Origin of the sequence: Paenibacillus sp. PSB04, from assembly GCF_025809195.1 — a bacterium.
Taxonomy (GTDB): domain Bacteria; phylum Bacillota; class Bacilli; order Paenibacillales; family Paenibacillaceae; genus Paenibacillus_AQ; species Paenibacillus_AQ favisporus.
The window spans coordinates 4976253-5091595 of the sequence record NZ_CP081301.1 but is presented as its reverse complement, the minus strand read 5'-3'; the positions used below and the strand labels follow the sequence as shown (position 1 = coordinate 5091595).

Genomic DNA, 115343 nt, shown 5'->3' with positions numbered 1-115343 from the left:
GTTCCGCCGCAGCGCCGGTGACGTGATGGTGTCCATCAACAGCATTCATGTCAAGTTTGCGAACGGCGGCGTAGGGTATCTGCTTAGCCAGCGGGGCGATGCGGTGTATGGGCTCGGCGGCTGGTGGAGCCTGGAGGTGGCTGGATCCAAGGGGACCTTCTGCATCGAAAATTGCGTCGAGAAGGTTTCATTCTGGAAAGCGGAGAAGGGCATCGCTGCGATCAGCGTTCAACCGGAGCCGGTCGTCACCGATTTTGGCACAAACGATTTTAACCGGACGTTCAACAACCGGCTGCACGCCTTCCTGGAGGATGTAGAGAACAAAGTGTCTCAGGACCAGCTGCGCGCCAGCGGCCGCGATGCACTGGCCGTATTGGAATACGTTCATGCGGTTCAGGAGTCCTACGAACTCGGTGGTGAAGTCGTTCGGCCGCATCCGCTGCCGCCGCTGCATGGAGATCCGCTGTACTTGAAATAAGAAATCCGGATGATATCCATTATTCGAATATTCGAAGAACAAGGAGGAAAACCCGAGATGATCAAGTTAGGGGTCAATTCCGTATTATTCAAGCATTTCAGCTTTGCGGAAGCGGCGAAGCAAATCGCGCTCTGCGGTTACGACGGAGTCGAGATTGCCGCCATCCAGGGGATGTGCGAGCATCTGGACCTTAGCCGCTGGAAGGAGCAGAAGAACGAGCTGCTCGAAATCGTGCAAGAGAACGGCCTGTCCCTTCTTTCGACGGAAGTGGCATCGCTCGATGAGCAGCGGCTGCTTCCTGCGTTCGAAGCGGCCGCCGAGATGAAGATCCCGATCGTGAACGTCGGTCCAGGGGGCAAGATGAATGTCGAGGAAGACCTCGCCGCATCGATCGATAAACTGGCCAGCATGTCTGAGAAGGCGGCGTCATTTGGCGTAACGCTGTGCGTCAAAGCCCATGTAGGCAACGCGATCCACAATACGCCGACAACGCTGCGGGCCATGGAGGCTATCCCATCCCCGGCGTTCGGCATTGACATGGACCCGAGCCATATTCACCGTGCCGGCGAGCAAGCCGAGGAGGCGCTTCCTGCCGTGTTAAATCGAGTAAAACACATCCATATCCGTGACTGCCTGGGGAAGGAGCAAGGCCCTGGTCCGATCGAGCTGCAGGCGTGCGGAAGAGGAGACATTGATTTGTACGGTTACTGCAAGGCCATGGTCGACGGCGGGTACGATGGCCCGGTCGTGTTAGAGGTCATCGGCGCTACACCGGAGCATTCGCTGGCGCAGGTATCCATCGTTGCGGCTGAATCGTACGGCTACTTGAACGCGATCCTCAAGAACTTGGGTGCGCGGTAAATCCATATTTGGTAAGGAGTGAACTCAATCGACATGAGCAACCGTAAGCGTAAGAATGAGCCTAAGCGTAAGCCAAACGTCATTATTTTCGGCATCGACAGCCTTCGGCGTGATCATATGAGCTCGTATGGTTACGAAAAGCTGACGACCCCATATATCGACCGAGTGGCGAAGGATGGCGTCCTGTTCGAGAAGCATTTCAGTCCCAGCATTCCGACCACCCCGGCCTACGCGTCTATGCTGACCGGCATGGACGTGTTCGGAACTGACGTCGTGGCACTCCGCCATGAAGGACCATTGGGCGATCATGTGCAGACTCTGGCTGAAACGCTGGGCGATCATGGTTATAACACGACTTGTATCGGTTTTACCGGCAATCCGTCCTCGCGCGGATTCGATACGTATCTGGATTACGAGGCTTGGCTGCCCGATGAAACGGGACGAACGCCGAAAGCGCAAAATTTGAACGAAGTGGCCGTACCGGAGCTGGAACGTCTGGCAGCGGATAACAAACCGTTTTTCCTCTTTTTGCGGCATATGGATCCGCATTCCCCATATTTGCCGCCCGCGCCGTACGAACGGATGTTTTACGGCAGTGACGAAAAAGATCCCGGCAACCGCTCCATGGAACCGGTCTACGCATTCAAACCGTTTGCCGATTTTTTGAAATCCTGGATTCCGGAAGGGGTCACCGACCAGGAATACGTGACCGCGCAGTATGACGGGGCTGTTGCCTATATGGATGCCTGCATTCAAACCATTTTTGCCAAGCTCAGCGCGATGGGCCTGGAGGATGACACGCTTGTGATCATCACCGCCGATCATGGTGAGACGCTGTATGAGCACGATTGTTATTTCGACCATCATGGGATGTACGACTGCACGTTGGTCGTCCCGCTCATCATCAAGTTTCCTGGCCGCATGCCAGCCGGTAAGCGGGTATCCGACGTCACGGTCATTTCCGACGTGATGCCGACGGTTCTGGATCTCCTGGAAATTCCGGTGGAGACGAAGTTCGACGGTCGCAGTCTGCGAAAGACGATCGCTGGCGAGGAGCGGAACCGGATCAGCGAATTTTATATCACCGAATGCACCTGGATGCGCAAGCATGGCTGGCGCACACCGGAATGGAAGCTGATCCGGGCGCTTGAACCGGACTTCCATTTCAAGCCTGAGGTGGAGCTGTATAATCTCATTCTTGATCCCGAAGAAAATCATAATGTTGCGGAACAGGAGCCGGATGTCGTTTCGCTGCTTACGAAACGGATGGAGGATCACATCGCCAGGAGAGAGCAGGAGACCCAAAGAGTCAACCCGATCTATACCAATCTGAATTGGCATGGAACAGGCAAGAAATTCACCTCGTCCCAGGAAGTGTATGATTCCCTTCACATCGGGTCCATCAAAAAGGCGCGTTCGCTGCAGGCGAAGGAAAAGGCGGAATCCCGATGATCAGGGTTGCTGTCGTCGGTGTGAATCATATTGGCAAAATTCACTGCCGGGCATACAAGCAGCACCCGGATACGGAACTTGTCGCCGTATGCGACCTTATGCCGGACCGCGCTGAAGCGGCGGGACTCGAGCATGGCGTTCCTTTCTACACAGATCTGCGTGAACTTCTCGCCGCAGAGTCTGTGGATATGGTGGCCGTGGCGACGGCAGGGGTTGAGAAAGGGAGCCATCATTTCGAACCTGCCGTTATCGCGATCGAAGCAGGAAAAGACGTGCTCGTCGAGAAACCAATATCGAACCGGATCGAAGAGGCCCGCAGCATGGTCGTCTTGGCCCGGGAAAAAGGCGTAAGGCTAGCCTGCAACCTGAATCACCGCTTTACACCTGCTGCGTACAAAGCCAAGGAACTCATCGAACAAGGGAAGCTCGGTTCCATGCTGTATATGAACATGCGGCTTACCATTTCGAACCGGCAGGAGGATACGGAGTGGCTGCACATGCGTGCGCTGCATCCGCATTCCATCGACGTCATGCGCTACTTCGCCGGCGACGTGAAGCGGGTGCAGGCATTCATGACGAAAGCGCCGGGGCGGAATTCGTGGTCGACCGTCTCCATCAACATGGAGTTCGATTCAGGAGCAGTCGGTCATCTAACCGGCAGTTACGACGCCTCCATGCGCCACCCGATCGAGTTCTGTGAAGCGGCCGGCACCACAGGCCGGATCGTCATCGACAACGTCTATGAGAGCATGACGTATTATCCGCATCAATCGGATGAACTTACGGTGCTGCGCAATCCATTGTTCGGCGGGATGCAGGGTTTTGACGACACGTTCAAGCACCGGATCAACCGCTTTATCGAACAGATCAAGGGAGGAGCTACCCCAGAAGACATCGAGGCTTCCGGCTCGGATGCGCTCGCCGCACAGGAAGTCATCGAAGCGGCTATCCGATCGCATCAGTCCGGCGGAATACCCGTAGAGGTGCCGACCAGCCCATAAGCAGGAGGTACTTAAGGATGAATATAAGGCAGGAAGAGAAAGGAACGGTGTTATGGTTTACCGGCCTTTCGGGCGCCGGCAAAACGACGACGGCCCGTTATGTGGCGAATGAGCTGCTGCAGCGGGGAGTCCGCGCAGAACTGCTGGACGGCGACGAGCTGCGGGAAACGATTTGCAAAGGCCTCGGGTTCAGCCGTGAGGAGCGGTTTGAGAACATTAAAAGAATCGCCTACGTCTCTAAGCTCCTTGCCCGTAACGGAGTCCATGTGCTCGTATCCGCCATCACGCCATATGCTGAAATGAGAGACTACGCAAGGCAAGAAATTCCGGGTTTCGTCGAAGTGTATGTTAAATGTCCTTTGGAGGAATGCGAGCGGCGTGACGTGAAGGGCCTGTATGCCAAAGCAAGGCGGGGAGAGGTGAAGCATTTCACCGGAATATCCGACCCTTACGATATCCCTTCCGATCCCGACATCACGATTTGCACATCATCCCATTCGCTTCAGCACAACAGCGATCAGATTTTATCCTGGCTGAATCGCAGGGCACCGCTAAAAAAGGCAGCTCCTTAGGAGGACTAAGACGGATGAAAATCATTTTGATTTCGCTGGATACGCTTCGCGCTTCCCGGTTAACCGGGTATGGTTACACCAAGCCGACAAGTCCGCATATGGACCGGATCGCCGCCCAGGGCGTTCTCTTCGAACGGGCGTACGCCGCGGATATTCCGACGGAAGTGGCGCATACCGGGATTTTCACGGGCAAAATCGGACTCACAACAGGCGTTGTATCGCATGGTTCCGAGCTGGCTCACCTGCCGAAGTCCGTGCCATGGCTGCCGACAATGCTTCGAAGCGCCGGATTCACGACCTCGGCGGTAGACAATTTGTATCAATTGAAGGAATGGTTCGCCAGAGGTTACCGCTATTATACGAACAGCGTCGGCGGCAACCGCTGGATCGACGGCGTGACGGTCAACGAGCTGGCATTCCCGTGGATTGAGGCGCATCGGGAGGAGAGTTTTTTTCTGTTCCTCCATTACTGGGATGCTCACACGCCTTATTTGCCGCCGGCAGACTATATTCCCGAATTTTACGACAGCGGCCGTGATCCCTATGATCCGGCCAACCGCAGCATGGAGCGGGCGTATAATCACCCGGCATATCCGTTTTTTAAACACCACCACTACGATTTGGTCGGGCCGGTAACGGACAGTGCTTATTATGATGCGCTCTACGACGCCGAAATCCGGTATTTGGACGACCGGTTGAAGGAGCTGGACGACCATCTGGAGAAACTGGGAATTGCCGAGGATACCCTGCTGATTCTATTCGGGGATCATGGGGAAAGCCTGACGGAGCACGATATATACTGGGACCACTGCGGATTGTACGAACCGACCGTCCATGTCCCACTCATCATGCGATGGCCGGGCAGAATTCCATCCGGAAAGAGAGTGCATGGGCTGGTTCAGCAGGTAGATCTGCTGCCGACCGTTCTGGAGTCGATCCGTCAAGAGCACCCTTCACATATTAACCTTGCTCTGCTAACTGATCCTATCGGGTTGGACGGCAAAAGTTTATGGCCGGCGATTCGAGGAGAAGCCGAAGGAACGGCGGAGAAAATATTTTTGAGCGAATGCGCCTGGCAGGCAGCCAGAGCCATTCGGACATCGAGGTACAAGTTCATCCGAACGTACGATTCGGGGCCGTTCACCCGTCCGCCAAGGGAATTGTATGATCTGATCGCCGACCCCGCCGAAAAAGACAATCTGGCGGATCAGCTTCCGGAGCTCGCCGATCAATTCGAACAGGAAATCGGCGAATGGGTCAGCAGCAAGCTCGGCGGCCGCGAGGATCCGATGATCCGGCAGCTCGTCGAGGCAGGGCTGCCGTTCCGGAGACGGATCGAGCAAATTCTGTCCGCTTCCGGCATGAGCTGGGACGAATGGCAGCGGGATCCGCGGCGGGAGCGGTTTGATCAGGCAGCTTCGTCCTGCCATTAATGGCTAACGGTCAGAAGGAGGTGCTGCTGTTTGCAGGAAATTCTCAATAGCCGGGGCTACATGAAGGAAGAATTTCCGTTCTGGATCACACGGACCGAGCAGGGATCGCTTGCCGAGCATGGGCATGAATTCGTCGAGCTCGTCTATGTTGTGAAGGGAAAAGGGAGTCATATCTTTCAAGGAACGCGTTATGACATCCGGGCAGGGGACGTGTTCATTATCAACCCGGGCGAGATACATGCCTATGACGTGGAGCAAGGCGAGAAGATGGAAATCATCAACTGTCTGTTCATGCCGTCCTTCATTTCGGACGCCCTGCTCAGGGAGCTGGAGATTACCACTTCGATGGATTACTTCTATGTGCATCCTTTCCTGAAGCATGACGTCCGTTTCAATCATCATTTAAACCTGCTCGGACAGGAAGCGGCTTCCGTCCTTACGCTGCTTGACAGCATGATCCGGGAAATCGGAGCGCGCGTCCTGGGGCATACGACGGTGATCAAGCTTCAGCTGGTGGAGCTGCTCGTGCTCCTCTCTCGATATTACGCGCTTATGCACAGCCGTAAAAGCTATGCTTCGCCGCGCCAGCTGGACCGGGTGATGACAGCACGCCGGATCTACGGTTATTTGGAGCGGAGCTTCGATAAAAAAATTACGCTCCAATCCCTTTCCGGTTTATTTAACGTCAGCACCCGCCAGCTTAACCGCATCATGAGGGAAGAATTCCACAAGAGCGTATTCGACGTCCTTCATGAAATCCGGATTGAACGGGCCAAGCGGATGCTGGCCGAATCGGACGAGAAGGTGATTGCCGTGGCCGCCAGCGTCGGCTATGACGATCCGTCATTCTTCAGCAGGCTCTTCGTGAGGCATGCCGGCTGCTCACCGAGCGAGTACAGGAGCGGTGCAAATGCCTAATCAGCGTCCTAATGTACTGCTGATCACCGCGGACCAGCTTCGGTACGACTGCGTGGGCTACAGTGGTATGCATCCGGTCCGCACGCCGAATTTGGACCGGCTCGCTGCAGGCGGCGCGGCGTTCTCTCATGCGTATTCCGTGTTGCCGGTCTGCTGCCCGGCGAGGCAGTCCCTGCTCCATGGCAGCCGGCCGGAAACGTTTGGCGCCTTGTGGAACTTCAGCGGGGCGCTTCCTGTTGCGGCGCTGCCTCCTGATGCCTACACCTGGGCGAGGACGCTTGCAGAAAACGGGTATTCCTGTGCCTACTTGGGGAAATGGGGTGTGAATCCCGATTACGATGCGACGGCCTACGGATATCATTCGTATCTCGGTGAAGCGGAGTACGACGGATATGCCAAGAAGAAGTACCCGGACGTGCATTTTACAAACGGATACTTCGGCGAGAGTAATCCGATTCCGCTGGAGGACGCAAAGACGCATTGGTTTGCAGACCGTGCAGCCGCGGAACTGGAACGCCTTCAATCCAGCGGGGAGCCTTGGCACATGGCGCTGCATTTCTCAGAACCGCACCTGCCGTGCAGGCCGTCCGCGCCGTATGATGACATGTACGATCCCGCTGACATGCCGGAATGGGAAGGATTCAGGGATACACTGGCGGGCAAGCCGTACATCCAGCGGCAGCAGCAGCTCAGCTGGGGCGTGGAGCATTTTACATGGGATGACTGGGCGCCCATTGTTGCCCGGTACTACGGATTGATCAGTCAGCTTGACGATGCCATCGGCAAGGTACTGGATGTGCTGGAACGCACGGGGGCCGCAGAGAATACCATAGTCATCTTTACCGCCGACCACGGTGACATGTGCGGCTCGCATGGCATGATGGATAAACACTATATTTTATATGACGATGTCGTTCGGGTGCCGCTCATCATTCGCTGGTCCGGCGTTCGGCATCCCGGGCAAACCTGCGATGATTTCGTGTATAATTTTCTGGATCTGCCTCCGACGTTTCTGTCCATCCTGGGACTTGAGTTATGTAACCCCGGCCATCTGCAGGGGAAATCGCTGCTTCCGCTGCTTGCCGGCGAGGGACTGACTGAGCCGTGGCGGGACGCGGTTGTATCCACATACAACGGTCAGCAGTTCGGACTGTATACGCAGCGAATGATCCGGACCAGGCAGTGGAAATACATCTGGAATCCAACGGATATCGACGAATTGTATCAGCTGCAATCTGATCCCGGCGAGCTGAATAATGTCGTCAGCGAAGCGGAGCATGCCAGCATCCTGCAAGAACTTCGCGCTCGGCTGTATCACCAGCTAAAGGCGGACGGGGATGCGCTCGTCTCGAACCAGTGGATGCAGAGGCAGCTGCTGGGCGGCGCTAAGCTGAACGATATCCAGCGGACGACCGGATCGCTTAAAGGTTAGCTTTTTTCCCATCCTCCCAATGAAAAGATCTGCAAGGTTCAGGTCGGTCATTCGGGAGCTTTTTGCGTTCCCCAAATAAATTCTGCCGCCCGTTTAAGCTTGTCCATTCAACAACTCCCCTGGAATGGCCGGCCGGATATTATTCATCGCACGCTCTTTGGCCTCATCCAATACGTGGGTGTAGATCTGGGTCGTGGAAATATCCTCATGGCCAAGCAGCTCTTGAACCGTCCGCAGGTCGGCTCCGTTGTGCAGCAAATCCGTAGCGAAAGAGTGTCTCAGCTTATGGGCGGACAGCGTTCTTCCCGATAAATGCGGATACTTTTCGAACAGGGCTTGAAAGGTTTTTTCCGCGATACTCTGTACCATTCGTTTGCTGATACGGCGCCGGAATTGGGAAATAAAAAAGGCCGTTTCCTTGGTATTCCGGGGAGGGATCCGCTCGCTCAGACATGTTTGCAGTAAGTTGGTCATTTCGGCAGGGAGGGGGATGTAGCGCCATTTCCCGCCTTTTCCGAGCACACCGATGTTGTTCCCTTCCTGATCGAAGTCCGAAATGTTTAACTTCACGATCTCACTGACACGAAGTCCCGCATAGGCCATCAGGGCGACGATCGAAACGTCCCGAATCATATATCTTCCTTCAACCAGTCCCAGGCATGCATCGAGAAACTGCTTTTGAAGATACACAGGTTGTTTTTTCTTCTCGACCTTTGCTTTTTCAATATTCATCGCCGGATTATGGTCCGTTAACTTGAATCGAATCATGACTTTATAAAAGAGGCGGATGGCCGACTGGCACCGGTTGCGGTACCGGGCGCCGGCGCCGCTCTCACGCACACGGGTCAGGAAATACATCACATCAATCTCTGAAACTTCCGAAACGGCTTTGCCGTCCAGCGACGTCAAAAAATGCTTGAGATCATGAAAATAAGCATTCTGCGTTTCTTGTGAATATTCACGATCCTTCATATAGGAAACAAACAGCTTCGTTTCGCGTTCATATTGCTCAAAAACTTCCGTATATTTCATCAGCTTGGCACCCACCTGATCGATTTAAAGATAAATTGCATTAAATATAGATTTAATGCAATTTTAGTATAACAAAAAACGCTGTAAGTTAGGGCGCTTTTGCCGCAAATAAACGGGAGCCGATTTTAGGACGATTAAGGGTCTGCTGTTCGCTTTACAACCATTTTCTTCCCCAATGAAGCTGAAGGATCACCAGGTGATGATAAGAAAAACGTCTATCGACGTACCTTCAAAGAAGTCAGACCGCGTTTAGCTGAAGTTTTTCTTGCGATTATAGAATGGTTCAGCTTCGCTGAAATTTATAAATTCTATAATCTTAAAAATCTCTTTAGGGTTCATATGAACCAGTATATAATGTTCTTATTAGTTTATATCAATCCAATCAAGTTCATTTGATACTCTGAAATGGGGAGAGAACAATGATGCCGACAATCAAGCTCGAATTATTGAATCGTCAAGATGAAGTGAGGACGGAGGAGTACAGCGATTCGCAAACGACGCATGTCCATTTGATGGAACGGGAAGAAGAAGGGTTTACGCATCTGGCCTGCCAGCATGTGGAGTACGCCGAGGGCGACAGGTTTAGAGTTACGATGGAACAGCCGGATTCGTATATCGTGGTTCAGATGGATGAGACGCTCAATCCGTCTTTCATTTATGTCAAGGGAACCACATGGGAATACGAGATTCCGCTGGCGTACAAACGAGCGTATCCCGAGAACGCTTTTGCCGGATCGAAGCATTATGTTACTGCCCGGTATGCGACGGAGAATGAGATTAGCCAGTACCGTAATCTGGCCTTAAACCCTCATGACCAGAAGCAGGACTCTGGCGCTTTCCCGCATGCTCATGCGAATGTCGAAACCCGAAATGACCCGACCTTCTTTGCCCGCAACGCCATCGATGGCGTCTATGCCAATTACAGCCACGGTTCTTACCCGTATCAATCCTGGGGAATTAACCAGCAGCCGGATGCCGAGCTGACACTGGATTTCGGTCGTAAGGTGCAGCTTGACCGGCTGGGCCTTGTATTGCGCGGCGATTTTCCGCATGACAGCTGGTGGAAAGAAGTCACGGTTGCTTTTTCCGACGGGTCAGAGGAGCAGCTCCATCCTGCAAAAATCCGCAGCATCCAATACTTTGACATCTCTCCCCGCACGGTCGAATGGCTGGTGCTCAAGCGCTTGATCAAAGGCGATGAGACGCCGTTTCCGGCCCTGACGCAGATTGAGGCATACGGCAGAAATATATAGGTAATCACCTTTTGATGGGTAAGCATCGTTTACCGGGCAAGCCGCCGTTATTCCCTGCACATCCTTTTACGCTGAAGAACTTAGCCTATATAATGGAGACAGATCGTCTTGGCGAAAGGAAGGTGCTCCTGTGCGGGAAACCTGTGTTCCGGGCGGCGTTAAGCTCAAAGACACCGGATTTGGATATACGTTGTCCTTAATCGGCGGCAAATACAAAATGATCATCATGTATTGGTTGTCCGAACATCAAGTGATGCGTTTTAATGAACTCCAGCGGAGTATCGGAACCATTTCCTTTAAAACACTTAGCGTTATGTTAAAAGAGATGGAGGCGGACGGCCTGGTCTTACGTAAGGAATTTCCTCAGGTTCCCCCGAAGGTCGAATATTCGTTGTCCGAACGGGGTCTTTCCCTCATCCCTGTCCTAAATCTGATGTGCGAGTGGGGGGAGAATAACTTTGTTCCCGGCGTTGAGGCTGTTCAGCGATAGGCATCCCGTAATTCGGCTCATTAGAAGGAGTATTTCCCGTACAGGGAGATACTTCTTTTTTAATGGCCATATCCATTTGCCGGTTTAGAGGGAGTCGATAAATTTCAAATAGTTCCGCGCGCTTTGTTCCAGTTCGTCCGCAGGCTGATCGGCTTCCGCTCCCGGCACATTTTCTCCAGGCTCGCTCTCCGTACCGTAGAATGCAAAAACCGAACGAAAATCTGCATTGCAGTACCGGAAGGTCGTTTCAAACGGAACCAATATTTGCTCCAGTGTATACCGGTACCTGCCTGTTTCGCTGTAATCCGCTTTTTTGATCCCTGCAGAGACGCCAAGAGCGACTTTGCGGTTCTTTAGCTTGTCGCCACCGTTCGAACCATAAGCCCAGCCGTATGCCAGCACTTCGTCCAGCCATTGTTTCAGGAGAGGCGGACAGTTGAACCACTGGATTGGAAACTGCAGCATCAAATGGTCATGCGTTTCCACCAAACGCTGCTCTTTTTCCACATCAATGGATTGGTCAGGATAAGCTTTGTACAAGTCATGGACCGTGTATTTTTCCGGGTATTTATGAAGCTCTTGGACCCACCGTTTATTAATGACAGACGTTTCAATGCTTGGATGCGATACGATGACTAAGGTTTTCATCGGATTGATCCTCCTTTGTTCGATAATGACTTCGTATTGAGTATAAAAAATACCCCGCCACGCTGTAAGTACGCACTTTTAGTACAGGTACTAACATCATGGTAAGTGTGAACCGCGTCGAACAGAGCCTTTTAACGACTTACGTCAACGTACCCAAGCTGTATGACCGATACAGGCATGAAAACGGAATTGACAGAGGCCGGATAAATCTATACAATAAAATTGTTTCATATGAATAAATAATTGAGAGTATCGGAAGCATTTTAACTGTTACAATCAAATTTTTTATCCGAAGCATACATTTATCTCTTTAAAAGGAACGATCGATTCTGAAAAGATCATCTTTCCATGAATAGGCTAAAAGCAGAACGATGAGCATTCCTTTCACGTACATTTATTGTTTCGAATGAAACATATGGTTTTAATCAACTCATAACAACGAGCCGGGATGCAGTACTTGGAACCGACGAGTGATTCGCGAGGCTGTAATGCGTTGGTCAGGAGTTGGGAATCACATCACAGGCGGTTTTCAAGGCTGAATGAACAGGAGGGTTCGAATCATGGAATGGGCGAAAATCATCCAAGAGCGCAGAAGCATCCGCAGGTTTAAATCCTTTCCCGAGGTGGATCAGGAACTTGTGCGGGAGCTGCTCCGCGAAGCGCAGGGCTTATATCCTTATCCTTCCGGCGAGGCTTCAAGTTACCGGTACGTATATGCAGGAACGGCGGAATCCAGGGAACGTCTTGCTGCCTGCATGCTTGAGCCCTTGGTGAAGAACAAACTGGTCAAATGGCTGCCGGAAAAAATTCGGGATTTTGTCCGAAAAAGAGTAACGGAAATACCCGGTCATTTGGCTGTTATTGCCAGCACGAATGAGGACAGAAGGACAAATGACATGAATTACGCGGCAGTTTGCGGGATCATGCAAAACTTCCAGCTGCTTGCCTGGCAGCGGCAGCTTGGTACCCTATGGGATACGGAGCCGATGATGCAGAGCCGGGAGTTATTCCACCTTTTCCAGATGAAACCAACTGAGAAACTGGTGGGAATTTTACACCTTGGCTTTTTTGACAAAATACCGAAAGCGAGAGCCAGGACACGCGCAGAAAAGAAATGGACGATCATATCGGGATAAGGAGGCGAACTCATGAACATCACCGGTATCACAAATACAGGACATACATTAAACTACAGCAATCGGCCCGTTCCTGAAACTCACATCCTGGATCTGTTAAATGTGGCCGTATGGGCTCCGAACGACGGACTGCGGGAGCCGTGGCGTTTTATATTTATCGGGTCAGGCAGCACAGACATCATGGCCGGATTACAGGAGAAGGCGCCGGCTTATTTGATCCTGGTGATTAAAGAAGAGCGCGATCCTCATAAAAGGGAAGAAGATTTCGCAGCCGCATGCTGCCTTATGCAAAATTTCCATATGCTTGCTCAAGAGAGTAAGCTCCACGTCCGAATGACGATGAACGACTGGATTTATGATCGAGCATCCGCCCATCGTTTTGGTGTTCACCAAGAGGAGCGGATCGTCGCCGTTCTGGAATTGGGTTATCTGGAGCAACCAATAGATCCGGTAACTGCTGCTCATTCACCGGATCTTAACTTTGAGTTATTGTAATTGGCAAATAATCAAGCTGCATAACCTTTTTCGCTCCTGATGCATCTAAATTGGGGGAATGTTCAAAGGAGTACGTCAAAGATCCAAATCCTTCTCAGCGTCCCTTCCGGAAAGCATGTTTTCCGAAAAGGGACGTTTTTATTTCTGAACGATGTCACATTCGGCAGCATGCCAAACGTTATACAGGGTGAGGATGGGACAACAAGGGAGGTGATGCCATGAAATACCTCAACCCCGGGGAAGAGTCGACACAACCTATCGAGAGCGTCGTAGAAAGTGTCAAACAAGGAGATAAGCAGGCATTTGCCGACATCATCCGTACGTTTGAGCGTCAGATTTATACGTATTGTTATTACATTTTGAAGAACCGCGAGGAAGCGGAGGACGCGCTGCAGGAAATTTTCATCAAGGTGTATCAATCCATCCATAAATATGAGCACCAGGTTTCCTTCTCCTCATGGTTGTATAAAGTTGCTTACTACCATTGCATGGACATGGCCAGAAAGAAGAGCCGGCAAAAGAAGACGTTATCTCTCCAAAAAGAGATTCGGCAGTTGGAGAATCAGCATCAAAAGGACAGCGTACCAGAGGTGGAAGAGCTGCTGATGAGTTTGAAGCCTGAAGAAAGGCATCTCGTGCTCCTGCGGGCAGTGGAGCAGTACAGCTTCGAAGAGATCGGACAGATTATGGACTGCAAACCGGCAACCCTGCGCAAAAAGTTCGAACGTGTCCGAAAAAAACTGATTCTGCAAAAGAAGATCAAAGGAGGGGTAACCCATGAACGAATGGTCAGATCTAACTGAAGAAGAACTGATGGCGCATTTGCGGAGAACGGTTAAGCAAAAGGAAATGCCGCAAGAAAGCTACGCCAATCAAATTATGGAGAGGCTGAATGAGATGAGTAGATCCAGAAGAAGCGAACGTATCGGAAGAGGAACCTGGAAGAAAAAGGCGGCGATTAGCGTAACAGCTGCAGCCATGCTTGGAGGCGTGGTGATGGGAAGCGGCTTCGTATCCCCAGTTATGGCGGATGCCTTAAAAAACGTGCCGTGGATCGGCAGTGTGTTCCAGTACAATTCGGACAGCACTTTGCAGAAGGCCAGCACCACAGGGCTGACAACTGCGCCGAACTTGAGTGTAACTAAAGACGGGGTGACGCTTAGCATTAAAGAGGTGATGTTTGATGGAACCCGGCTTGCGTTCGCTATTGAACGTCAGGGCGTGGACGACGATACGATGCTCTCCCCTTATCCACCGGCAGGGGCGAAGGATGAGAAGGGGAACCTGATCCAAACCGTTCCATTGGAACAGCAGAAAAAAGGGTATATCTACATGCCGGAAGTCAACATCCAAGGTCACAGCAAATTTTTCGGTATGTTCACGGACGCTGTAGGCAAAACGGAAGATGGCCAATCGATTCGAAACATGGCCATGTATGAATTGACGAAAGGATTGACCGAACTTAACCTGCCCGAAGCGTTTGATATGTCCGTAAAACTGAACGTCACCGGCATCCAGGAACCGTTTGAATTCGTCGTTCCTGTCAAAAACCTGGCGAAAGGAGCCGTCGTCCTTCATCCGGACCAAACGCAAAGCAGCGGCGGTTTCAGCTATACGGTCAAACAGGTGGATCTGACGCCGATAACGACACGACTCGTACTGGACAGCAAAGGCAGCGTTCCTGTGACATCAGAGCAAACAGGAGATTTAAGCCCGAGCAAAATGTATTACGATATCGTGGACCAGAATGGGAATCCGGTGCAGCAGAACATGATCGGATACTTCAACAGCAGCCCGGGTACTGAATATCATGAGGATGAGGCTTATAAGCCGTTTGACAAAACGCCGACCTCCATTACGATCAAGCCTTATACATTGACTGTGAAAAAGGATTGGACCATCGTTTCAGACAGTAAGGGGGAACCGCTTAAAACTTATCATAAAGATCTCGAAATGACGATTTCGGTCGTCCATTAACAAGCTAATTAAAAAAGGTTATAACTCTGCAAAAAAGAGCTCTTATTCCATCTCGAACAGGGATGGGGAGCTCTTTTTTGATAGGCTATTTTAGCTGGCCGATGGACAAATTGACCTTATAATTGCCGAACTGAACCATCTCGCCCAGAAGGTCATTGAGGTCCATAGGGGTTGGCACCTGCACTCGAAGGAGATAGCAGCCTTCACCGCTGATCCGGTGTGCCTCCACGATGGGCTGGGTACGCTGGATGTACTGCTGGAACGAAGCATGCGTATCCGCGGATTTCATAAAGACTGTAATAAAAGCACTGACCTGGAGTCCAAGCTTGCCCGGATTGCACCGAAGCGTATAACCCTCGATCACCTCCAGATCCTGGAGCTTCCGGATGCGGGCACCCACCGCCTGACCGGTGAGATGTACCTTTTCTCCGATCTCCTTGTTGGACTGAAGAGAATTTTCCACCAGCAGCTGCAATATTTTAAGGTCGATCTCATCGATATCTTGTTTGCTCATCTTGCCCTTCATTCCTTTCACCGTGAAAATATAGCTGCCAATATCGTTTCGCCAGGCTATGTAAAGAACACGTTTTCCTGTTTTATACTGATATCGTGAATAACAGAATCATAAACCAAACCGGGAGTGAATGGAAATGAAAATTCAATTGATCCGCAATGCGACATTGTTTATTGAATATGCCGGTGTAACTCTTCTCGTCGATCCGATGTTCAGCGAGAAGGAGACCAACCCGCCGGTTATCAATACCGCCAACGAACTGCGCAACCCGCGGGTATCCCTGCCAGTGGAGGTGGAAAAGCTCGTGCAGCCGGATGCGCTGCTGGTCACCCACCGGCATCCGGATCACTGGGATGAGCCTGCCCAGAAGCAAATCAGCAAGGAGACGGCGGTATTCTGCCAGCCGGAGGACGAAGGCGAGATCCGGGCAGCCAGATTTGCCCGCACGACGCCGGTCGAAAGAAGCGTTACATTTCAGGGAATAACCTTGACCCGAACCGGAGGTCAGCACGGAACGGGAGAAATCGGTAAACAGATGGGGCCCGTGTGCGGCTTTGTCCTTCAAGCCGAAGGCGAGCCGACGGTCTACATTGCAGGCGATACGATATGGTGCCGTGATGTTGAAGAGGCGCTTGATGCCTACCAGCCGGATCTGACGATCGTTAATGCCGGCGGTGCCCGCTTCGTGACGGGGGATCCGATCATTATGGATGTGAATGACGTGCTTGCCGTTCTGCGTCATCAACCGGATACCCGGGTGGCTGCCGTTCACATGGAAGCGATCAATCACTGCTTTTTAACGAGGGATGATCTGAAAGATGCGATAGAGAAGGCGGGATACAGCAGCCGGGTAATCATTCCGGAAGATGGGGAAATCTTTGCGGATTAAAAAAATATTTATTTTTGGGTTTTTTAAAGAGGATGCCGGGGGCGGACAGCGAAGGATACAGCATACCGTTTGAAAGCGAGGGATCATTGGCTCAATGAATCAGAATCAAGTATTTCAGACCAGGCTTCTCAGCTCGTTATCCAAAGTATTTCCCGATGGACAGGGAACCGAACATCCCGTGACCGGCGGGTCGATGCTCAGCAACGAAACGTATGCTTTTCAAGCCGCTTACCGGGCGGAAGGGACGGTGAACGATCTCAGGGTCATCGTGGATGCTCCGGCCGCACTGCCGGTTACGGTACGCCGTGTTGGCCTCGTGCCGTCCGGACTTCCCGTATATCCGGATCACGATGAACATGTCCTGCGTGCCGAGCCGGGATTATTTCCGGATCCGCTGTATCCGCTGGATGAAGAACAAGCCATTCCGGCTGTACCGGGAGAGTGGCAAAGTGTGTGGATCACGCTTCAGCCGAATGGTCAGACGCCGGCGGGCAGCTACCCGATCACCGTCCGTTTTGCATCCGGGGATGGGGAAGTTGCCGGAGAGGAGACTTTTCAGCTGGAGCTGATTCCGGAGGAGCTGCCTCCCCAGAAGCTGATACATACCGAATGGTTCCATACAGACTGCCTGGCGACCTATTACAAGCTGGACGTATTCAGCGAAGAGCACTGGCAGGTGATCGGTCAATATATGGATACGGCCGTGAAGCATGGCATGAACATGATTCTGACGCCCGTCTTTACGCCGCCGCTGGACACCGAGGTCGGCGGGGAGCGGCCGACGGTTCAGCTTGTGGATGTGACCGTCACGGGAGAAGACCAATACGCGTTCGGCTTTGACCGGCTCGCAAGATGGGTTGAGCTGTGCGATGAGAAGGGCATCCGCTATTTTGAATTTTCCCATTTGTTCACGCAATGGGGCGCGAAGCATGCACCGAAGATTATGGCATCCGTAGACGGAAATCTACAGAAGATTTTCGGATGGGAGACCGATGCCACCGGTGAAACGTATCGTCTGTTCTTGGAGCAGTTTGTTCCGGCACTAACGGAATGGATTCATGCCAATAATCTGTCGGAACGAAGCTATTTCCACATTTCCGATGAGCCCGGGGCGGATCACCTGGAGACTTATGGCTATGCGAGCAAGCTGCTGGGCGGTCTGCTGCAAGGATTCCCGATCATCGACGCCCTGTCGGACTATGATTTCTTCGAAAATGGTTTGGTGAAAACGCCTATTCCGGCCAGCAACCATATCGAGCCGTTTCTGGAGCATAACGTCCAGCCGCTCTGGACGTATTATTGCTGTTCCCAATATAAAGAGGTGGCTAACCGCTTCATGTGCTTCCCTTCGGCCCGCAACCGGATTCTGGGTTACCAGCTGTACAAGTTTGATGCCGCCGGATTTTTGCATTGGGGTTATAACTTCTATTATTCGCAATACTCCAAAGGCGAAATCGATCCGTACGAGACGACCGATGCCGGCAAAGCTTTTCCGTCAGGCGATCCGTTTATCGTGTATCCGGGACCTGGCGGCGTGCCGGTCGAATCGATCCGGCTTGAGGTCATGAACGAAGCGCTGCAGGATTTGCGTGCACTCCAGCTGCTCGAATCGAAAATCGGCAGGGAGAATGTGCTGAAGGCGTTGGAGGAAGATTTGCCCGAGCCGATCACGTTCAGCCGCTACCCGCGTGAAGAGGAATGGCTGATCGCCAAGCGCGAATGGGTGAACCGGAAGATTAAAGAAGCTTTAGCTTCGGCAAACGTCTGAGCTGCCGCGTTGTTCCTTTGAACACCGCTTCATACACGACAAGACAAGGAAAAAGCATTCGTCAGGCCGGTGGTGGACCGGCTGACGAATGCTTTTGTTTTTTTGAAATATGGGGCTTCTTCATGTCCAACGAGCCGTTAAACCAGCACCTTGCGAAACTCGCGGGTGAGGAGCGGCACGACCTCGAACAGGTCCCCGACGATCCCGTAATCCGCCACTTTGAAAATCGGCGCTTCGGGATCCTTATTGATCGCGATGATAACCCGCGACTGGCTCATCCCCGCCAAATGCTGGATCGCGCCGCTGATGCCGCAGGCGATATAGATCTCCGGCGTCACGACCTTGCCGGTCTGGCCAATCTGCATCGAATAGTCGCAGTAGCCTGCATCGCACGCCGCCCGGGAAGCGCCCACCGCGCCGTGCAGCACATCCGCCAGCTCTTCGAGCGGCTTGAACCCTTCGGCACTCTTGACGCCGCGGCCGCCCGAAACGATAATTTTCGCTTCGGTCAGGTCGACCTTGCCCGACGTCTTGCGCACGATGTCCTTTACGATCGAGCGGAGGGAGCCGGAAGGGGCGTAATCGATCTCGATGATCTCCCCAGGCGAAGATACGCTTGGTGCTGGAGCCAGATTGTTCGGGCGGATCGTCACGACCTGCGGGCCGCCGGTGAACGATTTTTGCTCGAATGCTTTGCCTGCGTAGATCGGGCGGGTGTAGACCGCTTCGCCGCCGTTCTGCTCGATCGCCGTCACGTCTGATATTTGTCCGGCACCCAAATGGGCAGCGATTTTCGGCGCAAGATCCCGGCCCAGTGCCGTATGGCCAAGGAAGACCACGTCAGGTGTCACCTGTTCAAACACGCTTTGCACGGCATCAAAATAAGCCTCAGCGTTGTAGATTTCCAGCTCGGGATGATCCACGGCGTAGACCCGGCCATCCACATAGCCCGCCAGATCTGCTGCGAGGGTCGTAATTTGCGACCCGATTAACACGGCAGCGACGGCGTCTCCTTCATTTTTGGCAATGGAGGCCGCCTGAAGCGCTTCCAACGATACCTGACGCAGGCTGCCACCGCGGACCTCGGCTACGACCACAAACGTTTTACTCATTTGGGATTCCTCCTTTTATGAATTTCTTCAAATCAGCTTGGCTTCGGTACGCAGCAGCTGGACCAGATCCGCGGCCTGCTGGGCAAGGTCTCCCTTCAGGATTTGCCCGGCCTTGCGTTCAGGCGGCAGGGCGAGGGAGAGGCGGTTCGTCTTGGCGGCCACATCCGCTTCGCTCAGGCCAAGATCGCCAAGCCCGAGACGCTGGAACGGCTTCTTCTTCGCCTTCATAATGCCGGGCAGCGACGGATACCGCGGCTCGTTAAGCCCCTGCTGCGCGGTGAATACCGCAGGAAGTGCGACCTCCAGCGATTCGGTATCGCCTTCGGCGTCCCGCTGCACGGATGCTTTTCCACCGGCAATGTCCAGCTTGGTAATCGAGGATGCATGAGGCAGGCCAAGCAGGTGGGCTACCCTTACAGCGACCTGACCCCCGCCGGAATCTACAGAGAAGTTGCCGCCGAGAATGAGGTCTACGGACTGCTGGCCGAAATAGGCCGCGAGCGCTGTGGCGATGCTGAACTCGTCGCCGGGAATACTGTCGCCGTCAATAAGCACGGCTTCATCGGCGCCCATGGCCAGTGCCGTTCTCAGCGCCTCGGCCGTGCGCTCCGGTCCCACTGAGACGACGGTTACGGTACCGCCGTGCGCATCCCGCTGCAACAACGCTTCTTCTACCGCATATTCGTCGTACGGATTGATGACGTACTTGACCCCGTCGTCGGAAATCTGTCCATTCGAAATGACGATTCGTTCCTCCGTGTCGAAGGTTTGCTTCAGCATAACGTAGATATTCATGCGGACAAGCTCCTCTCTCAAACGCGTTATTTTAAACCTTTTAAGAAAAACTCAACTGTCTTATCCACCTGAGCGGAAAGGGAATACTTTCGGCCGGAGATAAGCCAGGAGGTGACCACTTCATCCATCGCCCCAAAAATCAGCAGGCGCGTCAGTTTGACATCGAGGTCTGCACGGAACGATTTCTCGGCAATCCCCTGTTCAATGATATGCTCGATTAGCTGAATGTAGGGCTTGACGACAAGCCCGATGGCTTTGCGCAGCTCTAGCGAGCTTTGACGCAGCTCGATTTGTGTCACATAAGCCAGATTGATGTTGTTTTCGAGCTCGGTAAAGTGAATTTCGCAAACTTTGCGGAGAGCTTCATCGGCGGTATTCGTTTCCTTCACGCTGCTGTTGAACATGGAGACCAGATTTCCGAGACGGGCTTGAAACAGAGAAATAAGGATATCTTCCTTGTTTTTAAAATATAAATAAATCGTACCGTCCGCGACGCCTGCCTCCTTGGCGATCCTCGAAATCTGGGAGCCGTGATAGCCGTTCTCCGCGATTACTTTTAAGGCTGCATCCAAAATCAACTCATATTTTTCCAATTTTCTACTTGTCATCAGGCCACCCCGGTGTTAGAATTCAAATAACTGAATGAATCCTCATTCATTTTTCTTAATCTTATGGGAAACAGTGCCAGTTGTCAATGTTTTCAAGGTAAGATTTTATTTTTAAACAAGCTTTGTAACCGCTTACGAAATGTAACCCGTCACCAAACTTAGGTGAATACGAAGAAAGGACGGATGAAAAATGGTGTGGCCAATCGTCAATTTACTGCTGTTTCTCCTTGTGACCGGGTACGGTATTTACTTGTTCTGCCAAGCGGTGTATCACAGACTGCTGTACGTGAAGCTCGGCAAGCCGGTGGATTTCCGGAAGCAGCGTGAAGGCAGATGGGGCGAGTTCCTGGGACAGGTGTTCGGCCAGAAAAAGCTGCTGAAGGACCGGAAGAGCGGCATTATGCACGTGGTGATCTTTTACGGCTTCATCATCCTTCAGTTCGGCGCGCTGGATCTCATTATCAAAGGACTGACAGACGGCGGCCACCTTCCGCTTCCCGCATACGATGTATTCGGTCTGCTTCAGGAGATTACGGTGTTTCTGGTCCTTGTAGCGATGGGATATGCCGCTTACCGCCGGTATGGCGAGAAGCTTGCGCGCCTCAAAAAAGGGTGGAAGCCGAGCATTGTCGTGTTCTTTATCTTTTCCCTGATGCTGTCTGTGCTGCTGTCGCTTACCTTCGAAAGAATCCGGCTCGACCTCGAGCCATCCGCTTACGCACCTATATCCTCAGCGATTGCGGCCATCTTCTCCGGCATGTCCGGAACGGCGGCATCCGTATTGTTCTACATCTTTTGGTGGGCCCATTTGCTTATTCTGCTATCTTTTCTCGTCTATGTTCCTCAATCGAAGCATTTTCACCTCATTACCGCACCGGTCAATATTTGGCTGGGCCGTTCCGAGCCTGTCGGCAAGCTGAGCAAGCTTGACCTTGAAGATGAAGAAGCCGAGTCGTTCGGCGTCGGCAGGATCGAAGATTTTACGCAAAAACAGATGATCGACTTCTACGCTTGTGTGGAATGCGGCCGCTGCACGAACGTCTGCCCGGCTTCCAATACCGGTAAGGTACTGTCGCCGATGCATCTTATTACTAAACTACGTGATCATTTGACGGAAAAGGGTACAGCCATGACAGGTAAGTCGCCGTATGTTCCCGAATATGCTTTTGCCGGGAGTGGAACGCATGCATTGGATGCAGCTGTGTCCGAAACCCATCCCGATTGGTCATCAGCGGACGGCGTGACGGATATTCGCCCGACGCTGGCATGGCAGAAGGCCACCTGGACCCATCAGGACACAAGTCCGCAGGACATGAACTTGATCGGCGACGTCATGACCGAGGAGGAGATCTGGTCCTGTACCACCTGCCGCAACTGCGAGGATCAGTGCCCGGTCGGCAACGAGCATGTCGATAAAATTATCGATTTGCGCCGCCATCTCGTGCTGATGGAAGGAAACATGCCGGCAGAGGGGCAGCGAGCCCTGCAAAATATTGAACGGCAAAGCAATCCCTGGGGATTGAACCGCAACGACCGGGCCAACTGGACCGGCGAGGTGGAAGGCATCCGGGTGCCGACCGTCAAGGACAATCCGCAGTTTGAATATTTGTTCTTCGTCGGATCGATGGGCTCATACGATCTGCGCAGCCGCAAAATCTCCAAGGCGTTTGCCCGCCTCTTGAACGAATCCGGCGTCAATTTCGCCATTCTCGGCAACGAAGAGAAAAATTCGGGGGATACGCCCCGCCGGATGGGCAATGAGATGCTGTTTCAGCAGCTGTGCATGGAGAACATCGAGATTTTCGAAAAATACGGCGTCCAGAAAATCGTGACCGCCTGCCCGCACACCTTTAACACGTTCAAAAACGAATACCCCGAATTCGGGCTCGAAGGGGTGGAAGTCCTTCATCACTCCGAGCTGCTGGATCAGCTCCTCCGCGAAGGGAAGCTGAAACCCCAGTATGAAGTGAAGGAGCGGATCACCTATCACGACTCGTGTTATCTGGGACGCTATAACAACGTGTACGACCAACCGCGCAGCGTCCTCCGGGCCATTCCCGGCGTGGAGCTCGTTGAATTGAAGCGCACGCGGGAGAATGCGATGTGCTGCGGCGCCGGGGGCGGCATGATGTGGATGGAGGAGACGTCCGGCAAACGGGTGAACCTTGCCCGCACAGAGCAGGCACTGGAAGTGAATCCAAGCATCATCAGCAGCGCCTGTCCTTACTGCCTGACCATGATGGAGGACGGGACGAAGATGAAGGAAGTGGAAGAGCGTGTGAAAGCAAAGGATATCGCCGAAATTTTAGAGCTGTCCGTGTTCGGGGATTCCGCTGCTCACAATAAAGGATTTGAAATGGAGGCAAGCACACAATGAACAAATCCATTCGCAAGGCAGCCGTCATCGGCTCAGGAATTATGGGTTCCGGCATTGCTGCACATCTGGCCAATGTCGGGATCCCGTGCTTACTGCTGGACGTCGTTCCGTCTCAGCTGACAGAGGAAGAGACGAAGAAGGGATTGACGCTGGAGCATCCGGCGGTACGCAGTCGTCTTGCAACTTCAGCCATTGAGAAGCTCAGCAAGATCAAGCCGGCTCCGCTGTATGATCCTGCGTTTGCTTCCCGCATTACGCCGGGTAACCTCGAAGATCATCTGCCGCAAATTTCAGGCGTCGACTGGGTCATCGAAGTGGTGGTCGAGAATCTGGAAGTGAAGCAGCAGCTCCTGAAACGTGTAGAAGAGCATTGGAAACCCGGTACGGTGGTCAGCTCGAACACGTCGGGCATCTCGATCAACGAGATGGCGGCCGAATGCGGCGAAGCGTTCAGAAAACACTTCCTGGGCACACATTTCTTTAATCCGCCCCGTTACATGAAGCTGCTTGAAATTATTCCCGGACGGGACACGGAGCCGGAGCTCGTGGCGCGTATGAAGGATTTTTGCGAAAGGGTGCTCGGCAAGGGCGTCGTCATCGCCAAGGATACGCCTAACTTTATTGCGAACCGGATCGGTACTTACGGCCTGCTTGTGACTCTGCAGGAAATGGTGGAGAAGGGCTTCACGGTGGAAGAGGTCGATGCGGTGACCGGACCTGCGATGGGGCGCCCGAAGAGCGCTACCTTCCGCACGCTGGATCTGGTGGGGCTCGACACGTTCGTTCATGTCGCGGATAACGTCCGGATGAACGTCGAGAATGAGCGCGAACAAGCGGTTTTCACTTCGCCGGACGTGCTGACGGGCATGGTGGCACGCGGCTGGCTCGGGGAGAAGAGCGGGCAGGGCTTCTATTTGAAGAAGAAAACGCCGGCAGGGAGCGAGATTTTATCCCTTGACCTGAAAACGCTGGAATACGTGCCGCAGATGAAGCCCAAATCGGCATCGTTGGAGGCCGCGAAAATGGCCAAGGGAGCCGGAGCGAAAACAAAGGCGCTCCTCGGGGCGAAGGACCGCTACTCGGATCTGGCTTGGGACATTCTGAAGCAGGTGCTTGTCTATTCGGCCGAAAAGGTGGGCGAGATCGCCGATTCGGTCAAGGAAATCGACGATGCCATGAAATGGGGCTTCTCCTGGGAACTCGGGCCGTTTGAGACCTGGGACGCCATCGGCTTGGCCCGGTCCGTGGAGCGGATGGAAGCCGAAGGCTTGACCGTTCCCGCCTGGGTTAAAGAGTGGGTCGCTGCGGGACACAAGTCCTTTTACAAGCAGGAGGAAGGCCGGCTGTATTCGATTCATGTGGCGTCGGGCGCATACCGTGAGGTAGAACAGCCGGAAGAAGTCATCAATCTGCGCATCCTGAAAGAGCAAAACAAGGTGGTGAAAGGAAACAGCGGAGCCAGCCTGATCGACCTTGGAGACGGCGTCGCCTGCCTGGAATTTCATTCGCCCAACAATGCGATCGGCGAGGACATTCTCTCCATGATTACGCAGAGCATTGACGAGGTGCGCAGCAATTTCAGAGGACTCGTGATTGCGAACCAGGCACGCAATTACTGTGTGGGAGCCAACATTATGCTGCTCCTCATGGAAGCACAGGACGAAGAATGGGACGAAATCAATGAAATCATCCGGAAATTCCAGTACACAATGTACGCGCTGAAGCGGTTTGAAAAGCCGGTCGTGGCCGCGCCGCACCGCATGTGCCTCGGCGGCGGCGTCGAGTCCTGCATGCCGGCCGACCTGGTCATCGCTGCGCCGGAGACGTATTACGGTCTTGTCGAAGTCGGTGTCGGCCTGATTCCCGCCGGCGGAGGGTGCAAGGAACTGGCGCTGCGGGCAAGCCAAACGGCCGGTCTTCCGGATGCGGATCTGCAGCCGTACATCAATCACATTTTCCAAACCGTGGGGACGGCGACGGTATCGACGAGCGGCCACGACGCCAAGCGTCTCGGGTACTTGCGGCCAAGCGACCGTGTCGCGGTGAGTCAGGATGTTCAGATCTATCAGGCGAAGCAGGCTGTTCTCGGTCTGGATCGCAGCGGCTATGAGCCGATCCCGCAGGAGAAGATCCGGGTCGTCGGGGCGGAGGGTAAGGCCGTGCTTCAGCTTGGTGCGCTTGGCATGAAGCAAAGCGGTTATATCAGCGACCACGATTACCTGATCGCCAGAAAACTGGCCCATGTTCTCGCCGGCGGTGATGTCCCGGCAGGAACCCTTGTCAGTGAGGAGTATATGCTGGACCTCGAGCGCGAGGCTTTCTTGAGCCTGTGCGGCGAACCGAAGACGCAGCAGCGCATGCACCACATGTTAACCAAAGGCAAGGCGCTCCGCAACTAACATCCACGGGAGGGGATATTCCATGAAAGAAGCAGTCATTGTATCGATGGCGCGTACCGCAGTCGGCCGTGCCAAGAAAGGCAGCCTGGCACAAACACGGGCCGACGATCTCGGGAAAACGGTGCTGGAAGCCGTCGTGGAACGCGCGCCGGGCCTTAAAAAAGAAGACGTGGAGGACATCATCATCGGCTGCGCCATGCCGGAAGGCGAACAGGGGCTTAATTTCGCCCGGATCATGTCGCTGTACGCCGGATTCCCGGTGACAGTGCCGGCGCTGACGATCAACCGGTTCTGCTCCTCTGGCCTTCAGTCGATCGCCTTCGCGGCGGAACGAGTTATGCTGGGGCATGCCGATATCCTGATCGCCGGGGGCGTGGAGAGCATGAGTCATGTGCCGATGACCGGTTTCAAGATGTCGCCGAATCCGAAGATCGTTGAGCAGATGCCGGAGGTCTACATCGCCATGGGACATACGGCGGAAGAGGTAGCCGATCGGTTCGGCATCAGCCGGGAAGATCAGGACCGGTTCGCTGCGAGATCGCACGCCAGGGCAGCGCAGGCGCTTGCGGAAGGCAAGTTCCAGGACGAAATCGTGCCGGTTCAGGCCGAACTGAAAAGCGTGGATGAGAAAGGCAAAGTGCAGACGAAAACCTTCGAATTCCGGGTGGACGAAGGCGTGCGGAGCGACACGACAGTGGAGGTGCTGGGCAAGCTGAAACCGGCGTTCAAGCTGAACGGATCAGTCACGGCGGGGAATGCGTCCCAGGTCAGCGACGGGGCTGCGGCGGTCGTTGTCATGAGCCGGGAAAAAGCCGAGGCGCTTGGCTTGCAGCCGCTTGCCACGTTCCGTTCCTTCGCGCTCAGCGGCGTCGAGCCCGAAATTATGGGCGTCGGTCCGGTCAAGGCGATTCCGAAGGCGCTGCAGATGGCCGGAATTACGCTGGAAGACGTGGATTTATTCGAAATCAACGAGGCGTTCGCCTCCCAGTGCGTCCACATTATCCGGGAGCTTGGCATCGATGAGGAGAAAGTGAACGTCAACGGCGGCGCGATTGCGCTTGGGCATCCGCTGGGCTGCACAGGCACGAAGCTGACGACGACCCTGATCAGCGAGCTGAAGCGGCGCGGCGGCGGTTACGGTGTGGTGTCCATGTGCATCGGCGGCGGCATGGGTGCCGCGGGCGTGTTTGAGGTTCATCCGTAAGCTGAAAACGTTCTACAGTGATTTGGTTTTTAACTTAAAAATTCATATCGCAAAGGAGACGGGAACGATGAGCACAACGATGAATAAGGTGATCGGCGGCAGTTATATCATTGAAGACACGGACTTTCACAGTATTGTGACCCCGGAAGATTTTACGGAAGAACACCGAATGATCGCCGAGACGACTGAGGATTTTGTAGCCGGTGAAGTGGTGCCCCATGATGAAGCGATCGAAAAACTGAATTATGAGCTTACGGTGGAGAAGATGCGTAAAGCCGGGGAACTCGGACTGCTCGGCGCCGACGTGCCGGAGGCCTATGGCGGGCTTGGGCTGGATAAGGTCAGTTCGACGCTGATCAGCGAGCGGCTGACCAAGGCATCCGCATTCGCTTTGTCGATCGGGGCCCATGTCGGCATCGGCACGCTGCCGATCGTCTATTTCGGCACTGAGGAGCAAAAGCAGAAATACCTGCCTGCTCTGGCAACCGGCGAGAAGATCGCCGCCTACTGCTTAACGGAGCCTTCCTCCGGTTCGGATGCGCTGGGGGCGAAAACGACAGCCACCTTATCCGAGGACGGTGAATATTATGTATTGAACGGCAGCAAGCAGTTTATCACGAATGCCGGTTTCGCTGACCTATTCATCGTGTACGCCAAAGTGGACGGCAAGGACTTCAGCACTTTTATCGTGGAGCGCACGATGGAAGGCGTCAGCATTGGACCGGAAGAGAAAAAAATGGGAATAAAAGGATCGTCCACTTGTCCGCTCATCCTGGAGGATGTGAAAGTGCCTGTAGAGAATCTGTTATGGGAAGTAGGCAAGGGGCATTTGATCGCCTTCAACATCCTGAACATCGGACGCTTCAAGCTGGCCGCCGGTTGTGTAGGCGCTTCCAAAGATACGATTGAGCTGGCTGCCAAGTACGCGAACGAGCGTGCGCAGTTTGGCCGGAAAATCTCCACCTTCCCGCTGATCGGCAAAAAGCTGGCGGATATGAATACGAAAACGTACGCGCTCGAGAGCATGGTTTACCGCACGGCAGGTCTGTTCGATGTTGGCCTTGCCGAAGTGGATCACACCAGTCCGGAAGTGGGCTATCAATCGGCCAAAGCCATTGCCGAATATCAGCTCGAATGCTCGATTAACAAGGTGTTCGGTTCCGAAACGCTGGATTTCGTCGTCGACGAAGGCGTGCAAATCCATGGCGGATACGGCTTTATTCAAGAGTACCGGGTGGAGCGGAATTATCGGGATTCTCGGATCAACCGCATATTCGAAGGCACAAACGAAATCAACCGTCTGCTCATTCCGGGCACTTTGGTGAAACGGGCCATGAAGGGCCAGCTGCCGCTGATGCAAAAGGCCGTGGCGCTGCAGGCCGAGCTTCTGGAGCCGATTCCTCCGCAAACCTTCGAGGGAACGCTTGATCAGGAAGCCCATCTGATCAAGATGGCAAAGAAAATTTTCCTGATGGCCGGCGCCCAGGCCGTACAGAAATATCAATTGAAGCTCGAGGACGAACAGGAGATTCTGAGCCATCTGTCCGATATGATGATTTCCGTCTATGCGATGGAAAGTGCGCTGCTGCGTACGCAAAAAATCATCGACCGCTCAGGCGAAGACAAGGCTCGCCTGCCGATCCTGATGACGACCGTATTCGTTCATGACGAATTCAATAAAATCGAAACGTGGGCGAAGGAAGTGCTCGCTGCGATGGAATCGGGCGACACACTCCGGACGCAGCTGTCCGTTCTGAAAAAGCTGACGAGAAAGTCGCCTGTCAATACGCTTGGATTGAAGCGTGAAATCGCTGAAAAGGTCATTGCCGCGGAAAAATACGTGCTGTAACAATTCGTGAGATGGGGTGGCCTGGATGTCGAGTAAACCTTGGTTAAATCAGTATCCTAGTGAGGTCCCGCACAGTTACGAGTATCCCAAGCAAAATGTTGCGCAATTTCTAGTGGATTCCGCTTCCCGATATCCAGAGCATATTGCTCTGGATTTCATGGGGAAGAAAATGACATTCCGATCCCTGCTGGTTTCGGTAAACCGGTTTGCGAACGCCCTGCTCCGGCTGGGTGTCCGCAAAGGGGACCGGATCGCCATCATGCTGCCTAACTGCCCGCAGGAGGTCATTGCGTATTACGGTGCGCTCCTTGCGGGCGGCGTGGTAGTCATGACTAACCCGCTGTACGTCCCGCGGGAAATTCAACATCAGTTATCCGACGCTGACGTCCGCATCATCGTGACGTTGGATGCGCTGGTGCAGCGCGTGGAACAGGCGATGACCCACAGGCCGCTCAGTAAGCTGATCGTCACGTCGGTCAAAGACTATTTGCCTTTTCCGAAAAACATCCTATACCCTCTTGCCGCCAAAAAAGACGGAACAAATGTCTCCGTCACGTATGACGATCGGATCGTATCCTTTACCCGCCTCATGAAACAATCAAGCAGCGACCCGGTCAAGGTAGACATCGATGCGGAACAGGACCTGGCGCTCATCCAGTATACCGGAGGAACGACCGGTTTCGCCAAAGGCGTCATGCTGACGCATATGAACCTGGTAGCCAATACGATTCAATCGCAGCTGTGGTTTTATCGGGCACGGATCGGCCAGGAAAAATACTTGGCTGCGCTGCCTTTTTTTCATGTATTCGGGCTTACGGTGCTGCTTAATCAGGCAGTTTATAATGCCGGAACGCTCATCTTGGTTCCACGTTTTGAAATCAATCAGGTGCTGAAGATCATTGACCGGCGGAAGCCGACGGTGTTTCCCGGGGCGCCGACCATGTATATTGCGGTGATTCACCATCCTGAAGTGCACAAGTACGACCTTTCTTCCATAAATATATGTATCAGCGGAGCGGCTCCGCTGCCCCTGGAGGTACAAGAGCGGTTCGAGGAGGTCACGCGAGGCAAGCTGATCGAAGGTTACGGATTGACCGAAGCGTCCCCGGTTACGCATGCCAACAACATATGGGAGAAACGCAAAAACTGCTCGATCGGCATTCCTTTACCGGATACCGAAGCCCGTGTTGTGCATCCCGATACAGGTGAAGAGCTGCCGCTTGGCGAAATCGGCGAGCTGGTCGTCCGCGGCCCACAGGTCATGAAGGGGTATTGGAACCGGCCGGAAGATACGGAGCGCACGCTCCGGGACGGCTGGCTGTACACCGGGGATCTGGCGAGGATGGATGAAGAGGGCTTTTTTTACATTTTGGACCGACGCAAAGACCTGATTATCGCCGGCGGTTATAACATCTACCCGCGGGAAATCGAGGAGGTGCTGTTCGAGCATCCGGATGTGGAGGAAGCCGTCGTGGCTGGCGTGAACGACCCTTACCGCGGCGAAAATGTAAAGGCTTACATCGTGCTCCGGAAAGGCTCGTCTGTTACCGAGCAGGAGCTGAAGCAGTGGTGCAAGGAACGGCTGGCTGTGTATAAAGTGCCCAAGATCTACGAGTTTCGCGAGTCGCTGCCCAAGACGCTGGTGGGCAAGGTGCTTCGCCGCAAACTGATCGAAGAAGAGAATGAGAAGCTGGTCAATCAATCGAAGGTCGACCTATAGGGGTGATACCCGGCGACGCCTAATGAGAAGGAGGGCAAGGACATGAATCCGGAAACGACGGACAGCCTGAAGATGAACCTGAAGCTGAAGCAGCTGGAGAACGCCGCGAAGCATACCTTTTGGGATTTTATCGGATGCGAACTGATTGAACTTAAAGGCAATCAGGTCGTGGTAGCCTTTGATATTTTGCCCCATCATCTCAATCTCATCGGGATCGTGCACGGCGGCATGCATGCTTCAGCCATCGACTCCGCCATGGGCATACTCATTATGCTGGCAAGGCCGGAAGCCAATGTGGTTACTGTGAATTTGAACATGAACTACGTGGCTTCCACGGGTGAAGGGCGTGTCATCGTGACGGCCGAGATCATCCACAGCTCGCGCAAGCTGATAACAGCCCAGGCCTATGCGCGCAAAGAGAACGGGGATCTGCTCGCCTTCGGCACCGGCACCTTCAGGGTGCTGGAAAGGCATGTCCCTGAAGCGCAAACAGAGAGCGATAAAAGGGGGACGATGGATGAGCGTGGTACAAGAACTTGAAGCGATGGCCGGAAAAATGAACGAACAGCCGGGGGCGCTGGATGGGCTGCACGCCTCCTACCATTTTCATATTAAGGATACAGGGAAACATTTGCAGGTATATTTCCATGACGGAACCGTGCGGGTTGTGGAGGACGCTTCGGGTGACGCCGACTGCACGCTGACGATGTCTGAGAGCCATCTTCGGAAACTGCTCCGGAACGACTTGAACACGACGATGGCGTACATGACCGGATCGCTCCGGATCGACGGCCGTCTTGGCCTGGCTCTGAAGCTTCAGGAAATTCTGAAGGAGTATCAGGCTTGAATACCTGGTTTACGACATCGATGAATGCAAAAATATAGGCTGCCTTATGCAGAGCAGCCTATTTGTGCTGTTATTTATAAGAAAGGATAAGCTTAGGAGATTGGGTTTCCTTATATCGCAAGAAAAACTTCCGCTAAATGCGGTCTGGCTTCTTAGAAGGTGCGCCGATAGACGTTTTTTCTTATTTCCCTTTACGGGTTAATTTAGCGAGAGCATCCCATTGTTCCTCAGTGACGGAGCGAAGGTCATTGAATTCGCCCGCCCCCTGCAGCCATTCTCCACCGTCAATGGTGACCACTTCCCCATTGATATATCCCGCATAATCAGAAACCAGGTAGGCAGCCAAGTTCGCCAGCTCCTCTTTGTTCCCGACCCGGCGTAAAGGGACGCGATCGATCATCTGCTGCTCCAGCTCCGGCGTGGGAGAGAGGCGGGACCATGCGCCTTCGGTTGGAAAGGGTCCGGGGGCGATCGCCACCTGGCGAATCCCGTAACGTGCCCATTCCACCGCAAGGGAACGGGTCAGTGCCAGCACGCCGGCTTTGGCCGCAGCGGATGGAACGACATAAGCCGATCCGGTCGAAGCATAGGTCGTCACGATATTGAGCATGGTGCCTCCCTGGCCGCGGTCGATCCAGCGTTTGCCGATCTCCAGGGTCGCATAGAACGTGCCGTGCAGCACGATGTTCAGCACCGCGTCTACGGCTCGAGGGGACAACCTCTCGGTGGGACTGATGAAATTGCCGGCGGCATTGTTGACGAGAATGTCAACTCGGCCGAAATGCCGTTCAACGGCATCCGCCAACTCCGCAATCTGTGCAGGTTCCCGAACGTCGCAAGGAGCATAGAATATTTTGTAACCGCTATCAAGAAATTGTTCGGCTGTCTGCTTCAGCACTTCTTCCCGGCGCCCTGCGATCGCCAGTTTGGCACCAAGCCGTACGAACTTTTCACCCATGGCCCGGCCCAGACCCGTTGCTCCCCCGGTAATCAACACCACTTTGTCCTGTAACAAGTTCTGCGCAAAAGGTTCCATTTCCGATTCCTCCCAAAATATATGCTGGAAAAGAATTCATACTGCTTAACTTCCACTATATCGGAACGGGAAAGCGGTGTATAGAGCAGCCTTTGCTATGTGGGGAAAGGGCACGGATTCGAAGTTATAAGTTTCATCCTCCATCGGCGTACGTGCGGTTGTTCACTGAAGGTTTATCCAGGTACAGGGGACATCGCGGTACCCGGCGGGAGGATGAAATTCGGGTAGAAAAACCGCGGAAAATTGCTGAAACCCCTTTTATTGTTCACATTTTTGTCACATGTGGTTCTAAGCGAACGTCCGCCATAATAAGAAGAAGTAAACGCTTCAAACTAACATTCCTCAGCTTGTACCCTTCCTCCTAGCCCTTTTTCCCGTTGCGATGTCAAGGTCATTCACACATTATGTAAAGGAAGTGAAGAGACTTATGGCAATTAAGCAGGGGCATGCCCAAAGACGTGCCCGAAATCCGCGAGCTGTTCGTCACGTCGGAATTTGTCTGATCCTCACGGTCGTTCTTTCGGTGTTTGGAATTCCTCCTTTGCCTGTCTTTGCTGCGCCTCTCATCGCGATAGACCAACCTTCAGGCCCCTTGGGGCCGGGGATGTCCCGGATTTCCGGATCGTTTTCAGGAGTGTATGACGTGGAGCTCGCCGTAGGCGGCGATTCGCTCGTCAGTGCCCACATGGATGATCCGGAAGCGGACGGCAGCGGAAGCTGGTATGCTGACGTCGATTTCTCCAAGTACGACGGTCCGGTAGAACTGGCAGCTAGGGGAAAAGACAGTGTGACCCGCTATGTGGCCTGGTCTCCCTATATGTCGGTGGAGGTAGACAATCCGGGCGCCGCGCTCCCACAAGTGCAGATTACAAGCCCAGGCGACACTAGCCCCGTGATGGGGAGTGTCAATGTCCACATTCAAGCAGGGGGCAAAAATCCGGTCAGCAAAGTGCAAATCCGGATTAACGGCGGAGAGTGGAAGGATGCGCCTCCCAAAGGATCAGAATACCAATACAAGTGGAAGACAGCGGCTTATGCCGGACGGGTCAATAGTCTTGAAGCGAAAGCCGTGGATGCTAACGGAAATACAGGATACAGCAGCGCAAAATATGTGAAAGTCGCGAACGTATCCAGCCAAGCAATGCTGCAGGAGGACCAGCAGGACCAAGAGGGCTGGACAGAGCAAGATGCCCAGAATGATCAGGATGTTCAAACAGATCAAAATATCCAACAGAATGCCGAAGCGGAACTGAATGTCCAGAAAGACCAGAATGCTCAAATCGATCAAAATGCCCAAGCGCTGCAAAATAACGAAACCGCACAGGATGCCTCAACAGTACAGGATGCCTCAACAGTACAGGGTGCTTCAGCGGTACAAGATAACTTAACAGAGCAAGAGGTACCTCAAGCACAAGAAGCCTCAACAGTTCAAGATGCCCCAACAGCTCAAGATGTCGACACGGCACAAGATGAGCTGACGGCCCCTCCCTCGGAAGAGACAGTTAATGAAGTGAATCCGGATAAGGGGATGCAAATGAATGCAGATCCTGGTTCCGGGCAGGTTGAAGCAGCATCCAGTCCGACGACCGTTACCCAGCAGGTGTACGGCCAGGATCGGGCCATGTGGATCTGGGAAAATGAATCGTACCCCCTGATCATGAACCCGGGTTCACGTAATGTGCTGGATGCTATGGCATCCGACACGTCGACGTTCGGACAGAGACCGATCCGGACGCTGTACCTGGCGGTCGGACCCTATTTCGGCATGCGAATGCTGCAGGACAAACGGCCGGAGGTCAGGGATTTCGTCGGCTGGGCTCATGATAAGGGCTACCAGGTGCAGGCTTTGATCGCCGGCGGTACGACGCCGCCCTATTTCGGGGCCTATGCCCGTTACCGGACTCAGGCGGTGGCCGAGTTCGAAGGTATCCTGAATTACAATTTATCCTCGGATCCAAGGGAAAGATTCGACGGTGTAAACATTGATACGGAGCCTTACAGCCTCGGTGATTTTAAAAGCGCCAAACCTTCGGTTCAGGTGCAGTACCTTGACATGCTCAAGGCATTGATGGACCGTAAGCAGGCTTCCGGCCTGGACCTGCAGGTCGGAGCCGCCATCCCGCGCTGGTTCGACACATCGGTGGACGCCAGCAGCATCTCGTGGAACGGCTCGGTCAAATGGATGTCCCAGCACGTTCAGGATACGCTTGATTACATTTCGATCATGGACTACCGGGATCAGGCGGACGGCAGTGCAGGGATCATTGAACAAGCACGCGGAGAAATCGACTATGCGAATCAGATCGGCAAGCCGAATTCGGTCGTCATTGGCGTGGAAACGATCGATGTCGCCGACGGAGGCGATCCGGAGGCCATCAGCTTCTATGAGGAAGGCCGCACGTACATGGAGTCGGAGCTGAACAAAGTGTACGCCGCTTTCGAAGGAAATCCTGCCTTTGGAGGGATCGCGCTCCATCATTACGGCAACCTGAGAATATTCCCGTCTGCATGGGGACCGGGAGGCGTGTTCTGGCAGCCGCCGCAGGACAGCGAACCGCCATCAGCCGTCACGGGCACGCCGCAGGCGACAGCCTTTGATTATCAGCGGGTCGATATCACCTACGGGCCGGCGTCCGACAACGCCACCGTGAAAGAGTACCGCATTTATCGCGGCACGGATGCGCAGTTTGAACCGGATCCAGCCCACCTGGCCGGTATATCTAACAAACTGAATTTCCGCGACGTTGGGCTGCTGCCGGATACGACATATGTCTATAAGGTAAAGGCCGTCGATTCCTCCGGCAATGAAGGGCCTGCAAGCCAGCCGTTCTCCGCAACGACGGGTCCTACCGATCTGAAGCCGATGATCGTGGGGCAAATGCAGGTCACTTACGACGGGACCAAGGCGACCGTTTCCCTGCAGGTCGTCGACAAAGAGACGGGAGCCGGGCTTCAGGCAACGGTTTACGGCCGGTTTACCTCTATGGGCGGAAAATATGTCGGTGGCGCCACTACAGCGACAGGTACGTACACCGCTTCATCCGAAGCGATCATTGCGGCCGCGGGTAAAGCCGGCTTTGCCGCCCGCAGAATCCTGGCGCCCGGGTACTACTGGGCACAAGCTTATGATTCCCCCGACGGCCGATTCACGGAGTGGGGAGGATGATGCCGAAGCTCTCAAAGGTAACAAGATCGATATGATTCAGTTGGTTGGTATAACAAGAGGGCGCAGTGTTTGTTCTGCGTCCTTTTTTTTCGCTTCATACGAAGTCCCGTTTCTGTAAAGAAAATAGATACTTATAGATTTCGTTATAATATAGATGTATTTTTAGATTTGTCACCAAAAAAGCTTAAAAATCATGCTTAGGCAAGGGATCTTACATTTTGTGGCGAAGGAGTAAGAAGGAGCGAAATGCATCCTCAAACTACATAAAAGGTGTGACTCAACTTTGACGAGACCGAATGTGATCGTGATTTATTGTGACGATTTGGGATACGGTGACTTGGGCTGCTACGGATCCGATGCGATTCGCACGCCGCACTTGGATGCGCTTGCACAAGATGGAGCGCGTTTCACCAACTGGTACTCGAACTCGCCGGTATGTTCACCGTCCCGCGCGGCCCTTCTGACGGGAAAGTATCCCGCAAAAACAGGTGTCAGCCATATTTTAGGCGGAAAAAGGGGAACAGGCGGATTAAAGGCCGACGCCAAAACCCTTGCACAGCGTCTCAAAGAACATGGCTACCGAACGGCTTTATTCGGGAAATGGCATCTTGGATCGGCAGAGGACACCAAGCCCAATGCCAAAGGATTTGATGAATATTTCGGCTTCCAGGCCGGTTGCGTGGACTATTATTCCCACATTTTTTACTGGGGAATGCCGAGTGTGAATCCCGTGCACGATTTATGGAGCAACGGCGAAGAGGTCTGGCGGGACGGCGAATATCTGACGCATCTGATCACCGACAAATCCGTTGAGTTTATCGAGGCAAGCCGGGCTGCCGATAAGCCGTTTTTCCTGTATGCCGCTTATAATGCGCCTCATTACCCGATGCATGCGCCGGAAAAATATATGAAGCGCTACAGTCACCTCCCAAGGGACCGTCAGCTGATGGCCGCCATGATCTCGGCTGTTGATGACGGAGTCGGCGATATTGTGGCAGCGCTTAAACGAGTGGGGGCGTACGAAAACACCATTATTTTCTTCTCGAGCGACAATGGGCCGTCTTCGGAGTCGCGCAATTACCTGGACGGAACAGAAGATGTGTACTATGGCGGAAGCGCCGGAATCTTCCGCGGGCATAAGGGCAGCCTGTTCGAAGGCGGGATTCGGGAACCGGCCATCCTCGTCTATCCATCCATCATCGCTGCCGGACAGACGAAGGATGACGTCGGCATGATGGCCGATATCGTGCCGACCGTGTTGGATCTCGCCGACCTCCCCGTCCCTGCGGCGGAAGAAATCGACGGAAGCAGCATCGTGCCGATGCTGACGCAAGGGGCAGGCACTCCACATCAGCAAATATGCTGGGAGTACGGCAGCCAGCTTGCGGTTCGGGAGGGCAAATGGAAGCTTGTGCTTGGCGGCAAGCTCGACTTTGACCGCACCCAGCCGGACGATGTTCATTTGTCGGATTTGGAGGCGGATCCGGGCGAGCGGATCAATCTGAAGGACGAGTTCCCGGAGATTGCGCAGCGATTGGAAAAAGATGTCCGGGAATGGTATGCAACGCTTCTGTAGTTCTTCCTTGGGGTAATGAAACGTGAAGGATGCACCCGTGACAAAGTTCTCATTGTATTCGGACTTGAGATAAGAAATAATAGAAGGCTGGGGCTGTCATCTAGCAATGCCAGTTAATTGGATCCAAATTATAAAAGGAGTTGATCGTATGCCAACGATTCAAGTGGAAGGCAGAGAAGCGATTAGAGCAGAGGAAGGGCAGAAGCTCGTCCTGGCCCTGGAGGACAACGGGGTGGATATTTTGCACCGCTGCGGAGGGAATGCCAGATGCACGACCTGCCGGGTGGAAGTGTTGGAAGGCGATGCTGGCCCTGTCGGAGAAGCCGAAGCAGCCATTCTTACCACCAAAGGAATTCACGAGCCGAATGTCCGTCTGTCCTGCCAAATTCGGGTACATAACGACCTGACGGTCAGACCTGTGATGACGGTATCTGATTCCGGGATGGATCCTGGTAAAAGACCAGTAGACTAAGGTAATCGGGCCGAAACAGCCACAAAATAAAACGGCTTTCTTTCCGCCAGGTTTCGGGGAGAAAGCCGTTTTTTCGTTATTTCAACAGCCAGAGCGCTGGAACGTTCGGCGGCTCCAGGCTGTCAGCGAGGTATGGGCCTGCCGGCATTCATAGGTCGCTCCGTTATAGGTAACGAGCGTGCCTGGTGTGTAGGCAACATTGGGTGCCCATGCCGCTGCGGATGAGGACGAAGCCGTCTTAGCGGTTACCGCATTGCTGGCGGACGATTCATTTCCCGCCGCATCCACGGCGCGAACGGTAAATGTATAAGACGTGTCGGCCGCGAGTCCGCTGGCCGTGTAGGTCAGCGTGGTGCCGGATACGGTGCCTGCCAGCGTACTTCCATTGTAGACCCGGTAGCCGGTTACGCCAACGTTATCTGTCGAAGCCGCCCATTTCAATGTAACCGTTCCCGAAGTTGGTGTACCGTCAACCTGCAGACCGGTTGGAGCGGTAGGTGCCTGGGTGTCCGGTGGATTTGTGCCAGATGTGGTGAATGTTACGGCACTGCTGGCATCCGAAGTGTTACCCGCAGCGTCTACAGCCCGAACCGTAAACGAATAGGATGTATTGGGTAAAAGTCCGGTGACCTGATAACTGAGGACAGAACCTCCCGTTGTTGCAACAAGCGTGCCTCCGTTATAGACCTTGTAGCTTGTCACGCCGACATTATCGCTCGAAGCCCCCCAGGTCAGCGTTGCTCCTGTTGACGTAATAGCAGATGCCTTCAAGTTGGAAGGCGCCGAGGGTGCCGTGGTATCCGGAGTGCCGCTGCCGCCGCCGAAGTCCACATCAATGACATTGTAGAAGGCGTTGGCGGTGTCCGCGATTTCCCAAACGGCGAGGATCACCTGATATCCGGTGCGGCTGGGGACATTACAGGTGCTGGTATAGGTTGCTCCAGGCTGCACACCGTTATAATTTTCCGAACAGAATGGCGTCAGGTCAAAAGAATCTCTTGTGAGTGGCGCATTAGGATTCCAGTTCTGCTTCGTGATGTAATATTTCCAGCTGGTCGTCGCGTGTCTCGCCGTCAGAGTCCAGCTGAAGGTATTTGTGCCTGGAGAGAGGTTAACCTTGCTCCAGCGGGTCTGAGATTGTTCATCCAGCGTTGGAAAAGCTCCGTTGGCGCTGGCGATTTTACCGTCTGCCGGGCCTGCGGCAGGAAAGCCCTTCGGAGCTTCCAAGCTCTGAGGCTCATAGACAATCGGGCCGCAATTGGTGTTGGCACCCGTTTTGCATAAGTAAGCGCGGCTGCCGGGGGACTGGACATAACCATGCGCGGAAGCACGCTCCACAATCATCAACGTGCACAGCAGCGTGATCAAAGCTAAACTGCCTGCGATCAGCCATTTAAGCACTCCATGCTGTCGTAACCGAATCGTAGTCATCCAAATTTCCTCCTCAAATCCGAATATGAAAACAACATGTGTCATTCTGGCTGCAGATACCGCTTTGGCCGTCCCACCCCCTTATAAGAATATTCATTCAACTTGCTTGGCCAGAGCCGACCGTTATCGGTCAGCTTTCGGAATGTTGGTTATATAAACTCGGCAGGCGAGCTTATATCGGAACATGGATGTCGATTTTGAATCAAGAAAATACATAAAAAATCAATATTTAGTAATAATTAGTATCATTTAACACAACGATAAACCAATTAAGCCTCCCCCTCAATAATAAAAAACAACGATTTAGGTAGTGTTTGAGTGAATCCATTCATAAAAAATTGCGAAATGCGGAAACCTAGTCAAGTCCGCAATGTATTCATCTCCGAACTCATGTGCCTAATTATTCTGAAACCTATATTGTTAATGGGAGGCCACACAACAACATGTCCAATGTGTTAATGATCAAAGCGAATGACCGTCCGTTAGAGCAATCGGTTACGGTTCAAATGTATGAAACGTTCGTCAAAACGTACCGGGATACCCATCCGGATGACGTGGTTACCGAGCTGGATTTGTTCGCCTTGAACCTGCCGAATTATGGGAACACGGCACTTACCGCGCTATTCAAGCGCAGCCAGGAACAGGAATTGACGCCGGAGGAGACGAATATCGCCGATTTGGTACGCGTTCATATCGATCAATTTCTCGCCTCCGATAAGGTGGTCATCGCGTTCCCGCTCTGGAACTACGCTGCGCCTGCCCCGCTGATTACGTATCTGTCCTATTTGGCTCAAGCCGGAACCATGTTCCGATACACACCCGATGGCCCCGTCGGTCTAGCCGGGGGGCGTAAAGTGGTTCTGCTGAACGCCCGGGGCGGCATTTACTCCACGGAGAACATGGCTCCTTTTGAAGGCGCGATCCGGTTCGTGAAATCCAATTTGATGCTGTGGGGAATTACACCGGAAGAAATCATTATCGAGGGACATAACCAGATGCCCGCCGAAGCCAAGGACATTATTCAAAAGGGACTGGATCAAACAGCAAAATACGCTGTAACGTTTTAAACGAGTATAAAGAAAGCATTTCGGCTGTACGGCAGTCGGAATGCTTTTTTGTATTTTCTTCGGCAAAGGTTAAGGCAACCCACATTTTTCATAAAAAAAATGAGTTGACAGAAAGCGCATTTCATCGACTATAATATGTAGACCGTTCGTTATAATTTTGAAAGGAGGTCATAAGCGCGATGACGGAAAAGCCCAATTCCCGTGAATCCATCGTGGAAACAGCAACGCGTCTTTTTGCCAAACAGGGCTATCACGGAACGGGATTAAACCAAATTATCAAGGAAAGCCATTGCCCAAAAGGCTCATTGTATTATTATTTCCCAGAGGGCAAGGAGGAGCTTGCCCAAGAATGCATTTTACGGATTAAAAGCGCGGTATCCGACAAGTGGGAAGAGGCTTTTAACCGGTTCGACGATCCGTCTCAGGCCATTCAGCATTGTATCGATGTGATTGCGGCCGATGCCAAAGCCACCAATTTCGAAGGGTTTATCCCGCTCAGCTTCTGGAATGCGGTAGAAACCTCCTGCATCAGCAACTCCCTGAGGGATGCTTGTCAAGGCGTGCTTCAGGAGTGGGAGAGAGTCTTGACCACACGGCTGCAGGATGCCGGGGTAGAGCTGTCCCGTTCACAGGAAGCTGCGACAGTCATCCTTTCATTACTCGAAGGATCGCTGCTGATCGCCCAGACGAACAAGGATACGGGACCTATATTCCTTGCATCCAAATATGTTGGCATATTGCTGGACCGCCTTTTGGCCAAAAATACATCGGATGAAACACAGAAAGAAAAATAAGGCCGAATGAATAGAGAGATTACAAATATCAGAGAAAATAGATAGAGACATATAAAGAGAGATAAGAGAGACATTGGACATATGACAGGAGGATGGGATTGTGGAAGCAGCCGTACAGCATACGCAAGCTCAAATGCAAACGGAGAAAAAATTTAAAGTTTTACCGATCATGATTTCACTGCTTATTGCCGGATTTATCGGCATGTTCAGTGAAACGGCGCTGAATATCGCGCTTAGTGATTTGATGCAGGTCATGCATATTACGCCTTCGACAGCGCAATGGCTGACAACCGGATACCTCCTGACGCTGGGCATTCTGGTCCCGGTGTCGGGATTGCTGCTGCAGTGGTTTACCACAAGGCAGCTGTTTATTACTGCGCTCAGCTTTTCGATTGTCGGGACCTTGATTGCGGCGCTAGCGCCATCGTTTGAATTTTTGATGGTGGCCCGCGTCGTGCAGGCGATCGGAACCGGTATTATGCTCCCGCTGATGTTTAACACGATTTTGGTCATTTTTCCACCGGAGAAACGGGGAGGCGCGATGGGAATCATCGGGCTGGTCATCATGTTTGCGCCGGCGGTCGGACCGACGATCGCGGGTCTGTTAATCGAGAACCTCAGCTGGCACTGGATTTTCTGGCTGTCCCTGCCGTTCTTGATTCTGGCTCTGGTATTCGGCATTGCGTTTATGCAAAATGTATCCAGCATCACCAAACCGAAGATCGACCTGCTGTCCATCGCGCTGTCCACCATCGGGTTCGGCGGCATCGTGTTTGGCTTCAGCAGCGCCGGTGAAGGCAGCGGTGGATGGACGAGCACCAAAGTGATCTTGTCGCTGGTTATTGGCGTGGTCGGCCTCTTGCTGTTCGGATGGCGTCAGCTGTCGATGAAGCAGCCGATGATTAACCTGCGCGCTTTTAAATACCCGATGTTTTCCGTTGGCGTAGTGATGATCTTTATCAGCATGATGATCATTCTGTCGTCGATGCTGGTACTGCCGCTGTTCCTTCAGGGTGGTTTTGGCAAATCGGCCTTTTATGCCGGCCTGCTCATGCTGCCGGGGGGAATCATCAACGGGATCATGTCACCGATTATGGGACGGCTGTTTGACAAATACGGACCGAAATGGCTCGTGTTCCCCGGATTTCTGGTGGCTGCCGCATCCCTGTGGTTCTTCTCGGGCGTTACGGCCGCGTCAGCGGCGTTCCTCGTGATCGTGCTTCATACCTGCCTGATGATCGGCATTTCGATGGTTATGATGCCGGCACAGACGAACGGGCTGAATCAGCTTCCGCGTGAATACTACCCGGACGGCACAGCCATCATGAACACACTGCAACAGGTAGCCGGTGCCATTGGCACAGCGCTTGCTGTCAGCGTGATGTCGGCAGGCCAGGAGCATTACGCTGAGGCGCACCCCGGCGGCAATCCGCTTGACGCGTTGACTTCAGGCGTTTCAAATGCGTTTATGTTCGGGATGATTATCGCAGTCATCGGATTTGTGATTGCGCTGTTCATCAAGCGTGTACCCGTAAATCATCAGAAATGACAATAGAGAACGAAGCCTGGTATCGGTTGATACCGGGCTTTGTTTATATTTGAGGAATTGCTAAGTTTTAGCGGGCTGTCGTCAGAAAAATTGTCGCCCCAAGCTTCCTGGTATATAATGGGGTTCCAGTGGAGGTCCAATAAACGTACATTGACGGATCAGCCTGAATCGATAGTCCATTCATGAGGTGATACACTTGAAGCAAACACCGCCCAAGCTCCCGCTGACCCCCGAGGAACGCGCCCATTTAAGAGCCTTTAAAGTGAAATTGAACGATATTGCCACCCTCGATACCGCACAGTTATCGCAAATGCTGGAAACCACCCGCGAACGCGCCAACATGCTAAAGGGGCTGGCCATATTTCAATCCGTGCCCTCGATTGGCCCGAAAGTGGCCGCAAGGGTGGTTGGCATGGGATACTACTCGCTGGATGAGATTAAAGACCTGGACGGCGCGGACTTCATAGACAAAATGGAGGTGCACCTCGGATACTGGGAGGATCCTTGCCTGGAGGATGCTCTTCGCTGTCTGGTGCATCATGCCAACCATCCGGGCAGTGAGCGGGAATGGCCTGATTTTACCGAAGAAAGGAAAAAATACCGGGAGCAATTCGGATATCCGGCAACAAGGCCAGCAGCAGCCTGGTACGAGCACCGGGGGAATGAGGCAGCCCGGAACAAGTAAGGGGGAATAGGTTTGATTCAGCAAAAGGTACATCAGAAAGTAAACGATATCGAGGAAATAGAGCTGGAACTGACCCGGTTTAACGCAGGGCGGGCGCTTTCCTCGCAAGACAAGCGTCTGGAAGAAATTCGAATCGGCAGTGCCCGTCTGCTAATCGAAACTACCGGTCCGGATTCGCTCTATTACAATCGGGTGAAAGGATTCGGGATCGCGGATCTGGAGCATTTGGACCAAATCGTCAGCGAATACGAGCAAAGAAATGCCCGTCCTTGTTTTGATATGGCACCAACCCGGCTGAACGAGCAGGTTGCGCTGGCTTTGCACCGCAAAGGATTTCTGCCCATAGATCAGCTGGCATTTTTGGAGGCAGAGCCGGTGGAGGCTGCAACAGTGCATCCGGATATGACCATTGAACCGGTGGACGAAGGCAATGTCGACGTTTTGCTGGAGGCCGTCAGTGAGCTGATGGGAGGCGTTTCAGCTGATATTTTGGCGAGAAAAAAACGGTACTTTACCCTCCCTGTTTTTCGGAATTACCTCGCCTATTCGGATGGACAGCTGGCCGGGATCGGATCGATGTTTATCCATACGGGGAAAGGCTATTTGGCCATCGATTATACCTTGCCCGCGTTTAGGGGCAGGGGATGCCAAACGGCGCTGATCCGCCATCGGTTGTCGGAGGCCAAGCGGACTGGCCTGTCGACGGTGTACACGGATGTGGTGTTCGGCTCTTCAAGTCATAACCATATGCTGGTCCAAGGGTTTAGGCATGTGTATACCAATTCCTTTTGGGTCAGAGACCAGTAAAAAACACTCCCTGCGGGGAGTGTTTTTTTTGCCTACTCTTTGTACTGGTTTATGCTGTCTTGCAGCAGCTGGAGCACCAAATCCCTCAGCCGGGGCGGCGATACAACCTGCACATCCGGGCCAAATCGGAGCAGCCTCCGGGCTGTAAACGGGAACTCCTCAAGCGGAACCGGGCCGCTCCACTGTCCGTCCGCAGCTGTATGCAAAATCGGGTCGTCTTTGGCAAGCCGCATACCAAAAGGGGTAAACCGCAGCACTACCTCAGCTTTGTCCCGATCATCGGTTGACTGCATCCACTCCGCCAGGGACGGCACTTCCGGATCGATCGCACCGGTTTTTTCCACATGCTGGATCCGGTCCACGCGAAAAAGGAGCGTCTTCTCCGGGTTTCGCGCAGGCATATACCAATAGCCATTCTCAAAATAAATGCCAAAGGGGTACACGTTGTGCTCCTTATCGCCTTTGGCAGACTTATACGCGATCCGGATTTCCTGTTTGGCGATCGAAGCTTCTAGAATTTCCGTCGTCCAAGGTGCAGGCTCATGCAGCTGCATCATTCGGAAAGAAATATGGCTGCGCATCTGATCGATGTTCGTCTGTACGTCGGAAGGCAGGGACCCGTAATATTGCACGGCCAAGTGGGAGCGGATCGCGTCAAAAGGGAAGTCGGGCACCTTCTCCAGCATTTCGAGCATCAGAAACAAACCGAGCGCCTCGGTTCGGGTCAGCTGCAGCGGCGGCAAAATTCGGTTCTCCAGCGCGCGGTATCCGCCGTGAGCCCCTTGTTCGCTGTACAGCGGAAAACCGATTTGCTGCAGGTAATCCAGGTCGCGCTGGATGGTCCGGACCGAGACGTTAAAACGCTCGGCCAATTCGCGAGCCGTAAACTTCTTCCGTGAGTCAATGATCCGCATCATCGCTAATCTCCGCTCATTCATGATATCCTCCTAATTACGTCAATATATGTCGTAGTTACATTGTAACATATGAATAGAAGGGAGCGATAAAAACATGGAAAGCTCGAAAGTAGTGCTGTATCTCGCGGTTAGTCTGGACGGATATATTGCGCGATCGGACGGATCGGTGGACTGGCTGTTTGATGTTGAAGGCGATGGCGGAGACAACGGATATGCGAAGTTTTACGGGCGCATCGGCGCACTGATGATGGGAAGGCGTACTTACGACGAAGTGCTTAAGCTGTCGGAACAATTTCCGTACAAGGGGAAACCTTGCTATGTGGTGACCCGATCGGAGCATCCTTCTTCCCCCGATGTGATGTTTACGGCCGAGGATTTGGCTTCTCTGGTCCCGAAGGTCAAAGCAGAGTCAAAAGGGGACGTATGGCTGGTTGGAGGCGGGCAGTTGACCAAGGCTTTCCTGGAAAAAGGACTGCTGGATCGAATTGAGATGACGATCATTCCTAAAATTCTCGGCGAGGGCATCCCGCTGTTTCCGGAAGGAACGGATTTCACCCGGCTGAAGCTGGTCACAGCCGAACCGATGGGGCAGATGGTATCTCTGGCGTACGAAGTGTTGAAAAGATGATAGCTGACATAAACTAACCAGCTGCCGGCTCGGTTGGATGTGTCTGCCTATCGGGCAAGCTGCAGTATAGGAGAAGCTGTGGTAATGAATTGAGTTAAAGGACTACCTCCTCTAGAGGACCGCTACAGAAAAAAACGCCCCCAGGCCAAACGATTAGCCGGGGGCGTAACACTACACAATACACGAAGACGCTTGGTTATACGCCAGCGATCTTGAATTACGATTTGAATTCGGCATTCACCGGATCCGTTATTAGCTTCTTTGCGGAAGACGCAGCAAACCAAGTTTTCTTCCATTGGCCTTTCGCCGCCAAGACTACCAGTACACTGGCTATGGCCACACCGCTCAGAATCAGAAACCCGGGCGTGTACGACCCGGTAGACTCGTACAATCCGCCGAGAACAAGCGGCAGCAGATAACCGCCGAACCCGCCGGCAGCGCCGACGATGCCTGTAACGATGCCGATCTCATCACGAAAACGCTGGGGCACAAGCTGGAAGACCGAGCCGTTACCGGCACCCAGGCACATCATACCGGCAAAAAGAAGGATGGAAATCACGTACAGCGGCGGCAGCGAGGAGACACAGGCGAGCATGATGGCTGCCCCGGTATACAGGATGAGCAGCATGCGGACGCCTCCGATCCGATCGGACAAATACCCGCCCACCGGACGGAAGAGGCTGCCGGCGATGACGCAAATGGTCGTAAAATCGGCGGCATGCACAGCGGAAAGATTATATTGCGTATGAAAAAAGATCGTCAGGTAATTGGTCAGACCGACAAAGCCGCCGAACGTCACGCAGTACAGCCAGCAAAATAGCCAGGTATCCTTTTGCTTTAACACTGAGCCGTACTCGGACAATTTTTTGGGGGCAGGCTGGTTGGGGCTGTCTTTGGCAAAAATGCTGAAGAATATAAACACGATGACGATCGGGATCAAGGCGATGCCGAATACGGCTTCCCATCCGCCAAAATGCTGTGCCAGCCGGTTCGCGAACAGCGTGCTCAGCACTGTGCCGCTGTTCCCGGCTCCGGCGATGCCCATCGCCAGGCCTTGATACTGCGGCGGGTACCAGCGGCTGGCGAGCGGAAGCGCAGCCGAGAACGAAGCCCCGGCAATGCCGAGCAGCAGGGCGATGACGTGCAGCTCGCCGAGCGAGTCCACGAACCGCCAGCCCCAGATCAGCGGCACCATCGTCAGCAGCATTCCGAGCTGTCCGGTGCGCTTCGGCCCGATATAATCGGTCAGGAAACCGAGGACCAGCCTTAATACCGAACCACCCAGCACCGGCAGCGCGACCAGGTTCGCTTTTTGGGACGCGGTCATCGGATAGTCCTCCATCATAATGACGCTCAGCGGTCCGAGGAGCACCCAAATCATAAAGCTGATGTCAAAATAGAAAAATGCGCTGAATAAAGACGGTTTATGCCCACTTTTCCAAAACGTCGTGCCTTCTTTCATCTCCATCTCCTCCATATCTTTTATCGCATATAAAACAAAAAGCCGCAGATTGCCCATAAGCGGACAACCAGCGGCCTCATTGCCATGGGAAGTATTCTTCCCGGATGAAAGATCACGTCTTTGTGATTTCGAAATGAATTATAGTGCAATGTAAAATGCGTGTCAATAAACTATACATAAATTTTGTTATTGGACATGATTTATTGTGTTATTGGTGAATATTAGAATGTCGTGTAATATATGTTGACATTAACTTTGTTTTCGATTATGCTCAGTTCAAATCCATTATCCGGTACAACGGTGTACCTGTTGACTAACTGGCAATGACGCCCGTTCTCTTGATCTCCAAGGGACGGGTTTTTTCATTTTTAGGCCTGGCCTACACAGTTTTTTAGCGGAGGTGACTGCAATGGGGAAGCCCAGGCTTGTCGTGGTCGGCAACGGGATGGCAGGAATGAGATGCGTGGAGCATATATGCGATTTTGCGCCCGACCGGTATGAGATCACCGTGTTCGGAAATGAACCCCATCCCAATTACAACCGGATCATGCTGTCGAAAGTGCTCCAAGGCGGAACAAATGTAAATGATATTACGATCCATGATTGGGATTGGTATACAGAACGGGGGATATCCCTGTATACCGGAGAAACTGTACTTCGCGCCGATCCCGACCTGCAGCTGATTTACACGGAATCCGGGCGTGTGGAGTCTTATGACCGGCTGATTATTGCGACCGGCTCCTCGGCCTTTATGCCCAAAATTCCAGGCATTCATAAGACGGGAGTGACGGCTTTCCGGAGTATCGCGGATTGTGAGCGGATGATGGAAGCTTCCCGAACGTATAAGCATGCAGCCGTGATCGGCGGAGGACTGCTCGGATTGGAAGCGGCAAGGGGACTGCTAAACCTCGGCATGGAGGTCGATGTCATTCATAACGCTTCGTATCTGATGAACCGGCAGCTGGATGCCTCCGCAGCGGAGATGCTGAAGCGGGAGCTGACCATGCAGGGGATGCGCTTTTTGGTTGAAAAACGTACGGAGCGTATTCTCGGCAGAAAGCGTGCGGAAGGCCTTCAGTTCTCTGACGGCAGCCGGCTTGGGGCTGACTTGATCGTTCTGGCAGTGGGCATCCGTCCGAACATTTCCGTAGCGGAAGCCAGCGGCATTCGCACAAACCGGGCGATTGTCGTGGATGATTATATGCAGACGAGTGCCGACCATATATATGCTGTCGGGGAATGCGCGGAGCACCGCGGCATTGTCTACGGCTTGGTAGCCCCGTTATATGAGCAGGCCCGCGTACTCGCCATGCATTTATGCGGGCGGCACACGGAGCCCTATCCAGGCTCAGTACCTTATGCACAGCTTAAGGTGTCAGGCGTGGAGGTATTTTCCGCCGGGCTGATCCAGGGTGGGGATTGCGAAACGGCGCTGCAGCACTACGACGGCGTGAAAGGGACCTATAAGAAGGTGACGATGAAAAACGGCAGGATTGCCGGAGCTGTGCTCTTTGGCGACACCTCGGAAGGGACGGAGCTGTTGGGCTATTTAAAGCGGCGGGCGCCGGTGTCCGCCTTGAAGGCGCTGCCTGCCGGGGGGAATTCTTCATTGGCCAAAACGGCCGAAGCTATGGGGGATCAAGATACGGTTTGCAATTGCAACAGTGTCACAAAAGCTGCCATTATGGAAGCCGCCGGTCTGGATGGGGCACAAACCGTGGACCAGATCCGGGAGCGGACCAAGGCGTCCGGTTCCTGCGGAGGCTGCAAGCCGATGGTGGCCGCGATCCTGGAGCTGGCGAAGTCCTCGGGAGGGAAGAAGCCGGCTCCGGCCGCTGCTCCGGTGCCGATCTGCGGCTGCACGGACATGGACCGTGCAGCGGTCCGGGCCGCGCTGTACCCGGGCAGCGATGCAAGCGTCCAAGCAGCCATGCTGCGTCTGGGCTGGAAGCGCCCGGAAGGCTGCCCGGTATGCCGATCGGCCGCCGCTTATTATCTCGGCATCCATCGATCGGCCGGCGACGGAGGGCCTATGATCCGGGCGTCGGCAAGCCCGGTCGTCTCACCAGGAATTCCGCATACGGAGGCCGGGTGGATCGCACTCGAACTGGAGCGAAGAAGCATGGGGTGGTTCATGCCGGCACGGATACGCATCGCAGTGTCTGCGGGTCCGCGCGACCCGGCGGGTGTCCTTGTACATGATCTCGGTATCGGCGCATCCCCGGCCGGATGGGAATTGTACGCCGGCGGACATATGGAGCATCCGGTCAAGCCGGGTCAACTGATTGGTGTCCTGCCCGATGCCGGGGACATCATCGACATGGCTCTCGGCTGCCTTGCGCTGTATCGGGATTCCGCCTATTATCGGGAGCCTGTGTGGGAGTGGTTGGAACGGTACGGGCTTCAGCGTTTACGGGAGAAGCTTCTCGATCCCGATGAGCGCGAATCGCTGCTCGAAACGATGGACATGGCTCGATCGGTGGGGATCAATACACACCTTGATACTCAATCCGAAGAAAGGACGGTGGGCATATGACGCTGACGATGAATACGCAGTGCCCTTTTTGCAGCGTGCAGTGCAAAATGACCGTAGAGATTACACCCGGGGAGGCCAGGCAGCGATCGGGATTTCAGGCGACGGGAGTCCCCAATGCCGCATCCGAGGGGCGGCTGTGCGTGAAAGGGATGAACGCACACCAGCATGCTTCAAGCCGGGATCGCCTCCTGTATCCGCTGGTGCGGAAAAACGGAGAATTGGTCCGCGCCTCTTGGGAAGAGGCATTGGACATCGTCGCAGCGCGGTTCTCGGCCATTCAGGAGGCGTACGGCCGCGATGCTGTCGGTGTATATGGCGGCGGTTCATTGACGAATGAAACAGCGTATGCGCTCGGCAAATTTGCAAGAGTGGCCCTCCGAAGCCGGTATATCGACTATAATGGGAGATTTTGCATGTCGGCTGCGGCATCGGCCGGGGTGAAGACGTTCGGGATCGACCGGGGGCTGACCAATCAGCTGTCGGAAATCCCGCTGGCCGAATGCATTATTCTCGCCGGCACGAACATCGCGGAGTGCCAGCCGACCCTCATGCCTTATTTTATCCGGGCGAAAGAGAATGGGGCATTCATCATCGTCATTGATCCCCGGGCAACCGCGACAGCGGAACTGGCGGATCTTCATCTCCAGGTGAAGCCGGGAACCGACAGCGCTTTGGTGAGCGGTATGCTGAAGGTTATCTTGGACGAAAATTTGATCGACTCGGCATTTATTCAGAGCCGCACAAAGGATTTTGACCAGCTCAAGGCTGATTTGCTCCGAATAGATTTGGAAGGGATTGCCGAGTTAACAGGTGTAAGCGTTGAGCAGATAAGAACCGCTGCTGTGACTTACGCCAAAGCGGGCACCGGCATGGTGTTTACTGCGCGCGGCGTGGAGCAGCATGCCGATGGCCATATGGCGGTCCGGAATTTTCTGAATATGGTTCTGGCCACCGGTAAAATCGGCAGGGAAGGCTGCGGCTACGGTGCCGTTACGGGTCAGGGGAATGGACAGGGCGGCAGAGAGCATGGACAGAAGGCGGATCAGCTGCCCGGCTACCGTTCGATTGAAAATGAAAACGACCGCGCGTTCGTGGCAAAGGTTTGGGGAATTCCGCCCGAAGAGCTCCCTGGAAAAGGGGTATCCGCCTATGAAATGATGGAGCTCGTACACCAGGAACAGATCAAAGCGTTATTCGTCATGGGCTCGAATCCGGTTGTTTCCAATCCCCATGCTTCGCTGGTGGAGGAGGGCATCCGGAAGCTCGATTTTCTGGTCGTCGCCGATATGTTTCTGTCCGAAACGGCAAAATACGCGGACGTTGTCCTGCCGGTCACTTCCTATATGGAAAACGAAGGGACACTGACGAATCTGGAAGGCCGCGTGCTGCTGAGGGAAGCAGCCAGACCGGCGCCGGGCGAGACGCGCCATGATTGGCAGATCTTGTGCTCGGTTGCGGAAAAGCTCGGCAGAGAGGCTTATTTTCCGTTTAAGGATGCAGAAGAAATTTTTAATGAGCTGAGGAAAGCCAGTCAGGGCGGGATTGCCGACTACTTCGGGATTACTTACGAACGCCTGCGGCGGGAAGAAGGCATTTACTGGCCGTGCCCGTCAACCGACCACCCGGGGACAGGGAGGCTGTTCGAACACTCCTTCGCTCACGCAGACGGACTTGCCCGGTTTCAGACGGTACCTGTTGCTTTCCAGGGCGAGGAAACGAACAGCGAATATCCGCTCATCATGACCAACGGCAGGGTGCTTCCACATTATTTGACGGGCGTTCAAACCCGGCGCAGTCCGGTGCTCGCCGCAAAGTTCGTGGAGAGCTTCATGGAGATTCACCCGCTGACCGCGCGTAAGCACCGGATTGAAGACGGAGCGCTCGTACGCGTCAGTTCCAAACGGGGGACGGTTACCGTACGCAGCCGGTATTCTGACAAAATTCGTGAGGATACCGTATTTATTCCGATGCATTGGGGAGACGCCCAGAACGTGAATTTGGCCACCAATCCGGAGCTTGATCCATACTGCAAAATGCCTGATTTTAAAGTCAGCGCCGTCCGGGTTCGGCCTCTTGCCGAAGAATGGTCAGAAGATGAAGGGGAGATTATTTAGAAAAAATATACGGCATATCTGAGTTCAGCATTAGGTTTATCAACAAATTGGTCTGCTCCAAATCGCTGTGGATTGGCCCTTATTCCCGCCAATGACTCATGCTACAATAGCCGTGTCATGGAATTTACGATGCATGAAAGGGGAGAGGGCACATGAATATTTTGATCGCAGGCGCTTCCGGAGCGGTTGGCCGTTTGCTGGTGCCGCGGCTGGTCCAGGCCGGCCATACAGTGACAGGTACGACTCATCGGCCGGAAAACATACAAGTCATTGAATCATTGGGAGCTAAAGCCCTTGTCGCGGATGCATTTGACCGGGATGCTACTTTTGCAGCAGTCCGCGAAGCAAGGCCGGAAGTTGTCATCCACCAGCTGACATCCCTCGGCAGCCGGGTTTTCGCTGAAAACTCCCGCATTCGGGTGGAAGGAACCCGTCATTTGGTCGATGCCGCCCGTGAAGCCGGCGTGAAACGAATCATTGTCCAGAGCATTGCGTGGGCTTATCAGCCGGGGAATGGTCCGGCGACAGAAAATGTACCTCTGGATGTCGAATCTGCGGATCCTTCCCGTAAACGCAGCGTGGATGCCGTTGCTGCACTTGAGGAGACCGCAGCGGAAATTCCGGAGCATGTCATTCTTCGCTACGGGTTGTTTTATGGTCCCGGAACATGGTATACAAGCGGTGGGTATATGGCCGAAGAGGTGCGTGAGGGACGAATGTCTGCCAATGAAGGAGTGTCCTCATTCGTACATGTGGAGGACGCCGCCCATGCCGCATGCCAAGCGCTGGATTGGCGGTCCGGTGCTTATAATATTGTAGATGACGAGCCGGCTCGGGGCACCGATTGGCTCCCGATTTTTGCAGAGTCGGTCGGTGTTTCCCTGCGGCACACAGCTGCAGGTGAGGGGCAGCCTTGGGAACGTGGTGCGGCAAATGCCAAAGCCCGCGGACTGGGATGGAAACCGCTGTACCCCTCGTGGCGTACCGGTTTCGGAGGGAATCATTAAAGCTGACGAAATAAACGAATGCACCGCTTGAGAGACATCGGACAGCCCTGGGCTGTTCTAATGCTCTACAAGGGGTGCTTTTTTATGTTGGGGAAACCAGCGGTATTTGTGCTTGACTCTCACCTATACGTGAGAGTTTAGTATGGGTATGGGAGGTGCTTAAGTTGATGTATAAAATTGGACAGTTGGCCAAGGAGGCCGGTATCTCCATCCGCACGCTGCGCTATTACGATGAAATGGGTATCCTGACCCCCTCTTTCGTATCTGATGCCGGATATCGGTACTACAACGAAGACGACATCATGAAGCTGCATCACATTACGACTTTGAAGCAGCTTGGGTTTACACTGGGACAAATCCGAAACGTCTTAGAGACGGAAGCCGGGGAGTCTCACGCTGAAAAATGGACACACGCAATTCGGGTGCAGCTTGATTTGCTCCAGGATGAAAAGCATCGCCTCGAGCTGCTCGAGCGCCGGCTGCTGACGACGCTGCGCACGATCGAGCTGCGTGGTGACGTACCCGTGGAAGAACTGGTCCTGTTCATCCAGATGCTCCATTCAAGAGAAGCCGACTCGGCTGCAAAATCCGTCCAGCGGAACAACAGGGTTCGGCAGTTTGCTCCCGACGAGCTCCCGATTATCGAGAAGCTGCCGAAGATGGATGAGGATGATCCGCGGTCGGATGAATGGATCGGCCTGCTGCGGGACATTCATCGCCACCTCGAGGAGCCGCCGGATTCACCGGCATCCAGACAGTTGGCACAGCGGCTGCTGACCATTGGCGAAGGGTGGTTTGATGGCAGGCAGGGAAGACGTGCTGGAGAAGTATTGGGAGTGGATTCGTCCCGAAGCCGGTGAAAGCGAAAAGGTCCTCGGACTGGATGAAGATACGGTAAACTACATCGACCGCATCGTCGACGAGTATTTGCGGCACGAGCAAGAACAGCAAACGGATAAGACGAAAGGAAGGGATCGAAATGAATGAGCAAGCAAAAACCGCGACGGCAGCGAAACCCGTGAAATCACGCAAACCGTTAAGCAAAAACCAGGCGTGGGCTTATGTGGCGATCGGAGGACTCCTCGAAATCGTCTGGGCTTCAGGCTTCAAATATGTGGAGATTCCCTCCATTATCGTGCTGATCGCCCTGCTGACGAGCTTTGAGCTGGTCATCCGTGCAGCGAAGGTTCTGCCGGTTGGGACAACCTACGCCGTTTTTGCCGGAATCGGCACGATCGGAACCGTCGTTGTGGAAGCTATGTATTCCGGTGGTATTGGCCTGCTGAAAGTCGGCATTATTTTGCTCTTATTGCTATTTATCATCGGTTTAAAACTTACCAGCGGGGAGGAACACAGCTAATGGCTTGGGTGCTGCTTATTGCTGCCGGATTGCTTGAAATCGTCGGCGTGATCGGAATCAAAAGGGTATCGGAACAAAATAACTGGACTAATAACCTCATTCTTATTGGCGGTTTCATTGCAAGCTTTTCATTGCTGGTCAGAGCGATCGAGTCGATCCCTCTGTCGACGGCTTATGCAATCTGGACGGGGATCGGTTCGGTTGGGGCGGCCGTTGTGGGCATGATGTTTTTCAAGGAATCGAAAACGCCGGTTCGCCTGTTTTGCATCATGGGCGTCATCGGCTGTGTCATCGGGCTTCGGCTTGTTGAGTAAACCGCACCCTATCTGAATAAGGCAACGATGCAAAACCCCGCTAAACGGGGTTTTTTGTGCTGAAATCCGATGTACCGTAAGGGTTGTGCCAAACCGCTGGACAAGAAAAAACGGTTTAATGCCGGAATTGATCATCGAATGTTCAGGTTTTACATACATATTTCATGAACATGGAACGTTTTTAACAAAACCGGTTTAATGTAGGACTTGTACTTGAGACAAATTCCAAGCCAAGACATGAAGGAGAGGATCAGGCGAACGTGGTTACGATTGCTGATGTAGCAAAAGCTGCGGGGGTTTCGAAAGGTACGGTATCCAGCGTGTTCAGCAAGAAACGTCCCATCAGCAAAGAGGTCACGCAGCGTGTGCTTAAGGCGGCGGAGGAATTGAACTACAGGCCGAATTACTGGGCAAGAAGCCTCGTAAACCGGAAAACCAACATTATCGGGCTGAACATGCGCAGCGAGAAAATGCCGCTGGACGCGTTTCAGCACGACCTGCTCGACGGCATGATGGAGGTTTGTTATGAACATGGCTACCGGATATTGATCAACATTTTGCAGCCTTCCCTGCTGAAGCAGGTGGAGCTAATCGCTTCAGATCCGGTGGACGGAGAAATTTTGCTCGACCCGATTCATGACGATCCCCGAATTGAAGACCGGCTGAAGCGACACGTCCCCATCGTTGTGGTGGGACGTCCATCAGGTGAACGTGCCGGACAGGTATGCTCCGTCGATAACGACAATATCGCGGCGGCCGCCAAAGCGGTCAGGCTTCTTCTATCGCAAGGGCACCGGCGGATTTTGTTTCTCAACTCGGCGAAGGACCGGACCGTCGCGGAGGATCGGGAGCTAGGTTATTATTTGGCCCACCGCGAAGCCGGTGTGGATCCGGTGGCAGGACTAATCTTGAACAAGCCGGATGACGATGGAACCTCGATCCGCTTCGGTTACGAGACGACCCTGAAGATGCTTCGCGAACACGCTGGCATTTCCGCCGTCCTGGCGGACAACGAATCGATGGCTATGGGCATTTATCAAGCGGCGGAAGCGCTTGGACTTGACATTCCCGGAGATCTTTCGGTTATCGCCTTCAGCGGCGGCGAGCATTTCCCGCCCGCAATGCACCCGCCGTTAACCGGGATGAGGCTGGATGCAAGAACAATCGGCATGGAAGCCGCCCGCCTGCTGATCGAGCAGGTGACTGCCGGCGCAGCCGGGGTTAAGCGGATACTCCTTCCGTCCGAACTGGTGGAGCGCGGTTCCTGCGCTTACACCCATTAAACCGTTAACACATTGCTATTTATAAGAAAAACGTCTATCGACGTACCTTCAAAGAAGACAGACCGCGTCCAGTGGAAGTTTTTCTTGCGATTATAGAATCGTTCAGCTCCGCTGAAAATTTATCATTCTATAATCTAAAAAAAAATCATGGTTGGAGGTGTTTTGAATGAAAAGAAAGTCAGGCATTTTGATGGCAACCCTGCTGGCAGGTTCACTCCTTGTCACGGCATGCAGCAGCAGCGGCGGAAGCGACACGGGTAAGGCGGCGGAAGGGGGAGCGGATACCGGCAAGCAGCCGGAAATGAAGCTTCGCATTCTCTCCGCTAATGTCGGCGGGAAAACCCCGGATGAGATGAAACAGTTCGAGGCTGAGATTAAGCGGTTAACCGGCATTGACGTGACGATCGAAAAGCCGGCGAGCGACTACGATCAGAAAGTGCTGACCGTGCTGGGTTCGGGCGAGAAATACGATCTGATCGAGCTCAGCGACCTGGGCAAGCTGGATCAATTTGTCGGGCAGGGTGCGGTGACGGATCTAAGCGATTTTGTAAAGGGGTCGAGCACGCTCTCTGATCCGAAGGTGATTCCCGCCGCTGAATGGGATCAGCTGAAAGACAAGGATGGCAAAATCCATGCCGTCTTCACGAAATTCCAGGGCGGCACGATGCCGATCATCCGTAAGGACTGGCTGGATAAGCTGCATCTGCAGGAGCCGAAAACGCTGAACGAATATTATCAGGTGTTAAAAGCTTTTAAAGAGCAGGATCCGGATGGCAACGGCAAAAACGATACTTACGGCTTGAGCACGTCCGGCTTATATGACATTCAGGGGTTCATGAGTGCGGCCGGTTTGAAGTACCGCTACGTGATGAAGGACGGCAAGCGGACGATCCCGTATGCTTCCGACGAAGCGATTCCGATGTATGAATGGTTTGCCAAGCTGGTCAAGGAAGGCATCATGGATCCAAACTTCGTAACGAACGATACTGGCAAAATGCGCAACCTGTTCCTCACCGACCGGGTCGGCATGGTGACGTACTGGGATGCCTGGGTTGGCATGTTCAACAACCTGCGTAAAGAGCAGGATCCGAATACAACGTTCCAGGCGGAAGCGATCGCCAGCGCTGCCGGTCCGGACGGCAAGATCCTGATGCGCCGGGGCGACCCCGACTTCTGGATCGTGCCGCAAAATGCGCCGCATGTGGAAGCAGCCGAAAAATTCCTGGAGTTCTGGAACTCCAAGGACGGCATTACCCTCGGCAGCCTTGGTATTAAAGACGTCGATTATACCGAGAGCGGCGGCCAATATACGCTGACGGCAAAGGGCAAGGAGCACAACATGGACCATGGCGTGCCGTTCTGGTACAACGAAAACGTCAAGTCCCCGTTTGACAAACTGCCGGGCGTCGAGGCCGCCCAAGAACTGGTCAAACAGCATGCGACGCTGGAACTAGCCCTTCCGGGCTGGCCGGACGCGGAAAAAATCGTGCAAAATTACGCGCTGAAAGCCATGTCCGGGGAAATGCCCGCCGCCGATGCCGTCAAGAAAATGCGGGAGGAACTGAAGAGCGCGAATTTGATCGACGAATAGCTCCCGCGGTTTGATTTTACACGATAGGATGTGAAGTTAGACAAGATGAGAGCGATTCGTAAATACGGCGTACTCTATGCCATGATGCTTCCCGTCGTCATTTACTTTATCATTTACGGTTATTACCCGCTCGCGCGGGGTCTGCAGATCAGTTTTCAGGACTACAAGCTGATGGGGGAGCGCCCCTATATCGGATTTGCGAATTATGCGGCCGTGTGGCATGATCCGTTTTTCTGGAAAGCGCTGGGCAATACGGTGGTGATCGGGGGAGGCATTCTGGTCTTCGGATTTGTCGCCCCCCTGGTCATCGCTTTATCCCTGAATGAAGTCATGACGGCATGGTTTAAAAAAACGGCGCAGATGCTGCTCTACATCCCGCATTTGCTGTCCTGGGTTGTGATCGGGGGAATGTGGATCTTCCTCCTTTCACCCGACACAGGGATCGTCAATTTGGTGCTGCACAAGGTGGCCGGCATCGAACCTATCCATTTTCTGGCCGAGTCCACCTGGGCGAGATGGGTCATGATCCTGGTCTCCACATGGAAGGACATGGGCTACAGCTGTATCCTGTTTCTTGCCGCGATCGTTTCGATCAATCCGTCCTTGTACGAAGCAGCCCGCATGGACGGGGCCACCAGATGGCAGCTTGTGCGGTTCGTGACACTTCCCCAACTGAAAGGAACGATGAAAGTCATTATCCTCCTGAATACGCTCGGGGTGTTGAGGATCTTCGATCAGGTCTTTGTCCTCCGCAATCCGTCGACCTCTTCCCAGGTCGATGTGCTGATGATGTACACGTTTCAGAAGGGCATTATGGAAATGCAGGTCGGTGTGGGTGCGGCCGCGAGCTTTTTCGTTCTGGTCTTTACGCTGATCTTGACGCTTGCCGTGCGGACACTAACCCGATTTGACGAGGTGGAATAGATGATGAGACACGCGAATTACGGTTTGAACGCCAAGCGGATGTCGGTGTTCGATTGGCTCAACGCCTTGTTCATTATCTGCCTGATGCTGACGATGATCATTCCCTTCCTGAACGTCATTTCGCTCTCGCTGTCCTCCGGGGTTGCGTCTATGCGGCCGGATATCATCCTGTTTCCCAAAGAATTCAGCCTGGAGGGATATCGCACGATCTGGAACAGTCTGGATTTGTGGCGACCTTTCCTGAACAGCACGATCGTAACGGTCTTCGGAACGCTGCTGCATGTGCTGCTGTCGTCGCTGGCGGGCTATGTACTGATCCATCCCCGGGTACCGGGAAAACGGCTGATGATCACCTTCATCCTGATTACGATGATGATTCCACAGGAGGCGGTGCTGATCCCGCTTTACGTGGTCAACAAGGACTTCCACCTGATCAACACGCTGACGGTGCTGGTGCTTTCTGGACTCGTCTCGGGGTTTTCGATCCTGCTGATGCGGAACTTCTTCATGAGCATCCCCTACGAAATTTCGGAATCCGCCAAAATCGACGGTGCGGGCGACTTCTGGATCTTCGCGGCCATTTATATGAGGCTGGCGACCGCCGGATTGGCTACGGTGACGCTGTTTGAGTTCGTGGGACGCTGGAACATGTTCACGGCGCCGCTGATCTTTATTAATGATAGCTCGAAATATACGCTGCAGGTAGCTCTGAAAGCCATGATTATCGATTCCAGCACGTCTTCCAGCAACTACCTCATCACCACGAATGTGAAAATGGCCGGAATCATGATCGCCATTCTGCCGCTGATCGTCATCTATCCATTTGTGCAGCGGTTCTTTATGAAAGGGATCATGCTGGGCGCCACGAAAGAATAAATGGGATGAAAGAAGGGGAACACGCCATGCAGGCACATATGAATGAGACGGAACCTTTGCCGGTCGTAACGATCGGGCGGCAAGTGAACATATCTCCCGAAGAGGAGAAAACGTACCTGGAAGTGCGCTTTCACGTTCCAGCTGATGCCGAACGGATCCATGTCGCTTACCGGTACGACCGCGCTGACGGGGAGACGGTGATCGACCTTGGCCTGCGTTCCCCGGAGCGGATCGTCGGCTGGAGCGGCGGTGCCAGAACCGAAATGTTCGTCGGATTGGAAACCGCGACCCCCGGATATGCCTCGGGCGATATCGCCGAAGGAGAGTGGGCCGTGCTGCTGGGCGCCTACAAAGTACCGGATGAAGGAACGGAGGTTGCGGTCTCCATCGAGATCCAGCTCAAGCATAAACGGTGGATTCCAGGCGATTTGCATGCCCACACCTATTACAGCGACGGCAAACACAGCGTCGGCGAGGTTTCCCGCTTATGTCTGGATAAAGGGCTTGCCTTTCTGGCCATGACCGACCATAATACGTTCTCCCAAAACCGAAACACCCTGGCAAAGACGGAAGAAATGCTGCTTATCCCAGGCGTCGAGATGACCAATTATAAGGGGCATGCGAATTTGCTCGGACAGCTGGATGCGCTGGAGGACTTCAGGGTGTATACGGTGGAACAAGCTTCGGAACAGCTGGCCAAAGGAAGGGAAAAGGGAGCGCTTGCGGTGTTGAATCATCCTTTTTGCACGGACTGCCCGTGGGAATTCGGCTTTGACGTTCCGTTCGATGCGATCGAGGTGTGGAACGGCCCGTGGCGGGAGCTGAACGAAACGGCGGTACGCTGGTGGCAGGAACGGCTGGCCGAAGGCCGGCGGATCGTGGCTGTGGGAGGGAGCGATTTCCATGGACCCCATCCGTGGGTTCAGCATGGACGGCCGACCGCGCACGTGCGGTCCGAGTCACTAACCGCAGCCGGAATTCTGGAAGGGATTCGCCGGGGAAATGTGGTGCTGACGCTTGATCCGGACTCCACGTTTATCGATTTTCAGATCAATGGCGCTTGCGCCGGGGATCAGGTACAGCGAAACTCTGAGCGTGGAACCGTTCTTCTTGAAGCCTTGATCCGCCGGGCCCAAGGAGATCAAATCAGCCTATGGTCCGACCGGGGATTGGAGCGGCAGTGGACGGCAGCAAATAAGGAGTTAACCTTGACCTGCGAGCTGCCCCAGGACCGGCTCTTTTACCGGATGGAGGCCAGACGCGATATGGGGGAATTGGGGGCACAGGTGATGACCTGCCTGACCAATCCCGTCTATTTAAGATAATTTGATCATAGAACATTTCAAGTGGTATATTGCTTTTCACAAGAATGTCTAGCGTTTATAATCGATCATAGAAGTGAGTACAGTCTATTGACCGTATTCACTTTTTTCTTTGTAAAGCGTTAAAATGATGATTAACAGCATGTAGCGGCGTCATCACGAACAAGGGGGTAATCCAATGAATGTTATCATTAGACAAGAAAAACTTGAAGACATTAACGAAGTCTACGATGTCGTTCAAAAAGCATTTGAAGATGCTTACTATTCAGACCACGATGAGCATCATTTGGTAAAAAGGCTTAGAAATTCGGCGAGCTATGTTCCGGAATTGTCCCTTGTAGCCGAATGCAGGAACAGAATCGTGGGTCATATTCTTTTTACGGAAATAAAAGTGGGGAATCATACGCTGATTGCCCTTGCACCTGTTGCTGTATTACCAGAAATGCAAAGCAAGGGCATTGGGAAGTTGCTGATTATGGAAGGCCACAAAATCGCTGCACAGCGTGGTTATAAGGGTTCTGTCGTTATGGGTCATGACAAATATTATCCGAAATTTGGCTATAAGAAAGCCAGTTCATATGGCATTAAAGCGCCATTCGACGTTTCTGACGATCATTTCATGGCTGTTGAGCTTATTGAGGGTGGTCTTACCGATGTCCATGGCGTTGTAGAATATGCAAAGGAATTTTTCGAAAATTAGAAATATGATGTAAGATATTTTGGCAGGAACTTTAGCCAATCTGCGTTGGTCTTAGAGTGAAAAATAAAACCGTTAAGCCGATCATCTGCGATGGCTTAGCGGTTTTATAGCGTTAATTTGTTGGCGCACCCTAATACAATACTCTCCACAGGTAAAAGGTGGCGTATGACTCCCAGCCCGACCAGCCTGCGGACATCTGCCGGATTTCCGCCTTGGACGGCTTGCTGTCCCTTCCCAAAATATGCTTCATGGCGTTGTGCAGCCCGACATCGTCGATCGGAAACGCCGACGGAAACCGCAGGCACCGCATGGATACGTAGTTCGCCGTCCAAGGCCCGATCCCCCGGATGCTCGTCAGCATCTTTTCTGCCGCCTGATGGCTTCCGGTTTGCAGCAGCCCTAGCTTATTGAGCTCACCAGAGGCGATTCGCTGTGCGGTATCGATGAGGTATTCGCATTTTTTGACGGTCATCCGCAGCACGGCAAGATCTTCAACCGAACATGCCGCGATTTTATCCGGTGTCGGATACATCCAGTACGTTTCTCCCTCGCAATCCACACTTCTTCCGAAGTTCTCCACCAGGCGTCTTTTGAGCGTATAGGCATAGGTCAGGTTGATTTGCTGCCCAAGGATTCCCCAGGTGACGGCCTCGAACAAGTCGGGAATGCCGACGGTCCGCAAGCCTCGGAAGGACTGCACGGGACCTTTCAAAAGGGGATCGGATTCGGCCAAACGATAGAAGGGGACGATATCCCGCTCCAAATCGAACCACTCCCGCACATAACGGGCTACCTCGGCGCGTACCCATTTGCGGGAAGGGGCCGTATCGCCAAGAAAACGGACCACCAGCTCCCGGCAGTCTCCGGCACGGATTTCGATCACCGGTGTCTCGTCTGCGACGGAAAGCGCTTTGTAAATCCGGTTGTTGTCGATCCGGTGCAGACATTCATTGGAGGAGCGCAGCAAATATTTTACGTTTTCCTCGAAATTGAATTCGGCAGGGATGAAGAGCTTGATCTCGTGCTTATGGTCCTCCCAGGAGCCGCGGGGAAGGGTAGAGCAGCAATTTCTGCATGGCCGGTACCCTGCAAGCTCGGCTTCTTCCCGGGTATGGAAGCGAATTGTATTTTCAGGTTTAGGACGACCGCTGCACCACGGGGTGCAATAAATGTTCATTGTGGTGACGCCCGTAAAATAAGGCGCATCCCAGACCGAATGCATCGTCTCTTGTCGGCATGTTGTAGACATAAGAGGTCCTCCTTTTGCATCTTGCTTACCTTACCAGTGTATACCGAAACCTGGACGCTTTCATTTCGTTATCTTGCTTTTACATTCCCAAGTTCATCCCAAGCGATCCAAAGAAGGGTATACTGGGGATGGAGGTGAGGCAGATGAAGGATCACAGGAATGACCGGGATATAGACCAAACCGAGATGAAGCGCCGGACGAAAGAGGATATTCCGGAGGAAAAGTGGCGGGCGATTGTCTCCAACGATGCGGATTATGATTTCCGTTTCTTTTACGGGGTCAGCACGACAGGGATTTTTTGCCGGCCTTCCTGCAAATCCAGACCGCCTAACAAGGAGAACGTACGGATCTTTCAACATGCGGAAGAGGCGCTGGCGGCCCGCTTCCGGCCGTGCAAACGGTGCAAGCCGACCGGCGAGAAGCTGCCCGATCAGGAATGGGTGAACCAAATCACCGATTATATCGACCGTCATTTTCGGGATAAGCTGTCTTTGGAACATCTGGCTGATGTCTGTCACGGAAGTCCTTTTCATCTGCAGCGGACCTTTAAGCGGGTGCAGGGTATCAGTCCGGTTGAATATATCCAGCGCAAAAGGATACAGGAAGCGAAACACCTGCTGGCCCACACGGACCAATCCATCACGGAGATTGCCGCGGAAGTCGGGAATGCGAATGTCCCGTATTTTATTACGCTGTTCAAAAAAATGACGGGTCAAACGCCGCTGGAATTCCGGCAAATATGGCAGCACGGCGCTGCCCAGGAGGTGCAAACATATGAATATGAACATGATCACAGCAAGCAAAACTGACCTGGTAACCCTGTACTGGGACAGGCTCGACGGAGACGGCTGGAGCCTTTATGCAGCCGCTACGGCCCAAGGGCTTGGTTATGTCGGTTCCCACGACGGTTCGTTTGATGAACTTGAGGCCTGGGCGGCACAGCGTTATCCGAACCATCAATGGGTTCGGGATGAAGTGACAATGCTTCCTTACATTACGGAGATCGCTGAATATCTTCAGGGAACAAGAGAAGCATTTACGATTCCAATGGACGACCGGGGAACCCCGTTCCAGCGGGAGGTATGGCGGGCACTCTGCTCCATTCCTTATGGGCAGACCACAACCTATTCCGAGATCGCTCACCAGATCGGACGCCCGGCTGCGGTGCGGGCCGTTGGCGCGGCGATTGGAGCCAATCCGGTGCTGATCATGGTGCCCTGCCACCGTGTCATCGGAAAGAGTGGGGCGCTTACGGGATACCGCGGCGGCCTAGAAATGAAAGAGCGGCTGCTTGCGCTCGAAGCTCGCCAATCCATCCCGGCTAGGGGACCGCGCCATGCCAACTAGTATCCGGGAACGGATTCAGATGGTGGATTGGGGCGCGCTCCGGAAGACGTTAGACGATCAAGGATATGCCAAGCTGCCTGCCATTCTAACTCCGGAAGAATGCGAAGAACTGATTGGAACCTACGCAAGCGAAGAACGGTTCCGCAGCACGATTTCGATGGCCCGGTATCGCTTTGGCAGCGGAGAATATAAATACTATGACCGCCCGCTGCCTGCGGCGGTCCAGCAGCTCAGGGAAAATCTGTACCCGGAGCTATCCCGGACCGCCAACCGTTGGCATGAGCAGCTCGGCATGGATGCGGGGTATCCGGCGTCCCTTGACGAATTTTTGGAAGAGTGCCACCGGCAAGGCCAGCTGCGGCCTACGCCGCTGATCCTGAAGTACGAAGCCGGGGGCTACAACTGCCTGCATCAGGATTTGTACGGCGAAGCGTATTTTCCTTTTCAGGTCGTGTTCGCCCTGAATCAAAGGCAGCAGGATTACACCGGCGGCGAGTTTCTGCTGGTAGAGCAGCGTCCGCGGGCGCAGAGCCGGGGGCATGTGATCACGCTCGAGCAGGGTGAAGGGCTGATTTTCCCGACAAACTACCGGCCGGTTCAAGGGACTAAAGGCTATTACCGAACCACGCTCCGTCATGGGGTAAGCACAGTACAGACTGGTATTCGGTATACGCTCGGTGTTATTTTTCATGATGCCACCTGAGCGTATCCCCTCCTTTTTTTGAAATGTCGCGAGCCTGTATTGACAACGCTAATCGGAAGTTACAGTATTAGGGGAGATGCAATCGCTTTCAGGGTGAGGTGGGTTTAAGGGCGGCAGGGCATCGTCCACAAACGTGTCTTATCGGCAGACCTTATGCTAACACCGCATTAGGAACGCGATTGAACTGCCCGATTCTTATGGAGTAAGAGATTTAGTGGACTTGTACCAAGGTTTCACAATACGGGCAGCAACTACAGGAAAGTGTGGGGATTGGATGCCAAATTTATCGCTGACGACGTGGAGTCTGCACCGCAATCTGGGACCGCTGCGCTGGACGCAGTGGGATGACGAGCGGAAGGAACACGTCACCCGGGTAGAAGAGCAGCCGGAGAAGCTCTCGCTGCTTGAACTGCCGGCAGTGCTGAGAGACAAGGGCTTCACCACGATGGAAATTTGCCACTTTCATTTCAAGGACACGAGCAGCAGCTATCTTCAAGAGCTTCGCGAGGCGATTCAGCAGGCGGGGATGCGTTTCTATACGCTGCTTGCCGATTACGGCGACATTACGAATCCGGATGAAACGCGCCGTGAGGCAGATATGGAGTGGCTGCAGCGCTGGATCGATATTGCGTCCGCTGCGGGGGCAGAACGGATCCGGATTATCGGCGGCGATGCCGATCCCGGCGATGCCGAAGCACTCAAACTCGCCGCCAGCCAGCTCCAGCGACTGATCGATTACGCGTCGGATAAAGGGGTTCGCATCATCACCGAGAATTTTCATGCAATGACCTCCACGGCGGACAACTGCCTGGCTCTGCTGGATGACTGCGGCAACCAGCTTGGATTGACGACGGATTTCGGCAATTTTAAGGGGCCGACCAAGCTGCAGGAATTGTCCAGAACGATTGCCAGAAGCGAATCCATCCACGCCAAAGCGCAGCAGGACGAACAGGGTAACCTTGACGATGCGGAATTTATTTCGTGCATGGAGCTGGTGAAAGAGCATCGGTATGAAGGACCAATTACGATCGTCTATGATGGTCCCGGGGACATGTGGGACGGCATTAATCGGGTAAGGAAGTTAGTCACTCCGTACTTAGGCTGACAGTGACGTCTCCTATGGCTGGAAGATGAACATGAACGTAATATGAAAGTTTAAAAGGCGATTTGCTTCGGGGAATTTCCCTGCGGCAGGTCGCTTTAATTTAACGTAACATTGTTATGTTCTATTTGACAGGCCATTACGGGCTAATAGGTTTTTTGGGCACGGTTTGTCGTTTTGTCGATAAAAAGCGCCCTTGTTGCGCAATGTGTCGAAGGGAAGGAGGAGGGGAATTCGCCAATAAACTATCATTTTTATAAAAAACTGCTTGTTTATTCCCATCGTTACATCTTTTCGAAACAATGTTACGCTTGATAAGCGGACAAATCCGGATGATTCAGCCAGCTTGGCGATGTCATGCCCGCACATATGATGAAAATAAAGGGCGGAAGAGCTTCTTTGGTCAGAATTTTGAAAATGGCTCCATTCGGAAACGATTCGAGCATGCTGTAAAGTGGGAGACTTCACTTCAGCATATAAAAAGCTGCGCATTTCAGAAGAAGGGAACGATTCCCTTTCTGTAATGCGCAGCTTTTATTGAATATGGCGTTATCTGGCCAACCATCCTCCGTCGACGCAGAGGACGTGGCCGTTGACATAATCGGATGCCTGGGAAGCGAGGAAGACAACCGGACCCTTCAAATCTTCCGGCGTGCCCCAGCGGCCTGCCGGAATCCGGTCCGTAATCGATTGCAGACGCTGTTCGTCCGAGCGGATTTGCGCCGTATTGTTCGTCTCCATGTACCCGGGGGCAATGGCATTGATCTGGACGCCTTTGCCAGCCCACTCGTTGGCAAGCGCTTTGGTGATCCCGGCAACCGCATGCTTCGCCGCCGTATATCCTGGCACATTAATGCCTCCTTGAAAAGTAAGCATGGACGCAATATTGATGATTTTGCCGCTGCCGCGCTCGAGCATGTGGCGTCCGGCGAGCTGGCTTAGGAAGAACACGGTGTTCAGATTCAAATTGATCACGTCGTTCCAATCCTGGCGCGCATGATCCGCTGCCGGCGTACGGCGGATGATACCGGCATTGTTCACCAAAATATCGATGCCGCCATAGAAGGAAAGCGCCTGCGCAAACACTTGATCCAAGGCGTCCGTGTCGCTTAAGTCGGCGGAAATTTGTTCCGCCTTCCCACCAAGCTTGCGGATCTCCTCGACCGTCCGGTCACTGTTCGTCGAGGAGATGCATACGACCGAGGCTCCGGCTTCCGCCAGGCCAACGGCCATGCCTTGTCCCAGGCCGCCGGAGGTGCCGGTGACCAGGGCGATTTTACCCGTCAAATCAAACATCGAATATCAGTCCTTTGCATGGGATAGGTTGGATGCTTCACTGCGCATTCGCCACTTCGAGACGGGCGCCCGCTTGGCGAACGGCTTCAGCGAATTCAGGGCTGCACCCTGAGTCGGTAAGGATCGCTTCGACTTCGTTCAGCTTCGCAAACGTCAGCAGGGCGCTTTGTCCGAATTTGTGATGGTCCACCACAGCGTAACAGGTACGCGCGGTCTCGAGGAGCGCCCGTTTGATGTCCAGAAGCTCTCCGGTGTAGATCGTCAGCCCGTCTTCGGGATGCAGGCCCGTTGCCGACAAAAACGCCTTGTGAATATTCAGCCGCCGAACATAGGTGACCGCTTCCGGCCCCGCCAGCATGTTCCGCACGCGGTAACCTCCGGGAACGACAAGCCGGATGGCGTCCTTGCGGGCAAGCTCCGAAATGATGTGGACATCGTTGGTGACGACGGTCAGGGGCTGGTTGTCCAGCGCCTTGGCGATTTCAAGCGTTGTGCTGCCGCCGTCCAGGGCGATGACGTCATTCGGTTCGATGCGCGATAGGGCAAGGCGGGCGATATCCGCCTTCTCCGCAGCGTGGCGCGCCAGCGGTTCCTTGGTGGACAAAATGCCGAGCTGGTCGCTTTGCGCCAGAATCGCTCCGCCATGCACCCGCTGAAGCAGACCTTTGTCCTCCAGCTTGGCCAGATCCTCGCGGATCGTCTTGCCGGTGACGTTCAGCCGTTCGCTCAGTTCGGCAACCGTCACCTCCTGTTTGGCCAGGAGCAGTTCCATAATGTTTTCGTAGCGGCGTAAAGGGTTCATTGGTTATTCATCCATTCGTTCGAGTTTTATCTTATTTTAATTCATCCATGCCGACAGGGTCCATATCCTCAAAGATTTGGTTCTCGCCGGCCATGCCCCAAATGAAGGTATAGCTGTTTGTTCCAACGCCGCTGTGGATGGACCAGCTTGGGGAAATAACACCTTGTTCGTTGCGGACGACGAGGTGGCGGGTTTCCTGCGGCTCACCCATAAAGTGGAAGACGTTGCCGTCTTCCGGCATGTCGAAATAGAAGTAAACCTCGGAACGGCGGTTATGCGTATGGCACGGCATCGTGTTCCACATGCTGCCCGGCTTCAAGAGCGTCATGCCCATGACGAGCTGGCAGCTTTGGATTCCGCCGGTATGGATATAACGGTAGATGGTGCGCTCATTGGAATTGCTCAAGCTGCCCAGGTTGTTCGGCGAAGCTTCGCTGATAGCCGCCTTAACCGTCGGATAAGCTTTGTGGGCAGGTGTGGAGTTCAGGTAATATTTAGCCGGATTGGCTTTGTCGCTGCTGCTGAACACCACTTCCTTGGCACCGAGTCCCACGTAGAGGCAGTCCTTCGAATCGATGGAATAGTCCGTGCCGTCGACGCTGATTGTACCCGGTCCTCCGACATTGATGATACCGATCTCGCGGCGCTCCAGGAACGTATCGGCACCCATCGTTTTCGGGTCGGCTTCGAGCTTGACGCTCTGATTTACCGGAACCGCGCCGCCGACGATGAAACGATCGACATGCGTGTAATAGAGCGTGAGCTGATCCGCTACAAACATCGACTCGATCAAAAATTCCTGGCGCAGGCGAGCCGTATCAAACGCTTTCACTTCTTGGGGATGGGATGCGTATCTAATTTCCATGTTCGTACCTCCATAGGTTCATAATGGTTTATATCAGTTCTATAATGTTCATTATAGTTCATCCACTTAGGATTTCAAGCATAATTTAAAGCGGATACATTTCCACAATTGACCAGCAATTCAGCGATCTGTTATGTTGAACTTGGAATGCAGATCTCTTAAATCGAGCGTTATATAAGTTGAACTAAAGAATACAGAGTGTACCAATAAACCATTTCGATGTTTCGACTTATATCACTCGTACAACGATGGAGGTGAAGATATGCCTGAAACGATCAACATCCGGCCGGCGGAGGCTGCGGATCTCCCGTTTCTGTGGGAAATGCTGTTCGCTTCCATGTACACGCCGGAAGGGGAGCCACCATTGTCCCGCGATATCCTTGCACGCCCTGAAATATCGAAGTACTTGGACGATTGGGGAAAGGAAGGCGACATGGCCTTCATTGCCGTCTCCAGCGAAGGGGAGCGGCTGGGATCGGTCACGCTCCGATTGTTTGATCCGGAATATCCCGGATACGGATATGTGGACGAGAATACGCCGGAGCTGGGCATGGCCATCCTGCCGGAACACCGCGGCAAGGGGATTGGAACCCTGCTCATGCAGCGGGCGTTCGAGGAGCTGCACGCCGCAGGGATACCGTCCGTATCCTTAAGCGTGGACCCCAGAAATCGTGCGATGAAGCTGTACGAACGATTCGGGTTCACGGAAGTCGGCATGTCGGGAACATCGGTCACGATGAAAGCACAGGTTCACCGTTCGGGCATACAGGGAGCCGAGGAACCAATACATAAATCGAAAGCGGGGAATAAGAACATGAGCCAAAGTGCCAAGAGGCTGGACAAAGAAATAACGAAGCGGGTCAAACTGGACTATCTGCTGCATCTGCCTGAAGCTTATGAAAGTGAGCCTGAGAAAAAATGGCCGCTGATCCTCTTCCTTCACGGTTCGGGGGAGCGCGGGAGCGATGTGGAGCTGGTCAAAGTGCATGGCATTCCGAAGTTAGCCGATCAGGATCCGCAGTTTCCGTTCATCGCCGTCTCGCCTCAATGCCCGGAAGACTCGTTCTGGGCGATGGAGGAAGACGCTTTAATGGCTCTCCTGGAGGAAGTGGAAGATACCTATCGCGTGGATCCAAAGCGCATTTATTTAACGGGATTAAGTATGGGCGGTTACGGTGCATGGCAGCTGGCTGCGATGTATCCAGATAAATGGGCGGCTGTCGTCCCGATTTGCGGAGGAATGGAACCGAAATATGCCGAGCAGATCAAGGATATCCCGATTTGGGCCTTCCATGGGGCTAAGGATGATGTCGTTCCGCTGTCGGAATCCGAACAAATCGTGAAGGCGCTGGAAGAGATCGGCGGGAACGTGAAATTTACGGTGTATCCGGACGCGAATCACGACTCATGGACCGAGACTTACGCTAACAAGGTATTGTATACCTGGCTGCTCAGCCACTCATTATCTTAAAATAGCAAAGGATGGATATGACCGGTGGAGCACCGGACGTATCCATCCTTTTTTTTGTGTGCAAACATCATAATTCATTCGATATTACGTTCTGCGACCCCTTAAAATATCGTTTAACCACATCGTAAGCCAGCTTCGGCCTGCGGTACCGGTCGACGATGCCTTTGCTGTTTTGGGCACCTGCCCGGGACAACAGCCAGCCGGTCGCATCGGTGACACGGCAGTCGCAAAACTGCCAAATATACATACCGGACAGGAAGGGGCTTGATGTGTATGCTGCCAGGTTGGCTTCAATGATATCCGCCTGCCGCTCCTCGGTGCCGCGCATCCTGGCTTTGTCGCGCAAACCATAATATCCATCCCCGCCGAACTCGCTCATGATCATCGGCTTGCCGGCGCCACCGGCCTGGTCGGCCCAAGCCCGCGCCTGTTCACAGAGAGCCTTTGGATCCTCGTCCGTATACCAGCCGGGATACAGATTAAAGGAAACGATATCCGCCAAATCAAAGCAGAGCTCCCGCTCCCTGTGATGCGAAGCGAACGTCAGCGGGCGGCTGGCGTCCAGCGCTCTCAGCTGCCCTAGCTGCCGGCTGTAGTGCTCACGTCCTTCCTCGGTATCGCTGGCACATTCGTTCAGGATCGCCCATAGGATAATCGAAGGATGGTTGTAATGCTGTTCCACCATTTCGCGGTTGACTTGTTCGCACTGCCAGACGAAATTCGGATTGCGCATTTGCTCCAGGGACAAGCCTCTCGCATGATTTTCCTCCCACACCAGGAAACCTAGCTCGTCGCATAAATCCAGAAAACGTTCGTCGTTCGGATAGTGGCTCGTCCGGACAGCGTTGGCACCCATATCACGCATCAGGTCGAGATCATGCAGCATCAAAGATACGGGAAGAGCCGCTCCGGCCATCGGATGATCTTCGTGCCGGTTGAAGCCTTGAAGTACCACATCTTTGCCGTTCACCTGAAGTTTGCCGTCTCGGGTGGTCACCGTCCGGAATCCGACCCGTTCGATCAAATCATCAAGAGGCGGGCTGCCCGTATCCTTGTCTTCGTACAGCCGGACATGAAGCTGATACAGCGATGGCTCTTCCGGCGACCACGAAGAAACGTCCGGAAAGGCAAACGTCTTCTGCAGCTTTTTTTCGGCCCCTGGCGCCAAGGTGACGGTTCCAAGCGAAAAATCGATTCCTGCGAGAGTACCGGTTACCTGGACCGTTCGCTCCATGTCATTCGGATTGCTGACGACTGCGCGGACCTCGGCACTCCATTCGCCGCTTTTATATTCAGGTGTGAAATAAAGCTGCCGCACGTAAGGGCTATACAGCTCCTCAAGGACCACTGGGCGGATGATACCGCCGTATGTGTAATAGTCGTTTGGAACATGCAAGGCGGATGCTTCGCTGAAACGGTTGTCTGCTGCGACGATCAGCGTATGCTCACCCGGCCGTACATCCGGGATGACCACATCAAACGCGGTGTAGGCGTTATAATGCTGCGCAACTTTCACCCCGTCCCAGTAGATGTGGGCCGTGTGGCTTATCCCTTTAAAAATAAGCCGGACAGATGCTTCCCTCCGGATATTTACGATCGTTCGATAGGCGCCAACGCCTTGGTATGTACTGAAATCGGGATGCGTCTCCCAGCAGGATGGCACTGCCATCCGGTAGGGGAAGGACTGACTGGCCTGTGCGGACATCCCGGGTTCGTCGACGACGGTAAAATCCCAGGTGCCTTCTATAGTGCGGCTGACGCGGACTTCGTGGTTTTGAAACATCCTCTCCATTTCGATTGCTCCTCCTTGATCAATGTATGTACCTATTTCTAATCCCTTTGACATCACTTGGTTTGTGTCGAGTGCGGGCGTGGGCTGTTCGAGACTCACGCTTGGACGTGCTCAGAATCATGCTAAGCGATTTCAGTCGGGGGATCAATCGGAATAAATTGATGTAAAATGGATTTTTTTGATGTCCGGACTTTTGCAGCGCGGAAGGCTCAAGGCATAAAAACGGAATCGGCTGGAAACGCTACTTCATATCTTTGCCATCTAAAATTAACCAGCCCTTTGTACATAAAGACGAAAAGGAGAACAACAGCATGGACCAACAACAAAAGCCTATGGAGCACGGCACTTCGGTGACCGGTTCCGGCGATGCCCTTGACCGCCGCATGGCTCCGGGCGAAGACGAAATGTCTCTCACCACGCGCCAGGGCCATCCGGTGAAAAACAACCAGAACATGCGGACGGTTGGAAGCCGCGGACCGGCAACGCTGGAAAACTATCAATTTATCGAGAAAATTACGCATTTTGACCGCGAGCGCATTCCAGAGCGCGTCGTGCATGCAAGAGGAGCCGGAGCACACGGATACTTCGAGGCCTACGGCAAGGTTGGAGATGAGCCGGTATCCAAGTATACGCGGGCGAAATTATTCCAGGAAGCGGGCAAGCGAACGCCTGTCTTCGTCCGTTTCTCCTCGGTTATTCACGGCGGCCATTCCCCGGAGACGCTGCGTGATCCGCGCGGCTTTGCCGTGAAATTTTACACCGAAGACGGAAACTGGGACCTGGTCGGGAACAACCTGAAAATTTTCTTTATCCGCGACGCCATCAAGTTTCCCGATATGATCCACGCTTTCAAGCCGGATCCGGTCACGAACATCCAGGACAACGAGCGGTTTTTCGATTTTTGCTGCAACTCGCCGGAAACGATGCATATGGTTACGTTCGTTCAATCCCCCTGGGGCATCCCGGCCAACTACCGGCAGATGCAAGGGTCCGGGGTCAATACTTACAAATGGGTAAATGCCGAGGGCGAAGCGGTATTGATCAAGTACCACTGGGAGCCGAAGCAGGGCATCAAAAACTTGACCCAAGCCGAGGCGGAAGCCATTCAGGGTAAAAACTTCAACCATGCGACCCAGGACTTGTACGAAGCGATCGAGCGCGGCGATTATCCGGAGTGGGAGCTGTTCGTGCAAATTTTGAGCGATGACGACCATCCTGAGCTGGATTTCGACCCGCTGGACGATACCAAGCTGTGGCCGAAGGAGCAGATTCCTTGGCGTCCGGTCGGCCGGATGGTGCTGAACAAAAATCCAGAGAACTATTTTGCCGAGGTGGAGCAGGCGGCATTCGGTACCGGCGTGCTCGTCGACGGGATGGATTTTTCCGATGATAAAATGCTTCAGGGACGGACACTTTCGTATTCGGATACCCAGCGCTACCGCGTCGGACCAAATTACCTCCAGCTGCCGATCAACGCACCGAAGAAGCGGGTGGCCACCAATCAGCGTGACGGCCAGATGACGTATGATGTAGATATGGCGCCTGGACAGAATCCTCACATCAATTACGAACCGTCCTCGCTGAACGGTTTGAAGGAAGCCCCCCGGGAGGAAATCGACTACATGCCGCATGTGGAAGGCAAACTGATGAGGGCCAGCATTGAACGAACCAACGATTACAAGCAGGCAGGGGAGACGTACCGTGCGTTTGACGATTTTGAAAAGAACGAACTGATCAGCAATCTGGTTAATGCGCTGTCTTCCTGCAGCCCGATCATACAGGAGAAGATGATCCACCATCTGACCCAGTGTGACGAGGAATACGGCCGGCGCGTCGCCGAGGGGATCAAGCAGCATGGCACGAGCAGCCATCATGGCCCGCTGGGCGCCGCTCACACTCATGAAGCGGTGGAGGATGCCGAACGGAAGGGCCACAGCACCGACTCGTATTGACACCATCCATGCATTTAAAAAAGCACGCAAACCTTAAACGGTCTGCGTGCTTTTGTCTGTCTTAAACTTTTCTCTCGCATCGTAATCTTTCCGGGCTTGTTCGATCTGAGGATAATGCTCGTTCAGCCAATGGTTTAGCTGGCGCAGGTAGGGGATCAAGCTCTCTCCCATCGGAGTCAAGGTATATTCCACCACAGGCGGAACCTCTGGAAGGACGCTGCGCTCAATTAGTCCGTCCCGCTCCAGTTGGCGGAGCGTCTGGGTCAGCATTTTTTGGGAAATGTCGGCGATGCTTCGCTGAAGCTGACCGTACCGTTTGGTGCCTTTTTCCAATACGAAAATGATGAGGACCGCCCATTTATTCGAAACGATTTCCAGTACACGCCGAGCCGTGCAGGACGTTACCGAAAATGCGGGTTCCGCTGCTCTTATGTTTTCCATCATCCACCTCCTAACGCACCCGCGGGTTCGTAACGAACCGAAAAGTGCCTTCTTTTCACATTGTACTCACTGTATTAATCTATGTCTACCAACCCGAAAATCCCTCCACAATTTGCCAGGAGGCGGGTGGATCGCTTATCCATTTATTAGGAGGATTACTTATGAATATAAATCATCAACCTCTTCGTGTCGGAATCATCGGTGCCGGTTTGAACGGTGCGTGGGGAGGTCTGGCACATCTTCCCGCTCTGAAGGCGCTTCCCGAGTTTATGGTGACCGCCGTCGGTACATCGCGGCAGGAAAGCGCAGAAGCGAGCGCCGATCACTTTGGCGTTGAGCATGCCTTTTCCGATCCGCTTGAGCTGGCCCTGCATCCAGAGGTCGATTTGGTGACCGTATCCGTCCGGGTTCCGGAGCATGACCGGCTGATTCGCGCGGCACTTGAGGCCGGCAAACATGTGTACAGCGAGTTCCCGCTCGGACGGACGACCGCGGAATCGTCAGCATTGCTGCAGGCGGCCCGCGACCGAGGAGTTCGCCATTTCGCCGGGCTGCAGTCGCGCGCCAATCCCGTCATCCGCTACGTCCGGGAACTTCTGGCAGAGGGTTACGTTGGGGATGTGCTTGCCGTTCACGTTAATTACGCCATACCGACGTATCCGATCCGTTCCAAGCAGATCGACCGGAGCCACGTTTATTTGCTGGACGATGCGAACGGAGCCAATCAGCTGACGATCGCCGGCGGTCATCTTCTGGATGGGATCATGTATCTCTTTGGTCCATTTTCCGAAATATCGGCCATATTGAAGACGCAAACGCGGCAGGTCCCTGTGGAGGAGACGGGTGAAATCATCCGTGCGTCGGCACCGGATCATGTCGTGGTCAGCGGGATTCTGCCGGGCCAGGCCGTTTTCAGCTCCCAAATCCGCAACGCGCACGTGGGAAGCTTCGCGATCGAGATCAACGGCACGAAAGGGGATTTACACATCCGATCACGGCAAAACTTTATGTTCCAGATCGATGATCTGATCGTGCTTGGCACGCAGGGGAGGGGAGAGCTGAAGGAACTGACGCTGCCCGGGCATATCCACCTGCCTCCGGCCGAGCTGGTGGGAACACCCGCTTACAATGTGGCGGGCATTTACCAACAGATCCACCGGGATCTGGCGAATGACACACACGAGGCGCCGGACTTTCAAACCGCACTTGCGGTTCACGAGCTGCTGGATCAAGTGCGGAAGGCGGGGGAGACAGGGGCAACCGTGCGGCTTGAACCCGGTTATGAGGTTTGATCAAGGGTCCGTTAGTAAGGGAGATGGACGGAGGAAACATGAAATGGTAAGTTGGTAGAAGAATATCATCATCAAGACTTTTTCTACCTTACGGAGGTCAATTCGATTATGGCAAAATCCGTCGTTTTCTTGTTTCCCGGTCAAGGCTCTCAATATTACCGGATGGGAATCGAACTCTACGAACGGCATTCCGGATTCCGGGAATGGATGGACCGCATGGATCGGCGGCTGTACCAGTCGACAGGCAGGTCTGTCGTCCTGGAATTGTACGGCAGCGGCCGAAAATCAGAGGAACCGCTGGATCATTTATCCTACAGCCATCCGGCCATCTTTATGGTGGAATATGCACTGGCGCAGGTGATGATGGAAAACGGAATCTATCCGGATCTCGTACTTGGGACGAGCTTGGGCGAATTTGCGTCCTGCGCCGTTGCCGGCGTCATCGATTGGGAAACGGCTCTGGAGCTTGTTGCGAATCAAGCCGATGCGGTCCGGAATACTTGTGAGCCGGGAGGCATGATCGCCATCGCAAGTGATCCCGCGCTGTTCACGCAAGCCGCAGAGCTTCATACGAATACCGAGCTGGCGGCCGTCAATGATCAGTCCCACTTCGTCGTTTCCGGCACAAGCGAGGGTATCCGGCAGGCGGAAGCGTATTTAAAGCAAACCCGGATCGCTCATCAGGTGCTGCCTGTGCGCTACGGCTTTCACTCCGCATCCATTGACGCTGCAGAGACGGCGTATAAACCTTCCCTGACAGGAATCCATGTGAACCGGCCGCAGGTGAAGCTGGTTTCCGGTCTGTACGGAATGGGCATCACGTCATTATCTTCAGACTATGTCTGGGATGCCGTTCGGCATCCGATCCGGTTTCGGGAAGCGATGCAGCGCATGAACCCATCGGAGCATATTTGCGTTGATCTGGGGCCGTCCGGAACGCTGGCCAACTTCACGAAGCATTTGTGGAAACAGGGATCCGGCGCTCACGTATACAGCGTGCTCAGTCCTTTTCAAAAAGATCTGGACCGGCTCCAAACGACGATACGACGAATACGGCAAGCATAGCGTAAGAACGATTTCAACCCATTCCCGGATACGGGGATGGGTTTTTTTAAGAGTTCAGAAAGTATAAGTTTCGGAGCTTCCGCTTCCTGATCACGCAAGCAAAACTTCCGCTAAACGCGGTCTGTCATCTTTGAGAGGTACGTCGATAGACGTCTTTTATGAAAACAAGTGTGATTCAAGTATTCACGAATGCCGCTGGGCGGCTTCAAAGAGGTTGGGATAGCATCAAGTTAACGTAACATTTATTATGTAAACATAAATATCATTTTTTTTAAAACATTTATCATTTATGGATATTGACTGGTTATCATGGACATTGACCAAGCACGGAAAAAGAGATACCCGCACAATGGCGGGCAAATACCTACTCATGATGTTGAACGTATTCAAAAATCCCGCCATCCGGATGCTGCACCGTAAAATTTGTGCCAGTTGGAACTTTTGTGAGATCCCGGATTATTTGGCAACCTGAACTCTTTAGGTGGTCATAAAACTCATGAATGCTATCCACCTTGAATGTTGCCTTGGTCTTACGGAATGGCTCCAATGCCTGATTTGATCCAGCCAAAATCAAAATGTCGCCCACAGATGCTAATTCCAATCCCGCTGCTTCATACTTGAACCTAAATGTTGAAACTTCACTCAACAAGTTCTCATAGAATTTAAGGGACGTCTCCATATCATTCACATACACTCGTGTGTACACTTGTAGTACCTTCATCCTGCACTTCTCCTCTCTTTCTGACACGATTCTGAAAGCGAAAGTATTTCATGTCATTAAAATTAATTTGATTCTATCAGTAAAAGGGCAGCACTCCAAATCCATACATGTATACCTCATTTCGGTTGACGTTCCCCTTGACCTGGAGTCAGCTCCAGCGTTTACAATAAGGGGGAAAGGCGGTGATTTTCTATGTATAACATTCGGGAAGCTTCCACAATGACTGGATTTAGTCGGGACACACTGCGTTATTATGAAAAAATGGGACTGATCCAACCAGCTTCACGTGGAACGGGTGGTGTCAGGAGCTATAGCGATGCAAATGTCCACCAAATTTTATCGATTAAATGCTTAAAACAGAGCGGTTTGTCGCTGGAAGACATTAAGGATTTTATTGCCGATGGGCAGTGTTTCAGAGACAAGGTAGCTCTGGACGATGAAGAGATGAAGTTAATCCAAAGCCGGAAGTCAATTCTAACGGCTCAATTGGACCGGTTGGAGGAGCAGCGGCAGGCGCTGGACCAAACGATCGCGGAAGCACGGACCAAATTGGACTATTACGAAAAGCTTATGCATTCCTAATGAGGAAAGAATGATTATTGTAAGTTTAAACTCGTGGAGCCAGGACATCTTGAAAGTGCGCCTTGGTCATCCGCGAAATTAATGGTTAACATAATATATATTACGTAACCACTTTCTTTATTGTGTCCCGCTAGAGATTTAATGGAATACAAAAAAAGTTTGTTCGGTTTGTATTGGTGTTTGTATTGGTGGTGGTGTTAGTGATCACATATCTTGATTGTGGTCTTTTTTGGCCTGGTTTCGCGCCACTTTAATCCGGTTTCCGCAAATCTTCATGGAGCACCATTTCCGTCGTCCCGAACGGTCAACATAGAGCAGGACGCATTCGGGATTGGAACATCGATGAAGATAAGCTAATTCACCGGCTTCCAGCAGCCGGAGCGCATCCAGGGCAACCAAGGACAGGATCGCATCGGTATCAGACCCCAGCGGAACGGGAACGAGTCTTCCGTCCAGGAAGTGATAGGACAATGGAGCGTTGGCAATACACGCTTCCATGAGGCGGATCCATGAGCGGGTAACCTCTCGGCCGTCAGCCAGCCGCTCGTACATGTCTCTGACGACAATCCGAAATTCTTTAACTTTATTCAGCGCTTCTTTCGTGATCTCCGATGATGCATGCTGAAGTGAAGGCAGACTTTCCTTCATATTTAGTGCTTCAAGCCAAGCGGTTAGATCTTCCGGACGGATCAGCAGATCATGACGGATGCCTCTGCGAACCAACTCGGTATTGACCAAATCCAGCGAAGGATGACCGGAGAGCAGTGGAAACGAACCCGTATTATTTAACGTCATGAAATTTCCTCCAACTGACATTCTTTTTAACTAACCTCATAATAATGGATTGACAGGTTAATGGAAAGCACTATATCATACTAACCATAACAACTGCATTTTTGTGGTTAGTTTATATCGTGAGGTGGAGTCCATGTCTAATATTATTAAACCCCCGTTTAACCATGAGTCGGCGCTGGCCAAGGTAAAAGCTGCCGAAAACGCCTGGAATACAAGAAATCCGGATCAGGTGGCGATGGCTTATTCTCCCGATTCGGAGTGGAGGAATCGCACCGAGTTTTTTAAGGGAAGGGAGGCCATCCGGGATTTTTTGAAACGAAAGTGGGCGAAAGAACTGGATTACAAGCTCATGAAGGAGCTATGGTGTTACACGGACAATCGCATTTCGGTGCGTTTCGAGTATGAATGGCGGGACGCTGACACGGGACAGTGGATGAGAACGCATGGGAATGAGCATTGGGAGTTTGATGAAGAAGGGCTGATGCGAAGACGGGATATGAGCGGCAACGATTATCCGATTCAGGAATCGGACCGCAGGTACAGATGATTCTCGTTACAAGCAGCAAGGGCGCCAACCGAGTGGATGGACGCCCTTGCATAAGAATTCATGTCATTTATAAGTTAACGTTTCAGCTCAGTAATATGAAGTGAAATCGAGTTTTCGTCAGCGCTTTCCAGTGCTTTTCTGTTCAGCAGCAGGTCTTGCAGGTAGGAAGATATTTTGGAGTCCAGTTCTGTAATAATGAGCGATTTCATGGTTTCAATGTCCTCATGTGCACAAAAGGTGTGACTTGAAATCAGCCCGTTCGCATATGCCTTGGTGTCGTCATGGATCACACCGAGCTTTTCTTTATACACTCTCTTGACGCTGGCATCTTCTGATTTAATTTCGTAATAACGCCCGGTTTCCTTCAGGAGCTTCCATTCCTTGACGCAAACGACAAGCTGATCCTTATGCACAATGCCGGACACCTTAAATAAACGGATCGAGTTATTCATGTAGTTAATTACTTCCTTCTTCCTGTATGATCATGATTTCATGCAGCCTCAGAATGGCCGCTATACATATTATCACTCCTTGATATTGGAAGCAAATGCTAATTATTGGCTTGCCATGTCAGGGGATGAATCGAAAAAAGCCGCCAGGCCTTTAGTGGAGGACCTTGCGGCAGGTTGGTATACAGATGAAAAATATATTAGACGGATCACGGAATCAGCGATCCCTGGTGTAACGTCGGCGAGCTTAACAGCTCCATCCATTTTTTGATGGCTGTGATTAAAATTATGACGCCCAAGATCAGCATAATGATCGAAAGCACACCATTGAGAACGTTATATCCCGAAGCTTGCGGGTTCAAGTACACATGACGTACCATCCAATAACCTGCGTAGTTCACCGTGACGTATAGATACGCGAGCGGAATGATGCACGTTAGAGCGTAGATCGGCTTATCCGCGATTTTCAAAATAACGGTTGCTCCGATAATCAAGCCGATGGAAGCCATGAGCTGATTGGAGACGCCGAACAAGGCCCATACCGAACTGATATCACCGGAAAAGAGCAAGTATCCCCACATGAAGCAGGCGAGTGCACTCGCAAAAATATTGCCGGGCAGCCAATCGGTCCGCTTCAGCGGTTTATAGAGCTCGCCGAAAAAGTCCTGGATCAGATAACGGGAGACGCGGGTCCCCGAATCGATCGCGGTCAGAATGAACACCGCCTCAAACATGATGACGAACTGGAAGAAAAACGGTGCCAGATGGCTGAACCACGGAATTTTTGTGAAAATATACGACATGCCGACCGCAAGCGTGACCGCTCCGCCGGTGCGGCCTTCCAGATCCATTCCGATCTCCTTGCTGAGCTGCGGAAGGTTTTCCACATGCATCCCAAGCGTCTGGAACACGGCCGGGGCGGAATTGATGGCGAAATAATCGGCGGGATGCAGTGCAGTTGCGGCGATCAGCGCCATGATGCCGACCACGCACTCGACGAGCATCGCCCCGAAGCCGATGACCTTGATGTCGGTCCATTGATTGATCATTTTCGGCGTCGTTCCGGAGCCGACGAACGCATGAAAACCGGAAATCGCTCCGCAGGCGATCGTAATCGAAATAAAAGGCCAGACAGGACCTGCAATAACTGGGCCCCCGCCGCCGGCGAATTCGGTAAAAGCCGGAAAGCGGATCACCGGGTTAATGATAAACACACCGGCAATAAGGGCAACAAACACACCGATTTTCATAAAGCTGCTCAGATAGTCCCGGGGAGCGAGCAGAAGCCATACCGGCAGCGCCGCTGCAAAGAAAGCGTAAATCGGCAGAATCACGGCCAGCGTCTTGGCATCCAGCGTCAGCCATTGGGCGATGGCCGTTTCCTGAATATAAGGACCGGCAAATACGCCGATCATAAGCAGAATAAATCCTGCGGTGGTCGCGGTCTTCAGCTTACCGGTTTTTTTGTAGTACAGGCCGACGCCCATAGCAATCGGAATCGTAATGCCGACGGCGAAGGTACCCCAAGGATTGTTTTCGAGCGCATGGAGCACGACCATGGACAAGCCCGCCATCGTAATAATGATGATGAACAGCATGGCCAGACCCGTGCAAAAGCCGGCGACCGGTCCAAGCTCTTCTTTGGCAACTTCAGACAGCGACTTGCCTTGCTTGCGCATGGACGCGTACAGGACGACCGCGTCATGAACCGCACCGCCGATGACGGCTCCGATCAGCAGCCACAAGAGGCCTGGCAAGTAACCGAACTGCGCGGCCAGGATCGGCCCGACCAGCGGCCCCGCGGCGGCAATCGCGGCGAAGTGATGGCCGAAGGTGACCCATTTGTTCGTCGGTACATAGTCCTTGCCGTCCTCAAGGGCATGGGCCGGCGTTGGCGTACTGTTGCTGAGCTTCAGCACCTTGGCGGCCATGAACGTCCCATACAGGCGGTAGGCGATCATGAGAATACAGATGGATGCTATGACGATTGTAACCGCATTCATTTTTGGAGTTCCTCCTTTATTCACACCCCGCTTGTTACGGGTGAAGAGATTTTATCCGTACTATACCTGATGAAAACCGATTCAAGGTGTTTTCAGGCCGAAAAGTCGGGAGGAAAGGATGAACAGCCAAAAGAAGGCGGTGAATGGCAGACAGATGTATTCCGGGTGAGCCCCCACTGGATAAGTCAGACATGAAAGGGACTGCCGGCCATCTGCCGCCGGTAAAGGAATGATCTCAAAAAGACGGTAAGTTGTTGATCCTCAGACTACAATCCGAGCAGCTGCTTCAGTTCCTTGGTGAAGGATCGGCTGACGGGAACCTTGGATTCGTCTTTCATGACGAGAATACAGGCGGAGTTGAACCACGGCTGAATTTCGGTAACCGCGTTCAAGTTAGCCAGGTAAGACCGGTGCACCCGGACGACGGAAGTTCCGGCCAGCCGGCGCTCCAGATTGACCAGCGGCTCATTCAGCTTGTACCGGTCGCCTGTTGTGACCAGCTCGCTCTTGCCGTCATCGGATCCCACGTAGACGATGTTGTCGATATCAATAAGCAGTATCCGCTCTTCCGCGCTGACCGCCAGCTTGCCTGTGCGATCGGGTCCCAGCGGGGGAGAAGGGGCTGCCCTTTTCTCGCGGGCGGAGCGGAGCTTCATGACTTTGTCGACGGTTTTCCGCACCCGCTCTTCCTCGAACGGCTTCAAAATATAGTCCAAGGCGTTGACTTCAAACGCCTGCAGCGCATACTCATCGTAAGCCGTGGCAAAGACGATATCCGGAACCTGCTCCAGAACGGAGAGCTGCTTGGCCAGCTCCATGCCGTTATCCTCCGCCAGCTGGATGTCAAGAAACACGACGTCCGGCTCCATCTCCGTAATCGAATGCAGCGCCGTCTCCAGCGAATCGGCCTCTCCGACAATATGAACCTGTCTGGTACGCCCGAGCAGATAAGCCAGTTCGTCCCGGGCGAGCGGCTCATCGTCGACAATGAATCCTTTAAGCATGCATTTCCCTCCTATGTGCAAGATGCAAAGGCAGCGTAATCACGACTCGGGTTCCGGGGGTATCGGCATCGCTTACGATCCGGAACGAGCCCTCACTGCCGTAGATTTCCGCGATCCGCTTACGGATATTATGCAGCGCCGTGCCGGTTCCGTCTTTCGAATGAACGGCCTGCTCACCAAGCTGTTCCAGCAGCTCCGCCGGGATTCCTTTGCCGTTATCTGCCGTTACAATCATGACTTCATGGCCTTTCTGGCTCGCGGCAATACATACGCTCCCTTTATGGTGGGGACCGAGTCCATGGAAGGCATGGCGCACGGCATTTTCGACCAAGGGCTGAAGCGTAAACGGCGGTATCTCCAAATCCGCAAGCTCCGGTTCGATATCGAATTTCATCTCGAATTTATCAGGGAAGCGCGCCTTCTCCAACGTCAAGTAGGCTTCCACATGCCTCAGCTCCTGGCTGAGCGGGATCAGGATCTGCCTTGCACCTTGAAGGTTGCTGCGGAAAAAGACTCCGAGCTGAATGAGCAGCTCCCGTGCTTTGTCCGGATCGGTACGGCACAGCGCTGAAATTGTATTGATCGCATTAAACAGAAAATGGGGATGCACCTGCGCCTGGAGCGCTTTGACTTCGGCATCCTTCAGCAGCCTGCTCTGCATCTCCGCCTCGGCCAGCTCGAGCTGCGTGGAGAACAAGCGGCCAAGCCCTTCCGCCATTTCCCGCTGAACACGGTCCAGCCGGTCCGGGTTCGTATAATAAAGCTTCAGCGTCCCGACGGTGCCGCTCCGCACCTGCAGCGGAAGCACGATCGCAGCCTGCAGGCTGCAGCCATCATGGAAGCATTGAATGTCTTCCTTCGATGTCGCAACAGACATCCGTCCCTGTTCCAGTACGGACCGGGTAAGCTGGGTCGCCAGGCTGTGGAGCGGGACATGATGGTCCGAGCCGGCACCTACATGCGTGAGCACCTGCTCCCGATCCGTGATCGAGATCGCATCCGCATCCGTGGCCTCCAGAATGACGCTCGCCGCTTCCCGGCACGATGCCGGGTTCAGGCCCTGACGGAAAAAGGGCAGCGTCCGGTCGGCAATATGAAGCACCTGGTTGGTCTGCAGGGCGCGAGTCCGCTCCTCCTCCTGCAGGATAGACTGAATGATCAGCATAAACATCAGGGTGCCGAATCCGTTCATGACAATCATCGGCAGGGCGATGACCGAAACCAATTGAACTGCGGCGTCGAAAGGGCGGGCTATCAGCAAAATAATCCCCATCTGTACGCATTCCATCAGAATTCCGATAGTAACCGCACGCCATGGCGCGCCGGGATCGGACCTCCGGAACCTCCTGCCGATCCAGCCGGTGACCACACCTGCCAGTATGGTAGATATAGAGCAGGCGGCAGCGGTATATCCGCCAAGCGTCAGCCGATGGAGACCGGCGATCAGCCCGGCCCCAAGTCCAACCAGCGGTCCGCCAAGCAAACCGCCGATGGCCACGCCCATAATCCGCGTATTGGCCAGTGCACTGTCAACCTGCACGCCGGCCTGCCAGATTTCGGAGCCGATGGCGCCTCCATGAATTTCTACACCGGTATAGTTACTGATCATGCCGAACACGCCGAAAATGACGATCAGCAGCAGCTTGGCGGGAAGCCGATCCTCGTGATGCAGCGTCTGGCGGAACGACGTCATCCTGGACAGCAGAAAGGCGACGATAATCAGGATGCCGACTCTTTCCAGCATAAGCGGCAATAAATAGAACATGTCAGCATCATCCTCCGCAATCGTTCGTTGTTCGTTGATTTACCCGCGGAGCTAGTATAATCGGAAATTGCAGCGTTTTCAATCGGTGCTGTTTCGACAGATTGCCTCAATCATTTAACGGCATGAACGACATAGAGGGACATCAGCGGATGTCGAACCTATGAACATTTTGCGATTACCCAAGAAATAATTTGATCGTTTGGACGCGGATTTCCCGTTTGGGCAGAGCTTCATTGGGTAGGCTTCATCATCTCATTTGCCACCGCTTAAGCGAAGAAGAACATGATGCCTAGGCGGCATATGGAGCAGTCAGGGCAACCAGCAAGCGCAACATCCCACCGAACTTAACCGTCTGACCTAAATGGGGCTAGCAAAAGTTGAAGCTTACCGGAATTCCTCTAAAGTCGTCCAAGACATTTGTACACTAGAGGCGTTTGTTATTGTGTGTGAACCAGCGGCGTCATGAGTCCAGCCTGCTCCAGCTGCAGAAAGAACGAATCCCAATACAATAGCGCGAGAACTCCAAGTGATCTTTGGCGTACAAAATGATGTTTGTGACCATCATTCCAGAAGCACCATTGGCTATGTAGATCACCAAGATGCTCAACATCCACAGCAGCAGACCCACGGCCTAGCTTGGCCCAGCGTTCGAAGGTCATCAGCAGAGACTCGGTTGTAGAGATGATCCAAGGCCGGCGAATGACGGTTTCCAGGGAAATGAACGGTAAGGTGTAGACCATCAATACTCGCGTACATAGACATGACGAGCGAAGATTATGTAAGATCATACATAGAAGGACAGCGCCAGTTCATACATTTTCCTCCAGAGCCGGGATGGCGCCAGATGCAAGAGTGCATCAAGGAAGATGTATCCGTAAGATAGTAGGCGCCCGGACCTTGCCGGGGCTCAGCCGAATACATGTTTCAATACATCCTCTTTACGTTTCATACAAGTCAAATTATAATTTTGAAAAAGGCGAAGGGAAAGGCGAAAGCTGCGAACTTATTTTTCGCCTTTTCATGGCAAAGGAGGGGAATTCATATGGACGTTGTCCATTACTACAATAAACTGAATCAACACTTTGCTTCCGAGCCCCGAGGCTCTTCGATCCAGGTGACGATGCAGGAGCTGGAGGACATATGGGAATGCACCCGGCGAAATGCACAGCTGCTCGTGCAGAAAATGAAGGAGCAGGGGCTTATTGATTGGCAGAGCGGTTTGGGCCGGGGCAATACGTCGCGGCTCGTCCTGGTTGCCGATGCACAGGAGCTGCTATTGGACAAAGCCAAGGAACTGGCTTTAAAAGGACATGTCGGTGAGGCGTTTGGGCTGCTGCATGCGCATACGGACCCCCTGGCCGAAACCCATTTTTCCGATTGGCTGACCGGGCAGTTTGGTGCGCAGAAGGCTTCCGACCATAAGGACATTCTCCGTTTCCCATTTTACCGGCCGGTGCCCGATCTCGAGCCGCTGTTCGTCATTCGCCGCACGGAGACCCACCTGATTCGACAGATTTTGAACACGCTGGTGGAGTTCGACACGGCCGGTCACGTGATCAAGCCGGGGCTCGCCCATTACTGGGAATCGGATCACGAGTACACCGAATGGACCTTTTATTTACGTAAAGGCGTGCTGTTTCATCACGGGAAGGTGATGACGGCCGAAGACGTTCAATTTACGTTCCAGCGCTTTGGGCAGCTGAATCCGCCGGACTGGTTCATGGCGAATGTGGCAAGGGTTGAGGTTCTTAGTGATATCAGCGTCCGTTTTCACCTAAGCGAACCTAACGCCCTTTTTCTGCATCTATTGGCTTCAGAACGCTTCTCCATCGTACCCAAAGATCTGGACCGCATTGCGGCGACCCGGGATATACGGCGGATGCCGGTAGGTACAGGCCCATTTGTCATGAAGGAGAACAGCGACAACGGCATGATCCTCGAAGCGAACGAGCGGTATTTCCAGGGTAGGCCGATGATGGACCGCATCGAGATTTGGGTTTGGCCGAACTATTTGGAGCATCTGAAGCCCGACAGACTTCAGGAACGTGACACGCAGGTGCTCTATTTTGAACCGACGGGTAAGAAGAAAACGAGTACTTTGCTGACCCGGCTCGAAGAGGGCAGTACTTATCTGACTTTTAATCTGTCGAGGGACGGAATACTTCATGACGTTAAGCTTCGGGAGGCTATCCATTTAGCTATTAACCGCGAACAGATGGTCAAGGAGCTTGGAGGAAAGAGAGAACAGCCCTCCTCGGGCTTTAATCCGTATGACCATGACGAGGCGTACGGGCGGGGCGGGGAATTGATGATCGCGAGAGCCTGCCTGGCCGAATCCGCCTACCGTGGAGAAACGCTGACCCTGTATACTTACGAAATGACCAGTAACGAGCTGGATACCGAATGGATCCGTCGGGCCTGCGAAGACATCGGGGTGAAGGTGGAAGTCCATGTGATGCCGATCCGTGAGCTCACGAATCCATCCGTCTTGAAACAAGCCGATATGATTTATGCCGGAGAGGTCCTCGGTAACGAGCCTTCCGTGTCTTTGATCGAAATGTACCGTTCCCATTACGGATATATCCGCAACCACTTGGACGAAGCCGCGAGGGATGGGGTAGACCGGGCGTTGTCCGAGGTTCTGGCAGAACCGGATTACACCGTAAGAAGGATTTTGCTGAGGCGGATTGAAGATCAGTTAAAGAGAGACCATCATTTGTTATTTATGTACCATAGCATCCACATCATCGGGCATGATCAATCCTTAGGCGGAATCACCTTGGATACCTGGGGTAAAATCAACTACAAGGATGTGTGGGTCAAGCGCTGAGGTGCAGGTGCATGCAAGGCGTGACGGGCGTCAATGCATGTAGAGAACCCTTTTTCAAGGCTGGCAGGGGCCATTCGTCCCCATACTTCCGTCTGACATACAGTCTTTAGGGTATGTGTTATCGTAATGCTACCGTCTTTACAATTATAGTTGAAAAGGACAGGGATCACTGATGGATATCGGATTTATGGACAGCATCGTGTATTTTCATACGAATCCGAGCGACAAGGATCACAAGGAAGGACTATTTCTATCCCACTCCCACCCATCCGCCGAGATTACCCTCATCGTAAGGGGAGAGGGTTATTATGCCGCTGGGGAACAGAACGTTGAAGCACTTCCGGGTGATCTACTGTTCATTCCGCCGGATCTGAAGCACAGCTACGTCTGTGTCAAAGCCTGGGAAGGCTATTCGCTGCACATCTACGATCAGAACCTTCCGCCTTACTGCCAGTATTTGATGTCGCATGCGTTTTCGCAGCGTCCGGGTCCGATCCTGAAAGCTTCTTTGACCCCTGGCGCCGCAGAGCGAGCGTTAGCCGCCATGCACCAGATTGAGGAAGAATACAGGCGGGAAGAAAAGACCGAATATTCCTACGATCTGCTGCGCAATGCTCTGGAGACACTGCTGCTTGCTTATCATACTGGAACTTGCGTTCAAGCGGCTGAAGCCCCCTCGGAGCATCCTGAAGAGCAAATGATTCAGGACGCGCTGAAGGAAATTCACCAGAATTACCATACATCGCTGAAGGTGTCGGATCTGGCGGCGAACCACTATTTGTCGGAAAGCATTTTCCGCAAAAAGTTTACCGACCGCATCGGCATGTCACCTAAACAGTACATTATTTCCTTGCGGATTGACGAAGCCAAGCGGCTGCTGCACACCTCGCGCAAGCCCGTTGAATTTATCGCCTCCGAAGTCGGCTTCAGCTCGTCCAGCCGTTTTCATGACTTGTTCGTCAAGCATGTGGGCATGACGCCGATGGAATGGAGGCGCAGCGGAGAAAGTTAATGTTGTGAATAACTCGGAAGGTCCTTGTCCAAAGGGCCTTTTTGCTGTGAACAGGGGCTGTGCAGCCGTTTGCTGGCATCTGGTAAAGAATGAATATAAAAGTTTTCGACCGTCGAAAACGAAACGATTCTATACATTTTCGGGAGAGTATGTAAGCGTTTTTATGAACTTGATTCTGAAATCGTTCGCTATAATAGGGAATACTCCAGGAGCCAATCTTCTGGAGAAGATAACCTAGACGGGAGGAACTGCATGAACCTCTTGAGCGGACGCAAAAGATTATCAGGCCTTTGTTTAAGCATTGTGCTCGGAGCCGTAATGATCGTCTCAGGCTGCGGCACCTCAGCTCCCGGCCTGGTGGACCGGCTCAGCGCCGGCGAAGTGAAAGATATGCAGCAGCCGGTTCCGGATGCGCAGATCAAGTACAACAAGGACAAGATTTTCCACGTCTTGGGCGGATGGCCCAAGCCACCTCTGTACCAAGGCAACCCGTTCGGCTCCGGAGGAACCGGGGATACGAACAACCGCTACATGTTTGAAGGCCTCTTCTTCTTTATCCGGTCCATGAACAATGTGTACAACCGGCTGGCGGAATCCTCCGAGGATACCGAGCAAACGACGACCGTACATCTGCATCAGAACGTAAAGTGGCATGACGGAGCCCCTTTTACCAGTAAAGATGTATGGGCGTACTACCGGCTGAACAACGGGGCCGAAGTGACGAAGTATTTAACTTCGATCGAAACCCCCGATGACTACACCATTGTTTTTCACTGGATGAACCCTGCGCCGTATCCCGAACTTAGAAAGCTGCTCCTCGCCCAGGATCTCCAGGGCCAAATCCCTTACCACATCTACAAGAAATACGTGGATAAGGCCGACGCTTTGCTGAAAGAAGCGAAACCGCTTACAGACAAATCCAAGGACGGACCGTTCAACTTGGATATTACGGACGAGCTCAGCAAAAAAATCGCCCTGAACTGGAATGAATTCACCCGTGCGGGCCCGAAAATTCCGGTCGGCACCGGACCGTATAAGTTTGAAAAAGTGACGACGACCGATATGCTGTTGGATAAGTTTGAAGATTACTGGAGACCCGATGCGGTCCATTTTGACAAGATCTGGATCAAAAACGTTCCGGAACTCTCGGCCCAATACGCTCTCGTGAAGGCCGGCAAGCTCGACTGGTACGACGGCACCCCGCCGAAGGACATCCTGGAATCGCTTTTGAAGCAGAACAAAGATCTGGTTCACTACCGGATGTATGATCCGGCGAGCGTGGGGCTGATGTACAACATCCGCAACAAGCCGTTCGACAACCTCAAATTCCGGCAGGCGCTGACCTATGTGCTGGATAAGAAAAAGCTGCGCGAAATCGGCAACTTTTACGGCCAGGAATACCCGAAAATATCGATGACGGGCATCATGCCTTCGTCACTCGAAAAAGAAGTCGACAAATCCGTGCTTGATCAGATGACCGATTATACGACGAATCTGGATAAGGCGGCCGAGCTGCTGAAGGAAATCGGCTGGACCAAAGGATCCGATGGGTTATGGCGCGATCCTGACGGCAAGGTGCCTTCCTTCATCATCGGAGCGCCGAACAACTGGGCACCAGGCGTGAACTCGGCGCAGATCGCCGCGGAGCAGTTCACCAAATTCGGCATTCCGACGAAGCTGAAGGCTGTGGACAGCACCATCTACTTCTCCAACGCCGACAAGGGACAATACGATATGTCCATGGACTGGGTTGACGTGTCCTGGGGCTTCCAGAATCCGTGGAGCTCGATGCGGGTGCTGTTCTGGCAAGGAACGAAAACGAAGGTCGGCTTCCCGAACGTCAAGAAGAAGGACGCAGACGGCAACGAAGTCGATACCGGCAAACTCGATCTGAAGCTGAAGGGCATTGACGGGAAAGTGTACGATATCGACAAGGAAATGAAGCGGTTCCCTTATGTTCAGGACGAACAGGAACGCCGCAAAATCATCGACAACCTGGCCTGGATCGCCAACGAAAACTGCTGGGGCGTGAACTTCTTCCAGAACGCCACAGGCGCCTGGCTGAATACCAAAACGATGTCCGGGAACTTCCCGATGATGGACCAAATCGTTCAATACAACCGGGATATGCCGCTCGCTACCGATCCGGATGAGCAGCTGGCCATCACCCACCTGAACCACGGCTTCAACTCAACGTACATGCCGGAAGAGTATTGGCCGAGATAATGGCCGCACAAGCCGGATAAACACTTGGAGGTGACAGGAATGAGCCTGAAAGGGGTCTTAAAAAGAATCGGTGTTTCCCTGATCACGGTCTTCCTCGCGATGCTGCTTACGTTTTTCCTGCTGCGGATGACGCCCGGCAGTGCGATCGATACGTGGGCGAGGGACTTTGCCACCCAGCGCGGGATGAGTCTCGAGGAAGCGTACCGCCAGATTACGGCCATGATCAATTATAATCCGAAGGAGCCGATCTTCACCCAGCTGGGACGGTACCTGGGAGGACTGCTGCATGGCAATCTGGGCATGTCCATGATCTATCAGAACGTTTCGGTAAACGAAATTATCGCTAACGCGCTGCCTTGGACGCTGTTTGTGCTCAGCGTGTCGCTCGTTATCAGCTTCCTGATCGGCATTAACCTGGGCGCCATGATGGCGTTCAAGCGCAAGACGGTTCTGGATCCGATCATCTCGATCTATGCGATCCTGACGTCTTCGGTGCCTAACTTTATCGTCGGCATCCTGCTGCTTGTTATTTTCGCCTTTCAATTCGGCTGGTTCCCGGTCAACGGGGCTTATGACCCGATCGTGGAGCCCGGCTTCAACCTTCCGTTCATCCTAAACGTGCTGTATCACGGCGCGCTGCCGATTCTGACTTACGTCATTACGACGATCGGCACCTGGGCATTGACGATGAAGGGGAGCGCGGTCAACGTGCTGGGTGAGGATTATATCGTCGCCGCCAGCATCCGCGGGGTCTCCGAACGGACGCTGATGAGCCGTTACGTCAAGCGCAACGCCATGCTGCCGCTGATTACGACGCTGGCCGTCAATTTCGGCTTTATGCTCGGCGGATCGCCGCTGATCGAAAATGTGTTCAGTTATCCCGGTATGGGCTATTACATCGGGCAGGCAACACAGCAGCGCGACTATACTTTGATGCAGGGCTTGCTGCTCGTGACCAGCATCGCGGTCATTCTGGCCAACCTGGCCTCGGACCTCATTTATGCCAAGCTGGATCCACGCGTCAAGCTGGAGGAGGGCTGACGGATGAGTCAAGGATTTATCGATTTCTGGCAGACGATGTACCGCAACAAGAAAGCGTTCTCAGGCATGATCATCCTGGCGATCTTCATCTTTATGGCCATCTTCGGGCCCATGATGGCCTCGCTGGACATGACTGTCAACTTCGACGGCCGGTATAAGAGCCCGTCCTTCGCCCACTGGCTGGGCACCGACTACGGCGGCAGGGATACATTCCTGCAGCTGGTATACGGTTCCCGGGACGTGCTGTCGATTGGGCTGTTCGCCGCCCTGTTTACGCTGGTGCTCGGATTCGTGATTGGGGCGGTATCCGGCTTTGTCGGAGGCAAAACCGATACGGTGCTGATGTTCATCACCAACCTGTTTCTGACCGTTCCGAGCTTTCCCGTGCTGATGATCGTCGCCGCGCTCGTGCAGATCAAGAATCCGGTCATGTTCTCCTTTATATTGGCGGCATGGTCATGGGCGCCGCTCGCCAGGGCGATCCGGTCCCAGCTGCTGTCGTTGAAAAACCGCGAATTTATTATCGCCTGCCGGATTATGGGCCTGAAAACGCCCTATATCCTGTTCCGGGAGATTCTTCCGAACCTGACGCCGTATCTGGCGATCAACTTTATTATGGCGGCCCAAGGGGCCATCGTTGCCAGCGTTGGTCTGATGATGCTCGGTCTAGCTCCATATTCCCCGACAAACTGGGGGATGATGATCCAGCTGGCCGTACAGAACACCGGCGGCATCTTCAACCCCAAAGGCTATATCTACCTGATCTCGCCGATCATGTGCCTGGGGCTGTTCCAAATGGCCTGCATCTTTTTCAGCAACGGGCTGGAAGAGGCGCTGAATCCGAGACTGAGATCGTAAGGGCCGGCGATGAAGGAGGAGAAAATGATGGAACCATTGGTGGAAGTGAGGGGGCTGACGATCGAATTCCCGATGCGCGCAGGTCTGCTGCGGGCTGTCAATGAAGCCGATTTTGTCATCCCCAAGGGACAGATCACCGCCCTGGTCGGGGAGAGCGGAAGCGGCAAATCCACGATGGCATCCGCCATCATGCGGGCGATTTCGGTTCCCGGACGCGTTGCCGGCGGATCGATCACGTTTGATGGCCGGGATGTGATGAGCCTGGGTAAAAAAGAACTGCAGGCTTATAAATGGGAGCAAGTGTCGATGGTGTTTCAGGCGGCGCAAAACGCGCTTAATCCCGTCGCCCGAATCAAGGATCAGATCATCGAGACGTTTCGGGCCCATTCCAAATCGTATACGGAGAAGCAGATGGTGGATAAAGCGCGGAATCTGCTCGATTATGTCCGGCTTGATCCGGACCGGGTACTGAATTCATTTCCCCACGAACTCTCGGGCGGGATGAAGCAGCGGGTTATGATCGCCTTCAGCCTGCTGCTCGATCCGCAGCTCGTTATCCTTGATGAGCCGACGACTGCGCTGGACGTGATCACTCAAGCTTATATATTTGATATTTTGAAAAAGATCCACAAAGACATGAATATAACCATGCTGCTCCTAACCCACGATATCGGCGTCGTCGCCAAAGCCGCCGACCGGGTCGGCGTGATGTATGCAGGCAATGTCGTCGAAGCCGGCGACGTCTACGATATGTTCAAGCGGCCGAAGCACCCTTACACCGCAAAGCTCATGAAAGCTGTTCCGAGCTTGTATGAAGACGTGTCGGAACGGAAGGGGATCCCCGGATCTCCGCCGGATTTGCTCAACATGCCGCCGGGATGCCCGTTTCACCCGCGGTGCGAATATGCGCACGCGAAATGCAAGGAACAGAATCCGATCAAGGTGTATACGCCCGCTGGGCATGAAGTCGCTTGTCATCTATATCCGAATCCCGAGTCGGTTGCGGAGGTGCGTACGTCATGAATGCCAGAAATATTGAATTTGAGGTAGAGCCCAGACAGCGGCTGCGGGAAGCGGCCAGAACGGAAAGTTCCGAAGCGCTGATGCGGCTCGATAGCGTAAGCATGTACTTTGAACGGAGCCAGGGCATGTTTGGTCCTCCCCAGAAAGTGGGAGCTGTCGTCGATGTCAGCCTGGACATTCATCCCGGCGAAATCATCGCGCTGGTTGGCGAGAGCGGATGCGGAAAGACGACGCTTGGCAGCATCATCACGGGCCTGCAAAAGCCGACTTCAGGCAAGGTGCTGTACAAGGGGCAGGAGGTAACGAAACTCAGCGGCGAGAAGGCGAACCAATTCCGCGGCGACGTTCAGCTGGTGCAGCAGGATTCCTATGCCGCGCTGAATCCGATGCGGACCATTTACCAGTCGCTGTCGGCCCCCATCCTGCAGCGTAAAATCGTCCGCGGCCGCAAGGCGGCCCGGTCACGGGTCATCGAGCTGCTGCAGACCGTCGGCCTGACACCGCCGGAACGCTTCCTCGATAAATACCCGCACCAGCTGTCAGGCGGCCAGCGCCAGCGGATTCTGATGGCCCGCGCCATCTCGCTGAATCCGAAGATCATCGTGGCCGACGAGCCCGTCTCCATGATCGACGTGTCGCTGCGCATCTCGATCCTGAACCTGATGTCAGAGCTGAACCGCAAGCTGGACATCGCCATCATCTATATTACGCACGATCTGGCAACGGCCCGCTACATCGCCGGAAGGGGCCGCATGGCCGTTATGTATCTCGGACGCGTGATGGAGCTTGGCGGGGTCAACGATGTCCTCAGCCATCCGAAGCATCCTTATTTGCAGGCGCTGCTGTCCGCCGTTCCGACGCCCGATCCCGAAATCGCCAAAGCGATGGCGGATCTGCCACTGCGCAGTCTGGAGATGCCGAACGCGGCCAAACCGCCGTCTGGCTGCCGCTTCCATCCGCGGTGCCCGATGGCCACGGACCGCTGCTCCTCGGAAGAGCCCCAGCTCCGCTTGGTGGGCTCGGAGCAGACGGCTTGTCATTACGCGGAGGAGGCGCATGAGCTGTGGCAGCGCAAGATGGCTGACATCGGCGCCATCAAAAGCGTGTGATGGGGGACTTCGGAGCACTGTCCAGAATCGTTCTTTCGATGTCACTAGTCCTGCTGCTGCTCTGTTTCGTCTCCCTGACGGCGGTAAAGCCCGGCACCGGGCCGTATGTCGTGGTTGTTCTGTCGGTCTGGATCAATATCATTCTCTCCGGCTGCATCATCCTCGTTTCCGTCTGGCGGAAAATGCGGGATGCCAAGCGCCGCAGGTTGGAAGAGGCGCAGGAGCCCGATGGGAAATGACTTCGGAACTACAGGACGGACATCCAATAATTAACGGCATGAATTAATTAGCGAATCACCCTTAAAAAGCACGATTCCCGCTGTGGGGAGCGTGCTTTTCGGTTTCATAGGCACGATGTTAAAGGAAAAAGAGGGGGTTACCATTTTTATTTAATCATATTAATTATAAATCTCATTAATAAGTATCGTTCTCCGCCATGTCCCGGCAGAATTTTGCCCCGCATATACAGGTTAATATCAAGTTGAAATCAAATGTAACGGATCCTTCAGGAGTAACTGCGTCCAACTTCATTAAATTTATATTTCGTATCGGGTTAACCCCCGTAACCCTTGCCTGTGTTCTCGCGTCGTTAATATACACACGTATATTCAAACCGTAGCGGAAAGGAGCAGACCGTTGGAAAAGGAAAGCAGACAGCTTCTTTTTATACTGATCAGTGCAATGTCTGTTACAGCCTTGGTCGTATTGATGATTTTGAGTGCAGGCCTATTTTGGGACCGAAACCTGCGCCCAAGTACGATGCAGGAGGCGAGGGTGCTTCTTCGAAGCGAGCTTCGTTTTCCGGATGAAGATCAGATTCGCACGGTCGAGGTGTATGACGATAAATTTATGGAACCGGAGATCCGAATCCGTTACCCAAATGGATTACGCTTGTCCGTTACCCGTCTGCGTAGTCCGTCCCCTTATCCGGTTCTGTCTCACCAGAAAGCCGTTCCATCCACGAAGGAGCTTCGTGATGACCGAACGGAGAAAGTGGTGTATCGTTTCGTGAAGGATGATTTTTTGTATACGCTGCACGGGGACGTCCCGGAGCAGGTTATCTCGGAAACGGTCCTGCAGATCTTCAGAAACGAGTGAACAGGACGGATTGATTATAGGAGCTATGCACCACTCGTGCCGATTAACGGCGGCCTTTCGGCTGACCTTAGTCCCCTTGAAGGGGGAAAATGGTCCAGTTTTGGTTTGCATACCCATATTCACTGCCCAACCCAAGACGAATATAAGGTATATTGGGGAGGAAGCGGATCTTATATCTTCACAGCTCTTGTCAGGACAGCCCCTCAGAATCAGGGTGATGCCATGAAGGAGGAGATGGAAACGGATACAATCTGGAACATCCGAAACGGAATCAGGGATATCGCTGAAGGGGTGTATCGGTGGGTGCAGGGAACGCTCCGGCGCCTCCCATGGCTCAAAACCTTATATACGATTTGGTGCTGGGTATCCCTTTTGTTTTTTATCCTGGGCCTGTTCCTGTACCGGGATTCACGCACGATGCTCGTTCAGTATTTATGGTCCTTTTATGTCATGCTGCAGTTTTGGTTTCTTTGCCGGAGCAAAACATTTACCTGGAAGCAGGCGGCCATGTTTATGCTGCTGGGCATCTTTCTCGTCATCCCGGTTACGGCGCTGACGCTGCTCGCGGCTCACGGCCTGTTTGGCGGGGATACGCGGGACACCTGGTCCCAGGCCGTCCTGACCCCGATCTTCGAGGAAGTGTGGAAGCTGCTGCCGCTCGGTTTGTTTCTGCTCTTTTCACGGCGCGCCTCCTCCATGAGCCTAGCCGATTATACGCTGGCCGGAGCCGGGGCGGGCGTGGGCTTTCAATTGATGGAAGAGCTGACGCGCCGCTGGCTGAACTCCGGCATCATCGGGCGGACGTACGGCTACAGTGTGACGATGCTTGGTGGGGAAACCATCCATTGGGATTTTTGGACGCTGTTCCCCGGCCGGTTTGAGGAGAGCATCTTTCCGACCATCATGTCGGTCAGTCATCCTGTGCACACCGGCATGATAACCTTAGGGCTCGGTTTGGCCGTGCGTTTGCGCAAGCGGCTGAGCGACGCCATCTTCGCCCTGCCCGCACTGCTGCTCGTCTGGTCGATCATCGATCATGCCGCATATAACGGTCAGGGCTCACTGCCGGACTGGTTTATGAAAATCAGCGACCTGACGGGGAGCGGATACCGCACGAAAGGCGTGTTCCTCCTGATGCTGGCAATTGGGCTCGTGCTGGATTACGTCTCGTTGAATCGGGTGAAAAGCCGGCTGCCGAGAATGGAAGGCGAAGGATGGATCAACCCGGTGTCAGAGATGTGGTATATGCTGGAGTCTCTCTTGACCCGCAGGGAACGGCTGGCGAGCGTCATGTCCTGGACCCGGGAACGCAGGGAGCTGGGCTTCTCGCTCCTATACGGCAATCAGGAAGCCGCCGCGCTGCAGGGTGACCTGCAGACGAGGTTGCTGAAGCATTTCCGTGCCGCCGCCGGTGTAACCGCGGCCCTTCTGGTAGTCGCCGGGCTAGCGGGCTTCGCCGCTTATTTCCAGGCGCACGTCCATTCCGCCGATCCGGCTTGCTTTTCATGCATGTTCGATTCGCTGCAGAACTGGTGGGACCGCCTCGGTTTTTGGGAAAAAAGCGCCATCGTGCTCGGAGCGTTCGCTTTGTCCTTCATGTTCGTCAGCTTCTGGCCGGCACTCGGTATTGCCTTAACGGCGGCGAGCATACCGGCGAGCGGCCACGAAATCGCTAAGGATATCCGCGATCCAAAAAGGCTGCTCACCCCCGAAAATGTGATCTCTACGCTGCTTGCGCTGGCACTGAGCCGTGTTCCGTTCGGCAGGCTGGCCGAACGCTTCGGAAAGAAGGGCGGCAGCAGGCTGAAGGATTGGCTGGAGAAGCTGCTTAAACGGCGAAAGGAGCCGAAGCCGGAACCTGACCTGCCCAAGAAGCCGCATAAGCCGGATGGAGAGGATCCACCGCCAAAGAAGGAAAAAGATCCCGAGGAGCAGCCGCCGAAGAACGATGCAGACGATTACGTACATTGGAGCAAAGCGAAGTACCGTGGGGTGGAGCTCCACGATGCCAAGAACGGAGCGCTTGGGGAGTTTGACGGCGTCGATCTGGAGAAGGGCATCTTCTATGAAGCCAAGTCGGCGCAAGGGCTCGACCGCATCCATCCAAAAACGGGCAAGCCGCAGCAGACGCCGCAGCAATTTACAGATAAGCAGTTGTACCAGAAAACGAAGGTGCGGATCAACAACCTGATGCAGAAGGCGGTTGGGACGCGAACGACGCCTGATGGAACGGCGGAGATCCCGACACTGGAGCAAATCAAAGGAATCCGGCATTTTGAGTTTCAGCTGGACGGGGACTCGCCGGCGTTACGGACAGCCGCGGAGAACAGCTTGAACAAGCTGCGTCAAGAATTCCCGGATTATACATTCAACATTCGATTTGGGGTGAAATAACATGTCAATCAGCGCCATTATTGTGGACCCGGAAGACGAATTTGAACGGTCCTTTATGCTTCCGGTGGCGACGGAATCCTTTTTCCAGAAATATTGGGTGCCGGCGGTGGAAGAGCTGAACTTGCAGTGGGTCGCACTTTTCCAGGACGGTACAGACGTGGAGTCCGAGGACATCCCGTCTGTCTTGGGCGAAGTGTCCCAGCTTAAAGAATGGGCGCGAAGCCACATGCATGGGGACGACCTCGACCACATGTTACGCAGACTCGAGCTGCTGGAGACGGAACTGCCAAAGGCGTACAGGCGCGGCGGTGCGGTGGTCTACATCGGTTAACATTGCCTGTTAACATTGGTGAATGAATGAAAGATTGTTTTAATCTCCTAAGAGGTGAGTGCGATCAAGTCCGGGTTACACAGACACCGGGCTTGATTGCTTTTAACCGCGCTACGTGATGTAAAGGGGAAAGGGGAGAGCGAAGTGAGGCAGTCTTATCGAATGGACGAAGGGGCTTTTGTGCATCACTTGAACGAAGCTTACGGAATTGCTGCCCGGAGGCTTATTTTTATCCCTTATGGAGATTCGGCCTATTCTTACCGGGTGGAGGGAGAAAATGGAACGCGATACTATCTGAAACTGTTTGACCATAGCAATGACAGCCACCGCCAAAGCATCCTTCGCTGCAGGCGTTATGTGCCGTTTATGTGGGAATTGCATCAGACCGGCCGATTTATGGAATTGCCTTGTCCATTCCGAACCTTAAGCGGTGCTTTTCTGCTTTCCCTTCCTGATTGCACAGCGGTACTGTTTCAATTTATCGAAGGAGAAACCTGGGCTGAGGCTTACCCTTTTTCCAAGCATAACTTGGAGCGTGTTGGACAGCTGGCGGCGCGAATTCGGCAGTTGACTCCTTTCACTACCACATCCGGCCTTGCGGTTGAAACGTATGATATCTCCTTTTCCGAACGTTTGATCCAATGCCTGGAGCAGCTTGAGCATCTTCAGCCCGGTTCAAGTCCAGCTAGCCAGCTGCTGCGTGAGCTTGTTATCCCTCAGCAAACGCGCATAACCGAGCTGTTGCACCAGATCACAGGGGTTCGTGAACGTCTCGTACTTGACCCGGCCCCCAATGTGCTCTGTCACGGTGATCTGTGGGGAGGGAATCTGATGGAGACCGCAGACGGACGGCTTGTCGTCCTGGACTGGGAAGCAGCCATGCTCGCGCCCCCAGAGCTGGATATCGTGGGGTATATCGGGGACGGACTGGGTCATTTTCTCAAAGGGTATGAGCAGGAACTAGGTCAACAGATGGAGCTGAACCCGGATTTACTGCGTTATTATGCATACCGCCATCATTTGAGAAACCTGACCCATTGGTGCATGAATATTTTGCAGCGTGACCTGGAGCCAGACCAGCTGGATAACGACCTCGAAATGGTCCGGCATCACTGCTTGAACCGGCTGGATACCGTAGAGGCTTCGCTGAGGAATGCGGCGGATCGAAATATATAGAAGTCCGATATGAATTTAATAGCGTAAACAAGCGATATGCACAGCTACAGCCAGAAATTAATAGAGTGCCGCCAATGTAAGCGTTGACATGAAGTTCTTTTGAATTTTTTCATACGTATCTCAAACCGTTTGCTTCTTTACAGCAGGCATCCGGAAGGAGTAAGATTCAATTCGTAATCGTGAACTTGTGAACCTGAAACGTAGTACTCCTTGATCGCTGAATTCTGAAATCAGGAGCGGGGGAACCAAAGGGAGGAAGCTAAGCCTTCGTCCCAGGGGTGAATCACTTGATCTTCATTTATTGAGTGTAGGGATACTTTCGGTCCCGAATCCGTCAGCTAACCTCGTAAGCGTTATGAAAGAGGGATTTGTCGTGCGCGTAAAGCCACGGGAAGGTCCAGCTTTCCTGCGGCTTTTTTTGTTGTGCCCAAAAAGGGTTGAACACGTGTCTAACGGGTACATCATGAGCATTTCAACTCTAACACTGGCGGTGACAAACATTTTATGGCAGCATTGAAAAGACTTTTGATCGGACGGCCGCTGAAGTCTACCGAATTGGGAGAACAAAAACTGAATAAGAAAAAAGCTTTGGCCATTCTATCCTCCGATGCGCTTTCGTCCGTAGCGTATGGGCCGGAGCAAATTTTGCTGGTTCTGGTCACGGTCAGCACGGCGGCGTTCTGGTATTCGATACCGATCGGAATCTGCGTACTGATTTTGCTGGCTGCACTCATTTTATCCTACCGGCAGATCATCTTCGCTTATCCGCATGGCGGCGGCGCTTACGTCGTTTCCAAACAGAATCTGGGAATCTATCCCGGGCTGGTGGCCGGCGGATCGCTGCTGGTAGATTACATTCTGACTGTTGCGGTCAGCGTTTCGGCGGGCACGGACGCGCTGACTTCAGCGTTTCCGGCGCTGCATGAGCATACGGTGGGGATTGCCGTCACCTTCGTCATCCTCATTACGCTGCTGAATTTGCGGGGCGTCACCGAGTCCGCCTCCATCCTGGCTTATCCGGTGTATCTGTTCGCCTTCGCGCTGTTCATTTTGATCGGCGTTGGTATGTACAACATCGTGACAGGTCACGTTTCACCGCATTTGCATACGCCGGTCGGGACGCCGGTGGCGGGAATCAGCCTGTTCCTGCTCTTAAAAGCTTTTGCCTCGGGCAGCTCCGCTCTGACCGGGGTCGAAGCGATCTCGAACGCCATCCCGAACTTCAAGGATCCGGCTCCGAACAATGCGGCCAAAACCTTGATGGCAATGGGGATTCTGCTGGCTGTACTCTTCTCGGGCATCGTATTTCTTGCTTATTATTTGGGTATATCCCCAAATCCCCAGGAGACGGTCGTATCCCAGATTGCCAATCAGACGTTCGGACGGAATTTTATGTACTTTTTCATCCAGGGCACGACGGCACTGATCTTGATCCTGGCGGCCAACACCGGATATTCGGCGTTTCCGCTGCTGGCGGTCAATTTAGCCAAAGACCGGTTTATTCCCCGGATGTTTACTGTCCGCGGTGACCGTTTGGGATATTCGAACGGAATCATCATCCTTGGGCTACTGTCCATCATGCTGATCGTCGCTTTCCACGGACAGACGGAACATTTGATCCCACTGTACGCGGTAGGGGTATTTATCCCTTTCACGCTCTCGCAAACGGGAATGATCGTCAAATGGATCCGGGAAAAACCGCAGGGTTGGGTGACGAAGCTCGTCATCAATACGATCGGCGCGCTGATCAGCTTCACGGTGTCGGTGATGTTCTTCGCAACCAAGTTTGCGCAGATCTGGCCGGTACTGATCTTTTTGCCGCTGATCGTGTATCTGTTCCACCGGATCAAGAAGCATTATGAGGCGGTTGGCGAGCAGCTGCGGCTGTCGACGTGCGAGCCGGCGGTACCGATCGAAGGCAATGTAATCATTCTCCCCGTTTCGGGCATTACGCATGTCGTGGAGCATTCCCTGAATTATGCGAAGTCGCTGGCGGCGGATCAGATCATTGCGGTATATATTCCGTTTGAACGGGAAGAAGAGAACCGGTTTGAGGAAAAATGGCAAAAATGGCGGCCCGACGTGCGCCTTGTGACGCTGCATTCTCCGTACCGGAGCATCATTCATCCGCTTAGCAAATTTATCGATACGGTGCACCGGAAAGCCAGCGAATCCAACTACCAGGTCACAGTGATCATTCCGCAGTTTATTCCAAAGCGGAGCTGGCACAATCTGCTGCACAACCAGACGAGTTTGATGATCCGGACTTATCTTTTATTCCGCAAAGATGTTGTTGTGACAACGGTACCGTATCATTTAAAAAAATAGCGATTCAGATGGTTCAAACCATTCGTAATCAGGCCCCGGCATCTGTGCCGGCGGTCTTTTTTTGCGTAAAAGCAGCGGATATATATGATGGGAAAGAGTAATCCCGTGGGAGTAATGGCTTGAGTGTAATGGCTTGAGTGTAATGGCTTATGAGTAAGGGCTTATTTCCTGCAGAGTAGGGGATCCGTATATTTTCACGATGTGCAGGGTGTCAAAGGATTAACGCAACAAAAATTCATCCATTGCGTCTAATCAACGTATATAGAACAGCAACAGGGGTGGAACAGATGAATGGGAAACTAATAACGATATTCGGTGCCGTACTCGGTTCTGTGCTCGTATGGGCAGGAAGCGCAGCTGCGGAAGAACGATTTAGCGATCTGCAGCACTCGAAGTGGGCGGAAGACGGCATCACCTATATGGCCGAACGGGGAACCGTCGCTGGATACGGTTACGGGAAGTTTATGCCCGAAAGGCAAGTCACAAGAGCGCAGGCCGTTACTTTCATGGTGCGGGAGCTTTATCCGCAGGAGCTGCAGCAAGAAGCGGGCGGCGGCATGACCTATACAGATGTGCCTAAGAACCATCCTTTTTATCTTGAAATTGCCATTGCCGCAAAACATGGGCTGGCCAGCGGATTTCCTGACAGCACCTTCCATCCGGATGCACCGATGAGCCGTGCCGAAACGGCGGCGTTTCTTACACGGGCCTATTCACTCGTAAAAGGCCAGCAACCCGTAACAATAACGGATACAGCAAAGCATTGGGCGGCAGCGCCTATTCTCATCATGAGCTCCAACGGATTGATCGGCGGATATTCAGATAGCACCTTTCGTCCAGACCGATCTGTGACGCGTGCGGAGTTTGCCGTATTTATGTCACGGGTCATTCGCTTCGAACGTCAAGGGGCCATTCAGGCACAGGATTGGGATAAGCTGATGTCCTACATGACGGTCAGCGAGCAGGTCGGCCAAATGCTCATGCCAGACATCAGGCAATGGAACGGGCAAGTGACGACTACGGTCAATGAAGGAGTCAAACGCAGCATCCATGATCAGGATTTGGGCGGACTTATTCTTTTTGATAAAAATATCGTAGACGCTCGGCAGGTCACCACTTTGACGCATGATCTGCAGATGGAGGCAGGCGACATTCCGCTGTTCCTTGGCATCGATCAGGAAGGCGGGGTCGTTAAACGAATCCCCGGAGGTACGAATCTGCCGGGTCAAATGGCGCTCGGCGCAACCGGAGATACAACGCTCGCCGAAGCGGCCGGACGGCTGACCGGGGAAGAGCTAAAGGCGCTCGGGCTTCAGGTCAATTTTGCTCCGGTGCTCGACATTAACAGCAACCCGGATAATCCGATTATCGGGATGCGGTCGTTTAGCTCGGATCCGGATTTGGTGACACGACTGGGTCTCGCAGAGATCCAAGGACTGCGGCAATCGGGAGTGATCGCGGCGGTCAAGCATTTTCCAGGCCATGGTGATACGGTAGTAGACTCCCACTTGGGAATGCCGGTGCTTTCGCATGATCAGGAGCGGCTCGATGCCGTTGAGCTCAAACCGTTTCGGTCTGCCATCGATAACGGAGTAGAGATGATCATGACCGCACATATTGCGTTTCCAGCAGTAGACAACGAACACGTCACATCACTTAAGGACGGAAGCAGCGTACCGATCCCTGCTACGTTATCCAAGAAGGTGCTGACCGGGCTGCTCCGGGGGGAGCTTGGATATAAAGGCGTCATCATTTCCGATGCCTTCACGATGAATGCGATCGCGGAGCATTTTGGCGAAAATCAAGCGGTGGTACGTGCCGTTTCCGCAGGTGTGGATATCATCCTCATGCCGCAAGACCCGGCAGCCGCGCACCAAACGCTGGTGAACGCGGTGAAGAGCGGGGCGATACCGATCGAAACCATCCATTCGTCAGTGAAACGGATTTTGGAGCTGAAAGCGAAATACGGTTTGTTTGACCGCAGCGAAAGCCTTACAGAGCAATTGGCTGCGCTTAATGGTGTCATTGGTTCCGAGAAACATCGTACAGTGGAGCGGGACATCGCAGAGCGAGCGGTCACCTTGTTAGCCGGCCGTGACGGTGCGCAGCCGGATTCCATTCGTCAAGGCGATCGGGTTGCGATTGTCGCAGCCGATGGGGAGCAGGCGAAGCAGCTCGAGAGACAGCTGAAGCAAGCCGCAAATAACCTGTCGCTGAAAACAGTAACAGCCCTAGTCGGGCAAGGAAAAACGAATGAGGCACTTCAGGCGGTGGATCAAGCGGATTACGTCATCCTGGCTTCATATCAGTTCCGTAACGTGGCCAGTCAATTTGGCTGGGCCGATTATCAAACGTTGATCGATGAGATGAACAAACGTAACAAGCGTTATACGCTGTTATCGCTGGGCAATCCATATGAAATGATCTACATTAAGAACATACGTTCGGGGATCGCAGTTTATGGTAAGCAGGAGCCAAATACAGCCGCCGGGATCAAAGTGCTGCTAGGCCAACTGAAAGCCGGCGGGGTGCTGCCGGTGACAATGAAGTAATTTGTATCAAGATGGTGGTTATTTGGCCTAACCGGTTTTAAATGGTGGGTTAAATAAAAACAACTTAGCAATATTTTAGCCGCGCGTAAGCGCGGTTTTATTGTACTTTTTTAAGTGGACGGATATAAATGATCAGGCTCATTATTATAGGAACGGTTTAGATAAGATGCTGTCCATGAGTATCAGCGGTGCAAATCTATAACTGGGCGATTGTTCGATGACGTAAGATTTAAATTAAAAAGCTAAGCCAACTGACACTAACACTAATGTACAATGAAGATCATTCATATGATGAGTCTAATTGATAATAAGTATCTTATCGCGGAGCTTTTTGGAACTTGGGTATAGAGGATGTGATGGAATAAGCGCCGCATACTGAGTAGTGACTAGTGACTAAGATGACTAGATGAATCTGTAAGGAGGTGCGTGCCATCTTTATAATTTATAATTACGTAAAATAATAATTTGACGAATAAATATATATAAGTTATTCTGTACGTAAGGAGGTTTAGCAATAAATGGATAAAAACACGAAGCTGCATTACATGAAACGCGTTGACGATAAATGTGCGGAGCTTCCTTGGTACGTGACCGAATACATCGATAGCCGCAAACGCAAGCTGTCGCACACGACGCTGCTGAATTACTGCCACGATTACCTTATTTTTTTTGATTGGCTTGTGGCTGAGAAACTGGCTGGGGATGATCGCAAAGACATTGAATTGAATGTTCTGGAATCACTAACCGTGCGCGAAGTCGAAAATTTTCTATCATTTCTGGAGTATCAGCTGGGCAACAACAAATACACGATCAACCGGAAATTGTCGGCCTTAAAGTCGTTGTTTGATTACCTGCAAAACAAGGCTGAAACGTCGGACCTCAAGCCGTATATTCAACGAAATGTGATGGCTAAGATCGACTTTAATTCCATTAAGGAAAGCCAAGAAACTGTGGCGAACCGCATTGAGGGCAAAATTTTACGTGAAGACGATTTTGAGAAGTTCCGGCAGTTTGTGGCACATGATTTCGGTGAGCTGAACAAAAGCAACAAACGTATGGTCCGGTTCCACGAATTTAACCGTGAGCGGGATACGGCCATCGTATCGCTGATCCTCGGGTCAGGACTGCGTTTATCCGAGGTAGCGGGAATCAATATTGAGGATTTGGATATGAACAAAGGCCAAGTGCGCGTACTGCGCAAAGGCAACAAGGAACAATATGTATATTTTAGCCAGCAAGCCTTATTAGACCTGGAAAGCTACTTAAAAATCCGGGAAACGCGATATGTACCAGAAAAATCGGAAAATTACTTATTTATAGCAGCGCCAATCGGCCGCAAAGGTAAAAGCCGTCGGTTAACACCGAGATCGATTGAAAAGCTGATCGAAAAATACGCTGCAGCGTTTGGTAAACCGGCACTAACGGTGCATTCCTTGAGACATTCCTTCGCAACCCGCTACCACCTGGAGAACAACGATGTGCCGAGGCTGAAGAACCAGCTTGGACATTCATCGATCCAGACGACGATGATCTATACACATTTAACGGATGAAGAGATGAGAAAAGCCGTTAACAATATGGATAAGTGATGAAAGTAGTGTGAATATATAAAAGTAGAAAAATTGGCCGTCATCCGGCCGTTTCTTTGGTGCTTTTTCACAAAACTCGTATTTTGTACATATATCTACTAATCCGCTATCGCCGATTTCATGCCTTCCGCCTGTCCTAAAGAGAAGGTTTCAATTTCACCGGAAATCGGGGAATATGCAGCCCCTTTCCCACCCGGATAACCGCTCATGTACAGCTTGCCGTCCGGCCCTTTCTCCAGCGTCTGAATCGGAATCGGATTACCGGAGAACGGGTAGGTAACCGACTTGACCTTCTTGGTCTCCATATTCATGTAAGCCACCGCTCCCGTCAATCCCCCCCTCTTGATCAAGGCCATCACGATTGCTATCACCATGATCCTCATTTTATTACCATTACGGTCATTCGCTCTGTGGTTGGTTAGTTTATTGTGCAATTCACCAACTCCAAGCGAGCATCAGACTTCGTAGGCTCTTTAGTATAAAAACTGCTTTACTTTTTAGTAAAGCTACATATTTCCATAGGCTGTTGATTTTCTGCTGCTGGCAATTACCTAACCCTGCGCATGAATCTATAAAGAGGAAAATATTGTGTGGAAAATGCTAAATGGGTAGAAAATACATAAACGTATGAATGTACTGTCGTAGGTGATATAGTTAGATACTTCTCTAATCGGTAATCGGCTCATGTTCTTGTCCATTACGGCAATCGGTACAAGTTCTTGTCCTGGGCTCGGGACAAGAACTTGTACCGATAAGACAAAAAAGCCGCTAAAATAGCGACTTTCTATGTTCTTGTCCCTCGACATAACTCGAACAGCATTATAAAATAACCCATGCAATCCTATTTCCAGACTGCATGGGCTTTCCCGCGCAAGATCAAAGCTTGCTCAAAATATTACTTCTGCACCGCTTCTTTCAGAATTTCGACCTTCTGATCCTTGGACATATCCCATGTGGTTGAAATGCTGTATTCGAAGCCACCTTCATGCCAAAAAACGTATTTTGGATAGATATGTGCCGGTAATTCATCCTCAAAGAAACCTTTTTTCTTGCTTCCTTCTGAGTCCAACGTATATTTCGAAATGGCCAGCGTATCTTTCCCGTTCGTATATTCAAGACGGATGGTTGCCGCCTCTTTCCAGTCTATCTTTTTCGCATAGACGGGTTTACCGCTCTTCTTGCCTTCGGCCCTTACTTCATCAAGGAATTTTCCTTCGGTTGGACCTTCAATTCTTGCTTTGGAAAACTTATATCCCTCCGGCAAGTTGGCGGGCTGCTTCAGAATGGAGCCCTCGAGCGTAGCAGCACTTTTCAAGTAGTCCTCGTAAGCAGAGAATGTTTCTATCCCTCCCCAATAACTTAGGTCGAATCCGCTGTTAGGATCCTTATATTTATGATACAGAACGTACATATCGCCTGTCTCTTCACTAAGTTTCTTCACTCTATTGGTCTCATCTTCGATATACTTTTTTTCCTCTGGAGTTAGAGCCTTGGCTGCAGCTACTGCTTTATTTCGCGCCTTTTCCAGTTCTGTCTTGTAAAGCTCGCGGTCTATATTTCCCTCGGGATAGATCATATCCGGCACAGGATTCACAACAGCTTTTGAATCCTGTGCCGATTGCACGGGAGCCTTCGGTGTTACGCTCCCTGAATCGCTTTCCTTAGCATTAACCAATGTCACGCTGCCAAGCGCAATAATCATCCCCATAGCCAGAATGGACAGGCGGTATGATTTTTTGTGAAAATGTTTAATCATCGTAAGTCTCCTTTTCATTTGTTTATGTGTGGCGGACAAGCCGGCAAGCCCCGGTTGGCGTTGGTTTCCTGAATAATGCTCCAACACATGGATGATCGTTTGTCCGTATGCATTGTTTTGCTGCGGGCTCATCCGATTCAAGGCGCATGCATCGCAGGCCATCTCCTGATCCTGTCTTGCTTTACGTACGGCTAGCCATAATAACGGATTAAACCAATGAATGATCAGGATGATATGCATCAACCAGTTCACGGCGACGTCCCGCCGCTGAATATGCGCGAACTCATGCGCCAGAATATATTGAAGTTGATCTTTTTTCAGCGTAATGAGCAGACTGGGCGAAATAACGATCGCCGGATTGCGAAAACCGACCACGGCAGGCCCGGGAATTCGCTCGCTGGCCACAAACTGCACGTTACGCTTTACGCCTATTTGCTGTTTCGTCTCGTGAAACACGGCCGATAGAAGAGGCATATCTATTTTTCGACCCGTGCGCAGAGCTTGTTTCAATCGAAGCTGGTCGCATACCGTTTTCGCCGAAAAAAGCAGCACACCTGCAAGCCAGACCGACATCAGCGTATTGGCGAAGCCTATTTGCTTGAACCCATTCCACCAAAATCCGCTCTCCTGCACAGGTCCCGACTCAAATGCAGGTACTTCCGAAGTTCCGCTTGCTTCCGGGTTTGTAGAGCGCTCAACATGAACCGTTGCCTCGCCTCTTCTCCCCGCTTCCTTCCAACCCGATGAAGCTTGAGTTTGTTGATGAATACCGGGCGCTATGGCCTCCAGGGACAAAACATTGTATAGGCTAAGCGAGGATTCCGGGGCCCAAGGGAGCAGCAGGCGAATGGCCACGGGAAGCCAAAGCCAATATTTCCATCTGGCTCCAATCTTGTTTCTCAATAGAAACTGCAGGATCAGGACAAGTACAATCAGGATGAAGGCCATGAACGATCCGCGAATCACCCAGCCGAAAAAAGACGATACATTCTCAAGCAATGTAAGACTCATCAGGGCTCTCTCTTTTCTGTTTCCCCGTCGCTGCGGTTTTCGTCAAACAAAGCCTTTAAATCCTCGATTTCTTGTGCATTTAGTTTCTTATCCTGCAGAAAGTTAGCCAGCATCGGCTTTAAAGCTCCCCCATAGAGTTTTTTCATGAAGGATTTGGTTTCGGATTGCAGATACTCCTGCTCGCTGATGATCGGAAAAAATAGTTGGGTGCGCTTTGAACCCTTTTCCAGTTTCGCACCCGCTGCTTCCTTCTGCACCAAACGAGTTAGGAGCGTCCGGGTCGTATTGGGGCTCCACCCCATTCGATCCGTCATTTGCTTTACGACCTCGCTGGAAGGGCAGTCGCGATTGGCCCATAATACACGCATAACTTCCAGTTCTGCATCCGTAATCGGTGGTATTTGATTCATGCATAAAACCTCCAAAGTCAATGTACTCAAACTACATATGTAGTTACAATACACATGCTACAATTGTAGTTTAGTAATGTCAACTTGTATGTGAGAGCGTAATATTCTCGTTTTTGTTACACACAAAAATGTATCGCACGTCTGCGGTCATGACGATCTCCAAAAGAACCCATGTAATCGTATTTTGGAGCACCTGTTCGAGAAGACCTATAGCTAAATTAATATGTTATTTTTTCACGGCTGCTTTTAAAATTTCAATCTTCTGTTTCCTGGACATATCCACAGATGAGGTTGAAATGCTGTATTCGAATTTGCCGCCATCATTCCAAAAGACGTATTTTGGAAAGACATGTGCCGGCAGCGTATCGTTATAAAAGCCTTTCTTCATGTTTCCCTTCAAATCTACCGCATACTTGGAAAAGCCCAGCGTGTCTTTTCCGTTCGTATATTTAAGTCCGATCGTTGCCGCCTCTTTCCAGTCGATCTTTTTCACATAGATGGGCTTTCCGCTCTTCTTACCTTCGGCCCTTACTTCATCAACGAACTTTCCTTCGATCGGAGCTTCAATGACTGCTGTTAAGAACTTGTATCCTTTTGGCAGGTTCGCAGGCTGCTTCAAGATCGATCCCTTCAGGGTAGAGGCTTTTTTCAAGTAGTCCTCGTATGTTGTGAATTCATGTATCCCTCCCCAATAACTAATATCAAATCCGCTATTTAATTGGGGGTATTTATAATACAAGACATACATATCGCCAGACTCTTGGCTCAACTTCTTCACTCTTTGGATCTCATTTTCGATAAACTTTTTCTCCTCTGCAGATATAGTCTTAGCTGCTTCGGCCGTTTTTTTAACAGCGGCTTCTTGGACTTTCTCGGAGGATTGCGTCTTCGCCGCGAGGCTGACGGAAGAACCCATTAATAAAATGCTGCTTAGTGTCGCGATTGCTACTTTCGTTGCTGCTTTCACTTGGTAATGCTCCTCTCCTATAATTAAATTTTTATTTATTTTTACAAACTACAGTTGTAGTTGCAAATCAATACTACAACTGTAGTTAATTAATGTCAATACGGTTTGTGCAGAAATTTATTTAGTTTTCGTTAAATACAAAAAAAGCCGCTAGTCTAAGCGACTTATAAGGGGACCAACCGTGTTTAGTTTATTTATTGAGCTATCGTGTCCCGTTAGTTTAATCGTAAGACCATTGAATTTTCATCCCAATATTGATAGCCACTTTTTAGGGCGTTCCGCTCTGTTCCGTAAGTTACAAAACCGAAAGACTCATAAAGCCGCTTTGCCGCGTTATTATTTGAGATGACCGTGAGGTTAATCTGCTCAAGACCATCACACTGTTTCGCCTTACTAATCAATTCTTGAACCAAGGATTTGCCTGCTCCATTTCCTCGAAATTCAGGCTGAACATACATAGCATAGATATTGCCTTTATGTACGGTTTTGGGGTTACTTTCCCTTACAAAGGTTACGATACCAATGAGTCCACTATTGATAAAAGCACCTAAAGTAAATCGATTATGAGAAGCAATGAGATTACGTCGTAGTTGCTCAATTGGTTTATCTTTTTCAATTTCATACGTAGTCAAAAATGCCTCAGGATTTTCCTTCAGAGACTTTAACCTTAACTCACGATATATTTCTGCATCTTGTGAATACAAAATACGAATCTCCACTTATTCACCTCGATATTCTCACATTTTAAATCATATTCAACAACATTTTTGTGATATCCTACCCGTTAGCGTAAAAAAATGGAGCAGCTGCCGCCGGCAAGACTGCTCCCCTATTTGTTGAATTAAAGTATTCCGTAAGTTTAGTGATTACTTCATTAAGAATGGGATAATTGAATCAATCTGTATCCCTCTTGATGCTTTTAACAAAATCACATCATTTTTCTTAATTGCTTGGTTTAGTGCATTTGCCAACCCCATTTTATCTTTAAATGTTTTTACCGCACCTGTTGGATATCTCTTTATTGCTTCTGATGCAATATGGTAACTAAGATCACCGAATGTATAAATATAGTTTATTTTATCCGGATCAAGGTTTTTACCAATGACTCGGTGGAACTCTTCTTCATGATCACCAAGTTCAAGCATATCACCAATGACTAAATGCTTATCATTATAACCCGTCAGCTCTTGAAAAGTCTTAATTGCTGCATTAACCGAATCCGGACTAGCATTCCATGCATCATTAATTATGGTAAATCCCGATGGTAAAGTTATCTTCTCCAATCTCATATCAGGCATTTTTAAATGAAGAAATCCTTCATTAATTTCTGCTGGGTTTAAACCCAATCTTAGAGCAATCGCTATTGTAGCAAGCGCATTATTGATATTATGGGCACCGAGAAGTGGAATGTAATAATTATCGTTTGCAACAGAGAAGTGGGAACCATTGGAGTTGGATTGCGCATTCTCGACGCTCACATCATTAAAATCCCCATGACCAAAACTAATGGTCTCTAACGAGCTATTTTTTTGAATTCTATGGAGCTCTTTAGTTATTAATGGCTCGTCTCCGTTGAAAACAAAACATCCACCATTCTTTAGACCAGTAACGATTTCCAGCTTTGCGGCTGCGATTGCTTCTCTGGAGCCGAGGCTTGATAGATGGGAAACACCTATCATTGTAATTACACCTATATCAGGGTTGGTAATACGAGAAAGTTGCTCGATTTGCCCTCTTTCACTCATCCCCATCTCAATGATTGCAATTTCAGCATCTTTTTTTATCCCTAATATTGTTAGTGGAACACCTACTTGACTGTTTAAATTCCCCTCTGTTTTATATACTCGGAATTTTGTCTGCAAAACAGAATTTAGCATTTCTTTTGTAGTTGTTTTACCATTGCTACCCGTAACACCAATAACTTTGACTTGTAATTCTCGTCGATATTGTGCCGCTAATTTTTGCAAAGCTGCTAAGCAATCATTTACATAAATTAACGGTAGGTGAACTGGTGGGTTAGGGTGATCCTTTTGCCAAAAAGAAGCAGTCGCTCCTTTAGATATTGCTTCATTAACATAATTATGCCCATCTAACTCTCTTATAATTGGGATAAATAAATTACCTGGCTTTACGGTTCTGGAGTCAATAGACACTCCTTGAATCAAAAGTCCCTCAAACTCCAAAGATAACCCATCGCCTTCAGACATTCGTTCAATAACTTTGAGTTCATGAGTAATCATCATTACACCACCAACTAAATTCAATTTTTAAAGCAGTGCTTTGAACCCTAATACTACCTAATCTAGATAATGCCATGTGTGAGAAGAGATCAAAAGATCCATCACTAAGGTTTTTTCGTTAAAGTGTGGTTCTTAATCAACTATCCTCCCTTTAGTTGTGAAAAGTCTGCCGGTCATCTCTATACGATGACCTCCATATATTCAGTTAAGGATTCCCAACACCTTGATGTTCTTACACAAACATGCTGTTGCGCTAACCTGCCCGTTAGCTTAATAAAATGATCAGGCTTCTGTAGCCTGCTCAACAATAAGTTTTATTGAACTAACGTTTCCCGTTAGTTGAAATAATCCAATCTAATTATTTTAATGCACAAATAAGGTGTGAACGATGTTTTATTGTAGTCCCCAATATAATGAGTGTTTCTTTAAGAATAGAATATAGCCTTAGCTTTTTATTGCTTTAAATTAGGCATTCTCCTGTGCTTTGTTTTTTGTTCGAATGCATATGCAATACGAATTAGTGTCGGTTCACTAAATGCCGTTCCTGCGAATGTGATCCCAAATGCTTTTCCACTATCTTGGAATCCTGCAGGCACTGCTATAGATGGATAACCAGCTTTAGCACATAAATCAGCTCCGACGTAAGACGGAAACAGGATTGCATCCAATCCATACTTTTCTATAGCATGATCTATGCCCATATTTTGTGAGTGATATAAATCAGAGATGGACTCAAGAATGTAATTCAAACTCTTTAACTGATTTTCTTGTTGTGATCGATACTTCAATGCATCCTGACCATATTTCAATGCCTTCTCTGCATTCTGTTCATTCCATTCGATTAACTCTTGCAAAGTATTTGGTAAATGAGATGGAGTATTTTGTAAATAACGTTCAACAGAATATTTAAATTCGATGTTCATTTTGTTATATTCCCAACCTCTATTGAACGATGGAATTTCTATTTCGTCTATTACATTGGCGCCGGAGCCCTTAAGTATTGCCACAGCATCATTAAATAATTTTTCATCATACTCTCCAATGTCACAATATTTCTCAGGCGGAATGTTCCTGAAAATTCCTATGGTTGCTTTACTTAATCCGTCTTCATCCAAACATGCAGTATAGTCCAACTTAGAACTTGCATTTTTCCAAGTAGCTGGATCACTTTCATCTTTTCCCGAAAGAACACTTAATAAGATCGCTGCATCAGCAACAGTTCTTGCCATTGGTCCAGCTGTATCCTGAGAATAACTCCATGGAATAATTCCTGATCGACTTACTAAACCTACGGTTGGTTTTATACCAACAATAGCATTCTGTATAGATGGGCTTAGAATAGAAGCAGATGTCTCTGTACCAACGGCAACTGAAGTAAAATTCGCCGCAACAGATGCAGCAGAGCCCGTACTAGAACCACCTGGGAAATAATCTCCATAGGGATTCTTTGTTTGTCCTCCTATTGAACTGTATCCAGCCCACATTGATGCTGACATACCATTTGCCCATTCTGTCATATTCGTTTTTCCAAGAACAATTGCACCTGCTTCCCTTAGTTTTTGCACAAGGAAAGCATCCTTCGCACTAACATGGTTTTCCAAAGCTAATGCACCTGCACTAGTATGCATTTTATCATTTGTTTCAATATTTCCTTTCAATAATACGGGGATACCATGTAAAAGACTTCTTACTCCAACTAATTTTCTTTCTTGATCTAATGCTTCAGCAATAAAAATCGCATCTGGATTCATTTCCATAATTGAGTTGATCATGGGTCCACTCTGATCGAACATTGCTATCCGATACATGTAATACATCACAAGTTCTCTTGATGTAACTTTCTCCTTTTGCAGTGTATCCTGCAACTCGAATATCGTTGCTTCTTCTAAATAATCAAATTTATTAAAATGTTCCATGTTTAGCACCTACTTTCGATTCTGGGTAAAATTTTTATTCAATCTTGACAATTCCTATGCTTAATTTATACATTTGACTGCATTTAATATATATAAAAAACGATTATTATTCGTATTGCACATAAAAAGGTTTGTGGGTTTAACCCCACAAACCTTAATTTTAGCTTTTTTTTGAGTACACAATTTATTTGATACTATCATGGGAAAGACTGAACAGTTCAGAGAGCTGATCAATCGTTGATCCATCATGGAATCGCTGGCGAATCTCGTCGTTTCTGATGTTCAGATAACTTCTGTTGCCTGACTTTTCTCCCCACTTTTTTCGAGACCCTTATGCGTTAGGGATGTATATCATTCGACCTTCCACATACTTCTGTATTTCCTTAAGCAAATCTTTTGGCAGAATAGCATCAGCGCTTGTATATTTCAAAATAGATCTTCTCCTTAAAATAATATATAGAATTTTAAGGTAGCAAAACCTATACTATAAACTGTTTTCACCAGATCAGTATGTTGAAAACGTGCGGTGATTAAGCTCCATACAAATAACCGCTATGGTCATAATATAGACTTTGCATGGAGCTTGACATTAGCGACATAATTATTCAACCTTTACCCTCCTTTAACTGGATACTTGATAACTAAATATCCTATGGAATCAGATTAATTCCTCCTTAATATAACATTAAGCTCTTGTGTCATCTTTTATTAAACTATCGTTTCCCGTTAGCTTAATCACGCGATGGTTAAGTCCAACCCCATGAACGTTCAGTATGTATTTGATAATTCCAATGGTGTGAATTAGAAACAGTAATTACATCAATTCACCAGATCTGGCGGACGACGGATTAGTGTTGCCTGCTCAAAACTATAGGCGATGCTGATTAGCGTGGGCTCACTTAAAGCCCTCCCGGAAAAGACAACACCAAATGGCCCCTGCGTCGAATCGCCATCAGCATCAATTGTTCCTTTTGCTGAATAACCGGCGGGCACCGTAATAAGGGGATACCCTAACCGGGCAGCAATGTACATGCCATCAACGTCACCAGGTAACATTAAAGCATCTAAGCCGTGTTGTACGAGTACATAGTCAATCCCTTGCGTTACAGCCGGATGGTTATATTCTTGTCGTTTAAGTTGATATGTTGTCTCGTTTAGCGCATTTTGTTCCGAACGAATCAGATTATCTTGGCCAAACTTCAATGCGGATGCAGCGTGTTTCTGATTATAAGCTATCAGATCTTGAAGAGAATGTACGGGCAGATCCGAGTTCAACTTTGATAAATAGCGATTCAGGCCTGTTTTGAATTCGTAGCAGATAACATCATTGTTCCATGGATGCTGTTCCAAATAGAG

At 52.2% G+C, this 115343-nt stretch carries 99 protein-coding genes, 2 pseudogenes and 1 riboswitch (2 of these 102 cut by a window edge); of the genes and pseudogenes, 70 read left to right on the top strand and 31 right to left on the bottom strand.

The window, feature by feature from the left end:
• The 8 genes in view from K2F33_RS23595 to K2F33_RS23560 are tightly spaced (at most 57 nt apart) and all read left to right on the top strand, a layout consistent with a single transcriptional unit that may run on beyond the window.
• Positions 1-478, top strand: partial view of a Gfo/Idh/MocA family protein gene (locus tag K2F33_RS23595; RefSeq protein WP_263878850.1) — the 3' portion only. 629 nt of this gene lie to the left of the window's left edge; 478 of the gene's 1107 nt are visible here — the last part of the coding sequence; its start codon lies off the left edge, out of view; the stop codon is at positions 476-478.
• 57 nt (positions 479-535) lie between these two features.
• Positions 536-1339, top strand: a complete 804-nt coding sequence (locus K2F33_RS23590; protein ID WP_263878848.1) for a sugar phosphate isomerase/epimerase family protein — start codon at positions 536-538, stop codon at positions 1337-1339.
• A 33-nt stretch (positions 1340-1372) separates the two neighbouring features.
• Positions 1373-2791, top strand: coding sequence for a sulfatase family protein (locus K2F33_RS23585; RefSeq protein WP_212968469.1), 1419 nt, complete (start codon positions 1373-1375; stop codon positions 2789-2791).
• Complete coding sequence (locus K2F33_RS23580) at positions 2788-3792, top strand: Gfo/Idh/MocA family protein (RefSeq protein ID WP_263878847.1); 1005 nt, start codon at positions 2788-2790, stop codon at positions 3790-3792. Before K2F33_RS23585 ends, K2F33_RS23580 begins: the two co-directional genes overlap by 4 nt.
• Before the next feature lie 17 nt (positions 3793-3809).
• Complete coding sequence (gene cysC, locus K2F33_RS23575) at positions 3810-4364, top strand: adenylyl-sulfate kinase (RefSeq protein WP_076165454.1); 555 nt, start codon at positions 3810-3812, stop codon at positions 4362-4364.
• 14 nt (positions 4365-4378) lie between these two features.
• Complete coding sequence (locus K2F33_RS23570) at positions 4379-5797, top strand: sulfatase family protein (protein WP_263878846.1); 1419 nt, start codon at positions 4379-4381, stop codon at positions 5795-5797.
• 30 nt (positions 5798-5827) lie between these two features.
• Positions 5828-6715: an AraC family transcriptional regulator gene (locus tag K2F33_RS23565; RefSeq protein WP_263878844.1), complete on the top strand. Its 888-nt coding sequence runs from the start codon at positions 5828-5830 to the stop codon at positions 6713-6715.
• The gene (locus K2F33_RS23560) at positions 6708-8147 is read left to right on the top strand and encodes a sulfatase family protein (RefSeq protein WP_263878842.1); all 1440 of its coding nucleotides are present in this window, start codon (positions 6708-6710) and stop codon (positions 8145-8147) included. Before K2F33_RS23565 ends, K2F33_RS23560 begins: the two co-directional genes overlap by 8 nt.
• Before the next feature lie 93 nt (positions 8148-8240).
• Here K2F33_RS23560 and K2F33_RS23555 read toward each other — a convergent pair whose 3' ends face one another.
• Complete coding sequence (locus tag K2F33_RS23555; RefSeq protein WP_076165443.1) at positions 8241-9179, bottom strand: tyrosine-type recombinase/integrase; 939 nt, start codon at positions 9177-9179, stop codon at positions 8241-8243.
• A gap of 419 nt (positions 9180-9598) precedes the next feature.
• Here K2F33_RS23555 and K2F33_RS23550 point away from each other — a divergent pair, with 419 nt between their 5' ends.
• Both K2F33_RS23550 and K2F33_RS23545 read left to right on the top strand, forming a co-directional pair.
• The gene (locus K2F33_RS23550) at positions 9599-10432 is read left to right on the top strand and encodes a discoidin/SUN/FTP domain-containing protein (RefSeq protein WP_263878839.1); all 834 of its coding nucleotides are present in this window, start codon (positions 9599-9601) and stop codon (positions 10430-10432) included.
• Between the two features lie 130 nt (positions 10433-10562).
• Complete coding sequence (locus tag K2F33_RS23545; RefSeq protein ID WP_105442922.1) at positions 10563-10922, top strand: winged helix-turn-helix transcriptional regulator; 360 nt, start codon at positions 10563-10565, stop codon at positions 10920-10922.
• An 84-nt stretch (positions 10923-11006) separates the two neighbouring features.
• On the opposite strand, the gene K2F33_RS23540 is transcribed toward K2F33_RS23545, so the two are convergent.
• Positions 11007-11570: an NAD(P)H-dependent oxidoreductase gene (locus tag K2F33_RS23540; RefSeq protein WP_263878836.1), complete on the bottom strand. Its 564-nt coding sequence runs from the start codon at positions 11568-11570 to the stop codon at positions 11007-11009.
• Positions 11571-12130: 560 nt separating this feature from the next.
• Here K2F33_RS23540 and K2F33_RS23535 point away from each other — a divergent pair.
• The 4 genes from K2F33_RS23535 to K2F33_RS23520 all read left to right on the top strand — a co-directional run bounded on the left by K2F33_RS23535 (position 12131) and on the right by K2F33_RS23520 (position 15178).
• Entirely contained in the window at positions 12131-12706 is a 576-nt protein-coding gene (locus tag K2F33_RS23535; RefSeq protein WP_263878835.1) for a nitroreductase family protein, read from the top strand.
• A 12-nt stretch (positions 12707-12718) separates the two neighbouring features.
• A complete protein-coding gene (locus tag K2F33_RS23530) occupies positions 12719-13201 on the top strand; it encodes a nitroreductase family protein (protein ID WP_263878834.1) in 483 nt (160 codons plus the stop codon).
• A gap of 218 nt (positions 13202-13419) precedes the next feature.
• Positions 13420-14004 (top strand): RNA polymerase sigma factor, encoded by a 585-nt coding sequence (locus K2F33_RS23525; RefSeq protein ID WP_076165431.1) that lies wholly within the window; start codon positions 13420-13422, stop codon positions 14002-14004.
• Positions 13979-15178, top strand: coding sequence for a DUF4179 domain-containing protein (locus K2F33_RS23520; protein ID WP_263878833.1), 1200 nt, complete (start codon positions 13979-13981; stop codon positions 15176-15178). Before K2F33_RS23525 ends, K2F33_RS23520 begins: the two co-directional genes overlap by 26 nt.
• 85 nt (positions 15179-15263) lie before the next feature.
• Here K2F33_RS23520 and K2F33_RS23515 read toward each other — a convergent pair whose 3' ends face one another.
• A complete protein-coding gene (locus K2F33_RS23515) occupies positions 15264-15692 on the bottom strand; it encodes an Lrp/AsnC family transcriptional regulator (RefSeq protein WP_145133472.1) in 429 nt (142 codons plus the stop codon).
• A 136-nt stretch (positions 15693-15828) separates the two neighbouring features.
• Between K2F33_RS23515 and K2F33_RS23510 the strand changes: the two genes are divergently transcribed.
• The gene (locus tag K2F33_RS23510; RefSeq protein ID WP_263878831.1) at positions 15829-16581 is read left to right on the top strand and encodes an MBL fold metallo-hydrolase; all 753 of its coding nucleotides are present in this window, start codon (positions 15829-15831) and stop codon (positions 16579-16581) included.
• Positions 16582-16675: 94 nt separating this feature from the next.
• Complete coding sequence (locus tag K2F33_RS23505) at positions 16676-18349, top strand: DUF4091 domain-containing protein (RefSeq protein ID WP_263878830.1); 1674 nt, start codon at positions 16676-16678, stop codon at positions 18347-18349.
• A 137-nt stretch (positions 18350-18486) separates the two neighbouring features.
• On the opposite strand, the gene K2F33_RS23500 is transcribed toward K2F33_RS23505, so the two are convergent.
• From K2F33_RS23500 to K2F33_RS23490, 3 genes are read right to left on the bottom strand one after another with little or no spacing between them, the layout of a single operon-like run.
• Positions 18487-19461 (bottom strand): electron transfer flavoprotein subunit alpha/FixB family protein, encoded by a 975-nt coding sequence (locus K2F33_RS23500; protein WP_263878829.1) that lies wholly within the window; start codon positions 19459-19461, stop codon positions 18487-18489.
• 27 nt (positions 19462-19488) lie between these two features.
• A complete protein-coding gene (locus K2F33_RS23495) occupies positions 19489-20256 on the bottom strand; it encodes an electron transfer flavoprotein subunit beta/FixA family protein (protein ID WP_263878828.1) in 768 nt (255 codons plus the stop codon).
• 26 nt (positions 20257-20282) lie between these two features.
• A complete protein-coding gene (locus K2F33_RS23490) occupies positions 20283-20864 on the bottom strand; it encodes a fatty acid metabolism transcriptional regulator FadR (protein ID WP_076165412.1) in 582 nt (193 codons plus the stop codon).
• 190 nt (positions 20865-21054) lie between these two features.
• Here K2F33_RS23490 and K2F33_RS23485 point away from each other — a divergent pair, with 190 nt between their 5' ends.
• The 7 genes from K2F33_RS23485 (at position 21055) to K2F33_RS23455 (ending at position 31260) form a co-directional block, all read left to right on the top strand.
• On the top strand, positions 21055-23241 hold the full coding sequence (locus K2F33_RS23485) for a (Fe-S)-binding protein (protein WP_263878827.1): 2187 nt from the start codon (positions 21055-21057) through the stop codon (positions 23239-23241).
• Positions 23238-25640: a 3-hydroxyacyl-CoA dehydrogenase/enoyl-CoA hydratase family protein gene (locus K2F33_RS23480; protein ID WP_263878825.1), complete on the top strand. Its 2403-nt coding sequence runs from the start codon at positions 23238-23240 to the stop codon at positions 25638-25640. Before K2F33_RS23485 ends, K2F33_RS23480 begins: the two co-directional genes overlap by 4 nt.
• A gap of 22 nt (positions 25641-25662) precedes the next feature.
• Positions 25663-26844: an acetyl-CoA C-acetyltransferase gene (locus K2F33_RS23475; protein ID WP_076165407.1), complete on the top strand. Its 1182-nt coding sequence runs from the start codon at positions 25663-25665 to the stop codon at positions 26842-26844.
• 67 nt (positions 26845-26911) lie between these two features.
• Positions 26912-28693 carry an acyl-CoA dehydrogenase family protein gene (locus K2F33_RS23470; RefSeq protein WP_089547347.1) on the top strand — a complete coding sequence of 594 codons (1782 nt, stop codon included), beginning with the start codon at positions 26912-26914 and terminating at the stop codon, positions 28691-28693.
• Between the two features lie 25 nt (positions 28694-28718).
• Entirely contained in the window at positions 28719-30413 is a 1695-nt protein-coding gene (locus tag K2F33_RS23465) for a long-chain-fatty-acid--CoA ligase (RefSeq protein WP_263878824.1), read from the top strand.
• Between the two features lie 42 nt (positions 30414-30455).
• A complete protein-coding gene (locus tag K2F33_RS23460; RefSeq protein WP_263878823.1) occupies positions 30456-30953 on the top strand; it encodes a PaaI family thioesterase in 498 nt (165 codons plus the stop codon).
• Complete coding sequence (locus tag K2F33_RS23455; RefSeq protein ID WP_263878821.1) at positions 30931-31260, top strand: SCP2 sterol-binding domain-containing protein; 330 nt, start codon at positions 30931-30933, stop codon at positions 31258-31260. Before K2F33_RS23460 ends, K2F33_RS23455 begins: the two co-directional genes overlap by 23 nt.
• Positions 31261-31441: 181 nt before the next feature.
• On the opposite strand, the gene K2F33_RS23450 is transcribed toward K2F33_RS23455, so the two are convergent.
• Positions 31442-32296 carry an SDR family oxidoreductase gene (locus tag K2F33_RS23450; protein ID WP_089547350.1) on the bottom strand — a complete coding sequence of 285 codons (855 nt, stop codon included), beginning with the start codon at positions 32294-32296 and terminating at the stop codon, positions 31442-31444.
• 643 nt (positions 32297-32939) lie between these two features.
• Between K2F33_RS23450 and K2F33_RS23445 the strand changes: the two genes are divergently transcribed.
• The 3 genes from K2F33_RS23445 to K2F33_RS23435 all read left to right on the top strand — a co-directional run bounded on the left by K2F33_RS23445 (position 32940) and on the right by K2F33_RS23435 (position 37510).
• A complete protein-coding gene (locus K2F33_RS23445; RefSeq protein WP_263878818.1) occupies positions 32940-35462 on the top strand; it encodes an Ig-like domain-containing protein in 2523 nt (840 codons plus the stop codon).
• Between the two features lie 283 nt (positions 35463-35745).
• Positions 35746-37038 (top strand): sulfatase-like hydrolase/transferase, encoded by a 1293-nt coding sequence (locus K2F33_RS23440; RefSeq protein WP_263878816.1) that lies wholly within the window; start codon positions 35746-35748, stop codon positions 37036-37038.
• A 148-nt stretch (positions 37039-37186) separates the two neighbouring features.
• On the top strand, positions 37187-37510 hold the full coding sequence (locus K2F33_RS23435; RefSeq protein ID WP_089547353.1) for a 2Fe-2S iron-sulfur cluster-binding protein: 324 nt from the start codon (positions 37187-37189) through the stop codon (positions 37508-37510).
• 76 nt (positions 37511-37586) lie between these two features.
• Here the strand turns inward: K2F33_RS23435 and K2F33_RS23430 are convergent.
• A pseudogene (locus tag K2F33_RS23430) lies at positions 37587-38941 on the bottom strand (lytic polysaccharide monooxygenase).
• Positions 38942-39384: 443 nt separating this feature from the next.
• Here K2F33_RS23430 and K2F33_RS23425 point away from each other — a divergent pair.
• From K2F33_RS23425 to K2F33_RS23405, 5 genes are all read left to right on the top strand, one after another.
• Positions 39385-40008 (top strand): FMN-dependent NADH-azoreductase, encoded by a 624-nt coding sequence (locus K2F33_RS23425; RefSeq protein WP_263878813.1) that lies wholly within the window; start codon positions 39385-39387, stop codon positions 40006-40008.
• A 179-nt stretch (positions 40009-40187) separates the two neighbouring features.
• Positions 40188-40802: a TetR/AcrR family transcriptional regulator gene (locus K2F33_RS23420; RefSeq protein WP_263878811.1), complete on the top strand. Its 615-nt coding sequence runs from the start codon at positions 40188-40190 to the stop codon at positions 40800-40802.
• Between the two features lie 133 nt (positions 40803-40935).
• Complete coding sequence (locus K2F33_RS23415; protein ID WP_089550224.1) at positions 40936-42351, top strand: DHA2 family efflux MFS transporter permease subunit; 1416 nt, start codon at positions 40936-40938, stop codon at positions 42349-42351.
• A gap of 187 nt (positions 42352-42538) precedes the next feature.
• Positions 42539-43036 carry a helix-hairpin-helix domain-containing protein gene (locus K2F33_RS23410; protein WP_318671168.1) on the top strand — a complete coding sequence of 166 codons (498 nt, stop codon included), beginning with the start codon at positions 42539-42541 and terminating at the stop codon, positions 43034-43036.
• Between the two features lie 12 nt (positions 43037-43048).
• On the top strand, positions 43049-43843 hold the full coding sequence (locus K2F33_RS23405) for a GNAT family N-acetyltransferase (protein WP_263878809.1): 795 nt from the start codon (positions 43049-43051) through the stop codon (positions 43841-43843).
• Positions 43844-43875: 32 nt separating this feature from the next.
• Here K2F33_RS23405 and K2F33_RS23400 read toward each other — a convergent pair whose 3' ends face one another.
• Positions 43876-44781 carry a helix-turn-helix transcriptional regulator gene (locus K2F33_RS23400; protein ID WP_212983815.1) on the bottom strand — a complete coding sequence of 302 codons (906 nt, stop codon included), beginning with the start codon at positions 44779-44781 and terminating at the stop codon, positions 43876-43878.
• Positions 44782-44854: 73 nt separating this feature from the next.
• Here K2F33_RS23400 and K2F33_RS23395 point away from each other — a divergent pair, with 73 nt between their 5' ends.
• Entirely contained in the window at positions 44855-45388 is a 534-nt protein-coding gene (locus tag K2F33_RS23395) for a dihydrofolate reductase family protein (protein WP_263878808.1), read from the top strand.
• Positions 45389-45605: 217 nt separating this feature from the next.
• Here the strand turns inward: K2F33_RS23395 and K2F33_RS23390 are convergent, their stop codons facing one another.
• Entirely contained in the window at positions 45606-46850 is a 1245-nt protein-coding gene (locus K2F33_RS23390; RefSeq protein ID WP_089550225.1) for a nitrate/nitrite transporter, read from the bottom strand.
• Between the two features lie 409 nt (positions 46851-47259).
• On the opposite strand from K2F33_RS23390, the gene nirB reads away from it, so the two are divergent.
• The 13 genes from nirB to K2F33_RS23325 all read left to right on the top strand — a co-directional run bounded on the left by nirB (position 47260) and on the right by K2F33_RS23325 (position 60877).
• Positions 47260-49386 carry a nitrite reductase large subunit NirB gene (nirB, locus tag K2F33_RS23385; RefSeq protein WP_263878807.1) on the top strand — a complete coding sequence of 709 codons (2127 nt, stop codon included), beginning with the start codon at positions 47260-47262 and terminating at the stop codon, positions 49384-49386.
• The gene (gene nasC / locus K2F33_RS23380) at positions 49383-51500 is read left to right on the top strand and encodes an assimilatory nitrate reductase catalytic subunit NasC (RefSeq protein WP_263878806.1); all 2118 of its coding nucleotides are present in this window, start codon (positions 49383-49385) and stop codon (positions 51498-51500) included. The genes nirB and nasC overlap by 4 nt, the downstream gene beginning before the upstream one ends.
• Positions 51501-51652: 152 nt before the next feature.
• Positions 51653-52507 carry an NAD-dependent epimerase/dehydratase family protein gene (locus tag K2F33_RS23375; RefSeq protein WP_263878804.1) on the top strand — a complete coding sequence of 285 codons (855 nt, stop codon included), beginning with the start codon at positions 51653-51655 and terminating at the stop codon, positions 52505-52507.
• 167 nt (positions 52508-52674) lie between these two features.
• Positions 52675-53367, top strand: coding sequence for a MerR family transcriptional regulator (locus K2F33_RS23370; RefSeq protein ID WP_263878801.1), 693 nt, complete (start codon positions 52675-52677; stop codon positions 53365-53367).
• Entirely contained in the window at positions 53306-53494 is a 189-nt protein-coding gene (locus tag K2F33_RS23365; protein WP_263878799.1) for a hypothetical protein, read from the top strand. Before K2F33_RS23370 ends, K2F33_RS23365 begins: the two co-directional genes overlap by 62 nt.
• Entirely contained in the window at positions 53487-53867 is a 381-nt protein-coding gene (locus K2F33_RS23360; protein ID WP_263878797.1) for a DMT family transporter, read from the top strand. Before K2F33_RS23365 ends, K2F33_RS23360 begins: the two co-directional genes overlap by 8 nt.
• Positions 53867-54181 carry a DMT family transporter gene (locus K2F33_RS23355; RefSeq protein ID WP_145164298.1) on the top strand — a complete coding sequence of 105 codons (315 nt, stop codon included), beginning with the start codon at positions 53867-53869 and terminating at the stop codon, positions 54179-54181. Before K2F33_RS23360 ends, K2F33_RS23355 begins: the two co-directional genes overlap by 1 nt.
• Before the next feature lie 260 nt (positions 54182-54441).
• Entirely contained in the window at positions 54442-55464 is a 1023-nt protein-coding gene (locus tag K2F33_RS23350) for a LacI family DNA-binding transcriptional regulator (protein WP_263878796.1), read from the top strand.
• A 166-nt stretch (positions 55465-55630) separates the two neighbouring features.
• Positions 55631-57055 (top strand): extracellular solute-binding protein, encoded by a 1425-nt coding sequence (locus tag K2F33_RS23345; RefSeq protein ID WP_263878795.1) that lies wholly within the window; start codon positions 55631-55633, stop codon positions 57053-57055.
• 45 nt (positions 57056-57100) lie between these two features.
• Entirely contained in the window at positions 57101-57979 is an 879-nt protein-coding gene (locus K2F33_RS23340; RefSeq protein ID WP_089547368.1) for an ABC transporter permease subunit, read from the top strand.
• Positions 57980-58855: a carbohydrate ABC transporter permease gene (locus tag K2F33_RS23335; protein WP_263878793.1), complete on the top strand. Its 876-nt coding sequence runs from the start codon at positions 57980-57982 to the stop codon at positions 58853-58855.
• Positions 58856-58881: 26 nt separating this feature from the next.
• A complete protein-coding gene (locus K2F33_RS23330) occupies positions 58882-60180 on the top strand; it encodes a CehA/McbA family metallohydrolase (RefSeq protein ID WP_263878790.1) in 1299 nt (432 codons plus the stop codon).
• A gap of 175 nt (positions 60181-60355) precedes the next feature.
• Positions 60356-60877 carry a GNAT family N-acetyltransferase gene (locus K2F33_RS23325; RefSeq protein ID WP_212983825.1) on the top strand — a complete coding sequence of 174 codons (522 nt, stop codon included), beginning with the start codon at positions 60356-60358 and terminating at the stop codon, positions 60875-60877.
• A 130-nt stretch (positions 60878-61007) separates the two neighbouring features.
• Here K2F33_RS23325 and K2F33_RS23320 read toward each other — a convergent pair whose 3' ends face one another.
• Positions 61008-62126 carry an Ada metal-binding domain-containing protein gene (locus K2F33_RS23320; protein ID WP_256992833.1) on the bottom strand — a complete coding sequence of 373 codons (1119 nt, stop codon included), beginning with the start codon at positions 62124-62126 and terminating at the stop codon, positions 61008-61010.
• 185 nt (positions 62127-62311) lie between these two features.
• Here K2F33_RS23320 and K2F33_RS23315 point away from each other — a divergent pair, with 185 nt between their 5' ends.
• The 4 genes from K2F33_RS23315 (at position 62312) to K2F33_RS23300 (ending at position 65281) form a co-directional block, all read left to right on the top strand.
• Positions 62312-62935, top strand: a complete 624-nt coding sequence (locus K2F33_RS23315) for a bifunctional transcriptional activator/DNA repair enzyme AdaA (RefSeq protein WP_263882435.1) — start codon at positions 62312-62314, stop codon at positions 62933-62935.
• Positions 62901-63473: a methylated-DNA--[protein]-cysteine S-methyltransferase gene (locus K2F33_RS23310; protein ID WP_280518755.1), complete on the top strand. Its 573-nt coding sequence runs from the start codon at positions 62901-62903 to the stop codon at positions 63471-63473. The genes K2F33_RS23315 and K2F33_RS23310 overlap by 35 nt, the downstream gene beginning before the upstream one ends.
• Positions 63463-64176 carry a 2OG-Fe(II) oxygenase gene (locus K2F33_RS23305; RefSeq protein ID WP_076165345.1) on the top strand — a complete coding sequence of 238 codons (714 nt, stop codon included), beginning with the start codon at positions 63463-63465 and terminating at the stop codon, positions 64174-64176. Before K2F33_RS23310 ends, K2F33_RS23305 begins: the two co-directional genes overlap by 11 nt.
• 274 nt (positions 64177-64450) lie before the next feature.
• Positions 64451-65281, top strand: a complete 831-nt coding sequence (locus K2F33_RS23300) for a sugar phosphate isomerase/epimerase family protein (RefSeq protein ID WP_076165343.1) — start codon at positions 64451-64453, stop codon at positions 65279-65281.
• Between the two features lie 546 nt (positions 65282-65827).
• Here the strand turns inward: K2F33_RS23300 and kduD are convergent.
• From kduD to kduI, 3 genes are read right to left on the bottom strand one after another with little or no spacing between them, the layout of a single operon-like run.
• Positions 65828-66574, bottom strand: a complete 747-nt coding sequence (gene kduD / locus K2F33_RS23295; RefSeq protein WP_076165341.1) for a 2-dehydro-3-deoxy-D-gluconate 5-dehydrogenase KduD — start codon at positions 66572-66574, stop codon at positions 65828-65830.
• A gap of 37 nt (positions 66575-66611) precedes the next feature.
• The gene (locus K2F33_RS23290; RefSeq protein WP_076165339.1) at positions 66612-67376 is read right to left on the bottom strand and encodes a DeoR/GlpR family DNA-binding transcription regulator; all 765 of its coding nucleotides are present in this window, start codon (positions 67374-67376) and stop codon (positions 66612-66614) included.
• A gap of 31 nt (positions 67377-67407) precedes the next feature.
• Entirely contained in the window at positions 67408-68241 is an 834-nt protein-coding gene (kduI, locus tag K2F33_RS23285; RefSeq protein WP_076165337.1) for a 5-dehydro-4-deoxy-D-glucuronate isomerase, read from the bottom strand.
• Between the two features lie 262 nt (positions 68242-68503).
• Between kduI and K2F33_RS23280 the strand changes: the two genes are divergently transcribed.
• Positions 68504-69712: a GNAT family N-acetyltransferase gene (locus K2F33_RS23280; protein WP_263878788.1), complete on the top strand. Its 1209-nt coding sequence runs from the start codon at positions 68504-68506 to the stop codon at positions 69710-69712.
• Between the two features lie 67 nt (positions 69713-69779).
• Here K2F33_RS23280 and K2F33_RS23275 read toward each other — a convergent pair whose 3' ends face one another.
• The gene (locus K2F33_RS23275) at positions 69780-71504 is read right to left on the bottom strand and encodes a glycoside hydrolase family 2 protein (RefSeq protein WP_263878787.1); all 1725 of its coding nucleotides are present in this window, start codon (positions 71502-71504) and stop codon (positions 69780-69782) included.
• A gap of 332 nt (positions 71505-71836) precedes the next feature.
• On the opposite strand from K2F33_RS23275, the gene K2F33_RS23270 reads away from it, so the two are divergent.
• The gene (locus tag K2F33_RS23270; protein WP_412974014.1) at positions 71837-73456 is read left to right on the top strand and encodes a catalase; all 1620 of its coding nucleotides are present in this window, start codon (positions 71837-71839) and stop codon (positions 73454-73456) included.
• Between the two features lie 33 nt (positions 73457-73489).
• On the opposite strand, the gene K2F33_RS23265 is transcribed toward K2F33_RS23270, so the two are convergent.
• Positions 73490-73900 carry a winged helix-turn-helix transcriptional regulator gene (locus K2F33_RS23265; RefSeq protein WP_263878786.1) on the bottom strand — a complete coding sequence of 137 codons (411 nt, stop codon included), beginning with the start codon at positions 73898-73900 and terminating at the stop codon, positions 73490-73492.
• 158 nt (positions 73901-74058) lie between these two features.
• Here K2F33_RS23265 and K2F33_RS23260 point away from each other — a divergent pair, with 158 nt between their 5' ends.
• Entirely contained in the window at positions 74059-75189 is a 1131-nt protein-coding gene (locus K2F33_RS23260; protein ID WP_263878785.1) for a Gfo/Idh/MocA family protein, read from the top strand.
• 108 nt (positions 75190-75297) lie between these two features.
• On the top strand, positions 75298-76254 hold the full coding sequence (locus tag K2F33_RS23255) for an acyltransferase domain-containing protein (RefSeq protein WP_263878784.1): 957 nt from the start codon (positions 75298-75300) through the stop codon (positions 76252-76254).
• Positions 76255-76618: 364 nt separating this feature from the next.
• Here K2F33_RS23255 and K2F33_RS23250 read toward each other — a convergent pair whose 3' ends face one another.
• A complete protein-coding gene (locus tag K2F33_RS23250; protein ID WP_076165330.1) occupies positions 76619-76975 on the bottom strand; it encodes a VOC family protein in 357 nt (118 codons plus the stop codon).
• A gap of 192 nt (positions 76976-77167) precedes the next feature.
• On the opposite strand from K2F33_RS23250, the gene K2F33_RS23245 reads away from it, so the two are divergent.
• Positions 77168-77557, top strand: a complete 390-nt coding sequence (locus K2F33_RS23245; RefSeq protein ID WP_263878783.1) for a MerR family transcriptional regulator — start codon at positions 77168-77170, stop codon at positions 77555-77557.
• Positions 77558-77761: 204 nt separating this feature from the next.
• On the opposite strand, the gene K2F33_RS23240 is transcribed toward K2F33_RS23245, so the two are convergent.
• Positions 77762-78352 (bottom strand): CGNR zinc finger domain-containing protein, encoded by a 591-nt coding sequence (locus tag K2F33_RS23240; protein WP_076165326.1) that lies wholly within the window; start codon positions 78350-78352, stop codon positions 77762-77764.
• Between the two features lie 133 nt (positions 78353-78485).
• Between K2F33_RS23240 and K2F33_RS23235 the strand changes: the two genes are divergently transcribed.
• Positions 78486-78899 (top strand): nuclear transport factor 2 family protein, encoded by a 414-nt coding sequence (locus K2F33_RS23235; RefSeq protein ID WP_076165324.1) that lies wholly within the window; start codon positions 78486-78488, stop codon positions 78897-78899.
• 74 nt (positions 78900-78973) lie between these two features.
• On the opposite strand, the gene K2F33_RS23230 is transcribed toward K2F33_RS23235, so the two are convergent.
• The 4 genes from K2F33_RS23230 to K2F33_RS23215 all read right to left on the bottom strand — a co-directional run bounded on the left by K2F33_RS23230 (position 78974) and on the right by K2F33_RS23215 (position 84120).
• Entirely contained in the window at positions 78974-79351 is a 378-nt protein-coding gene (locus tag K2F33_RS23230; protein WP_076165322.1) for a UDP-3-O-acyl-N-acetylglucosamine deacetylase, read from the bottom strand.
• A 206-nt stretch (positions 79352-79557) separates the two neighbouring features.
• On the bottom strand, positions 79558-81351 hold the full coding sequence (gene cstA / locus K2F33_RS23225; protein WP_076165320.1) for a carbon starvation protein CstA: 1794 nt from the start codon (positions 81349-81351) through the stop codon (positions 79558-79560).
• 266 nt (positions 81352-81617) lie between these two features.
• Positions 81618-82355: a LytR/AlgR family response regulator transcription factor gene (locus tag K2F33_RS23220; protein WP_076165318.1), complete on the bottom strand. Its 738-nt coding sequence runs from the start codon at positions 82353-82355 to the stop codon at positions 81618-81620.
• A complete protein-coding gene (locus K2F33_RS23215) occupies positions 82348-84120 on the bottom strand; it encodes a sensor histidine kinase (protein ID WP_263878782.1) in 1773 nt (590 codons plus the stop codon). Before K2F33_RS23215 ends, K2F33_RS23220 begins: the two co-directional genes overlap by 8 nt.
• A 1042-nt stretch (positions 84121-85162) precedes the next feature.
• Between K2F33_RS23215 and K2F33_RS23210 the strand changes: the two genes are divergently transcribed.
• The 15 genes from K2F33_RS23210 (at position 85163) to xerS (ending at position 105687) form a co-directional block, all read left to right on the top strand.
• Complete coding sequence (locus tag K2F33_RS23210; RefSeq protein ID WP_263878781.1) at positions 85163-86950, top strand: SgrR family transcriptional regulator; 1788 nt, start codon at positions 85163-85165, stop codon at positions 86948-86950.
• Positions 86951-87122: 172 nt separating this feature from the next.
• The gene (locus K2F33_RS23205; RefSeq protein WP_263878780.1) at positions 87123-87962 is read left to right on the top strand and encodes an AraC family transcriptional regulator; all 840 of its coding nucleotides are present in this window, start codon (positions 87123-87125) and stop codon (positions 87960-87962) included.
• A gap of 252 nt (positions 87963-88214) precedes the next feature.
• On the top strand, positions 88215-90188 hold the full coding sequence (locus K2F33_RS23200; RefSeq protein WP_076165309.1) for an ABC transporter substrate-binding protein: 1974 nt from the start codon (positions 88215-88217) through the stop codon (positions 90186-90188).
• A 39-nt stretch (positions 90189-90227) separates the two neighbouring features.
• Positions 90228-91229, top strand: a complete 1002-nt coding sequence (locus K2F33_RS23195; protein ID WP_076165307.1) for an ABC transporter permease — start codon at positions 90228-90230, stop codon at positions 91227-91229.
• A gap of 3 nt (positions 91230-91232) precedes the next feature.
• A complete protein-coding gene (locus K2F33_RS23190) occupies positions 91233-92087 on the top strand; it encodes an ABC transporter permease (protein WP_076165305.1) in 855 nt (284 codons plus the stop codon).
• Positions 92088-92111: 24 nt separating this feature from the next.
• On the top strand, positions 92112-93110 hold the full coding sequence (locus tag K2F33_RS23185) for an ABC transporter ATP-binding protein (RefSeq protein WP_084203673.1): 999 nt from the start codon (positions 92112-92114) through the stop codon (positions 93108-93110).
• A complete protein-coding gene (locus K2F33_RS23180; RefSeq protein WP_084203672.1) occupies positions 93107-94219 on the top strand; it encodes an oligopeptide/dipeptide ABC transporter ATP-binding protein in 1113 nt (370 codons plus the stop codon). The genes K2F33_RS23185 and K2F33_RS23180 overlap by 4 nt, the downstream gene beginning before the upstream one ends.
• Positions 94219-94458 (top strand): hypothetical protein, encoded by a 240-nt coding sequence (locus K2F33_RS23175; RefSeq protein ID WP_076165300.1) that lies wholly within the window; start codon positions 94219-94221, stop codon positions 94456-94458. Before K2F33_RS23180 ends, K2F33_RS23175 begins: the two co-directional genes overlap by 1 nt.
• A 397-nt stretch (positions 94459-94855) precedes the next feature.
• Positions 94856-95317 carry a hypothetical protein gene (locus K2F33_RS23170; protein WP_263878777.1) on the top strand — a complete coding sequence of 154 codons (462 nt, stop codon included), beginning with the start codon at positions 94856-94858 and terminating at the stop codon, positions 95315-95317.
• 234 nt (positions 95318-95551) lie between these two features.
• Positions 95552-97711, top strand: a complete 2160-nt coding sequence (locus K2F33_RS23165; protein ID WP_263878776.1) for a PrsW family intramembrane metalloprotease — start codon at positions 95552-95554, stop codon at positions 97709-97711.
• A 1-nt stretch (position 97712) separates the two neighbouring features.
• Positions 97713-98042, top strand: a complete 330-nt coding sequence (locus K2F33_RS23160) for a hypothetical protein (protein WP_076165296.1) — start codon at positions 97713-97715, stop codon at positions 98040-98042.
• Positions 98043-98186: 144 nt separating this feature from the next.
• Entirely contained in the window at positions 98187-99218 is a 1032-nt protein-coding gene (locus tag K2F33_RS23155) for a phosphotransferase enzyme family protein (protein ID WP_263878774.1), read from the top strand.
• A gap of 205 nt (positions 99219-99423) precedes the next feature.
• A riboswitch (cyclic di-AMP (ydaO/yuaA leader) is annotated at positions 99424-99587 on the top strand.
• A gap of 135 nt (positions 99588-99722) precedes the next feature.
• Positions 99723-101546: an APC family permease gene (locus K2F33_RS23150; protein ID WP_263878773.1), complete on the top strand. Its 1824-nt coding sequence runs from the start codon at positions 99723-99725 to the stop codon at positions 101544-101546.
• Positions 101547-101833: 287 nt separating this feature from the next.
• A complete protein-coding gene (locus tag K2F33_RS23145) occupies positions 101834-104098 on the top strand; it encodes a glycoside hydrolase family 3 N-terminal domain-containing protein (protein WP_263878772.1) in 2265 nt (754 codons plus the stop codon).
• Between the two features lie 518 nt (positions 104099-104616).
• Positions 104617-105687, top strand: a complete 1071-nt coding sequence (gene xerS / locus K2F33_RS23140) for a tyrosine recombinase XerS (RefSeq protein ID WP_089547395.1) — start codon at positions 104617-104619, stop codon at positions 105685-105687.
• Between the two features lie 98 nt (positions 105688-105785).
• Here xerS and K2F33_RS23135 read toward each other — a convergent pair whose 3' ends face one another.
• The 9 genes and pseudogenes from K2F33_RS23135 to K2F33_RS23095 all read right to left on the bottom strand — a co-directional run.
• The gene (locus tag K2F33_RS23135) at positions 105786-106061 is read right to left on the bottom strand and encodes an NHL repeat-containing protein (protein ID WP_263878771.1); all 276 of its coding nucleotides are present in this window, start codon (positions 106059-106061) and stop codon (positions 105786-105788) included.
• Positions 106062-106582: 521 nt separating this feature from the next.
• The gene (locus tag K2F33_RS23130; RefSeq protein ID WP_263878770.1) at positions 106583-108454 is read right to left on the bottom strand and encodes a M56 family metallopeptidase; all 1872 of its coding nucleotides are present in this window, start codon (positions 108452-108454) and stop codon (positions 106583-106585) included.
• Positions 108454-108864 (bottom strand): BlaI/MecI/CopY family transcriptional regulator, encoded by a 411-nt coding sequence (locus tag K2F33_RS23125; RefSeq protein ID WP_089547399.1) that lies wholly within the window; start codon positions 108862-108864, stop codon positions 108454-108456. The genes K2F33_RS23130 and K2F33_RS23125 overlap by 1 nt, the downstream gene beginning before the upstream one ends.
• A 226-nt stretch (positions 108865-109090) precedes the next feature.
• Positions 109091-109831, bottom strand: coding sequence for a hypothetical protein (locus K2F33_RS23120; RefSeq protein WP_263878769.1), 741 nt, complete (start codon positions 109829-109831; stop codon positions 109091-109093).
• Between the two features lie 215 nt (positions 109832-110046).
• Positions 110047-110535 carry a GNAT family N-acetyltransferase gene (locus tag K2F33_RS23115; protein ID WP_318671150.1) on the bottom strand — a complete coding sequence of 163 codons (489 nt, stop codon included), beginning with the start codon at positions 110533-110535 and terminating at the stop codon, positions 110047-110049.
• A 162-nt stretch (positions 110536-110697) separates the two neighbouring features.
• Positions 110698-112074 (bottom strand): UDP-N-acetylmuramoyl-tripeptide--D-alanyl-D-alanine ligase, encoded by a 1377-nt coding sequence (locus K2F33_RS23110; RefSeq protein ID WP_318671148.1) that lies wholly within the window; start codon positions 112072-112074, stop codon positions 110698-110700.
• Between the two features lie 449 nt (positions 112075-112523).
• Positions 112524-113987 (bottom strand): amidase family protein, encoded by a 1464-nt coding sequence (locus tag K2F33_RS23105; RefSeq protein WP_263878766.1) that lies wholly within the window; start codon positions 113985-113987, stop codon positions 112524-112526.
• Between the two features lie 184 nt (positions 113988-114171).
• A pseudogene (locus K2F33_RS23100) lies at positions 114172-114417 on the bottom strand (CD3324 family protein).
• A gap of 389 nt (positions 114418-114806) precedes the next feature.
• Positions 114807-115343, bottom strand: partial view of an amidase family protein gene (locus K2F33_RS23095; RefSeq protein ID WP_263878765.1) — the 3' portion only. The gene runs 942 nt beyond the window's last position; 537 of the gene's 1479 nt are visible here — the last part of the coding sequence; the start codon falls outside the window, past its right edge; its stop codon occupies positions 114807-114809.

Coding starts and splice junctions, on each gene's coding strand:
- K2F33_RS23590 (WP_263878848.1), top strand. CDS start 536: ATGATCAAGTTAGGGGTCAATTCCGTATTATTCAAGCATTTCAGCTTT.
- K2F33_RS23585 (WP_212968469.1), top strand. CDS start 1,373: ATGAGCAACCGTAAGCGTAAGAATGAGCCTAAGCGTAAGCCAAACGTC.
- K2F33_RS23580 (WP_263878847.1), top strand. CDS start 2,788: ATGATCAGGGTTGCTGTCGTCGGTGTGAATCATATTGGCAAAATTCAC.
- cysC (WP_076165454.1), top strand. CDS start 3,810: ATGAATATAAGGCAGGAAGAGAAAGGAACGGTGTTATGGTTTACCGGC.
- K2F33_RS23570 (WP_263878846.1), top strand. CDS start 4,379: ATGAAAATCATTTTGATTTCGCTGGATACGCTTCGCGCTTCCCGGTTA.
- K2F33_RS23560 (WP_263878842.1), top strand. CDS start 6,708: ATGCCTAATCAGCGTCCTAATGTACTGCTGATCACCGCGGACCAGCTT.
- K2F33_RS23555 (WP_076165443.1), bottom strand. CDS start 9,179: ATGAAATATACGGAAGTTTTTGAGCAATATGAACGCGAAACGAAGCTG.
- K2F33_RS23550 (WP_263878839.1), top strand. CDS start 9,599: ATGATGCCGACAATCAAGCTCGAATTATTGAATCGTCAAGATGAAGTG.
- K2F33_RS23540 (WP_263878836.1), bottom strand. CDS start 11,570: ATGAAAACCTTAGTCATCGTATCGCATCCAAGCATTGAAACGTCTGTC.
- K2F33_RS23535 (WP_263878835.1), top strand. CDS start 12,131: ATGGAATGGGCGAAAATCATCCAAGAGCGCAGAAGCATCCGCAGGTTT.
- K2F33_RS23530 (WP_263878834.1), top strand. CDS start 12,719: ATGAACATCACCGGTATCACAAATACAGGACATACATTAAACTACAGC.
- K2F33_RS23525 (WP_076165431.1), top strand. CDS start 13,420: ATGAAATACCTCAACCCCGGGGAAGAGTCGACACAACCTATCGAGAGC.
- K2F33_RS23520 (WP_263878833.1), top strand. CDS start 13,979: ATGAACGAATGGTCAGATCTAACTGAAGAAGAACTGATGGCGCATTTG.
- K2F33_RS23515 (WP_145133472.1), bottom strand. CDS start 15,692: ATGAGCAAACAAGATATCGATGAGATCGACCTTAAAATATTGCAGCTG.
- K2F33_RS23510 (WP_263878831.1), top strand. CDS start 15,829: ATGAAAATTCAATTGATCCGCAATGCGACATTGTTTATTGAATATGCC.
- K2F33_RS23505 (WP_263878830.1), top strand. CDS start 16,676: ATGAATCAGAATCAAGTATTTCAGACCAGGCTTCTCAGCTCGTTATCC.
- K2F33_RS23500 (WP_263878829.1), bottom strand. CDS start 19,461: ATGAGTAAAACGTTTGTGGTCGTAGCCGAGGTCCGCGGTGGCAGCCTG.
- K2F33_RS23495 (WP_263878828.1), bottom strand. CDS start 20,256: ATGAATATCTACGTTATGCTGAAGCAAACCTTCGACACGGAGGAACGA.
- K2F33_RS23490 (WP_076165412.1), bottom strand. CDS start 20,864: ATGACAAGTAGAAAATTGGAAAAATATGAGTTGATTTTGGATGCAGCC.
- K2F33_RS23485 (WP_263878827.1), top strand. CDS start 21,055: ATGGTGTGGCCAATCGTCAATTTACTGCTGTTTCTCCTTGTGACCGGG.
- K2F33_RS23480 (WP_263878825.1), top strand. CDS start 23,238: ATGAACAAATCCATTCGCAAGGCAGCCGTCATCGGCTCAGGAATTATG.
- K2F33_RS23475 (WP_076165407.1), top strand. CDS start 25,663: ATGAAAGAAGCAGTCATTGTATCGATGGCGCGTACCGCAGTCGGCCGT.
- K2F33_RS23470 (WP_089547347.1), top strand. CDS start 26,912: ATGAGCACAACGATGAATAAGGTGATCGGCGGCAGTTATATCATTGAA.
- K2F33_RS23465 (WP_263878824.1), top strand. CDS start 28,719: ATGTCGAGTAAACCTTGGTTAAATCAGTATCCTAGTGAGGTCCCGCAC.
- K2F33_RS23460 (WP_263878823.1), top strand. CDS start 30,456: ATGAATCCGGAAACGACGGACAGCCTGAAGATGAACCTGAAGCTGAAG.
- K2F33_RS23455 (WP_263878821.1), top strand. CDS start 30,931: ATGAGCGTGGTACAAGAACTTGAAGCGATGGCCGGAAAAATGAACGAA.
- K2F33_RS23450 (WP_089547350.1), bottom strand. CDS start 32,296: ATGGAACCTTTTGCGCAGAACTTGTTACAGGACAAAGTGGTGTTGATT.
- K2F33_RS23435 (WP_089547353.1), top strand. CDS start 37,187: ATGCCAACGATTCAAGTGGAAGGCAGAGAAGCGATTAGAGCAGAGGAA.
- K2F33_RS23425 (WP_263878813.1), top strand. CDS start 39,385: ATGTCCAATGTGTTAATGATCAAAGCGAATGACCGTCCGTTAGAGCAA.
- K2F33_RS23420 (WP_263878811.1), top strand. CDS start 40,188: ATGACGGAAAAGCCCAATTCCCGTGAATCCATCGTGGAAACAGCAACG.
- K2F33_RS23415 (WP_089550224.1), top strand. CDS start 40,936: ATGCAAACGGAGAAAAAATTTAAAGTTTTACCGATCATGATTTCACTG.
- K2F33_RS23400 (WP_212983815.1), bottom strand. CDS start 44,781: ATGAATGAGCGGAGATTAGCGATGATGCGGATCATTGACTCACGGAAG.
- K2F33_RS23395 (WP_263878808.1), top strand. CDS start 44,855: ATGGAAAGCTCGAAAGTAGTGCTGTATCTCGCGGTTAGTCTGGACGGA.
- K2F33_RS23390 (WP_089550225.1), bottom strand. CDS start 46,850: ATGAAAGAAGGCACGACGTTTTGGAAAAGTGGGCATAAACCGTCTTTA.
- nirB (WP_263878807.1), top strand. CDS start 47,260: ATGGGGAAGCCCAGGCTTGTCGTGGTCGGCAACGGGATGGCAGGAATG.
- nasC (WP_263878806.1), top strand. CDS start 49,383: ATGACGCTGACGATGAATACGCAGTGCCCTTTTTGCAGCGTGCAGTGC.
- K2F33_RS23375 (WP_263878804.1), top strand. CDS start 51,653: ATGAATATTTTGATCGCAGGCGCTTCCGGAGCGGTTGGCCGTTTGCTG.
- K2F33_RS23370 (WP_263878801.1), top strand. CDS start 52,675: ATGTATAAAATTGGACAGTTGGCCAAGGAGGCCGGTATCTCCATCCGC.
- K2F33_RS23365 (WP_263878799.1), top strand. CDS start 53,306: ATGGCAGGCAGGGAAGACGTGCTGGAGAAGTATTGGGAGTGGATTCGT.
- K2F33_RS23360 (WP_263878797.1), top strand. CDS start 53,487: ATGAATGAGCAAGCAAAAACCGCGACGGCAGCGAAACCCGTGAAATCA.
- K2F33_RS23355 (WP_145164298.1), top strand. CDS start 53,867: ATGGCTTGGGTGCTGCTTATTGCTGCCGGATTGCTTGAAATCGTCGGC.
- K2F33_RS23345 (WP_263878795.1), top strand. CDS start 55,631: ATGAAAAGAAAGTCAGGCATTTTGATGGCAACCCTGCTGGCAGGTTCA.
- K2F33_RS23340 (WP_089547368.1), top strand. CDS start 57,101: ATGAGAGCGATTCGTAAATACGGCGTACTCTATGCCATGATGCTTCCC.
- K2F33_RS23335 (WP_263878793.1), top strand. CDS start 57,980: ATGATGAGACACGCGAATTACGGTTTGAACGCCAAGCGGATGTCGGTG.
- K2F33_RS23330 (WP_263878790.1), top strand. CDS start 58,882: ATGCAGGCACATATGAATGAGACGGAACCTTTGCCGGTCGTAACGATC.
- K2F33_RS23325 (WP_212983825.1), top strand. CDS start 60,356: ATGAATGTTATCATTAGACAAGAAAAACTTGAAGACATTAACGAAGTC.
- K2F33_RS23320 (WP_256992833.1), bottom strand. CDS start 62,126: ATGTCTACAACATGCCGACAAGAGACGATGCATTCGGTCTGGGATGCG.
- K2F33_RS23315 (WP_263882435.1), top strand. CDS start 62,312: ATGAAGCGCCGGACGAAAGAGGATATTCCGGAGGAAAAGTGGCGGGCG.
- K2F33_RS23310 (WP_280518755.1), top strand. CDS start 62,901: ATGAATATGAACATGATCACAGCAAGCAAAACTGACCTGGTAACCCTG.
- K2F33_RS23305 (WP_076165345.1), top strand. CDS start 63,463: ATGCCAACTAGTATCCGGGAACGGATTCAGATGGTGGATTGGGGCGCG.
- K2F33_RS23300 (WP_076165343.1), top strand. CDS start 64,451: ATGCCAAATTTATCGCTGACGACGTGGAGTCTGCACCGCAATCTGGGA.
- kduD (WP_076165341.1), bottom strand. CDS start 66,574: ATGTTTGATTTGACGGGTAAAATCGCCCTGGTCACCGGCACCTCCGGC.
- K2F33_RS23290 (WP_076165339.1), bottom strand. CDS start 67,376: ATGAACCCTTTACGCCGCTACGAAAACATTATGGAACTGCTCCTGGCC.
- kduI (WP_076165337.1), bottom strand. CDS start 68,241: ATGGAAATTAGATACGCATCCCATCCCCAAGAAGTGAAAGCGTTTGAT.
- K2F33_RS23280 (WP_263878788.1), top strand. CDS start 68,504: ATGCCTGAAACGATCAACATCCGGCCGGCGGAGGCTGCGGATCTCCCG.
- K2F33_RS23275 (WP_263878787.1), bottom strand. CDS start 71,504: ATGGAGAGGATGTTTCAAAACCACGAAGTCCGCGTCAGCCGCACTATA.
- K2F33_RS23270 (WP_412974014.1), top strand. CDS start 71,837: ATGGAGCACGGCACTTCGGTGACCGGTTCCGGCGATGCCCTTGACCGC.
- K2F33_RS23265 (WP_263878786.1), bottom strand. CDS start 73,900: ATGATGGAAAACATAAGAGCAGCGGAACCCGCATTTTCGGTAACGTCC.
- K2F33_RS23260 (WP_263878785.1), top strand. CDS start 74,059: ATGAATATAAATCATCAACCTCTTCGTGTCGGAATCATCGGTGCCGGT.
- K2F33_RS23255 (WP_263878784.1), top strand. CDS start 75,298: ATGGCAAAATCCGTCGTTTTCTTGTTTCCCGGTCAAGGCTCTCAATAT.
- K2F33_RS23250 (WP_076165330.1), bottom strand. CDS start 76,975: ATGAAGGTACTACAAGTGTACACACGAGTGTATGTGAATGATATGGAG.
- K2F33_RS23245 (WP_263878783.1), top strand. CDS start 77,168: ATGTATAACATTCGGGAAGCTTCCACAATGACTGGATTTAGTCGGGAC.
- K2F33_RS23240 (WP_076165326.1), bottom strand. CDS start 78,352: ATGACGTTAAATAATACGGGTTCGTTTCCACTGCTCTCCGGTCATCCT.
- K2F33_RS23235 (WP_076165324.1), top strand. CDS start 78,486: ATGTCTAATATTATTAAACCCCCGTTTAACCATGAGTCGGCGCTGGCC.
- K2F33_RS23230 (WP_076165322.1), bottom strand. CDS start 79,351: ATGAATAACTCGATCCGTTTATTTAAGGTGTCCGGCATTGTGCATAAG.
- cstA (WP_076165320.1), bottom strand. CDS start 81,351: ATGAATGCGGTTACAATCGTCATAGCATCCATCTGTATTCTCATGATC.
- K2F33_RS23220 (WP_076165318.1), bottom strand. CDS start 82,355: ATGCTTAAAGGATTCATTGTCGACGATGAGCCGCTCGCCCGGGACGAA.
- K2F33_RS23215 (WP_263878782.1), bottom strand. CDS start 84,120: ATGTTCTATTTATTGCCGCTTATGCTGGAAAGAGTCGGCATCCTGATT.
- K2F33_RS23210 (WP_263878781.1), top strand. CDS start 85,163: ATGGACGTTGTCCATTACTACAATAAACTGAATCAACACTTTGCTTCC.
- K2F33_RS23205 (WP_263878780.1), top strand. CDS start 87,123: ATGGATATCGGATTTATGGACAGCATCGTGTATTTTCATACGAATCCG.
- K2F33_RS23200 (WP_076165309.1), top strand. CDS start 88,215: ATGAACCTCTTGAGCGGACGCAAAAGATTATCAGGCCTTTGTTTAAGC.
- K2F33_RS23195 (WP_076165307.1), top strand. CDS start 90,228: ATGAGCCTGAAAGGGGTCTTAAAAAGAATCGGTGTTTCCCTGATCACG.
- K2F33_RS23190 (WP_076165305.1), top strand. CDS start 91,233: ATGAGTCAAGGATTTATCGATTTCTGGCAGACGATGTACCGCAACAAG.
- K2F33_RS23185 (WP_084203673.1), top strand. CDS start 92,112: ATGATGGAACCATTGGTGGAAGTGAGGGGGCTGACGATCGAATTCCCG.
- K2F33_RS23180 (WP_084203672.1), top strand. CDS start 93,107: ATGAATGCCAGAAATATTGAATTTGAGGTAGAGCCCAGACAGCGGCTG.
- K2F33_RS23175 (WP_076165300.1), top strand. CDS start 94,219: ATGGGGGACTTCGGAGCACTGTCCAGAATCGTTCTTTCGATGTCACTA.
- K2F33_RS23165 (WP_263878776.1), top strand. CDS start 95,552: ATGGAAACGGATACAATCTGGAACATCCGAAACGGAATCAGGGATATC.
- K2F33_RS23160 (WP_076165296.1), top strand. CDS start 97,713: ATGTCAATCAGCGCCATTATTGTGGACCCGGAAGACGAATTTGAACGG.
- K2F33_RS23150 (WP_263878773.1), top strand. CDS start 99,723: ATGGCAGCATTGAAAAGACTTTTGATCGGACGGCCGCTGAAGTCTACC.
- K2F33_RS23145 (WP_263878772.1), top strand. CDS start 101,834: ATGAATGGGAAACTAATAACGATATTCGGTGCCGTACTCGGTTCTGTG.
- xerS (WP_089547395.1), top strand. CDS start 104,617: ATGGATAAAAACACGAAGCTGCATTACATGAAACGCGTTGACGATAAA.
- K2F33_RS23135 (WP_263878771.1), bottom strand. CDS start 106,061: ATGGTGATAGCAATCGTGATGGCCTTGATCAAGAGGGGGGGATTGACG.
- K2F33_RS23130 (WP_263878770.1), bottom strand. CDS start 108,454: ATGAGTCTTACATTGCTTGAGAATGTATCGTCTTTTTTCGGCTGGGTG.
- K2F33_RS23125 (WP_089547399.1), bottom strand. CDS start 108,864: ATGAATCAAATACCACCGATTACGGATGCAGAACTGGAAGTTATGCGT.
- K2F33_RS23110 (WP_318671148.1), bottom strand. CDS start 112,074: ATGATGATTACTCATGAACTCAAAGTTATTGAACGAATGTCTGAAGGC.
- K2F33_RS23105 (WP_263878766.1), bottom strand. CDS start 113,987: ATGGAACATTTTAATAAATTTGATTATTTAGAAGAAGCAACGATATTC.